Here is a 108,228-nt window from a genome sequence, read left to right as displayed (position 1 = left end):
GGCCGACCGCCCCGAGACGATCCCGGCTGCCTGGCCCGTCGCCCCGTACGCGGCGCGGCGGCGGGCCGCGCTCGGCGCGCTCTTCCCCGGCGAGCGCCTCGTGATCCACGCGGGCGCGATGAAGCAGCGCTCGAACGACACCTTCTACCCCTTCCGCGCCCACAGCGCCTTCGCGCACCTCACGGGGTGGGGCGCCGAGAGCGAGCCCGGCTCGATCCTCGTGCTCGACCCGGCCGGCGACGCGCACGAGGCGACCCTCTACTTCCGAGAGCGCGCGGGCCGCGACAGCGACGAGTTCTTCGCCAACCCCGAGATCGGGGAGTTCTGGATCGGGGCGCGCCCCTCGCTCGCGCAGGTCGCCGGCGCGCTCGGGATCCGCACCGCCCCGATCGCCGAGTTCGCCGCGGACGAGCGCGACCGGGTGGTCGGCCACGGCGCGGTCGAGGCCGACGGCGCCGGAACAGGCGACGACGAGAACCTCGCCCGAGCCGCCTCCGAGCTGCGACTCGTCAAGGACGGGTTCGAGCTCGCCGAGATGCAGGCCGCCGTCGACGCCACCGCCCGAGGCTTCGAGGATGTGCTCGCGGCGCTGCCGCAGGCGAGCGCGCACGCCCGCGGCGAACGGATCGTGGAGGGCGTCTTCAACCAGCGAGCCCGCCTCGACGGCAACACCGTCGGCTACGAGACGATCGCCGCCTCCGGCCCGCACGCCTGCACCCTGCACTGGATCCGCAACGACGGCCCGGTGCTCGACGGCGACCTGCTGCTGCTCGACGCGGGCGTCGAGCTCGACAGCCTCTACACGGCCGACATCACCCGCACCGTGCCGGTCTCCGGCGCGTTCTCGGCGGTGCAGCGACGCGTGTACGAGGCCGTGCTCGAGGCCGCCGACGCGGCCCGCGCGATCGTGCGGCCGGGCATCCGCTTCGGCGACGTGCACGACGCGGCGATGGCCGTGATCGAGCGACGCACCCGCGAGTGGGGGCTGCTGCCCGAAGACGACGGCACGGCCTACCACCGCCGCTACATGGTGCACGGCACCAGCCACCACCTGGGCCTCGACGTGCACGACTGCGCACAGGCCCGCCGCGAGATGTACCTTGACGGGGTGCTCGAGCCCGGCATGGTGTTCACGATCGAGCCGGGTCTGTACTTTCAGCCCGACGACCTGACCGTGCCCGAGGAGCTGCGCGGCATCGGCGTGCGCATCGAGGACGACATCGTGGTGACCGACGACGGCTGCATCAACCTGTCGGCCGGCATCCCTCGCACGGCAGACGAGGTGGAGGCCTGGATCCGCGACGCGCAGGCGTAGCGGAGGGACGCACAGGCGTAGCGGAGAGACGCGCAGGCGTAGCGGAGGGACGCGCAGGCGTAACGGAGCGACCGCAGGCGTAGCGGAGCGACGCGCAAGCCGACGGCAGCGACGCTCGGCCCCGGCGCGCGGACCCGATTCCGGGCCCGGGCGCAGGGCCGGCGCCGCTAGCCGAGGATCTCGAGGGCGGCCTGCGCCGCGTTGTGCCCGCCGATGCCGCTGACGGCGCCGCCTCGCCTCGCCCCAGAGCCGCAGACGAGCACGTTCGGCAGGTCGGTCGCCACACCCCAGCGCCGGGCCGGGGTGTCGAGCGGTTCGTCGTCGTCGGCCCACGGCCACGAGAGCGCGCCGTGGAAGATGTCTCCGCCGATCATGCCGAGCGAGCGCTCGAGGTCGAGGGTGGTGCGGGCCTCGATGCACGGGGTGCCGTCCGGTGCGGTGTAGAGGCAGTCGACGATCGGCTCGGCGAGCACCGAGTCGAGCGAGCGCTGTGCCGCGGCGACCAGCTGCTCGCGCAACTCGTCGTTGTTGTCGTCGGTGACGAGGGCGTGCGGCACGTGCAGCCCGAAGAGCGTGAGCGTCTGCGCGCCCTCTGCCTGCAGCTCGGGGCCGAGGATCGACGGGTCGGTGAGCGAGTGGCAGTAGATCTCTGCCGGCAGGGGGTCTGGCAGCGATCCGCCCGCTCCCGCCGCGTGCGCGGCCTCGAGCTGGGCCAGCGTCTCGTTGATGTGGAAGGTGCCCGCGAAGGCGGCGCGCGGATCGACGTGCTCATCGCGCAGCTGGGGCAGACGCTTCAGCAGCATGTTGATCTTCACCTGCGCACCGGCGGGGTGCTCGGGCGCCTCGGCGACGGCGGCGGCCGGTGCGCCGCCCGCGGCCAGCAGGCGCTCGAGCACGGCCGGCCCCACCCCGCTCAGCACGAGTCTGCCGCGCAGCGTCTCGGAGGTCGGGCCGGTGCCGATCCGCACCTCGCCCTCGGCCGTGATCGCCTCGACATCGGCTCCCGTGCGCAGCTCGGCGCCCGCGTCGCGCGCGGCCCGCTCGATCTCGCCGCTCACCCGCCCCATCCCGCCGACCGGCACGTCCCAGTCGCCGGTGCCGCCGCCGATCACGTGGTAGAGGAAGCAGCGGTTCTGCCGCAGCGACGGGTCATCGGCGCTCGCGAAGGTGCCGATGAGACCGTCGGTCAGCGCGATTCCGCGGGCGATGTCGGTGTCGAGGGCGGAGCGGATCCACTCGCCGATCGGGCGCTCGAAGAGGTCGCGCCAGAGCTCGTCGTCGCCGAGGCCGTCGACCGCGGCGCGCACCTCGGAGCGACGCTTGAGCGGATCGGTGACCGTGGGGAACAGTCGCTGCGCGAGCGGGGCGAGGCGCTCGTAGAAGGCGTCGAAGCGGGCGGCCTCGCCGCGGTCGCCGGTGACCCGCTCGAAGGAGGCCGCGGTCGCCTCGGCGTCGCCGTTGTCGACGAGCACGCCGCGCGACGGGTCGGCGGGGTCGGGTGTGTACGACGAGTAGCGGCGGCGCGCGAGCTGGATCTCGAGACCGAGGTCGTCGATGATCTGCCGGGGCAGCAGGCTCACGAGGTAGGAGTAGCGCGAGAGGCGTGCTTCGACGCCCGGCCAGGGCTGCTCGGACACGGCCGCCCCGCCCAGGTGGTCGAGGCGCTCGAGCACCACCGTGCGTTTGCCCGCGCGGGCGAGGTATGCGGCGGCGACGAGCGCGTTGTGCCCGCCGCCGACGATGACGACGTCGTGGGTGTAGTTCGAGTCTTCACTGACCATGCGCTCCACTGTAGCGCGAGCCGACACCCGTCGCGCAGCGGGTGCGACGGACGCGCCCTCGCTACACGACCTCACCGTCGACGTAGAGCCAGCGACCCTCAGCCGATCGGCGGAATTCGCTGCGCTCGCTCTGTTCGAGTCGCCCCTCGGACGTGCGCGCGATCGCCGTGAAGTCGACGGAGCCCCGCCGGTCGAAGGGGCCGCCCGCGGAGGCGCCGTGGATGAAGAGGCGCCGCCATTCGACGCCCGGATCGAGCTCGAGCTCGGCCGGGCGCGTGGCGGGGTCCCAGGTCGCGAGCAGGTAGCCCGCGTCGCCGAGGGCGAACGCGCTGTAGCGGGAGCGCATGAGCCGCTCGGCCGTGGGTGCCGCGGCGCCGGCGTGCAGCGGGCCGCAGCACTCCGCATAGGCGACGTCGCGACCGCAGGGGCAGGGATCCTGTTCGTTCACGGCTCCAGCCTAGGTTCCGGCGCCGCGGGCCGCGACCGCAGGCCCGCAACGCGGCCGCCCGCCCCGGGCGCGGTCGCGAGAGATGCTCGGTGCCTCACTCAGCGCAGCACGCCGAGCTCGCGGGCCGCGGCGACCGCGGCCGTGCGGGTCGAGACTCCCAGCTTGTCGTAGACGTGCACGAGGTGCGACTTCACCGTGGCGTCGGTGATGTGCAGCTCGGCCGCGATTCCGCCGTTCGTGCGCCCCGCCGCCACGAGCTGCAGCACCTCGATCTCGCGGGCGCTGAGACTCACGGCCGGCGCGCGCAGCCGCGCGAGCAGCCGCCCCGCGATCGCGGGCGCGAGAGCGCTCTCGCCGGCGGCCGCCGCGCGCACCGCCGCGACGAGCTCGTCGGGCGGGGCGTCTTTCAGCAGGTAGCCGCTCGCGCCGGCCTCCACCGCGCTCAGGATGTCGCCGTCGGTGTCGTAGTTGGTGAGCACGAGCACCGCGGGCGGGTGAACCTGAGCCCGGATGCGGCGCGTGGCCTCGGCCCCGCTGCCGGAGGCCCCGAACTGCAGATCCATGAGCACGACGTCCGGCTCCGCGCCGGCGGCGAGCGCGACGGCGGCGTCCGGCGTGGCCGCCTCGCCCACGATCTCGAGGTCGCGCTCGCACTCGAGCAGGGCCCGCACCCCCGCGCGCACGACCGGGTGGTCGTCGGCCAGTACGATCCGGATCATCGCCCGATCCCCTCACCTGGCTCCGGTGAGCGCGGTGCCGCGGCGACCGTCACACGCAGCTGGGTGCCCGACCCGGGGGCGGAGTCGATCTCGAGGGTGCCGCCGAGTTGACGGGCCCGCTCCTCGATCGCCCGCAGCCCGAAGGAGTCGCGGTCGGCTTCGCGCACGGCGACGCGCGCCGGGTCGAAGCCGACGCCGTCGTCGCTCACCACGAGCACGACCGCCTCGCCCTCCCGCCGCAGCGCGATCCGGGCCCGCCCGGCGGCCGAGTGGCGCACGGCGTTCGAGACGGCCCCCTGCGCGATGCGCAGCAGGGCGCTCTGCGTGTCCATCGGCAGCGCGACTCCGCCCTCGCCCCCGGCGCCGTCGCCCACCTCGACGTCGATGCGCAGGCCGGCGCGGCGGCTCTGGTCGGCGGCGAGCCGGTGCAGCGCCGCCGCGAGACCGCCGTCGAGCGTCGCGGGGGTGAGCTCGCGGATGAATCGCCGCGTCTCGGCGAGGTTCTCGGCCGCGGTCTCACGCGCGAGCCGCACGTGCCGCAGCGCGGCGCCCTCGGGGGCGTCCCGTTCGGCCGCGCGCAGCAGCATCTGGATGCTCGAGAGCCCCTGGGCGACCGTGTCGTGGATCTCCCTCGCCAGCCGCGCCCGCTCGGCGAGAGCGCCCTGCTGGCGCTCGGTCTCGGCGAGCCGCTCGCGGGTGAGCAGCAGTTCGGAGACGAGTTCCTCCCGCTCCCGGGCCTCCAGCGCCAGTGCGCGGTAGCCGAGGCCGATGAGGATCGCGACCCCGGCTCCGACGAGCGGCCCCAGCACACCGCCGACGCTGAAGCCGTGGTGGGATCCGAGTGCGGCGATCGCGATCGCCGTGCCCGCCACGACCGCCCCGACTCCGAGCGCTCCGGGCAGCACGTGCAGGTAGAGGAAGAACATGGGGAAGACGAGATAGGCGCCGTCGGGCGCGAGCCAGACGAGTGCGGCCCAGAGCATCGTGAGGGCGAGGATCCAGGCCGGCGCCGCCCACCGCGCGCGGACGCCGCCGCGACCGGCCGGGCCAGCGGGATCGACCGGTGCGCCCGGGCGCCCCCGGTCGAACCGGTCGCCACCATCGCTCGGACCGCTCCGGTGGCCCTCCCCCTGCCGAGCGCTCCGCGCTCCCCTGCGCGCCGCCGCGGCCCCGAACAGGTAGAGACCGACGAAGAGCGCCGCGAGCGTCAGCACCCACGGCCAGCGGGGGTCGTCGAGCGCGATGGCGCGCACCACGGCGAAAGCGGCGAGGGCGACGAGCAGCGCGTGCAGCCCGATGCGCAGCCCGGCGAAGACGGGCGTGAGCGTGGTGCGGTGCGACATCGATCCCAGGCTACGCCGGTCGCCGTCGGGCGCGCATCAACCGAAAGTTCGATTCGCCGCGTCCGTCCGGTGCAGAGCGCAACCGGTCTCGCGGGCGATGCCTCCGATCCGCTCGAGGCGGAGGCTGGTGAGCGGGTCGTGATCCGTCTCACCGCGGCCCGGAGAGGAAGATCGTGTTCGTCGCCTGGAGAGACCTGCGCTTCGCCCGCGGGAGATTCGTGCTCATCGGGGCCGTCGTGGCTCTCATCACCCTGCTCGTGGGTTTCCTCTCGGGCCTGACGGGAGGCCTCGCCTCCCAGAACGTCTCGGGAGTGCTCGCACTGCCCGGCGACCGCCTCGTGCTGCAGGACGCCTCGGGCGAGGGGGCGAGCTTCGCCACCTCCGCCCTGGACGAGGCCGCGATCTCGGGCTGGCGCGAGGCCCCCGGCGTCGATGCGGTGACGCCCGTGGGCATCGTGCAGTCCCGGGCGGAGGTCGCGGGATCCGGGTCGCCCTCGGGTGTCGCGCTGTTCGGTCTCGCGGGCGCGGACGGGATCGCGGGATCGGCGCCCGATGCGACGGCGGTCGTCGAACTCGCGCCGGCGAGCTACGATGAGGTGGGGCTCTCATCCGGCGCGGCCCGCGAGCTCGACGCGACGGTGGGCGACTCGATCACCATCACGGGTGCCGAGTACCGCGTCGCACGGATCGGCGGCGACGCCTGGTACAGCCACACCCCCGTCGTGGTCATGACACCGGCCGCCTGGGCCGCCGCCGACGAGCGCGTGGGAGGCAACGGTGAGCCGACGCTGCTCGCCGTCTCCGGCTCGCCCGACTGGGAGGGGCTCGCGCAGCGCACGGGCACCAGCGCCGAGACGCCGCTCGCGAGCCTCACCGCGCTCGAGACGTTCCGATCCGAGATCGGCTCGCTCGGGCTGATGATCGCGCTGCTGTTCGGCATCTCGGCACTCGTGGTCGGCGCCTTCTTCACCGTCTGGACCATGCAGCGCTCGGCCGACGTCGCCGTTCTGAAGGCGCTCGGCGCGACCACGGGCTCGCTCGTGCGCGACGCGCTCGGGCAGGCGCTCGTCGTGCTCGTCGCCGGCATCGGCGTCGGACTCGCCGTCGTGGTCGGGCTCGGCGCGCTCGTCGGCACCGCACTCCCGTTCCTGCTGAGCCCGCTGACCACGATCGCCCCCGCGGCCGTCATGGCGGCGCTCGGCCTCGCCGGAGCCGCGTTCGCGCTCCGATCCGTCACGTCCTCCGACCCCCTCACCGCCCTCGGGAGCCACCGATGATCCAGCTGCACGACGTCACCCTGACCTTCCCCGACGGCGAGGGACGCATCACCGCCCTCGACCGGGTGTCGCTCGACGCCCCCGCCGGGCGCGTCACCGGCATCACCGGGCCCTCCGGCTCGGGCAAGTCGAGTCTGCTCGCGGTCGCCGCGACGCTGATCCGGCCGGATTCGGGCCGCGTGATGATCGGCGACCTCGACGCCGCCGCGCTCACGTGCCGCGAGGCGGCGGCACTGCGCCGCGAGCGCATCGGCATCGTCTTCCAGCAGTCCAACCTGCTGCCCTCGCTCACCGCGCGCGAGCAGCTGCTCGCGATGGCGGAGCTCGGGGGCGGCCGCTCCGAGCGGGCCGCGCGGCGCGCGCTCGTGCGCGGCGGCGCCGACGAGCTCCTCGCCGCGGTCGGCCTCGAGGCGCAGCGCGACAAGCGCCCGCATCAGCTCTCGGGCGGGCAACGGCAGCGCGTCGCGATCGCCCGCGCCCTCGTGCACGCCCCCGAGGTGCTGCTCGTGGACGAACCGACGAGCGCGCTCGACCGCGAGCGGGGCGCCGAGATCATGGACCTCATCGCGCGCCTCACGCACGAACGCGGCACCGCCACGCTGCTCGTCACCCACGACCTCGTGCACGAGGGCAGCCTCGACGAACTGGTCTCGGTGATCGACGGCCGCGTGCGCGAGGCCGTCGTCGGCGGGATAGGATAGACGCATCGCGGTGCGCCTCACGGGCTCGCCGCACCAGCATCACGACATTCGCGAGGAGACACCGTGAAGATCCGCACCCGTATCGCCGCCGCCGTGACCGCAGCCATCGCCTCGGTCTTCGTGGCGGTGCCCGCCTTCGCCCACGACGGGCACGACCACGAGTCGATGTTCTCGACCGCGGGTCAGCCGCTCGACGTGGTGGCGATCTCGATCGTCGGCGTGGTGCTGCTGGCCGTGGTGCTCATCGGCTCGACCCTGGTGGGCAACCTCTTCGAGAAGAAGAAGTAGGCTTCCGAGCCATACGCGAGCGGGCGGCGGATCCTTCTGGATCCGCCGCCCGCTCGCGTATCCGGCGTCGTGCGTGTCGCCGTTCCTTCGGGTCTCACCGATGTTTCGGAGCGGAACCCCCGATTCGATCCGAAGCATCGGTCAGATCCGAAGCATCGGTCAGATCCGAAGCATCAACACGCCCCGAAGCAGCGACCCCGACACAACCCGCTTCGAACCGCCGGACCCCGGACCGCGCAGGCTCAGACGACCACGCGGATGCCCGACACCTCGGCGTCGACCGCGCCGCGCACGTAGCCAGTGGGCGACGCCGCGACGGCTCGCAGGAACTCGACGGTGTCGGCGGTGACCTCCTCGCCGGGCAGCATGTTCGGAATGCCCGGAGGGTATGCGGCGAGCGTGTCGGCCGAGATGCGCCCGACGGCCTGCTCGGCGGGCACGACCTCGCTCGCCGAGAAGTACGCGTCGCGCGGCAGCATGCGCAGCTCACCCGGCTCGGGCAGTTCGGGGAACTCGTGCACCGCCTCGACCCCCAGCCGCTCGGCCTCGCGAGCGACCTCGTCGAGCGCGGCCATGAAGCGGTCGACGTCGACCTCGCGGATCGCGCCGATCACGGCGACCGCGCTCGTGGCCGTCGACATCTCGAGGTAGACGCCGTGGCGCTCCTTCAACGCGGCGCGCACCCAGTGCCCGCTGCGCCTCAGACGCGAGACGTCAATCGGAATGCGCAGGGGGTCGGTCTCGGCGATGTCGGGGAACGCGGAGAAACCGTCGCCGATGTCGGAGAACCGTGGATCGAGCGCCAGGCGACCCCGGATCTCGCCGGCGGCCCGCACCGCCCGCCCGATGCGCCCCTCCCCCGTGGCGATCGCGTGTCGAGCCGCATCGAGCGAACCCATGAGCACCCCGCTCATCGACGTCGACGAGGTCATGCTGAACGCGCGCGCGACGAGCGGTTCGAGGCGGTCGGCGAAGGGGCCGTGGCCGAGGTGCAGCATCGCCGACTGCGTGAGCGAACCAGCCAGCTTGTGCGTGCTCGACACCACGAGGTCGGCGCCGAGACGCGCGGGCGACTCGGGCAGCTCGGGGTGGAAGCCGAAGTGCGCACCCCACGCGTTGTCGACGATGATCGCCGCTCCGTGCCGGTGCGACACCTCGGCGAGGCCCGCCACGTCGGCCACGGATCCGAAGTAGCTCGGCGAGACGACGTAGACGCTCGACACCGCGCGCCCTGCACGCGCCTCGCGCGTCAGCGCCGCGTCGAGCGCCTCGGGCGTGAGACCGTGGGCGATGCCGTGCCGCGAGTCGACCGACGGCGCCACGAACGAGGGCACGAGCCCCGAGAGCAGCACGCCGTCGGTGAGGCTCGAGTGCATCGCGCGCTGGATCAGGATGCGCTCGCCGAGCCCGCGCACGGCGATCGCCGCGGTGCGGTTGGCCTGTGAGGCGCCGTTGGTGAGGAACCAGCTGCGCTTCGCCCCCCACGCGTCGGCGGCGAGGCGCTGCGACTGCACGAGCGGGCTGTCCTCGCCCGCGTCGATGCCCTCGAGCAGCAGCGGCACGTCGAGCTGCGCCACGCGGCCGCCGAAGAGGCGGGCGATGTGCTCGCCGCCCGCCTCGGGATCGTTGCCGTGCCCCGGCACCATGAGCGAGAGCGGCGCCGAGTCGCCGAAGCGCGCGATCGCCTCGGCGTACGGCATGCGGTGCTGATCCTCGGCGTAGCGCGGCGGCGCGACGCGGCCCGTCGCGACGGGCGGCGTCGCGGAAGCCTGGGTCGCGAAGGGCGCGTTCGCCTCCGCGGTGGCCGTCTCGATCAGCGCGTCGTGCGCGGGAAGACCGGGGGGCGTCGTCTCCTGGTGCAGCATGGGCCCAGCATCTCGCGCGCGCGGTGCGCGGCGGAACCCCGCAAACGCCTCCCGGGAACCATATACTGTCTTGAACGAACGGGGGTCAGGGCCCCGCTCAGCTCCAGACGGAAGAGGGGTACCCGATGATCGATCTGCGCCAGCTCCAGGCCCTCAGCGCCGTCGCCGCAGAGGGCTCGGTGGCGCGCGCCGCCACCCGCCTCGGCTAGAGCCAGCCCACGGTCGACTACCACCTCAAGAACCTCGACCGCCTGGTGGGCGCCGACCTCACGGCCCGCAGCACGCGCGGCAGCAGGCTCACCACCGCGGGCGCCCTCATGCTCGAGCGCGGCGAGGAGATCCTCGGCCTCGCCGACCGCGCGCTCACCGACGTCCGCGACCTGGCCCAGCTGGGGCGCACCCGACTGCGCTTCGGCACCTTCCCCACGGCAGCCGCGCGCCTGCTGCCCGGTATCGTCGGCCGCGTCTCCGAGCTCGGCATCGAACTCGACGCCACGCTCGAAGAGGTCGCGCCGCTCGTGGCGCGCATCAACCAGCACACGCTCGACGCGGCGCTCGTCTACGCGGCGGGCAGCTACCAGCTGCCGTTCCGATCCGAGGTGCACACCACCCGCCTGTTCACCGACCCGATGCTCGTCGCCCTGCCCGCGGTGCACCCCGCAGCCGCGCACGCCAGATTCGACCGGTCCGCGCTGCTGTCGCTCGCCTCGGACAGCTGGGTCGTCGGCTCCACCCCCGGCGACACGCTCGACGAGCTCGTGCGCGAGGTGTTCGAGGTCGAGGGGCACAAGATCGACGTCGCGATCCGCACCGACGACTACTCGGTGGTGCTGGGCCTCATCGCGGCGGGCATGGCCGTGGGCCTCGTGCCGAGCCTCGTCGCGTCGAACCCGCCCGAGGGCGTGGTGCTGCGCCCCATCGACGACCCCCGCTTCGCGCGCGAGCTGCTGCTCGCGGCGCCCGCGGGCCCCGGGGGGCCGTCGACGGCGGTGCGGCAGCTCGCCGAGGCCGTGCGGCGGTCGATCTCGGCCCTCGAGTGAGGCCGCCGCCGCGCGAGCCCGCCGACTCCTTCGACGGGCTCGGGCATCGGAGTCGGCGGGCTCGACGCGGAGCGCGGATCGGCCGAGCGGCGGGCCGCGGTCAGTGCCCCGCCGGCGCGCCCTGCTGGTCGGCCGGCTTCTGCACGAAGTAGGCCAGCACGAGCGGCACGAGCGAGATGCACGCCGCGACGAAGAAGGCCGCGTTCGTGCCGGGCGCCCCGGCCTCCGCGGTCGACAGGCCGCGCGCCTCGCCGGAGTGCAGGAACGTCGAGTAGATCGAGATGAGCACGGCGGTTCCCGCCGCGCCCCCGACCTGCTGCAGCGTGTTCAGCACCGCGGAGCCGTGCGAGTACAGCGACCGGTCGAGCGAGCCGAGCGAGGCCGAGAACAGAGGGGTGAACGAGCTCGCGAGACCGAGCGACATCGCGATCTGCACGACCACGAGCAGCCACACGGGCGTGTGCGTGCCCACCGTCGAGTACATGAACATGGACGCCGTGATGAGGGTCGTGCCGGGCACGAGCAGCGTCTTCGGGCCTCGCGCATCGTAGATGCGTCCCATCACGGGGCCGAGCAGGCCCATGAGGATCGATCCGGGCAGCAGCACGAGGCCAGCGGCTGTCGGTTCGAGACCCGCCACGTTCTGCAGGTAGAGCGGCAGCAGCGAGAACGTGCCGAACATCGACAGCGCGATCACACCCATGATGACCACGGAGATCACGTAGTTGCGCGAGGTGAACACTCGCAGGTCGAGCAGCGCGTCGTCCAGCTTCTGCAGCACGAGCTGGCGCCACACGAACAGCGCGAGGAACACGACGCCGCCCGCGACCACGGCCCACGGCGGCACGCCTCCGCCGCCGGCGGCGCCTCCGTGCCCGCCGAGCTGGCTGAGCCCGAAGACGACGCCGCCGAAGGCGAACACCGACAGCACGATCGACAGCACGTCGATCGGGGCGCGCTTCGTCTCGCCGAGGTTCGTCATCCACTTCGCGCCGAGCAGCAGTGCGACGACCGCGATGGGCAGGATGATGCCGAAGAGCCAGCGCCATCCGAGGTGGTCGAGCACCACGCCCGAGAGCGTCGGTCCGAGCGCCGGCGCGAGGCTGATGACCAGGCCGACGCGCCCCATCATGCGGCCGCGGGAGTGCGGCGGCACCACGTTCATCATGGTCGTCATGAGCAGCGGCATCATGATGCCGGTGCCGGCCGCCTGCACGATGCGTCCGATGAGCAGCACGACGAAGCCGGGGGCGACGAGGCAGATCGCGGTTCCCAGCACGAACGAGATCATCGCGGCCAGGAAGATCTGTCGGGTCGTGAAGCGCTGCAGCAGGAAGCCGGTCGTGGGGATCACCACGGCCATGGTGAGCATGAACGCGCTCGTGAGCCACTGCCCGAGCTCGGGCGGGATCCCCAGCGAGGTGTTCAGCGCGGGGATGGCGATCGCCATGGTGGTCTCGTTGAGGATCGCGACGAAGGCCGCCACGAGCAGCAGCCAGATCACCCGCATGCCCGCGGGGTCGATCGTGTCGCCGGGCGCGGCGGGCACCCGCACCGAAGCGGTATCTGAGGTCACGGGAAGACTCCTTGAGATGAGCGGCCCCGGCCGGGGTCGCGCAGAGGACCCGTCGGAGGCAGACGCAACAGCCTACTCCCCCGCGCGCGGTCGGCGCAAGCGCAGACCCGTCGTCCCGCGCAAGCGCAGACCCGTCGTCCCGCGCGGGCGCGCCGGTTCACTCCCCGAAGGGGTCGCGCACGCGGGACAAGAACTCCCGCGTCTCCTCGCGCTGGGGGCGGTCGAAGATCTGCTCGGGCGGCCCCGACTCGATGATGACGCCGTCCTTCAGGTAGACCACGCGGTCGGCGACCCGTCGCGCGAACGACATCTCGTGCGTCGCCATCACGATCGTGGAGCCGGCCGCCTTGAGGTCGCCCACGAGGTCGAGCACCTCCCCCACCAGCTGAGGGTCGAGCGCGCTCGTGATCTCGTCGAGCAGCAGCAGTTCGGGATCGGTCGCGATGGCGCGCGCGATCGCGACGCGCTGCTGCTGGCCGCCCGAGAGCCGGTCCGGGTACTCCTTCGCCTTGTCGGCGAGGCCGATGCGGGCGAGCAGCGCGAGGCCGGTGCGCTCGGCGTCGGCGCGAGCGGTGCCGAACACCTTGCGCGCCGCGAGCGTCACGTTGTCGAGCACGTTCATGTGCGGGAAGAGGTTGTAGTGCTGGAACACCACGCCGATCCTCGCCCGCACCCGGTCGGTGTCGACGCGCGGGTCGGTGATGTCCTCGTCGCCGAGGAAGATGCGGCCGTCGTCAACCTGCTCGAGCAGGTTGATCGTCTTGAGCAGTGTCGACTTGCCCGAGCCCGACGCGCCGATGAGCACGACCACCTCGTGCCGATCGACGGTGAGGTCGATGCCGCGCAGCACCGGCTGGTCGCCGAAGCGCTTGTGCACCGCCTGCACGTCGAGCACGGGGCGCGCTGCGGGATCCTGAGCCCGCTTCGCCGATGCGTTCATACCGTGCCTCCCACCTGCTCGCGCTTCTGCGCGCGCGCCGTCATCCAGTCGGTGAGCCGGATGAACGGCCACGACAGCAGCACGAAGAGCACGCCCGCGAGCACGTAGGGCGTGAAGTTGTAGCTCGATGCGACCTCGATCTGCGCGGCGCGCACGGCGTCGACGGCGCCGAGCACCGAGATGAGGCCGACGTCCTTCTGCATCGAGACGAAGTCGTTCATGAGGGCGGGCGTGACCTTGCGCACCGCCTGCGGCATCACCACGAGCCGCAGCGTCTTGCCGTGGCTGAGCCCGAGCGAGCGGGCCGCGAGCCGCTGCGAGGGGTGCACCGCGTCGATGCCGGCGCGCAGCACCTCGGCCACATACGCGGAGTAGCTGAGGATCAGCGCGATGGTGCCCCAGAACTGGGCCGGCATGCGGCCGGTGAGCTCGAGGCCGGGGATGCCGAAGCCCACCAGGTAGAGCACCAGCAGCACGGGGATGCCCCGGAAGATGTCGGTGTAGCCGGCCGCGATGAGCCGGATCGGCGTGAACACCGGGCCCTTGAGGGTGCGCGCGATCGCGAGCAGCGTGCCCAGCACGGCCACGCCGACCGCCGCGACGAAGAGCACCTGGATGTTGAGCCAGAGCCCCTCGATCACACGCGGAAACGATGCGACCGCCACCTCCAGATCGAAGAAGGTGTCGCTCACCCGGCTCCAGCCGGGACTGTTGACCAGCACGACCGCGATCACCGCCGCGAACACGAGCGTGCTCGCGATGCTGACGAGGATCGAGCGCTGCCCGCGGGCGCGGCGGTACGCGCGCCGTTCGAGTTCGATGGCCGAGGGCTCGAACGGCGCGCTGCCGGGGTGCGTGACGGTCACGGGGTCACTTCAGGACGGGCGCGCCCTGGTCTGCGATCCACTCGGCGGCGAGCTCGTCGAGGGTGCCGTTCTCGCGCAGGGCGTCGACGGCGGCGGTGACCTCGGCGGTCAGCGAGGAGCCCTTCGGCAGCACGAACGCGAACTCGTCGCCGCCCTGCTCCGACTCGAGCTGGCCCACGATCACTCCGTCGTCGAGCTGCGCGTCGCGCACGTAGAAGGCGCCGGGCAGGTCGGTGACGAGGGCGTCGATGGTGCCGTTCTGCAGCGCCGCGACGGTGTCGTCGACGCTGTTGAAGACCTGGATCTGCTGGTTCGGCGCGATGACCTCCTCGGCGACCTTGAGCGACGTGGTGCCCGAGGCGACGCCGATGACGGTGTCCTTGAGGTCGGCGATGCTCTTCGCGTCGGCGGCGGGGGTGCCTCCCGCGGCGACGACCGCCTGGGTGGTCTCGTAGTACGCCGACGAGAAGTCGACGGCCTGCTTGCGCTCCTCGCTCACCGAGAACTGCTGGATGTTGAGGTCCCAGTCCTTGGGGCCCGGGGCGATGGCCGAGTCGAAGCTCGAGCGCACCCACACCACGTCGCCCTCGGCGTAGCCCATCTCATCGGCGACCGCGTAGGCGACGGCGGCCTCGAAGCCCTCGCCGCTCTCGGGGGCGTCGTCGATCACCCAGGGGGCATAAGCGGGCTCGCCGGTGGCGATGGTGAGCTTGCCCTCGGTGACGGGACCGACGCCAGCGGCCTCGTCGGAGGACGCGCCGCCGGTGCAGGCGGTGAGGGCGAGCAGGGCTGCGGCGCCGGCCGCGGCGGCCGCGACGAGGCGGGAGGTGCGTGACATGGGGGCTCCTTCGATGTGTGGGGAGGCGCGGGCGCGTTCAGGCGTGGCGGCGCCGCGCCGACCGCAGACCAGTCTATGAGATTGCAGGCCGTTCTCCGCACCGCCCGTCACCCGGGGTCACACGGCCCAGGGCCCCGACCGTCCGGCTGTTCCTCGAGAGGCGGATCTTGCATGCCGACCGCCGACCCGACGCGCGAGATCCGCCTCTCGGCGCCCTCGCCGCACTCCCTCGCCGCGCGGCCTCACGCGCGGAAGCGCTCGACGCCCTCCACGATCGTGCGCCGGACGCGGCCGGCGCCGTCCTCGACGAGCTCGGCCAGCGCAGCGTCGGGGTGGTGCGACGCCGCCTCGAAGAAGGCGAGATCGGCCATCGCGCCGACTCCGAGCTGCCCGATGCGGTGCTTGCCCACGTGCAGCCCGAGCGCCGCGGCGCCGCCGAGCGTGGCGGCGGTGAAGAGCCGCTGGTGCAGGTCGTCCTCGCGGTAGCCCTGGGCGCGGGCGACGCGAGAGAGGGCTGCGACGTCGGCGAGCAGGTCGAGCGACGGCGAAGACGAGAGCGAATCGGTGCCCACCGCGATGAGGTTGCCCTCGCGCAGGTAAGCGGCCACGGGCGGCATGTCGAGGCCGATGACCTCGTTGGATCGCGGGCACAGCGCGACGCTGGTGCCCCGGGCGCGCAGCAGCGCCCGGTCCTCGGCGCTCACGTACACGCCGTGCGCGATGTGGCAGTCGGGCCCGAGCACCCCCAGGTGGTCGACGAACTGGGTCGACGAGACGCCGATGCCGTGCGAGCGCAGCGCGCGGAAGCTGTCGGCGCCGAGCTCGGGCCACTTGCCGTGCCCGCCGGGGCCGGCGCCCACGTAGCCGTCGATGCCGTCGAACTCGCGCTCCATGTGGGCCTCGGCGAGGTGAATGTGCAGGCGCAGGCCCTCCTCGCGCACGATGTCGGGCAGTTCGAGCAGGGGCTGCACCTCGAGCGAGTAGGGGGCGTGCGGCGAGACGCCGGCTCCGGGAGGGGTCGGGATCTCGCGGATCTGCTGGCGCACCTCCTCGCGCGCGGCGGCGTCCCAGTCGTCGTTGCTCTTGCCGTAGACCTCCCAGTAGGCGATGCCGTGCATGCCCGCGTCGTGCAGGGCGCCGAGCGCCGCCCGGTCGGTGACGACATCGGCGGCCGCGGTCACGCCCGCGGCGAGGCTCTGCCGCGCACCGTCGGCCGCGGCGGCGGCCCAGTCGTGGCCGCCCCGCTCGTAGACCGCGTCGAAGGCGTCGCCCCAGTGGTCGAAGCCGGTGTAGTTGCGCTCGGCGACCTCGGCCATGCGCGTGTACTGGAGATGGGTGTGCGCGTTCACGAGGCCCGGCGCGAGCACGCCGTCCCAGTGCTCCTCGCGATGTTCGGCGCCGCGGGCGGCGAGCGCGTCGAGCACCCAGCGGCGGTCGCCGACGTGCAGGATGCGCCCGTGCTGCACCGCCACGGCGCCGTCCTCGATGCGCGGGCTGACGACGGGGAAGACGAGGGAGGCGCTGTAGACGACGATCTCGGGTGCTGTGCTCACCAGCACGATTCTAGGGCGTGCGCCGAGGCCGGCGTCGCGTGAGCCGTCCGCCCGCGCCCCGGGGCCGTCGATGGGGCGGCGGCCCTCAGGCGTCAGGCGGAGGCGGACCGGTATCGGTGCACGGGCCAGGGCTGGGCCGCGCCGCCCGGCCGACCGCGAGAGGGAGCCGGATCGGCGGATCCGCCGCGCACCTCGAGCGCCGCCCGCGCGACCCGCGCCTCGTCCTCGCTCGAGAGCGCGTGCACCCCGGGCGCGAGGTCGTCGCGCATGAGGCGGGTCAGCGCGGCGAGCTGCGTGGCGAAGGAGAGGTCCATCACCTCGACGGGGTTGCCCTCGGCGGCCGTGTAGTTGACGCCGCCGCCGTCGGCGAGCACGAGCGGGCCGTGGTCGGCGCCGGGGGCGATCCACTCGGCGAGGCCGTCGCCCGCCGGCCTCCGAGCCCATCCGGCGGCCTGCAGCTCGTCGAGGGCGAGTTCGTCGTCGATGCCGCCCGCGACCGCGACGGCCGTGCCGGGGCGCAGCAGCGCGAAGCCGTGCGCCTCGAGGGTGTGCCAGACGCCGGTCGCGCTGACCACGACATCGGCGGCGGGGAGCGCCTCATCGGCGCAGCGGGCCTCGAAGCCATCGTGCAGGGCCGCGAGGGCGCGCACCGGGTCGCGCTCCACGACCGTCACCTCCGCCCCGAGCGCCGCTGCGAAGCGGGCGGTGCCCGCGCCGACGGGGCCGTAGCCGACCACCGCCCAGCGGGTGCCCGCGACCCCCGCGTATGCGGGGGCGTGAGGCCGAGGGTCTGCTCCGCCCCGCTGCGATGCCGCCCACCCGGCCTCGTCGAGCAGGTCGGCGATCGCGAGCACGCACGACTGGCCGGTGCCGATGAGGTTGTCGAAGTCGGTCTTCGTGCGGGCGTCGTTGACGGCGATGACGGGGATGCGCAGCGCCCCCTCGGCCTCCATCTCGCGCAGGGGGCGCACACCGCTCGTGGTCTCCTCCGCGGCAGCCCGCAGGCGGTCGAGGGCGCGCGGGCGCTCACTGTGGGCGAGGCGGATCAGGTGGGAGCCGTCGTCGACGAGGTATTCGGGTCCCCAGTCGAGGATCGCGGCGGCGTGCTCGGCGTCGAGGCGGGCCGCCGCTTCTGGTCGCTCTTCGCCCGCGCCCGCGGCGCTCGTGGGGGCGAACACCGCGATCCTGCCATCGGCGGCGAGCGCGGCGGCGACCTCGGGGTCGGTCTCGGAGACGGCGCTGAAGAGGGCGACCTCGCAGCCGGCGTCGGCGAGGGCCAGCGCGAGGGCCGCGGTCTTCGGTTCGAGCACGAGGCTCACCCCGATGCGCGGGCCTCGGGCGCCGGCGCGGGCCCTGGCGAACTCCTCGGCGAGGCGGGCCGTCGTCCGCATGCCGCGCGCCGCCCACGCGATCCTCGCCGCGGCGTCGCCGCCGCGGGCGGACGCGATCCCCCCGTCGAGGGCGACCACCACCGGGTCGAGGCCCGCGCCCGATCCGCGACCCGCGTCGCCCGCAGGTTCGGCGGGATAAGAGCGGCCGCCGCGCTCGTCGTCGCCCAGGTGATCCACGAACACGAACTCGGCGGGCAGCCCCGCGGCGTCCTCGAGTCTCACGCCCATGCGTGCGAGGGCGGTCAGCAGCACCTCGCGGTCGCCGTCGCCTCCGACCCGCACGCGGGCCACGCCGCCCGACAGCAGCCGGTTGCCCGCCCGCGCGGCGGCGCGCAGCGCCCGCTCAACGCGCAGCTCGACCGCGGCGCGCGACCCGCGCCCGTCGACCTCAGCCATTCGAGTCCCCTCCCTTCCGCTCCGAGCCCGAGCCGCCGCCGGTCGAACCGCTCTGCGGCGTCGGCGACCTCTCGGGCTGCGCCGTCTCGGCCTGCTGCTCCTCCCACTGGGCGCACGCCGCCACCGGGTCTTCGGGGAGCCCGAGTGCTGCGCGGGCCTCCGCGGCCGCCTCCCCCGCCTCGGCGGCGCCCTTCCAGTCGTAGGCCGCGGCCTCTTCGGCGTCGAGCTTCGCGACACTCAGCGCCTGCTTGCGATCCGCCTGCAGCGTCTCGCGCACCGACTCCACCGCCGGCTCGGCCTGCGCGGGCCAGCTCTGCTGCTCGGTGTCGAGCCGTTTGCCGGCGTCGGAGCTCGCCTCGGCGACCCGCTCCATCGCGTCGGCGAAACGGCTCGTGTCGATCTCCTCGTCGCCGCCGCGAGCGACCGCGATGCGCAGGCGGTCGAGTTCGACGTCGACCTCGTCCCACGCGGCGTTGACCGGGCAGACGGCGTCGAGGTAGACGCCTCCGGCGGTGGTGGCCGAGAGCACCTCGGGTTCGGGTGCGGGCTCGGACTGGGGGGCGCACCCCGCGATCCCGCCCGCGAGCAGCGCGCAGGCGAGGGCCCCGAGGAGGGCGCTGCGGGGGCGGGAGGTCTGACGCACCCTTCGAGGATAGTGCGGACGCCTCGTCGGCGGCTCCGTCCGCGGCCGGTTTCGAGCCCCTGTCAACCCCTCCCGACCGGGTGGCGCTCCGCGTAGTGTGGTGCCATGGCTAGATACTTGGACGAGCAACAGGCGGCCGCCGACGGATTCCGCATCGTGCACGAGCCCGGTGAGCAGCGGTACGCGATCTATCAGGGCGATGACGACGAGGGCCGGCTCGTGGGCGAGGCGCACTACTCGTTCGTGGGCGAGCACACGATCGACTTCGATCACACCGTGGTGCTGCCGGAGCTGCGGGGCACCGGCCTCGCAGCGCTGCTCGCCCACCACGCCCTCACGGGCGACGCGATCGGGCACCGGGATCTGCAGACCTCCTGCTGGTTCATCGAGGGCTATCTCTCGCGGCACCCCGAGCTTCGCGAGCGCTGATCTGAGCGGCGCCCGCCGAAGAGTCGGCAGAGCCCGGGGACGCTTCTGCGCCCCATCCCGCCCCTACTCGTCGACCTTGCGCTTCCTGCGCAGCCGGCTGGGCTTGCTCTGCTGCTGCACGAGCGCGGTGAGGTCTTTCTCGATGAGCTGCTGGATGCGCCCCTCGCGGGCTTCCCGGTACTCCTCGCTGGCGCCGCCGCTGTAGTAGGGATGCGTGGCGCGCTCCTTCAGGGAGTCGCCGATCTCGTGCCAGGCCATCGCGCGGGCCCGCTCGGCGGTCTCGGAGAGGTAGGCGTCGTCGCTCGCGCGCGACTCGAGCTCTTCGGCGACTCTCTCGTAGACCTCCTGGCGATGGCGCAGGGTGCGGTTGTCGTCGTTGCCGTAGTCGGACTCGCTCCACGAACTGCGCCCGGTGTCGCGGATCTCGTTGCGCATGCGCGCGATGTGCAGGGCGTCGCGCTCGCGCTCCTTCGCGAGGTCGGCGGTCGCCTGCCGCACCATCTCGCGGATCTGAGCCTCGTCGTAGTCGGCGTGGCGCTTGAGGGCGTTCATGATGATCTCGTTCTTGACCGTCATGCGCACGGCGACGTCAGCGACGAGCAGCCCCTGCTCGACGATCTCCTCGACCGGTGCGAGCACCCGTCTCGGCAGGCGTCGCGGTGGGCGCGCACCGCCGCGCTTGCGTTTCTTCGACCAGCCGAACACCGCGCTCCTTCCGAGAGCCCACACGGGCCTCTCCCATTATCGCGTATATCGGGCCCGCGTCACGCCCGCTTTCGGCCGTCCCCGCGCGGTTCGCCCGCCCCGCTCCGGTCGCCGCGGTCGGCCGGTCGAAACGGGGCCGGATGTGCGACACTGGATACGGCCCCTCACCAGGGGCGCGGACGAGGGAGCTGTACCCGCAACATCGACGACGGCCAGGGAGAAGCTGCGTCATGTCACTCGCGTGGATACTGCTCGTGCTGAGCGGAATGCTCGAGGCCGTCTGGGCGACCGCCCTCGACGCCTCCAAGGGGTTCAAGCGGCTCTGGCCGAGCGCCCTCTTCGTCGTCTCGTACGTGGCGAGCATGGCCGGCCTCGCCTGGGCCATGCGCGAGATCCCCGTCGGCACCGCGTACGCGGTCTGGGTGGGGATCGGGGCCGTGCTCACCGCGGCGTGGGCGATGATCACGCGCAAGGATCGCGCCACGGTGCTGCGGGTCGTGCTGCTGCTCGGGCTGATCGCCTGCGTGGTCGGCCTGAAGGCGGTGAGCTGATCGTGGGGCGCAGGCCGCTGCGCGAGGCCGCGGAGACGAAGACCGCCTCGACGCGCCACTGGGTGGTGCTGGTGGCGAGCGCCGCGCTCGAGGCCGTGTGGGCGATCGCGCTGAAGGAGTCGCACGGCTTCACCGTGCCGGCGCCGAGCGTCGTGTTCTTCATCGCGAATCCGATCAGCATGTTCGGCCTGGGATACGCGATGCGAGGACTGCCCGTGAGCGTCGCCTACGCGATCTGGACGGGCCTCGGGGCCGCGCTCACCGTGGGGGCCTCGTTCCTGCTCGGCACCGAGAGCCCGTCGGCGCCGAAGCTCCTCTTCCTCGCGGGGATCATCGGCTGCGTGATCGGCCTGAAGTTCGCGAAGGAGCCCGGGCAGGACGGCGATCCGGATCCGGATCCGGATCCGGGTGCTTCGTCGGCGCCCGACCCGGGGCGCGCTACGGAGCCGTCACCGACACCCACATCGACGCCGCGGCGGCCGGGCCGAGGCTGACGGGCGCCTCGGCGCCGCCGACGCGCACCGTCACCGTCTCGGAGTAGGGCTCGCCGGGCAGCACCTCGAGCTCGGCGTCGACCACGAGGCCGCGGCTCGCGAAGTACTGCAGCATCTCGTTGTCGGCGTCGGAGATGCGCTCGACGCGCGCCCGGCACGGGGCGGGCGCGGTCGAGAGGATCACCGCGTCGGGCCGCTGCACGAGCCCGTCCGCGCTCGGGATCGGGTCGCCGTGGGGGTCGCGCGTCGGGTATCCGAGCACCCGATCGACGCGGTCGATCAGCTCGTCGGAGACGGCGTGCTCGAGCCGGTCGGCCTCCTCGTGCACCTCGTCCCACTCGTAGCCGAGCGCCTGCACGAGGAACGTCTCGAGCAGCCGGTGCCGGCGGATCATCGAGACCGCGTGCTCGCGGCCGAGTTCGGTCAGGGTGACCGTGCCGTAGCGCACGTGGCCGATGAGCTGCTGGTCGGAGAGCTTGCGCAGCGCGTCGGAGACGGTGGAGAGGCGCACCCCCGCCGCCTCCGCGATCGCGGAGTTCGAGACGGGTGCGTCCAACCACTCCTGCAGCCCCCAAATCACCTTGAGGTAGTTCTGCATGCTGGGCGATAGGTCGTCGACGCTCACGCCACTCAGGATAGCCTGCGGTCGCGTGCGCGGGCGCGGCGCGGCGGCTCGCCCGGGTCGCCCCGGGCACCGCACCTCATGCCGAACCGATTTGGCAGCGGGGGCTCCGAGACCTACCCTGGAGGCGTACGGCACACCCCGATCCGAAGGAGCCGCATGACCGCCTCGTCCGATCCCGGCCCGCGCCCGGCTCCGGAGATCCCGCGGCAGGCCGAGGCGGTTATCGCCGCAGCCGTCGACGCCGCGGTCTCGCGACTGCGCAGCCTGCTCGAGACGCATCTCGCCGCGCTGCCGGAGGGCACCGTGCCGCCCGAGCAGGCGGAGGCGCTCTCGGGCGGCAAGCACTTGCGCGCGCAGGCGCTGATCACGGTCGCCCACGCCTACGGAGATCCCGACCCGGGGTTCCTCACCGCGGCCGCCGCCGCGGTCGAACTGCTGCACACCGCGTCGCTCGTGCACGACGACATCATCGACGGCTCGAGCATGCGGCGCGGCGCCGCAGCGCTGCACGTCGTGTCGGGCGACGACACCGCGATCCTCGTCGGGGACCTGCTGCTCGGGATCGCGCAGGAGATCGCGGCCCCGTTCGGCCACCGGGCGAGCGCGCCCCTCGCGCGGGCGCTGCGGGCCCTGAGCACCGGCCAGCTGCTCGAGCCGGCACTCGGGTGGGGCGACAACGCGCCGCCCCTGCTGGAGCGCTACGCCGCGCTGAAGACCGGGGCGCTGTTCGGCGCCGCATTCGAGCTCGGCGGGGCCGCCGCGGGCGCGACCGGGGGCGACGAGCCCGACGCCGCCGCTCTCGCCGCCGCGGGCGAACGCCTGGGGCTCGCGTTCCAGGTCGCCGACGACCTGCTCGACGTGCACGGCGACGCGGCCGAGCTCGGCAAGGATCACGGAGCCGATCTGCGCAACGGCATCCCGACGCTCCCCCTCTGGCTCGCCTCCCGCCGGCTCGCGGGCGAGACCCGGGCCGGTGCGACCGATCCGACGTGCGCACCCGGGGCGGCCCCGTCGACGGCTCCCGCCGAGCCGACCGCCCTGCCCGCCGACCGGCTCGCCGCCGCGGCCGGTGCGCCCGAGGTGACCGCCGCGGCCCGAGCGCGCATCGCAGAGCTCTTCGCCGAGGGCCGGGCCATGCTGCCGCCCGCTCGGCGCCCGCAGCTGCTCGACCTGGCCGCCCGCATCGTCGTGCCCGGCGCCCCGAACGTCGTCCCCGCGATCCCCCAGTGAAACGAGGCACCGTGAAACCGCGCAGGATCACCATCAAGGACGTGGCGGCCGAGGCCGGCGTCTCGGTCGCCACGGCCTCCGAGGCGCTGAACGGCAAGGGTCGCGTCGCCCCGGCCACGAGGCAGAACGTCATCGACACGGCGGCGCGCCTCGGCTACACCGTCAACCGCATCGCGAAGAACCTCAACGCCGGTCGCACCGGCTCGCTCGTGCTCACCGTGTCGCCGATGGCGGCGCAGTCGACGAAGCCCGGGCAGCCCGAGTGGGACGTCGAGTACTACTTCCGCGTGCTGAGCGGCGCGAGCGCGCAGGCGTTCCAGCGCGGCTTCCTGCTCTCGATGCTGCCGTCCCACGAGTCGTCGCGCACGTTCTTCTCGGCGGCCGACGGCCTCATCGTGGTCGATCCGAGCCAGAACGACCCGCTGCTCGCCGCCGCGGCGGGCGCGGGCATCGCCTGCGTGACCATCGGCCGCAACTCCGACGACCTGAGCTGGGTCGACAACGACTTCGCCATCGGCACCACGACGGCGCTCGCGCACCTCGCGGCGACGCGGGGCGCGAAGCCGGCGCTGTTCCTCAGCGAGACCAGCTCCTCGTACGTGCGCGACGAGCTCTCCGCCTACCTCGACTGGTGCTCGACGACGGGCATCGAGCCGATCATCATCCGTTCCCCGGGGCCCCGCGTCGATGAGGCCGAGCCCGTGATCCAGGCCGCGCTCGCGGCGCCGGATCGGCGCTTCGACTCGGTGCTCACCACCCTCGACACGCTCGCCCACGCGACCGAGCGCAGCGCGCACACGCTCGGCCTCGACATCCCGGGCGAGTTGCAGGTGCTCAGCCTCACCGACAGCCGCTACCTCGACTACGGCCTGCAGCGGCCGATCACCGCGCTCGACCTGCACCCGGTGCGGCTCGGCGAGATCGCCGTCGACCTGCTGATCGACTCGCTCGACGGCACGGCCGAGCGCCGGCGTGAGCTCGTGCCGACGTCGCTGAACGTGCGGGAGTCGACGCTCGCCGACTGAGAGCTCGTTCCGGGAGGCGCGCCTGGGGGCGCGACCTCCCGGGCTGGAGGCCGATCCGGATCCGCCTCGCACGCGGTGCCGCGCGGCCCTTCGGCCCGCGGCACCGCCCGGTTCAGGACCGGTCGCTCCCCGCGGGCTCCTCGAGCAGCACCGCCGCCGCGCCGGCTGCGGGAGCCGCCTCGTCGTCGTCCTCGTCGTCATCGGACTCGTCGCGCTCGACGATCACCATCGTCGATCCGGTCGTCGCGGCGTGCACGCGCTTGCGATGCACCCAGGCCTCGACGATCACACCGAGCACGCCCACCGCGGCGACGCCGATGATCGTCGACCAGTCGCTCGCCCACCCGGCCCCGGTCTCGCGCGGCCAGGCGACGTTCGCGATCTGGAACAGCAGCCACACGAGCGCGAGCCAGCTGACGATCTGGCCGGCACGGCCCAGGAAGAGCTTCGGGTCGTCGCTCCACCGCCCGGTGAAGCGCGCGATCGCCATGCCGAGCACCGGGAAAAGGAAGGAGATGAAGAAGCCCACCGACGAGAACGAGATGAGGGCCATCTGGATCCCCTCGCTCTGGAACGGGATGAACAGCAGCACCGCAATCACGGCGGTGACGATGACCGCGCGGCGGGGCAGGCCGGTCGCGCCGGACAGCTTGGTGAGGAACCTCGCGAACGGCAGCTCGCCGTTGCGGCCCGTGGCCCACACGATGCGCGACACGGTGATCTGGATCGTCATGAGGCTCGCCGCGAACGCGATCACGAACAGGGCGAGGATGCCGCGGAACACCGGCTCGGGGAAGGTGGCGGCCATGATCGCGACGGCGGGGTCGGCCGCGTTCTCGGGATCCTGCAGGAACGCGTCGCTCGGCACGGCGAGCGTGAAGGCGAGGGTGCTCAGCAGCACGATGATCATGATCGCGAAGAAGGACACGACCATGGCCCGCGGCACGGCCTTCTTGGGGCGCCGCACCTCTTCGGCGATGGAGCTCGCGCTCTCGAAGCCGATCGCGAAGTAGCTCGAGAAGGCGATCGCCATGACGAGCGGTGCCGAGAAGAAGGCGCCGCTGTAGTCGCCGAGCGAGTCGGGCGAGAGGTAGTCGAGACCCTGGTGCCGTTCGAAGAACAGCAGCCAGACCGCGACGCCGACCGAGCCCACGGCCTCGGCGACGATCACGCCGACCATGAGGATCTTGATGAACACGCGCCCGGCGAGGTTCACGATCGTGCTGAACGCGAGGATCCCGACGGCGAGCCAGGTCACCACGCCGTGATCGGCGGCAGGCACGTCGAAGATGGGCGGGATCAGCACGGCGCCCGCGTACGCGACCGCGGGCAGCGTGATGAGCAGCGTCCAGATGTAGGTCCACGAGGCGAACCAGCCGTAGCGGTGGCCGAGCAGGCGGCGCGACCACTGATAGATGCCGCCCGAGTCTGCCCACTTCGACGCGAGCACCCCGAGGGTGAGCACGACGATGAACTGACCCAGGTAGAGGATCATGCCGCCCCAGATGAAGGCCGGACCCGAGGTGGTGAGCCCGAGCCCGAGCACGCTGTACAGCGCGACGATCGGAGAGACGAACGCGAATGCGACTGAGAGCGCGGAAAACATGGTGAATTCTCTCTTCATCACCGTCGGCGCCGTGGTCATGGAAACTCCCTTGGTTCGAGATACGGCGACGGAGTGCGACGATCATCGGCGCCTCCGCCGGGAGCGCCGGGCCGCGCGCTGAGGGCGCGGTCCGGATCATCCGCGGCCCACGCTACCTGAGCCGAAACGTTTTAACAAGTGGCTAATTGCTCTTTTAATCACAGGGAAATATAGAATCGAAACGATTTGGCATCGAATTGAGCCGCAACATCCCGATCATGCGAGAATGTGAGCACCATGAGCACCTCGAACCTCCGCCTCACCGTCATCCAGGACGCACCACTCCCCCGCGACGTCGCAGGCAACCTCGCCCGCGTGCGCGCGGCGCTCGCGCAGAGCGAGGCCGACCTCGTCGTCTTCCCCGAACTGTTCCTCACCGGCTATCAGACCGAGCGGCTCTCCGAGCTCGCCCTCTCCGTCGACGACCCGCGGATCGCCGATCTCGGAGCCGCGTGCCGCGAGGCCGGCACGGCACTGCTCGTCGGCTTCGTCGAGACCGCCGACGACGACGACTACTTCGACGCGTACCTCGCGATCGATCGGGACGGCCGCGTGCTGCCGGCGATCCGCAAGACGCACCTGTTCGGCGACGAGCGCGAGGTGTTCCGCACGGGCGACGCCCTCACCCCCGTCACGCTCTGCGGCGCGCGAGTGGGCGTGGTCAACTGCTTCGAGATCGAGTTCCCCGAGGTCGGCCGCACCCTCGCGCTGCGGGGCGCCGAGCTGCTCGTGGCGGGGTCGGCGAACATGCACCCGTACGAGCTCGATCACCGCACCGCGGTCACGGCCCGAGCGCTCGAGAACCGGGTGCCGGTGGCCTACGCGAACCGGGTCGGCAGCGAGTCGGGCCACGACTTCTGCGGCTCGAGCCGCATCGTCGCACCCGACGGCACGACGCTCGCCGAGCTCGACACCGAGACGCGCGGCGAACTGACCGCGACGCTCGAACTGGGCGCCGGGGGCAGCGGCGCCACCGCGATGCTCGCGCAGCGGCGCCCCGAGCTCTACGAGGCCTAGGGAGGCCGCGGGGCTCCCGCGACCCGCGGCGCTTCGGCGACGCCCCTCGGCCCGCGGCCCGGGCCCCGGCGCTCGGCCGCATGCGCCGGGGTCCGGAGCGGCGCCTGCTTCAGCACGCTCACCCGGGCGGGCGCCCGCTCGAGCGCGCCCGAACGCGCAGGGGCGGGTCGGGGCTCGCGACCCGACCCGCCCCCGGCTCCTCGCCGTTCAGCCGACGTAGACCGGCGTGTTCGGCGATCCCGCGTGGAAGGCGAGCGCCTCGAGCGCGATGCGGCCCGCGATCAGCTGCGTGCGCGTGGAGTGGTCGAGCGACGGCGCGGGCTCGGCGATGTCGAGCCCGATGAGGCCCGCGGGTGCGATGCCGCGGATGATCTCGAAGGCCTCGCGGATCGTCATGCCGCCCGGGGTGGGCGCGCAGGTGCCCGGCGCGAAGGCGGCGTCGAGGGCGTCGACGTCGAAGGTGAGGTAGAAGCCCTCCTCGCCGACGCGCTCGAGGATCTGCTCGACCGCCCAGAGTGTGCCCTTCTGCCAGATGTCCTCGAGCCAGATCACTCGGATGCCGTGATCCCGGCAGTACTTCAGCTCGGTCTTGGGGTTCATCCAGCCGCTGATGCCGACGAGCACGATCTTCGAGGGGTCGTACCCGTTGTCGACGGCGCGGGTGATGGTGCAGCAGTGGTTCAGCTCCTCGCCGCCGACGTGCGGCGCGGCGTCGAGGTGGGTGTCGAGCTGCACCCAGCCGGGGTTCGTGCCCGGCTTCTTCGCGGCCTTGCCCACGGGGATGCTCACGGAGTGATCGCCGCCGAAGACCACCGGGATCGCACCGGCGGCCACGATCTCGGCGATGTCGGCCTCGACCCGCTCGAAGGTCTTGGGGGTGTTGCCCAGCGCCACCTTGCAGTCGCCGCCGTCGACGAGCGGCAGGTGCGCGAACAGGTCGAAGTCGAACGTCGCCTGGAAGTTCGTGTACTGCACCGAGGTCTCGCGGATCGCGCGCGGTCCGTAGTTGGCGCCGCTGCGGCTGATGGTCGTCGCATCGAACGGGAAGCCGTAGACGACGGCCTTCGCACCCGAGGCGGTGATCGCCTCGCGCGTCAGCTCGACGCTGGGCACGCCCATGAAGGTACCCCCGGGGCCGCCGTGCAGGAGGCCGCTCCACATGGTCTCGTCGAACGAGCCGGTCGACTCTTCAGTCATGGTTCCTCATTTCACTGGTCGCGGGCCCGAGCCCGCATCGATCTCTGTTGAAACGTTTTGGAGCGTATTTGCTACACAAGCATCGAAGTGCCGTAACGTTTCGGCAATCGTAGCAGGAGGCGCACCTCGGGGTCCAGTGCCGAACCGGGATCGCCGAGTCGGGGCACCGCCCGCCCCGCGCCCCCTGGCGCTCGCCCCCGCCGACCCGCAGACTGGAGGCGTGGACATCAGGGTCAAGCGCGTCTACGAGCCCGCAGAGCCGGGCGACGGCTACCGCGTGCTCGTCGATCGCCTCTGGCCGCGCGGCGTGTCGAAGGAGCGCGCCGAGCTCGACCTCTGGGAGAAGGACGCGGCGCCGAGTCCCGAGCTGCGACACGACTGGCACAGCGACCCCCGCGGGCACGATCCCGAACGCTTCGCCGCGTTCGCCGACCACTATCGCGCCGAACTCGCCGAGTCTCCCGCCTCCGAAGCGCTCGACCGGCTCGCCGACCTGGCCCGCGACCACGATCCGCTCACACTGCTGTACGGCGCCAGGGACGAGCACGCGAACCACGCGGTCGTGCTGTGCGAGGCCCTGCGGCAGCGGCTCGCCGCACGCTGACCGGCGCGGCTCACACCGCCAGCAGGATGCGGCGCAGACGATCGATCGCGGCCGCGAACTCGGCGTCGTCGGGGCCGCCCATGCCGAGCACGACCCCCGCCGCCCGACCGGCGCTGCGATGCTGCCAGTAAGCGCCGAGGGCCGCCACCCCGAGGCCCGCGGGGAACGCCGTGGTCTCGCGCGCCGCGGCCTCCACCACCGCGGCCTCGCGGCGCGACGCGCCCACGCCCTCGAACTCGAGCACCGCGTGCAGACCGCCGCTCATGGGGCGCACCCGCACGCGCCCCGCCCCGGCGAAGCGCTCCGAGATCAGGTCGCGCCGCGCGGCATGACGGCGGCGCACCCGGGCGATGTTGCGGCGCAGCTCCCCCGTGGCGAGATAGTCGGCGAGCGCCAGCTGCACAACGGCCGAGACGGGCGAGCCGAGGTCCTGCCGCACCGGCTCGAGCAGCGCGCGCAGATTGCGGGGCGCCAGCAGGAAGCCCGCGGCGAGCGCCGGCGTCACCGTGCTCGAGAAGGTGCCGAGCGTCATGACCGAACCCGATGCGGCGTCGTCGAGCGCGGCGAGCGCGGGCAGCGGCCCGCCCGCGTGACGCAGTTCGGAGTCGTAGTCGTCCTCGACGATCACCACACCCGTGCGCCCCGCCCACTCGAGCAGCTCGCGTCGCCGCGGCAGCGGCAGTGAGCCGCCGACGGGGTACTGGTGGCTCGGCGTGACGATCACGAGATCGAGCAGCCCCTCGGGCAGCCGGTCGGTGCGCAGGCCTTCGGCGTCGACCGGCAGCGAGACGATGCGGGCGCCGTGGCGCGCTGCGACGCTGCGCAGCGAGGGGTAGCCGGGATCCTCCACGCCCACCACGAGGCCGTGCCCGCGCGTCGTGCCGAGCGCGGTGAGCAGCAGCCCGAGGCCCTCGCGGGCGCCCGCGGTCACGATCACGTCGCGGGCGGGCCTCGCGGTGCCGCGCACGAGGCGCAGATGCTCGACGATCTCGCGGCGCAGCGCCGGGTCGCCGAGGGCGGGCGGGCGGCGGTCGGCCCGCGCCACGGCAGCGCGCCACGCCGCGCGCCAGGCGGGACGCTCGGTGGCGTCGGTGAGCGGGGTGCCCGGAGCGAGCGGCGGTCGGGGCGTCGGATCGGCGTCGGCGAGGCGGTCCGGATCGGCGTCCGGCGCGTGACGGGCGCCCCCGGGCCGCCCGGCCGGCCCGGGCGCTTCCGCGATCCGGATCCCGCCCTCGATCGTCGTTCCGGAGTCGGCGGAGCGGACCGCGCCGCGGGCCGCCCGAGGATCCTCGGCACCGGCACCGGCGCCCGTCGCCCCGGCGACCCCGCCGAGGCGTTCGGGGTCCGGCGCCAGCTCGGGATTCACCACCGTGCCGCGCCCGTGCTCCGCCCGCAGGTAGCCCTCGGCGATCAGCTGCTCGTAGGCGGCGACGACCACTCCCCGTGCGACGCCGAGGCTGCTCGCCAACCGCCGCGTCGCCGGCACGCCCTCTCCGGGCCGCAGCGTGGCGCGGTCGATCGCGTCTCGCAGCGCGGCGGCCAGCTGCGCGGGCAGCGGCGTTCCCGCGTCGCGGTCGATGACGAGGGGCAGCTCGCTGTGCTTCTCCACGGCCCCCATTCTGGCAGCATCCGCACCGAGTGGTCCATCTCAACCCTGAACGAACCTCGCCTCCCGTGAACCACAGGTCCCCGGTTCTCGGTGCTCCCGGGGAAGCCGCTCATTCTCTGCCCCTGCCTCTGGATCCGCCTCTGGCTCTGAACCTGCCCCTGGGCCTGGGCCTGGGCCTGGGCCCGACCTTGACATCGACGTCTACCTCGGCCCCGACCTCGCAGCATCCCGCACGGCACCGACCGAAAGGCGGGAAACGCAGCTTCAGACGCACCGGCAGCGGCGTTTCCCGCCTTTCGAGGGCAATCGAGCCCGGTCAGGGCCAGGGCCAGAGCCAGAGCCAGAGCCAGAGCCAGAGCCAGAGCCAGAGCCAGAGCCAGAGCCAGAGCCAGAGCGACCCGCGGCTCAGCTGAAGACCGGCGCCGCCCCGGCCAACCGCCGGCGCATCACCTCGATCGCCTCCGGATTCTCGTCGATCAGCATGAAGCGCCGCCCCAGCTCCGCCGCGGCCGCACCCGTCGTGCCGCTGCCGGCGAAGGGGTCCAGCACCCAGTCCCCCGGCCGCGACGAGGCCTGCACGATGCGGCGCAGCACCCCGAGCGGCTTCTGCGTCGGATACCCCGTGCGCTCCCGACCCGTCGGCGAGACGATCGTGTGCCACCACACGTCGGTCGGCAGCTTGCCCCGCTCGGCCTTCTCGGGCGTCACGAGCCCGGGCGCCATATAGGGCTCGCGATCCACCGCCTCGGCGTCGAAGAAGTAGTGATCGGGGTGCTTCGCGTAGACCAGGATGTTGTCGTGCTTCGGCGGCCAGCGGCGCTTCGTGCGCGCCCCGAAATCGTAGGCCCAGATGATCTCGTTGATGAAGCATTCCGGGCCGAAGAGCGCGTCGAGCAGCACCTTCGCGTAGTGCACCTCCCGGTAGTCGAGGTGCAGATAGAGCGTGCCGTCGGGCGCCAGCACCCGCCAGGCCTGCTCGAGGCGGGGCTCGAGGAAGTCCCAGTAGTCGCCGAAACGATCGTCGTAGGCGAGCGTGCGCTCCCGCGTCACCCGGTAGCCCTGCCCGCGGAACCCCAGGCGCTCACCGCTCGCCGGCTCGATCCGCCCGATCTCGCCGCGATCCGCGCTGACCCGCGTGCCGCGCACCCGTTCCATCTGCCGCGCCCGCCCCGTGTTGAACGGCGGGTCGAGGTACACGACCGAGAACGCGCTGCCGGGCAGGCTGCGCAGGATCGGCAGGTTGTCGCCCGCGGCCACCAGATCGGGGCCGTCGGCGTTCCAGTGCATCCCCCCAGGGTATCGTGGAGCCCCACATCCATTGCGAGCGAGCGGAGCCGCCATGATCCGGCTGGGCATGATCACCGTCGACACCGAGGACCCGCGGCCCCTCGCCGCCTGGTGGGCCGAGCGTCTCGGCGGGCGGATCGTGCACGACGCCGACGGCTGGTTCTGCATCGTGCGCGCGCCCGACGCTCCGGTGGCGCTGGGGTTCCAGCGCGTCGAGACGGTCGCCCCCGGCAAGAACCGCGTGCACCTCGACCTCGACCGCAGCCCCGACGTCGACCGCGACCGCATGGTGGCCGAGTGGGTCGAGGCGGGCGCCGCCCATCTCGGCAGGCGCGGCGAGGAGGGCTTCTCGTGGGACACCTTCGCCGATCCGCACGGCAACGAGTTCTGCATCGGCGACCCGCACTGAGCCGGGCCCGGGCGGGGTGCTGAGCCGGTCCGATCCCCCGCCCCGCCGAGTGGTCGAGAAGTGCCGCGATCGCCGCGGGTTCGAGCCAGTTTCGAGCACTCGCGGGGCCTGAGGAAGGCCTCCGCGCTAGGGGGCCAGGATCTCCACGAGCTCCGACGGGTCGAGGTCCTCGATGCGGGCCGGCGACCAGCGCGGGCTGCGATCCTTGTCGATCACCTGGGCGCGCACGCCCTCCGCGAAGTCGGGTCGCGGCGCCACGCGCCCCAGCACGCGCAGGTCGTCGGCGAGCACCTCGGGGAGCCCCAGCCCGAGTCGGCGCGTGCGATCGATCTGCGCGAGCGTCACCGCCACGGACACGGGGCACATCGCGCGCACCGTCGCGGCCGCGGCCGCCGCCTCGGCTCCTCCGCGTTCGCCCGCCGCCTCGAGCGCGCGCACGACTCGCAGCGCCGCGCCCGCAGCGTCCTCCGAAGCCGGCGCGTGAGCCTCGCCGAGCGCTTCCTCCGCGATCGGCTCCCACCACTCCCGCGCCTCGAGCACGGTCGATCGCGGGGCGGCCTCGGCGAAGCGGGCGCACGCAGCGGCGGGATCCTCGCCCCCGGCCAGCGCCTCGCCCAGCGCGTCGAGCCGTTCCGAGGGCACGAAGCGATCGGCGAATCCCAGGGCGATCGCGTCGCCCGGGCCCATCTCGCCGGCGGTCACCGCGAGCAGCTCGCCGAGGTGGCCGGGCGCCCGCGCCAGCAGCAGGTGCCCGCCCACGTCGGGCACGATCCCGATGCGCGCCTCAGGCATAGCGAGGCGGCTGCGCTGCGTCACCACCCGGTGCCGCGCGTGCCCGGCGATGCCGATGCCGCCGCCCATCGTGATGCCGTCCATGAGGCCCACCACCGGCACGGGCGACTCCGCGAGCGCGAGATCGAGGCGGTACTCGGTCGCGAGGATCCGCATCGTGTCGCCGCCCGAGATCTCCTTGATGTCGCCGCCGCCGCAGAAGCCGCGCTCCCCCGCCCCGTCGAGCAGGATCGCCGCGGATCCGTCGCGCTGCGCCGCCTCGAGCGCGTCGCCGACCAGGCCGAACATCTCGAGGTTGAGCGCGTTGATCGCGCGGGGCCGGTTGAGCGTGACGCGCGTGATCGCGCCCTCGCGGCGGGCGATCACGAGCGGTTCTGGGGCGATCTGGGACGCGTCGGTGCTCATGCCTGCAACGTACCATCCGGGCGGGGCTGCTCCGAGACGGGCTCCTATGGTGAGTGGCTGCGCTGCGTGCCTCGAAAGGCGGATTTCGCATGCGCACGAGGGTGCTCGTGTGCGAAATCCGCCTTTCGGCGGGTGCGGATCGCGCGGCGGGGCAGGGCGGGCGGATCCGGCGGCGCGCTACGGCGTCGGCCGGTGCGCGTCGTAACGCTGGAAGCCGCGCGCCGTGCGCAGCAGCACGAGCATGATGCCGAAGATGAGCGCGCCGCCCACGAGCGGCGAGGCCCAGAGCGCGAAGAGCGTCGCGAGACCGCCCGCCACGAGGTCGCCCACGCGCGGCCCGCCCGCCACCACCACGTAGAAGAGGCCCTGCATGCGGCCGCGAACGTCGTCGGGCGCCGCCGCCTGCAGGATGGTGGTGCGGAACACGGCGCTCACGTTGTCGGCCGCGCCCGCCCCCGCGAGCGCGACGCCCGCGAGCACGATCGCGACGACGTTGGCCGGGATGAAGGAGTCGTCGTCGACCGCGACCATCGCGACCAGGCGCTCGTCGACGCCCAGCGAAGCGAGCAGCAGGACGACCCCGAAGAGGGCCGTGCAGATCCCGAACGCCGCGACCGCGAGCGTCACCGCCCGCCCCTGTCGGCGCACGCCTCCCAGCGGCCCGGAGACAAGGCCGCTGAGCAGCGCGCCGATCGCGAACGACGCGGTGAGGATGCCCACGGTCACGGGCCCGCCGCCCAGCACGATCGCCCCCGCGGCGGGGAACACGACGCGCGGCTGCCCCAGGATCATCGCGATCAGGTCCCAGACGAAGGTGGCGCGCACGTTCGGCGCGCGCCGCAGGAACCGCATGCTGTCGACCACCGACCCGATGCCGATGCCGCGGCGGCGACCGTCGGGCGCGATCGGCGGCAGACTCATGATCCCGAGGAAGGCGCCGGTGAACAGCACCACGTCGAGCAGGTACGTCCACGAGAAGCCCACCGTCGCGACGAGCACACCCGCGACCGCCGGCCCCACGGTCACGGCCAACCCCATCGTGATGCCGCTGAGGGCCGCCGCCGCCGGCAGCAGCTGCGTCGGGAGCAGACGGGGCAGGATCGCACCCTGCGCCGCACCCTTGATCGTCGCGGACGCGGCGTTCACCGCGGCGAGCGCGTAGTAGGGCCAGGTCGTCTCGACCCCGAGGAAGGCGATGAGCGCGAGCGTGCCCGTGCTGCACCACGCGACGATCGCGGTGACGAGCGCGACCGTGCGCCGGTCGAAGGAGTCGGCGAGCGCGCCGCCCACGAAACCGGCGAGGATCATGGGGCCGAGCGCCCACAGCGCCACGAACGACACCGCGAGCGTGGAGTGGGTGATCTCGTAGATGTGCAGGCTCACCGCGACGATCGTGACCTGCGCGCCGATCTGAGTGACCGAGGTGCCGGTCCAGAGCTTCGCGAACGCGGGGCTCGCGGTCAGCGGGGTGGTGTCGACGAGCAGCCCTCGCAGGCCGCGTCGCCGGGCTGCCGGCTCGTCGGGGTCGTCGCTCACCGGCCCAGCCTATCTGGCTCGACGGCAGGGGCGGAGGCCGAGCCCCTCCGGCACTCCTCGTCGGGGCAGACATCGGGCGGCGCCGCGCGCTAGGCTCGGGTTACGTGTTCGACCCGCGCTACGACGACGACCCCCTCGCCAGGATGAAGCCCCGCCGCGGCCCGGTGCAGCGGCGCGAGGTGCCGCTCTCGCGCGGCCTCGTCGTCGAGCACAGCGAGACCGAGTGGTGCGGCGCCGTCGTGGGCGCGAGGGAAGGGCTCGTGCAGCTCGAGGATTTCCGCGGGAAGGTGCGCGCGTTCCCCCTGAGCGACGGCTTCCTCATCGACGGCGAGCCGGTGCGGCTCGTGGCGCCGAAGCGCAAGCCGGCCGGGAGGCAGCGCACGGCGTCGGGCTCGTTCGCCGCCCCGCAGCAGCGGGCGCGGGTCGCGATGCCGAGCCGCATCTTCGTGGAGGGCAAGCACGACGCCGAACTGGTCGAGCAGGTGTGGGGCGACGACCTGCGCGTCGAGGGCGTGGTGGTCGAACTGCTGCAGGGCGCCGACAACCTCGAACAGGTGCTCGCAGAGTTCGGCCCGGCCGCGGATCGGCGGGCGGGCGTGCTGCTCGATCACCTGGTGCGCGGCAGCAAGGAGACGCGGATCGCTGAGGCGATCGCCGGGGGTCCGTTCGGCGCGCATGTGCTCATCGTCGGCCACCCGTTCGTCGATATCTGGCAGGCGGTGAAGCCCGCGCGGGTGGGGCTCGAGGCGTGGCCCGAGATTCCGCGGTCGATCGAGTGGAAGACGGGCATCTGCCGCGCGCTCGGCTGGCCCTCGGACGAGCCCGCCGACATCGCCGACGCCTGGGCGCGCATCCGCGGCCGCGTGCGCGACTTCCGCGACCTCGAACCCGAGCTGGTGGGACGCGTCGAGCATCTCATCGACTTCGTCACGGTGGGCTGAGCATAAGCGGACGCGCAGCGTTCGCGCTCAGCCCAGTGCCGCACACGGCGGCAGCCCACGGAGCGAAGCGAGGGGCAGGGCTGAGCATAAGCGGACGCGCAGCGTTCGCGCTCAGCCCAGTGCCGCACACGGCGGCAGCCCACGGAGCGAAGCGAGGGGCAGGGCCGAGCCCGAGCGGAGGCGCAACGGGGGCGAGCCAGCAGCCGCTCGGCCTCCCGTTCCGAGCGGATCGACGCCGCCCGCTGGGCGGAGGCCTCGGGAAGAAACGTCCGGTTCGGTGCTCCCGCGGAGTATCCTGGAGGGGTGCACGAGGCGAGGAGGCGCTGTGTCGAAACCCGTGTTCCTGATGATGCCGGAGTGGCAGGGATCCGCGTCTTCGCGCGCGATGCAACTCGCCGAGGGGGCCGAGGCGCTGCGGGAGGATCTGCCTGCCTCCGCGACTCGCGAGGTGCCGGTGCCGCTCGAGGCCGGCGATGCCATGGGCACGCCCGTGGCGCGGCTCAGCAGCCTGCTGCGCGCGCGTGACGCCGCGCGCGAGGCCATCGTCGAGCTCGGCGATGCGCCCCCGGTGATCGTCGGGGGCGACTGCGCCTCGTCGCTCGCGGGGCTCGAGGCCTCGGTGCGCGCGCACGGAGCGGATCGTCTCGCCGTGCTGTGGTTCGACGCCCACCCCGATCTGCAGCATCCGAGCACGTCGCCCTCGGGCGCAGCGTCGGGCATGACGCTGCGGCACGCCCTGGGCGAGGGCTCCCCCGACCTGGCCTGCGAAGCCCCGATCGATCCCGCGCTGCTGACCCTGATCGGCACGCGGGCGATCGATCCCGAGGAGGACGCCGAGATCGAGCGGCGCGGCGTGCACGTGCTGGATCCGGTGTCGATCGCGGGCGTGACGGATCCCGAGCAGCGCCCGGATCCCGATGCGCTCGCGGCCGCGGTTCGGGATCGGCTCGCGGATTCGGGTGCCGAGTGCGTCTACGTGCACGTCGACTTCGACGTGCTCGATCCCGCCGAGTTCTCAGCCGTCCACGAGGCGGTGCCCTTCGGGGTGACGGTCGCTCAGCTGACGGCGGCGATCCGGGCGGCCGTGGCGTCGCTGCCGCTCGCGGGCGCCTCGATCTGCGAGTTCGCGCCCGCCAGCGCCTCCGCCGCGGCCGAGGATCTGCCGACGGTGCTGCGCGTGCTCGCGGCGCTCACTTCGGGGACGGCGCGGTGACGGCACCAGAGCGCACGGAGGCGGGTCAGCGGAGCACCCGGCACGGACGGTGGCCCCTCGCACGGCTGGGGTACCTCTACGCGACGGCGGTCGGGTTCGCCTGGGGCTCCATCTGGAGCACGGGCGAGGTGCGGCGCCACGAGGGGCTCTGGGTGTTCAGCGGCATGCCGAAGTGGACGTTCGGGCGCGGCGGCAGCTGCGTGGGGGCTTGCTATCTCACCGACCGCAACACGGGGGCGGCGGTGCTGCGGCACGAGCTGGTGCACCGCGAGCAGTGGCGGCGCTACGGTTTCGCGATGCCGCTGCTCTACCTGCTCGCGGGGCGGGATCCGCTGCGCAACCGCTTCGAGATCGAGGCGGGGCTCGAGGACGGCGGTTACGTGCGACGCTCGCGCCGGCCGAAGCGTCGCGAGGGGTGAACGGGGTGCGCCGCGCACGTCGCTCCCCTCGGGCCCGCCCCGCCGCTCCTCGGAGGGTCGCCCCCAAGGTTGCGGATCCGGGCGGCCTCCGGCCGCGCGCGGCCGGCATCATCGGCAGCGCCTCGCGCACCGCCGTGTCTTCCTCGAGTGATCGGCGCCGACGTCCCTAGACTGGCCGAATGAGCAGCGAAGCCCCGTCCTCCGACGACGAGTTCCGGTTCCTCGCGGGAGACGCCGCGCGCGTCGGCCGCAGCGCCCCGCTGCCGCGGGTCGAGCGCATCTCCGCGCCGGTCGCCGAGGGCCGCGCGGTGAGCGGGCTGCGCTTCGGAGGGCCCGCGGATCCCGAGTTCGTGGTGCTGCACGGCGCGGGCCTCAACGCGCACAGCTTCGATCCGGCGCTGCTGGCCCTCGACAGGCCAGCGCTCTCGCTCGATCTGCCCGGGCACGGTCGCAGCGACTGGCGCGCCGATGCCGACTACCGCCCCGAGCGCCTCGCCGCCGATATCGTGACGGCGCTCGACCGGCTCGCGGGCGGCCCGGTCGCGCTGCTGGGCCACTCGCTCGGCGGGCTGACCGCCGCGCTCGTCGCCGACGCCCGCCCCCGGCTCGTGCGGCGGCTCGTCGTGGTCGACATCACCCCCGGCATCACGCCCGGGGGGAACGCGGGCGCCGTGGTCGAGTTCATCACCGGGCAGCGTGACTACGCCTCGATCGACGAGATCGTCGATCGAGCCATCGCTTTCGGCATCGGCTCCGACCGCACCGCACTCACCCGCGGCGTCGCGCTCAACACGCGCCGGCGCCCGGACGGCCGACTGGAGTGGACGCACCACCTCGCCCACCTCGACGCGCTGCCGGGTTCGGGCAACGGCGACCCGCACCCCTACGCGCCGATCTGGGCGTCCCTGCAGCGCCTCGAACCGCCCGCCACGCTCGTGCGGGCGCAGCACGGCATCCTCAGCGACGATCTCGTCGGCGAGTGGCGGGATCGCCTGCCGAACAACGAGATCCTCACGGTGCCGGGGCCGCACAACCTGCACGAGGCCGAGCCGGTGCTGCTCGCGTCGATCATGCGCGGCCTCGCCCTCTGAATCCGTCGAGTGCGTCGGGGCCGCGCACCGCCACGAGGATCACCACGGCCGGGCGGGCCCGCGAGCGGCTCGACGACTCGAGCGCGCAGGGGGGGCGAGGAGCACGCGAGACGCGGCCTAGGATGAGGGTGTGACCTCCGCACTGCTCCCCATCGAAGGAACGTACAACTTCCGCGACCTCGGCGGGTTCCGAGCCGACGGCGGACGCACGAGGTCGGGGGCGCTCTTCCGCTCCGACGCGCTCGCCGCGCTCAGCGACCGGGGCAGGGCTCAGATCGCCGAGCTCTCGGTGGCGCGCGTGATCGACCTGCGCGACGACGCCGAGCGCGCCCCGCTGCCCGACCTCGTGCCCGAGAGCGCCGTCGTCGTTCCGCACCCCATCTTCCCCGACGTCAGGCAGCACATCTCGGCGCAGCTCGACATCTACGCGCTCACCGAGCTGCTCTACCTCGAGCACGGCGACCGGCTCGCATCCGCCGTGACGATGCTCGCCGAGCCCGGCGCGACGGTCTTCCACTGCACCGCGGGCAAGGATCGCACGGGCGCCGTCGCCGCCCTCACCCTGCTGGCCGTGGGCGTGGATCGCGACGACGTGATGCACGACTACTCGGCCTCGGAGCAGAACCTCAGCGGCGAGTGGCGGGCCAAGAACCTCGAGCTGATCAAGCACCTCGGCATCGAGGTCACGCCGTCGCTCGAGCAGTTGCTCGTGTCGACGCCGCTCGCGGCGATCGACCGCGCGCTCGCCGCCGTCGACGAGCGGTTCGGCTCGGTGCGCGACTACCTGCGGGTGAGCGGCGTCGCCGACACCACGATCGCGCGGTTGCACGCGCAGCTGGTCGAGTAACCGGCGGTCGTCAGGCGCGCCGGAACTACTCCCCGGGCATGCCGAAAGGTCGACCCTGCAACACGCTCAGGCGGCTCGTGCGCACCGTCCCGCTCGGCCCTCGCGGGCCGCTCAGAACGCCGGCCGGGCTCAGCTCACGCGCAGGCCGCGCAGGATCGCATCGCGCAGGTCTGCGGGAGCGCAGTTCTCGCGCTCTTCCTCGCAGGCGCGGCGCACCACCTCGGTGAGGCGTATGCAGACCGTCTGCTCGTCCTGGCAGCCGGGGCAGCTCTCGAGGTGCTCCCGGATCGGCGCGGATTCCTCGGCGCAGAGCTCTCCGCGCAGCAGCTCGTAGAGGTTGGCCTGCGCCGTCTCGCAACCGCAATCGCTCATCGCGTCGCTCCCTCTTCCGTGTCCTTCGTCTTCGTGCGGCCGGTGCGCTTCGTCGCCGCGCCTCCCGCACTGAGTCCAACGCCCTGCTCGCGCGCGTATTCCCCGAGAGTCTTGCGCAGCCTGGTGCGGCCGCGGTGCAGGCGGCTCATCACCGTACCGATGGGCACCTCCGCGATGTCGGCGATCTCCTGGTAGCTGAATCCCTCGACGTCGGCGAGGTAGACCGCCATGCGGAAATCCTCGGGCAGCGCGTTGAGCGCTTCGCTCACCACCGTGTCGGGCGTGCGATCGATGGCCTCGGCCTCGGCGGATCGAGCCGACATCGCCGTGGTCGACTCGGCGCCGCCCAGTTGCCAGTCCTCGAGCTCGTCGACGGCGCCGAGGTAGGGCTCTCGCTGCCGTTTGCGGTAGGTGTTGATGTAGCTGTTCGTCATGATGCGGTAGAGCCAGGCCTTGAGATTGGTGCCCTCCTGGAACGACGCGAAGGCCGAGAACGCCTTGAGGAACGTCTCCTGCACGAGATCCTGCGCATCCTGCGGGTTGCGCGTCATCTTCATCGCCGCGCCGTACAGCTGGTCGAGCAGCGGCAGCGCCTCTCGGGTGAAGCGCTGCTCCAGTACCGCCTGATCTTCGTGCGCCGTGGTGTCACTCACACCCTCGATCCTACGCCTCCCTCCGTTGCTTCCCCCGTGAGCGCCCCGCGCACGCCTCCTCTTCCACGGGCGGGAGTCGCAACACGCCGTCTCGCGCCGAGCGGGTCGGCGTGTTGCGACTCCCGCTCCCGTCGGACGCGGGCCGGGTAGAATCGAGGACGATGCTTGAAGCGAAGATGAACAAGGGCAAGGACGGCGACGAGGCGCACGCCGGCGAGGGTCTCGGCGAGCACGAGGCCCCATGGGACGCACCGCTCGCGGATGGCGCGCTCGACGCGCGCGTGGCCCTTCCCGGTTCGAAGTCGCTGACGGGTCGCGAGCTGATCCTCGCCGCCCTCGGCGACGGGCCGGGCACCCTGCGCGCGCCCCTGCACTCCCGCGACTCGGCGCTCATGGTCGACGCGCTGCGGGCGCTCGGCACCGGCATCGAGCAGGTGCCCACCGACAGTCCGTTCGGCCCCGACCTGCGCATCACGCCCGCCGATGAGCTGACCGGTTCCACGACTATCGCGTGCGGCCTCGCCGGCACGGTGATGCGCTTCGTGCCGCCGGTCGCCGCCCTCGCCCTGGGACCAGTCGCCTTCGACGGCGACCCCTACGCGCGCAAGCGCCCCATGCGCCCGGTGCTCGACGCGCTGCGCGCTCTCGGCGCCGACATCGCCGACGAGGGGCGCGGCGCCCTGCCCTTCACGGTGCACGGCACCGGATCGCTGCGCGGCGGCCGGGTCAAGCTCGACGCATCGCTCTCGAGTCAGTTCGTCTCGGCCCTGCTGCTCTCGGGCGCGCGCTTCGACGAGGGGGTGCACGTCGTGCACACCGGGGAGCGTCTGCCGAGCCTGCCGCACATCGAGATGACCATCGAGACGCTGCGCGCCCGAGGCGTCGACGTCGAGTCCCCCGCCCCCGGCGAATGGGTCGTGAAGCCCGGGCCGATCCGGGCGCTCGACGCCCGCATCGAGCCCGACCTCTCGAACGCCGCCCCGTTCCTCGCCGCGGCTGCGGCCGTCGGAGGCCGCGTCACCGTGCCCGGCTGGCCCTCGGCCACCACGCAGGTCGGCGATCAGCTGCGCACGCTGCTGCCGGCGTTCGGCGCCGACGCGGTGCTCGCGGCCGACGGATCCCTCACCGTGACGAGCGGCGGCCGTCTGCGCGGCGTCCGGCTGCACGTGCCCGAGGCCGGCGAGCTCGCACCCACGCTCGTGGGGCTCGCGGCGCTGGCCGCGCACGGCACCGCGGGCACTGACGGCGAGGCGAGCGAGATCACCGGCATCGGCCACATCCGCCACCACGAGACCGACCGCATCGCCGCGCTCGTCGCCGAGGTCAATCGGCTGGGCGGCGACGCGGTCGAGCTCGACGACGGCATCGCGGTCAGACCGGCCACGCTGCACGGGGGCGTCTGGCAGAGCTACGCCGACCACCGCATGGCGACGACGGGGGCCCTGGTCGGGCTGCGCGTCGCGGGTGTCGAGGTCGAAGACATCGGCTGCACCTCGAAGACGCTGCCCCAGTTCCCCGAGCTGTGGGGCCGTATGCTCGGCATCGCCTCCGGCTCCGGCGCGCCGCTCGACGGGCCGGGCGGCGCGGCCGCGTCGGCCTCGAACCCGCTCCTCCTCACCCTCCCCCAGACCCCGGACGGCACGAGCTGGACATGAGCTGGCTGACCCCGGACGACGACGAAGACGGCCCCTACTCCGAGTACGCCGACCACGCGGTGCGCCAGCGCCCCAATCCCAAGGCGAATCGCCCCCGCACCAAACGGCGACCCGAGCACGCCGACGCCGTGGTCGGCCTGGTGACGGCGGTGGATCGCGGCCGCTACACCGCGCTCGTCGAGTCGGGTGCCGATCCCCACGACCTCTCCGAGCGCGTCGTCGTCGCGGCTCGCGCTCGCGAGTTGCGGCGCACCCCCATCGTGATCGGCGACCGGGTGCAGCTCGTCGGCGACGCGAGCGGCGCGGAGGGATCCCTCGCCCGCATCGTGAGCATCGAGGACCGCCGCACGCTGCTGCGGCGCAGCGCCGACGACAGCGACACGGTCGAGCGCGTGATGGTCGCGAACGCCGACCAGATGCTGATCGTGGTGGCGGCGGCCAACCCCGAACCGCGGGTGCGCCTCGTCGACCGCTATCTCGTGGCCGCCTACGACGCGGGCATCCGGCCGCTCATCTGCATCACCAAGGTCGACCTCGCCGATCCCGAGCCGTTCCTCGGCTACTTCTCGGCGCTCGAGGTGCCCGTCTTCCGCTCGCAGCCGGGGGCTTGGCCGCTCGACGAGATCCGCGAGGCGCTCGCGGGTCGCACCACCGTGTTCGTCGGTCACTCGGGGGTCGGCAAGTCGACGCTCATCAACGAGCTCGTGCCCGAGGCGGGCCGCGCCACCGGCCACGTCAACGAGGTCACCGGCCGAGGCCGCCACACCTCGTCGTCGTCGGTCGCGTACCGGGCCGAGACCCCCGGCTGCGCGGGCGGCGGCACCGGCTGGGTGATCGACACGCCGGGCGTGCGCTCCTTCGGGCTCGGACACGTCACCACCGAGGGCATTCTGCGGGGTTTCACCGACCTCGCCGAGATCATCGACGGCTGCCCGCGCGGCTGCACGCACCTCGAGGGCGCCCCCGACTGCGAGCTCGACGCCGCCATCGCCGACGGTCGGCTCGACGCCGCGGGCGCGGCGCGGGTCGAGTCGCTGCGCCGACTGCTGAAGTAGCGCCGGCCCCGCTTCGCTGCGGGCCCGCCCGGCCCCGGTCGCCGTCGAGATGGGGCGCGGAGCCGCCTGATCGAGCGACGATCGCGCACGGCTTCTCGAGTCGGGATCGGCACGGGCTCAGCCGCGCACCGATAGGCTGAGGGCATGACGGAACGCGTGATCCTCGAGCCCGCACAGCCCGCCCCCGACTTCTCGCTCCCCGATCAAGACGGCGCCACCCGTTCGCTGGCCGACTTCCGCGGCCGGCGGGTGATCCTCTTCGTTTACCCGGCGGCCATGACCCCCGGCTGCACGACAGAGGCCTGCGACTTCCGCGACTCGGTCGCATCGCTCGAGGCTGCCGGCTACCAGCTGCTCGGGCTCTCCCCTGACCCGGTCGACAAGCTCGCCCGGTTCGCCGAGCGCGACTCGCTCGACTACCCCCTGCTGAGCGACCCGGATCGCGAGGTGCTCACCGCCTACGGCGCGTTCGGCGAGAAGAAGAACTACGGGCGCATCGTGCAGGGTGTGATCCGCTCGACCTTCGTGATCGACGAGGAGGGGCGGATCGCACACGCGCTCTACAACGTGAAGGCCACTGGGCACGTCGCCCGTGTGCGCAAGCTGCTCGGCCTCGACGCGGCCTGACCCCGGGGGCGGACGGCCCGGGCGCGGGCGCGTCACCGGGCACGTGATCGGCGGCAGCCGGTGCCCCATCCCGAGCCGGACGCGAGCCCGTCGAGGGCCGCCCTACTGCTCGCCGGCGGACTGAACTGCGGGGCGGGCGAGGATCGCGGCGGCGAAGCCGGCGAGGGCGAGCGCCACGAGCGCGAAGCCCAGCCACCACGGGCCGATGCCGATCTGCAGGCAGCCGGTGCCCGCCGCGAAGAGCAGCACGTGGATGGTGAGCGAGGATCCGCGCACCCAGCTCGCCCGCGCCTTCACCGCACCCACGAGGGTCACCACCACCCACGCGAACGACAGCGCGGCCATGACGATCAGGCTGAGGTTCTGCAGCGGGTTGCCCTCCGAGCCGAGCGCACCGACCACCGTGACGCCGAGCACCCACAGCAGCAGTGCGCTCTCGACCGCCAGCAGCGCGGCCAGCGCCCGCCAGGCGACTCGCGAGCGTGGGTGATCAGCGGGTGACGAGGGCATGTCGAGCCTCTTTCCAATCAATTGCAAATACACTATTGATTTGCTTCTACATCCGTGAAACTATATATTCCGTCGAGTTTCGCGCACACTGACGTGAGCATTCTCAGCCACGTTTCAGATAGTTACGGCGCGAGATTCCTGGCATTAGCCTCCAGTGTATTTCGTGTGCGTGCGTTTACAAATGGAGGACACACAATGGATTGGCGCGAGAAGGCTGCTTGCCTCACCGTAGACCCCGAGCTCTTCTTCCCGGTCGGCAACACCGGCCCGGCCGTCGAGCAGATCGAGCGTGCGAAGTCGGTCTGCGCTCGCTGCACCGTCACCGAGATGTGCCTGCAGTACGCCATGGACACCGGCCAGGATTCGGGCGTGTGGGGCGGCCTCAGCGAGGACGAGCGCCGCGCGCTCAAGCGCCGCGCCGCTCGCGCCCGGCGTCGTCACCCGGTCGCGGTGCCCGAAGTCGGGCGGTGCCGGCCGATGCGGGCCGGCACCGCCGGCGAGGATCAGTCGGTGCCGGCGTCGAACGCGGCCGACAGGCCGAGCGCGTCGCCCTCCTCGTCGATGCCGCCGACGGCGTCGGCGATCTCGGCCGCGCCGCCCTGCTCGAGCTCTCCGACGAGTTCGGCCGTCGCGCCGCCCACGAGCCCGAGCTGGGCGTACTGCTCGAGACGCGCGCGCGAGTCGGCGATGTCGAGGTTGCGCATGGTGAGCTGGCCGATGCGATCCTCGGGGCCGAACGCCGCGCCCACGGTGCGCTCCATCGAGAGCTTCTCGGGGTGGTAGCTGAGGTTCGGGCCCTCGGTGTTGAGGATGGTGTAGTCATCGCCACGGCGCAGTCGCAGGGTGACCTCGCCCGTGATCGCCGAGCCGACCCAGCGCTGCAGCGCCTCGCGCAGCATGAGCGACTCGGGGTCGAGCCAGCGGCCCTCGTACATGAGGCGACCGAGCTTGCGTCCATCGGTGTGGTACGAGGCGAGTGTGTTCTCGTTGTGGATCGCGTTCACGAGGCGCTCGTAGGCGATGTGCAGCAGCGCCATGCCGGGGGCCTCGTAGATGCCGCGCGACTTCGCCTCGATGATGCGGTTCTCGATCTGGTCGGAGACGCCGAGGCCGTGACGGCCGCCGATGGCGTTCGCCTCGAGCACGAGCGCCACCGGATCGTCGAACTCGACGCCGTTGATCGCGACCGGGCGGCCCGCCTCGAAGCGCACCGACACCTCTTCGGTGGCGACGTCGACGTCTTCGCGCCAGGCTGCGACGCCCATGATCGGCTCGACGATGTCGAGGCCCGCATCGAGGAACTCGAGCTTCTTAGCCTCGTGGGTGGCGCCCCAGATGTTGGCGTCGGTCGAGTACGCCTTCTCGGTCGAGTCGCGGTAGGGGTAGCCGTGCGCGACGAGCCACTCGCTCATCTCCTGGCGGCCGCCGAGCTCCTCGACGAACTGCTTGTCGAGCCACGGCTTGTAGATGCGCAGCGCCGGGTTCGCCATGAGACCGTAGCGGTAGAAGCGCTCGATGTCGTTGCCCTTGTAGGTGGAGCCGTCGCCCCAGATGTCGACGCCGTCCTCCTTCATCGCGCGCACCAGCAGCGTGCCGGTGACGGCGCGGCCGAGCGGCGTGGTGTTGAAATAGGTCTTGCCGCCCGAGCGCACGTTGAAGGCCCCGGTCTGCAGGGCGACGAAGCCCTCTTCGACGAGGGCGCGCTTCGCGTCGACGTGGCGGGCGATCTCGGCGCCGTACTCCTTCGCGCGGCCGGCGACCCCGTCGATGTCCGGCTCGTCGTACTGCCCGATGTCGGCGGTGTACGTGCACGGGATCGCGCCGTTCTCGCGCATCCACGCGACCGCGCACGACGTGTCGAGACCACCGGAGAATGCAATGCCGACGCGTTCGCCGACAGGCAGGGAAGAAAGCACCTTAGACATGGGCTCTATCCTACTGGGCTCGGCGCCCTCTCCGGTCCGCTGCGGGGTGAGGCCGACGGGGCGGCAACCCGTGGCCGTCCACGCCGACGCCGGATCGCCGACCCCACCGCGACCGGTCGCTCGCCGATGGGCGCGCGGCGTCAGATCAGCCCGAGCTGCCGCACCGCATCGCGCTCCGACACGAGCTCGGCCACCGAGGCGTCGATGCGCTGCCGCGAGAACTCGTCGACCGCGAGCCCCTCGACGACGCGCCACGCGCCGCCCTCGGAGCGCACCGGGAACGACGAGATGAGCCCCTCGGGAACGCCGTACTCGCCGTGCGACACGACGGCGGCGCTCGTGCGCCGCTCCCCCGTGCCGAGCATCCAGTCGCGCACGTGCTCGATCGCGGCGTTGGCGGCGGAGGCGACCGAGGAGCCGCCGCGCACCTCGATGATCTCGGCCCCGCGCTTCGCCACCCGCTCGATGTAGGCGCCGCGCGCCCACTGCGGGTCGACGGCCTCGAGCGCCGGCGCGCCGCCCACCGTCGCGTGGCTGAGGTCGGGGTACTGGGTGGCCGAGTGGTTGCCCCAGATGGTCACCCCGTCGATCTGCGCCACTCCGGCGCCGGCCTCGGCTGCGAGCAGACCCACGGCTCGGTTGTGGTCGAGGCGCGTGAGCGCGGTGAAGCGCTCGGCGGGCACCTCGGGGGCGTGCTGCTGCGCGATCAGCGCGTTGGTGTTCGCGGGGTTGCCCACCACGATCACGCGCACGTCGTCGGCCGCGCGGGCGCCGATCGCCCGCCCCTGCGGCCCGAAGATGGCGCCGTTCGCCTCGAGCAGGTCGCCGCGCTCCATGCCGGCGGTGCGCGGCCGCGACCCGATGAGCATCGCCACGTTCGCGCCGTCGAAGGCGACCTCGGGGGCGTCGCTGATCTCGACGCCGGCGAGCAGGGGGAAGGCGCAGTCGGTCAGCTCGAGCGCGGCGCCCTCGGCGGCCCGCATGCCCTGCGGGATCTCGAGCAGGCGCAGCGACACGGGCTGGTCGGCGCCGAGCATGTCACCGGCCGCGATCCGGAACAGCGCCGCATAGCCGATCTGGCCGCCCGCGCCCGTCAGCGTCACGGTGATGGGAGTCTTCGTCATGTGGGTCTCCTCGTCTCTGCGTGTGGTCGCGCCCGGCACCGGTGGGCGGCGCCGTGCGGCGGCCCGCGGCGCTCAGCGCACGTCGAAGCTGCGCGGGTCGGGCCCGAAGTTGGTGCCGACCTCGAGCGAGTCGATGGCCTCGATCTCGGTGCCCGACAGCTCGAAGTCGAAGAGGTCGGCGTTCTCGACCATGCGCTCGCGGCGGCCCGTCTTCGGGAAGATGATGCGCCCCTGCTGCAGGTGCCAGCGCAGCACCACCTGCGCGGGGGTCTTGCCGTGCCGCTCTGCGGCGGTGAGCACCTCGGGGCGCTCGAACAGGTCGGTCTTGCCCTGGGCGAGCGGCCCCCAGGCCTCGATCGCGATGCCCTGCTCGGCGCAGAACGCCGACAGCTCGCGGCGCTGGTGCAGCGGGTGCAGCTCGATCTGGTTGACGGCGGGCACCGCACCGGTCGCGTCGATCACCTGCTGCAGGTGCTCGATCTCGAAGTTGGAGACGCCGATGGCCGAGGCGCGGCCCGACTCGGCGATCTCGATGAGCCCGTGCCAGGCGGCGAGCGCGCTGCCCTCGACCTTGGGCAGCGGCCAATGCACGAGGTAGAGGTCGACGCGGTCGAGGCCGAGCCGGTCGAGGCTCTGCTCGAAGGCCTCGCCGGCTCGCGCGTGGTCGTCGTTCCAGAGCTTGGTGGTGACGAAGAGCTCGTCGCGCGGGATGCCGCTCGCGGCGATCGCGCGCCCCACCTCGGCTTCGTTGTCGTAGATGCGAGCCGTGTCGATGTGCCGGTACCCCACCTCGAGCGCGTCGGAGACCACCCGCTCGGCCTCGCCCGCCTCGACCAGGAACACGCCGAGGCCCAGCTGCGGGATCTCGGTGCCGCCGGTGAGGGTGAGATTCGGGATCGGCAGGGCGCTCATCTGGTCTCGCTTTCGCTGCGGGGTCACGTGCTCGATCAGTCTATGCCCGGCCCCCGGCATTCTCGGGTGGACCTCCGTCTGCGGCCCATGTCACGGACGGCCGGGACGGCCTGCGTCGCGGACGGCCCGGGGACGGCCTGCGCCACAGGCGGCCCGGGCGGCGACAGTCCGGGTACGGAGTCCCCGAGCCGAACCGCTCCTTCGGCGCCGACCGGCCCGGTCCGCGATAATGGTGGGATCATGACGCAACCCCGCATCGAATTCCCCGCGGATCTCCCCGTCTCGCAGATGCGCGACGAGATCGAGGCGGCGATCCGCGACAACCAGGTGGTCATCGTGGCGGGTGAGACCGGCTCGGGCAAGACGACCCAGCTGCCGAAGATCGCGCTCGCCCTCGGCCGCGAACGCATCGCCCATACCCAGCCGCGCCGCATCGCGGCCCGCACGATCGCCGAGCGCATCGCCGAGGAGCTCGGCTCCGAGCTCGGCGGGCTCGTCGGCTACCAGGTGCGCTTCACCGACAAGGTCTCCGAGCAGACCCGGATCCGCCTCATGACCGACGGCATCCTGCTCAACGCGATCCACCGCGACCGCGACCTGCGCGCCTACGACACCATCATCATCGACGAGGCCCACGAGCGGTCGCTCAACATCGACTTCCTGCTCGGCTACCTCAAGACGCTGCTGCCCCGCCGACCCGACCTCAAGGTGATCATCACCTCGGCCACCATCGACCCCGAGTCGTTCGCCGAGCACTTCGCCGATCCGAGGACGAAGCGCCCGGCCCCCATCGTCGAGGTGTCGGGCCGCACCTACCCGGTCGAGATCCGGTACCGGCCGCTGGTCGAGAAGATCGAGCGGCCCGAGACGGGCGCGGGTCGCTCGGAGGCGGACGCCAAGCGCTCGCCCGCGGGCCGAGCGGGTACCACCGCACCCGAGTCCCGGGTCGTCACGGTCGAGCGCGACCTCTTCGACGCTATCGGAGACGCGGTCGAGGAACTCGGCGCAGAGGATCGAGGCGACGTGCTCGTGTTCCTCAGCGGAGAAGCCGAGATCCGCGACGCCGCCGACGCCCTGCGCGGCCGCCTCGGCGCGAACCGCGCGAGACCGATCGAGATCCTGCCCCTCTACGGCCGCCTCAGCGCAGCCGAACAGCACCGCGTCTTCGAGCGCGCGAGCGGCGCGAGCGCGGCTGCGCGGCGCATCGTGCTCGCGACGAACGTGGCCGAGACCTCGCTCACGGTGCCGGGCATCCGCTACGTCGTCGACGCGGGCACCGCTCGCATCTCCCGCTATTCGGCGCGCAGCAAGGTGCAGCGTCTCCCGATCGAGCCCGTCTCCCAGGCGAGCGCCAATCAGCGTTCGGGGCGCTCCGGACGCACGAGCCCCGGTATCGCGATCCGCCTCTACTCCGAGGAGGACTTCGAGAGCCGCCCCGAGTTCACCGAACCCGAGATCCGCCGCACCGGCCTCGCATCCGTGATCCTGCAGATGCTCTCGCTCGGCCTCGGCGACATCGCCCGCTTCCCGTTCCTCACCCCGCCCGACCAGCGCGGCATCGCCGACGGCCTCGGGCTGCTCGCCGAACTCGGCGCCGTCGAACCGCTGGACCGCGGCGGCGCGCCCCGCGACGGGCGCGGCAAGGGGCGGAGCGGCAGGGCGGGCGGATCCGCGAACCACCGCATCACGAAGATCGGCCGCGAGCTCTCGCGTCTGCCGATCGAGCCGAGATTCGCGCGCATGGTCGTCGAAGCGCGCAGGCACGAGGTGGTGCCCCAGGTGCTCGCGATCGTCGCGGGCCTCACGATCCAGGACGTGCGCGAGCGGCCGCAGGAGCAGCGCGCGCAGGCCGACCAGCTGCACGCCCGCTTCGTCGACCCGCAGGGCGACCTCATGACCCTGCTGAACCTCTGGGACTACCTGCAGGAGCGGCAGCGCGAGCTGTCGTCGAGCGCGTTCCGCCGCCTGTGCAAGGCCGAATACCTCAAGTTCCTGCGCGTGCGCGAGTGGATGGACCTCACCCGCCAGCTGGCGCGCATCGCGGGGGTGAGGGGCGGTGCAGCCGCCGCTCGACCCCGCCCCCGCGGCGCCGACGCGGAGCGGGATGACACGACGGGCGCGGGATCGGGATCCGAATCGGGATCGGGATCGGGATCGGGATCGGGCGAGGCGATCCACCGCTCCGTCCTCGCCGGCCTGCTCTCGCAGCTCGGCGTGCGCGACGATCGGCAGGATCGCAGCGCTCCCGCTCGCGGCCGGGGCGCCGCGGGCGCCGTGAAGCGCAAGCCCGCCCAGGAGTACGTCGGATCCCGGGGCACCCGCTTCGTGCTGTACCCGGGGTCGGTGCTCGCCAAGAAGCCGCCCGAGGTGGTGATGAGCGTCGAACTCGTCGAGACCTCGCGGCTCTTCGCGCGCTCGAACGCCGTGGTCGACCCGGCCTGGGCCGAGGAGCTCGCGGGGCCGCTGGCTAAGCGCCAGGTCTCAGAGCCGCACTGGGAGAAGAAGCAGGGCGCCGCCGTCGCCTACGAACGGGTCACCCTCTTCGGCGTGCCCATCGTCGACCGCCGCCGCGTGCAGCTCGCCCGCTTCGACCGCGAGCACGCGCGCGAGCTGTTCATCCGCCACGCCCTCGTCGACGGCGAGTGGGACTCGCGCCAGGCCTTCGACCGCGCCAACCGGCAGCTGCGCCGCGAGCTCGAGCAACTCGAAGAGCGCACCCGCCGCCGCGATCTCGTGAGCGACGACGAGGCCGTCTACGACTTCTACGACGCCCGCATCCCCGCCGACGTCGTCTCGACCCGCAGCTTCGAGGGGTGGTGGAAGGAGGCGCAGCGCGCGCAACCGAAACTGCTCACCATGCGCCGAGAAGACCTCGTCGAGGGCGAGGCCGCCGAGGTCGACGAGAGCGAGTTCCCCCGCCAGTGGCGGCACGGCGACCAGACGCTGCGCCTGAAGTACCGCTTCGACCCGACCGCCGACGACGACGGCGTCACCGTGAACGTGCCGCTGCCGCTGCTGCCCCGCCTCGAACGCGGCGACTTCGAGAAGCTCGTGCCCGGTCTGCGCCAGGAGCTCGTCACCGCGCTCATCAAGACGCTGCCGAAGGCGATCCGCAAGCACGTCGTGCCCGCCGCGGACTGGGCGCGCACGCTGCTCGAGACGGTGGAGCCGCGACTGGCGGCGACACCGAGCCCGGTCGCCGAGCCGCAGCGGCGGCCGGGTTCTTCGTCAGAGCCGACCGCCGCACCCTCGCTGCTGCAGCTGCTCGCCGACGAGATCCGCCGCCGCACGAGCGTGCCGGTCTCCCCCGACGATTTCGACCCCTCGCGGCTGCCCGCCCATCTCACCCCCACGTTCCGCGTGGTCGACGGGCGCGGGCGCACCGTCGGCTCGGGCAAGGACCTGGCCGCGCTGCAGGCCGCCCACAAGGATCGCGCGACGCAGGGCGTCGCGAAGGTCGCGGCGGCGGCCATGCCGAAGAGCGACCTCGAGCGCAAAGGGGCGACCGGCTGGGTCTTCGGCGAACTGCCCCGGCACGTCGACACCGCCTACGCGAAGGGCCGCGGATCGGGCGCGGGCGTGGTGCGCGCCTACCCCGCCGTGGTCGACCGCCGCACGAGCGTCGATCTCGTGCTCGTGGCCGACGAGGTCGAGCAGACCCGGCTCTCGCGGCGCGGGATCCGCCGCCTCGTCGCGCTGAGCTCGCCCTCTCCGGCCAGCTACATCCGCGACCACCTCTCGAACCAGGAGAAGCTGCTGCTCGGCGCGGGGCCCTACCGCTCGCTCGACGCCGCCATCGCCGACGTGTCGCTCGCGGTCGCCGACGGCGTGATCCGCCGTCACGCCCCCGACGGGCTGGTGTGGTCGGAGGCCGTGTTCGAGCGCATCGCGAACGACTACGCGCGATCCCTGATCGACGAGATCTATGCCGCGATCGCGCTCACCGCGCGCGTGCTCGACGGGGCGCGACTCGCCCGCAAGGCGATCGACGGCACCAAGTCGATCCAGGTGCTCGGCCAGGTCGCCGACGCGGCCGCGCAGGTGGATCGCCTCGTCTTCGACGGCTTCGTGGCGCGCACCGGGCTCGCGCGGCTGGCGCGGCTGCCCGTGTACTTCGAGGCGGTGCAGTGGCGATGCCGAGGGCTCTCCGAGAACCCCGGGCGCGACCGGGCGCGGCAGAACGAGGTCGACCGCGCGCTCGCGCTCTTCGAGCAGGCGGGCGGGTCGATCCCGCTGCCGGAGCAGGCGCCCGAGCATCTCGTGCGCGCCCGCTGGCTCATCGAGGAGCTGCGGGTGAGCCTGTTCGCGCAGCACCTGCGCACGGCCGAGCCGGTGTCGCTGCAGCGCATCCAGAAGCTGCTGCGCGAGGCGTAGCGCCCCCTCATCTCATCGAGCCGGCCTATTCGTACCGAGTCGGCCGACGATTCGCGCGAACTCCGGGCCGACTCGATACGAATGGGCCGGCTCAGCGGAAGAGCACGAGCGAGCGGGCCGCGGGCGGCGACGGAATCCCGAAGTGGCGCACCGCCGCGCGAAAGCTGTCGGGCGTGCGCAGATCATCGTGCATCAGCCTGATCACTCGCTTCGGTGTGAGCCCCCGGGCTCGATCCTCGCGCCGCTTCTCCGCGATGACCACCTCCTCGGCCGTCTTCCCCTTGCGCAGGTCGGCGTCGAGGTACTTCGATCGGCCGTCGATCTCGCACAGGATGTCGAGGTCGTCGAGCTCGAGGTCGAAGTAGCTCAGGCGGCCGTCGGAGTGGGTCACCGGCGCTTGAGTGCTGACCCGATAGCCGAGCTGCGCGAAACGGAGTCGGCCGAGGCTCTCCAGCGCCGATTCGGCTCCCGCATCGGCGAGATCGATGACGCGCAGTGCTCGCCGAACCCCGCGCCTGTGGGGAATCGAGAGCGCGTCCCCGCGCAGCCGCTCCAGCCGCTCCACGACGCCGGGCGAGTTCGGAATGCCCCGGTGCCTGCCGAATCGCAGATGCAGCGCGTGGTCGAGCGCTCCGAGCGCCAGTTCGGGCGGTGCGAGCCGGGCGAGGTCCAGCACCGTTCTCGCGAGACTCGTGGCCGGGATGCCCCGCAGCAGCCCGACCTCCCCCTCCGCCACCTGATCGATGCTGCGTGTGATGAAGGTGCTGCTCCTGGCGGTCGCGCCGCCGGGCAGCAGCAGGTGAGCTCGATCATGCGGCGGACGATACAGGCGCAGCCCGTGCAGGACGGCCGCCGACTCCCGCCAGAAGTACCCCCTGAGATCGCGGTTTCCGGAGACCGCGATCACTCGCGCGAGCAGCCGCTGGTCGGGCCAGAGCCCGCGCCACACTGCGCCGTCGAGGTACTTCGCCGCGGCGATCCGCGCCAGCGCACCGTCCTCGACCGCTCGCGCGATCCGACGTGCCGTCCAATCGCACTGCAGCAGTTCGTCTCTCGAGCGCACTGCTGCCGCGATCGAGGCGAAGTCGTGCGCGGGCGTCATGCCCTCAGCCTGGCAGGCTCCTGCGGCGCGGAGAGCCCCTGCGCGCCCGACTGTGGATGGAGCGCGCACTCCCCCATGCAGACCTCGACCTGTGAGCTGAGTCTCGCCGGCTGCTCGGCGCACTCACCGAGCCGGCCGAATCGTATCGAGTCGGCCGAATCGTATCGAGTCGGCCGCCGATTCGCGCGAATTCCGGGCCGACTCGATACGAACGGGCCGACTCAGCGGAAGAGCAGGCGACGAGGTCGCGGGCTACTTCTGCACGGACTCGGTGAGCACGCGCCGCGCCTCGTGCACGAGCTCGGGCTCGGTGATGAGATCGTAGCGGGTGGCGACCATCTGCATGACCGACGAGAAGTCGCGGCGGTGCCATGAGGGGTGACGGGCGACGACGGACGAGATACAGTCGAACTCCGTCTGCGTCGCAGATCGTTGAGATGATGAGGAAGTTGCGGAGAGGCCACGACGGGCCACGACCGGCGAAAACGGCCGATCACTGTTTGTCATCGTGTCCCAATCGTGTCCCGCCGACCACTCGCAGGCGCGGGCGCAGGGCGCTCGCACGGTGCTCCGCCATGCGCTCACGCACCTCGCTCATGCGGTTCGGCATCAGCTTCCCGTAGGTGCCCATCGTCTCTTCGATGGAGCGGTGACCGGCCATCGCCTGGATCACCTTGATGTCCGCGCCGGCGGCGATCGCGAAAGTGATTCCGGTGTGGCGGAGCACGTGTGGCGAGAACTTCGAGAACCGCCCGATGAGCTTCGACTTCTTCGCAGCCGGAGTCCAAACCCGGTTGTGCCAGTTGCGGTCCCAGAGCGCCTCGGAGGAGCCGTTCGCGCGGAACACGTAGGCCGTCGCCGGGAGCCCTTTCACGAGCTTCTTCAAGTCGGCGACCACATGCTCGGGCATCGGCACGACTCGGCTGTCGCCGTTCTTTGGCGGGCCGGTCTCCCGGCCGCCGCTCTCGGCGCGCGTCCACGTCTGCTCGATGTCGATCTCGAGGTCGTCGAACCGAAGGTGCATCACCTGCAGAGCGAACAGCTCGTTGATGCGCGGTGCGGCGTACGTGAGCAGCTGGACCGCCACGTAGTCGCGCAACTCGCCCGTGATCTCCTGTGCGGCGAGCGCCATCGCGTCGACCTGCTCGTGTGTCAGCGTCTCCTTCACGGGCGTGCGCGGCACCCTGGGCAGTTCGACGTAGCGCACCGGGTTGTCGGCGACCCACTTCTGTGAGATCGCGAAGTTGAAGATGGAGCCGAGCACGGTGCGGACGATGTTCTTGATCGAGCTCGGCCCAAGCGCGCGCGGAGACTTTGCGTAGGTCTCATCGAACTTGACCGGGGCGGCTCCCTCTTGCAGCGCCGATACCCAGAGCTCGACGGCTTCGCGGTCGATACGGCCGATCTTCCAGTCGCCCCACTGCGGCACGATGTAGGCGTTCACGATCTTCGAGTAATTGAACGCGGTGCTCGACTTCACGCGGCGCTTGGAGCGCAGCCAGAGCTTCGCGACATCTCGGACGAGGCGATCGGCGTTCGCCGGCTGCAGGTAGCGTCCGACGCGGATATCTTCCTCGAGGCTGGCCTGCAGTTCCTCGGCGTCTCGCTTCGAGTCGAACAGCTTCGACCGCTGCCGCTTCACCCCGTCGACGGACTCGTACCATGCGAGCTTCCATCGCTTCCCGCGACCGAACTTCGCGGTGCGGAACTGCTCGGGCAGCTTCGAGATCGACTTCAGCTGCGCACCGGTCGGGCTCACCTTCACCACGGTACCGTCAGCGGTCTCCGTGACGTGGTCCTTGACCCAGAGATCGACCACCCATGCTCTTGCCATCTTCGACTCGATTCATGCTCCCCGCGATCGAAGATCGAGGGTTATATCTATTGGTATAGGTACTAGGTATAAGGGGGAGAGCCACTCCCCCCTCCCCCTGTTTAGACCCTCCCGGACAGGGGGTGTCGGAGGGGGTGCCCCCAGGGGCTCGCGAAGGGTCTACCCCTATGCAACGAGGTGCTGCGGCGAGCGCACGTAGGTGCGAAGGCCGAGCCGTTGCAGCACGTGTTTCTTGAACGCGACGATGACCCACTCGGCGACGTCGAGCTCGTCGGCGAGGTACTCGACATCGGTCGAGACGCTCTCGGCGAGCGCGTACCTCTCAGGGTCGATCAGCAGCCATGCGGCGAACGCGTCGGCCTGGTCCTCGTGCTTCGGGTTGTCACACCCGTGCCCGTAGTAGACGTGGCCGAGTTCGTGACCGACCACGGACCACCGCTCATCCGGTGATAGCGAGATCTCGAAGTAGACGATCGCTTTCTCCCTGTCGTAGAACCCGAGGATCCCCGGCGGCAGGTGTGCCGCCTGCAGGGTGACGCCCAGCCTCTTTGCTGCGCGGGTCACTCTCCGCTTCATCCACCGCTCCTCACTCTGCGTGCGGCAGGTCGTCTGCCTTCCTCCGACCGCGCTTCGCAGCCATCTTCATCGGGTCGAACTCGGGAGCGTCATCCGCTGTGCTCCACTCGTTCTCGGCATCCTCGGCGGGTGCTTCTTCCCCGGGATCTGCATTCTGCCGGAAGCGTCCGACAATCAGATCTCCTCGCGGAGAACGCTCATCAGCATCAGGACCCGTCGCAGCAAACCGGGCAGCGACGCCTTCACCACTCTTAGCCATATCGACGAGCTCTGCTGTCGCGGCATCGACGGCGGCCTTGCCCGCCCTCGCACGCCTGTCTTCTGGGAGCGCATCGAGTATTCCACCGAGCATGCCGATCCACATCATGGTCTCGTCCGAAAGCCCCAGCCTCGTCGGGTTAATCCCGAGCACAGCGAAGATCTTCTCGACCGTGCCTCGCTGCGGGGTAGTGACGCCGAGTTCCAGATTAGAAACCGACTGGCGGGTGACGCCAGCGGCATCCGCGAGTTCCTGCTGAGTCATGCCCATCTCAACACGAAGGGTTTTCACCTGACGCGCTGTCTCGACACGCTTGTCGTTGTCCACGCGCGAAGATTTCTTTTTTGACATGTCACGATCCTAACATGCCAAGTGATGCTTAGGTTTATTGGGCATCAATTTGTCATAACGCATGATTTTAGAATTACATTTTTGTCATTTCGCGTTGCCTCGCGACAAATCTTGTGGTTCCATATTTGTCATGGAACAGAAAAACGCTACTGCTGGTGGTGAGGTCCTGCGCGGCCTCCGAACCACCGCGGGGATGACTCTCGCGCAAGTCGCTGAGGGTGCTGAAACGTCGATCAGCTATCTGTCGAAGGTCGAGCGTGGTGAGCACTCGCCCTCTGCCATCTACATCGGCAAGGTCGCTGCGTTCATTGCTGCCGAGATCCTCCGAGAGTCGAAGGCAGCAGCGTGATGATCGGCTTCCTCGACTGGCTGCTGATCGCGATCGGCGGCATCTGCACGGTCCGACTCATAAGGCTGCGGAAGCCCAGCCGATGACCCCCACAAAGAAAATGCCCGGTGCGGGAACACCGGGCCAGAACAACTGATTGGAAGATCAATGTCTAGCAACATCGTACACCAGCGAGACGGCGAACTCACGATCTCATCCGAGATCATCGCCGAACGCACCCAGAACGAGCACCGAGCCGTTCTGCAACTCATCCGCACCCATCAGGCTGACTTCGAGGCCTTCGGCTTGGTCGCATTTGAAATGCGGGCAAGATCGACAGGCCAGCACGGAGGAGGAGACGTCCGCTACGCGGTGCTGAACGAGCACCAGGCAACGCTCCTGATGACTTTCATGAAGAACACCACCATCGTGAAGGCGTTCAAGGTCGAGCTGGTGAAGCAGTTCTACGCGATGCGCCAGGCGCTCGCTGCGACGAGCGCGCCGCGGGAGTTGTCGCGGCTCGAGCTGATCGAACTCGCCAAGGAGTCCGAGTTGGCCCGCATCGAGGCCGAACGGCAGGCGATCGCAGAGGGCGCACGGGCGGACCTGGCACAGAAGCTGCTCAGTGCCGTAGAGCAGCAGGACGGGCTGGTCGTGCGCGAGTGGATCAGCAAGTACTTCCGTCCGCGTCAGGAGCGACGGATCTGGGATCTGTTCTACTCGCAGCGCCTCATCAAGGACGGACGCGGGCAGGGCGGCACCGACAAGCACGGCAAGCCGAAGAGTTCCCGCGATCACCAGCAGGTGCTCACCGATGGCTTCTCGTTCTTCATCCGTACCGAGAAGGAGAAGGACTACGCCGGCGATGGGAAGAAGCGCTACGACACGCGCGTTCGCCCCGGACGCGCAGAGCTCGAGCTCGTGCAGTACTGCGAGCGCCACGGCATTGTCCCGCTGCCCGAGGTGTCGCAAGCTCTCTTCGAGATCCGCGAGAACGGGACCATGCTCGCACTGGACGCGGCAGCATGAGCAGCATGGCGCTCGACGGGGACATGCCCCGCTCTCGCTCGACGGATCCGACGACGAGCGTAGACGCCGGCCGCTCGGTGCAGGTCGTGCACTCCCGCGACTACGTGCTGCAGACGCTCCGGGTGTTCGGCCCGATGGCTGATCACGAGTTGGTCGCGTTCCATGAGGTCGACGCGCAGGGCCGCTACACGTTCGGGATCTTCTCGCCGCAGCGGCTGCGCTCCGCCCGCGCTGAGCTCGTCAGCCTCGGGCATGTCGAGTCGATCGAGAACCTCTTCCGCAAGACGAGCTCGGGTCGTCGCGCCCACGTGTGGCGGGCCGTGCCGCGGGAGGAGTGACGATGCCCACCCCGCTCTCGACCGTAGCCGTGGCGCTTGGGGTCGATGACTTCGCCTCGATGCCACCGATCATGACGCCCGAGATGCTCTCCGACCAGCTGCCCGACGTGGAACCGCGGACCCTGCAGGACTGGCGCTATCGGAAGATCGGGCCGACCTATACCCGCGACGAGCAGACCCGCCGCGTCTACTACCTCAAGTCCGACGTCATCGCATGGCTCACCAAGAGCCGCCGACCCCACTCCACCAATTTCGAAGGGAACACCCCATGAACACCACCGCCAGCATTTCGACCCCGCTCGATGACCTGAAGGATCTCGCCTGGCTCACGAAGGAGCGGCTCGGCTTCGCCACCGACTCCATCTCGGGCCGTGACGTCGTGCTCAACGAAGGCGAAGAGTGGGCGTTCGATGATCTGCAGCAGCAGGCGATCGAGGCCCTCGCGAAGCATGTCCCCGGCATGCGGTACGGGAGCGACGGGCTGCCCCTCTACGAGAACGCCGAGGCGTTCCGTGCGGCCCGCACCTACGACGACGGTACGCCGATCATCGAGCGCATCGAGTTCCCAGACGTGCCCGGCTACGTCTTCACCTACCGCCCTCGTCACGACGGGCCGCGCGGCGAGTTCCTCACCTGGGCTCGACAGCAGGCTGAGAAGCGGCGCGCTGAGCTGCACGCCCATCTCGCGAAGGTCGGTGACTGCGATGAGCAAATCTTCGTGGAGTACACCGGCTGCGACAGCCGGTTCCTCGCGACGGTCATGAGCGGCGACAGCTCCACTTCGGTCAGTCTCAGCGGAGAGCAGGTCGCCGCGCTCGGCGTCGGGATCGTGCGCATTCTCTCCACGCAGACGCTGACCGAAGGTCAGGAGGGAGTCAGCCCGGTCGACATCGCGGAGGTGGTCAGCCTCATGCCGAAGCTCGCGAACGACTTGAGAGCAGAAGCGACCGCATCGTGGTCCGGTCCGGCGGAGTAGAGCCCGACGGCGTCGCATGGGCGGTCGCTCGGGCCTTCGGGTCACGTGACGGCTCGATCGCCCGCACGGTCGAGGACGCTGAGGATCAGCAGCGCGATGAGGAGCTCCGCGCTCGGATCACGCGCAAGGAGATCCGGGACGCGATGCGTCCCTCCTACCGATAGACGAAGAAGCCCGGGTGCGACTGGTACTCGCACCCGGGCCTGTCCCCCACCACAGCTAGAACGAGGAAGAAGAACATGGCCATCATCGCAGAAGCCGAGACGACCGCAACCGCTGTCGAGACATGGTGCAGCGAGGTGCGCCGCCTGCACGAGACGCACGCGCTCCCTATCACCGATCCGAACGACCCTCGCGTAGCCGAGTTCATTCGCGCCTGCAGCAAGGACGAGAGCTCTCCCGAGTACGCGCGCAGCAGCTTCCTCCGCGACGTTGAGGAGAACCCGGAGACGGCTGGACACCGCTACTTCGAGAAATGCATCCAGCTGCCGACGCCCCCGATCGCCGGCCCGTCGTGGGCGACATCCTGGGAGACGAGTGTCTTCTGGCCCGAGATCCACGTCGACTTCGAGTCAGAGGAGATCCGCGTCGGAGAGATCACCGCATGGGCGAACCACATGGTCGCCATTCAGGTGACCTCCAATCGTGAGTCTGAATTGGCCTGGTTTGAGTTCCGACCGGTTTTCCTGTCAACCTGTCGGTGACAGAAGTTCCTCGGCCTCAGCATAGTAGGCCTGCTCGACCTCGATCGGGGTACGCATATCGAGCTCCCCGTGAAGGCGCTCATGGTTCCACCACCACACGTATTCGAGGGTCGCGAGTTCGACCTGCTCAACCGTCCGCCAGGGGCCCTGCTGTCGGATCAGTTCGGTCTTGTAGAGGTTGTTGACCGCCTCAGCCATGGCATTGTCAAAACTGTCGCCGACCGTCCCGGTCGAGGGCACTGCTCCGAGTTCCGCAATGCGATCCGTATAGACCATGGCGGTGTAATTCGACCCGTGATCGGCGTGATGGATCAGGCCATCGAGCCTGCCGCCCGATTGCCACGCAGCCATATCGAGTGCCTGCATCGGCAGAACCTCAGATTTCAGCGTCGCAGCGACATTCCAGCCCACGATTCTGCGCGAGTACACGTCAGTGACGAACGCGACATAGGCGAACCCAGACCAGGTGGCGACGTAGGTCACGTCGCACACCCAGAGCTTGCGCGGCCCGTCAGCGGCGAATCTCCGGTTGACGAGATCGGCAGGCAGTGCCGCCGTTTTGTTAGGGCGTGTGGTGAACACGCGCTTTGATTTCCGTACCCCGCGCACGCCGGCGAGCCGCATCAGACGCTCGGTCTGGTCGCGGCCGATCTTCCACCCCTCACGCTTCAGCAGGGCATGCATCTTCCGGCGCCCGTACACGCCATAGTGCTTCGCGTGGAGCCGCCGGATCTCAGGGAGGAGCAACTCGTCGCGCAGCTGCCTGGCTGAGGCCGACCGGGCTTTCGCGGCCCGGTATCCGCGGGAGGTGAGGAACCCACGAACTGCCGCACGCAGCGTACGACAGAGGAACTCGACCCCGAAACGATCACGGTACTCGTCGATGAATCTGATCATTTCGTTCGTGGCCGGTCGAGTTCCTTCGCGAAAAACACGCTCGCGGCTTTGAGTACCTCGTTGGCCTTACGGAGCTCGCTCACCTCGCGGCGTAACCGCCGGTTCTCCTGGGCCATATCGATCGAGGTGCCAGGCTTCGCGCCGGTATCGATGTCGTAGCGGCGCTGCCACACGCGCAGCGTCTCCGGGCTCACTCCGAGGAGCCCACCGACGTGTCGGCAGGCCGCGGTCAGCGACTCGTGCTCGGGACGGGCTTCGGCGAGCATCCGAAGTGCGCGCTGGCGAAGTTCAGGGTCATATTTGCTTGGCATCGTAGTTCCATCCTTGTATAAAGATCGGAACTCAAACCAGGCCAATTCAGTCCCCGGCTGGCACGGTTCGCCTCCTCAACGAGGACGGCAACGACATCACGTTGATCGTGAACGAGCACCCGGTCGACTTCTACGGAGCGTCGGTCCACATCCTCAAGCAGGCCGCAGCCGCGCTGCTGACCGTGGCGGCAACGGTCGGAGAGGGGTTGAGCAAGTGAGCACCAAAACCCTGGATCGTCCGGTCGAGGTCGACCGCGATCTGAACGTGTTCAAGCCCGACTGGTCCGCCTCGGAGGCAACCAAGCTGTGGGCCGCATCGACCCTCGCGGAGCTGCCGTCCCGCATCATCTTCGTCGACGCCGAAAAGCAGAAGGTGAAGGTGTCGCGCTCGCATGAAGGTCGCATGTTCCGTCTCGCGTTCGCGGTCGTCGCGGATCCCGAGGTGCAACAGGAGTTCAGGGTCTACCTCTACGCCGGCGCATCCAGTAGTGACCTGTCGACGGCGCAGCGCCTCGTCCGCAATGCGAAAGCAGGAGCTTTCAACTCGGATCTGTGGCGGCGGAGGGACAACCTCAAGAACTGGGTGAGCCGCATGTGGTGGGAAGTATCCGACAAGGACCGCCACACCACCGAGCTTCGCCCGTGCGCGCTTCCTGGGTGCGTCACCGAGTACCACGAGTACCGCGGCGGCGAGTTCGACGGCATGCACAGCTCCGTGGGCATCGAGGCAGAGCACTACGAGATCAGTCTGTCCAACTTCGAAGAGCCGTGCGGTTGGCGCCCGTACGTATCCTTCGCCGATGAGATCCCTGAAGGGCCCGCGGGCCTCAAGGTGCTGCGAGACGCAGCGAACGACTTCGACTGGCTGCAGCAGCAAGCCGACAAGCTCAACACTCAGCGCGAAGAGAGGAGCGCAGCATGAGCACCGCGAAGAAGCAGGCCGGTGTCGGTTTCGTACTCGGGCCTCTTCGGCTGAAGGCCGGCCTGACGATCGAGGAAGCCGCGCAGCTCGGAGACTACTCGGTCGAGTACGTGACCGAGCTCGAGAATGGCACGCACCCGGGATCTCTGCAGTCGCTCCACGCCCTCGCAACGATGTACGCTGCGCGGATCGCAGGCAGAGATTCGCTAACCGAAACCGATGCCGCAGCCGGTACCGAGAGGCCTGATCCCACGTTCGAGTCGCGCACGTGCGATGTTCCCGGCTGCGTCGACGGCGAGCACCGCTATTGCGACGGCCAGAAAGACGATCTCTGCTTCGCTCTCGGCATCGGGGACAGCGACTCGAAGCCGCACATCTGGTACGTGGCCGGCTACCGTGATGAGGCATCCGGGCACTGGGCAGCGTTCGCAGACCCGCCCGAGTTCAGTGAACTCGCGGGAGCCACAGGGCTCGCCGCCATCGAACGTTTCGCAACAGCATTCCGCACTGTGCAGCAGCACTGCGACAACCTGAACCAGCTCGAAAGGAGCACCCCGTGAGCCTTCTCCCCATCCTGACCCGCGAGCGCGCAGCGACCATGAGCGCGAAGGAACTCATCATCGCGTGCGCCGCTCAGGTCGACGCCCAGAACCCCTCGCTTCCCGCAACAGACCGGGAGGACAAGTGCATCGCACTGATCGACGCCCTCGCATCCGAGGATCACTTGGAGGAGATCAGACGGTCGTATCTGAAGGATCAGGTCGAAGAGTCGATGGAGCGCATCATCGACAAGACGGCGGCGCATCTCTTCGACCCGGAGACCAACTCGGACGGGGTCCCTGAAGGAATCGTCTCGTACCGGAACGGGATCGGCGAAGGGATGTTCGTGCCACTTCGCCAGGCGCGCCCCGAGGACTTCGAACGACCCTTCCATCTTCACCACCGAGGCCCTTATCTCGCGGTCGCGAAGCTGATGCGGACGCACGGCATGGACAACTACCAGGCCGCCTACGAGGCCGGCATCTTCACGCCCGGGAAGGATGCCTCCTGATGAACCGCAAGGAGCGTCGGAAGGCGAAGGTCAAGTGCTCCCGCTGCGGCGAGCGCGTCAGCGTTATTGCAGCGGTGGGATGGAACGCGACCGTTAAGCAGGGCCGCGTCATCGGCCATCTGTGCCCGTCTTGTCAGACACCGGAGGAGAACGCCGAGGCTGAGATCAACCTGGCGACGACGACCTACGGGGTCGATGCGTTCGGGCGGCATGTCGGGTTCCCGAAGGTGGAGGAGCCTGAGCCGGTGCTGGTGTGCTGCGATCGCTGCGGCACCAGCACCACCTCGGATCTCGCGCCCGAGTGGGTGCTGGGGCTCGATGACGGGCAGATCGTTGCGACGGTGTGCCCGGGCTGCCTCACCGAGTCAGAGCATCTGGCTGTTGAGGTCAACGACGCGATGACGGAACTCGCCCGCGTCACCCCCGAAGAAGGTTTCGTGGTGAAGCCGAAGGCCGGTGAGGAGCCGTGACGACCATCGAGCGGAAGCGGGTGCGCGCTGTCGAGTCCTGCGAGATCACCCGCGAGAAGCGGGCTCGTCTCGAGCGCAGCACCCGACACATCGTTCTGGCATCGCTTCGAGCGGGCATGAGCGTTGAGGAGGTTGCTGATCACACCGGGCTCACCCCGGAGGAAGTAGAGAAACACCGTGACAGAGGAGTATGACGTGGCGCGCAACTACGCGAGCATCAAGACCGACATCTGGGGGTCGGTTGACTGGAAGCAGCTCCCCAGCGGCGCTCAGTGGCTCTACTTCGCACTGCTCACGCACGAGTCGCTGTCTCGTGTTGGTGTCGCCGAGTGGCGGCCTGGGCGGCTCGCTGCTCTCGCCGAGGGCGAGACGGCGGCGAGCATCAGGAGGTGGGCGGCGAAGCTCGAGGAGCGCCGGTTCGTGTTCGTGGACAACGCCACTGAAGAGATCCTGATCCGTTCGTTCATGAAGCATGACGGGCTGCTGCAGAACCCGAATCTGTGGCCTGCGATCGGTGCCGCGTTCGCAGGGGTCTACTCCCCCACGCTGCAGCGCCGCATCGCGCACGAGGTGCAGAAGCTGCGGGAGAACAACCCGGCCGGCTTCCCGAAGAGCAAGGATCCCCAGAGCCTCGTGAACCCGTGGTCGCATCCCGCGCTGCAGACGATGCTCGACACCGCTCCGCTCGTGGAAGACCACGGGGCCGCCGAGCAGCCGGCGGCGAGCGAACCGGATGCTCCGTCTTCCGCTCCCGGAGTTAGCGCCGCGGAAGTGCAGCGCCTGTTCGATGAGGCGTACGCGGCGTGGCCGAAGAAGACCGAGAAGAAGAAGTCGCTCGCGAAGTTCAAGCTGCTCGCGAAGAAGATGGACGCGGCATCCCTCGTCGCCGAAATCAAGCGGTTCGGTGCTGCTTACGCCGCGACGACCGAGCGGCAGTTCGTGCCGGCGCTGGTGGTCTGGCTGAACGGCGAACGGTGGACCGATGAGCTCCCCGGATCGCTGCCTGCCGCGCCACAGAGGAATGCCCGCGACGAGGTGCCGAAGTGGATGCGTGACGACCCCGACACTGAGGGAGGCGGGCACCGTGAACCTCGATGAAGCACTCGCCGGCATACGACCGGTCGGCATGACGGGAGAGCGCTGCTGGGAGATCGCGCTCGCGAGCAGCAGGCCAGACGAATCGAGGCCGCGACGCAGTCTTACGGCCGAACACGGGTCCGCCGTGGAAGCTCTCGCTGCGAAGGGCCTCACCGGCCGCGAGATCGCGCGCGAGCTCGGCATCACTCCCCAGAACGTGGCCTCGGTTCGGGCCACGCTCGCCAGATGGAAACGCGAACAGGAGAAGGCGGCGAACGCCGCCGAGGAAGGAACGAACTGATGTCACCAGAGATCCCGAGCCCGGCGCAGGTGGCTGCACAGCTGCGCACCGCGGCGGAGCGTGCGCAGGAGGCAGACCGGGTGAAGCGCGTGCGGCAGCGGCGGCGAGCGCGCCGCGGCGCGCGCATCGCGACGCACATCGATGAGACGACACTGGCGGCGCTCGCGAAGCTCGCACGACCCGAAGGAGGCACGCGGTGAGCAGCACAGCATCCGACCTGATCAGGGCAGTCCGTGAGCCCGGACCAGCAGACCCGCCGGAGCGTGCCGGGCACTACTCAGCGCTCGCAACGCTGCTCGCCTACGAGCTCGAGCGAGTGATCGGCCGTGAAGCTGCCCGCGCGCGCGACTCAGCTCACCCAGAGTACGTACCGGAGGCGGTGACGGATGCCGCGTTCGCGTCGCAGGCTGAATGGTGGAAGCCCGGCGATGAGCCGGTGCAGGGTGTCCTGGTCCCTCAGCTCATCGAGCAGGTGACCGAAGCGGCATACAAGGCGACGACGGCCGAGCATGACTGTTCGGGCCTGGCGTCGATCGCTGAGATCGAGAGCCTGCGGCGAGCGCTGGCCCTGCAGCAGGATCGCGCCGACTTCTGGGAGCGTCGTGCGAAGCCGGCCGCGGATGCCGAGTCGCTCGTCGCCGAGTGGAGAGCGCTCGATCGTGAGTGCACCGGAGACGGTCGACCCTGGCCTGTCGGTGACCGCATGGCCGACGCGCTCAGTGCGCAGATCGGAGAGTAGGCGATGGCAGGGACGAAGGCCGAGCAGCACCTGCTCGCTGCGGTGATCGGGAACCCGAAGATGCACTCGCTGACCGAGGGGCTCGTGAGTCGAGCCGACTTCACCGACGACCGTCTGGGGATTATCTTCGAGCAGGTGCTGCTCATGATCAGCCGGAGTGAGGCGGTCGACCCGATCGGAGTCGCTGACCGGTTCCCCGAGTGGGACGTGCGTGGGCTGAGCTTCGCGGACCTGATGGAGTGGAACGGTGCCGACGTGTACTCGGGCGCGGCCGGTGACTACGCGCGCGCCGTGCGGTCGGCCGCGCTACGTCGAGTCGCTCGGGAAGTTGCCGAGTACCTCTCGGAGGAGTCGCAGGATGGCGGCATCGACGCGTCCGATGTACTGACGACAGCGAAGAACCGTCTCGACAGCGCGATCGACGGCGCGACGTCGGGCAAGATCAAGGTGAAGACGCTGCGCGAAGTTCTCGACGGGAACGACACCTACGATTGGGTGATCCCCGACCTACTCGAGCGACAAGACCGGCTCATCCTCACAGGCGGCGAAGGAGCGGGGAAGACGACCCTCGCGCGGCAGCTCTGCATCATGTCGGCCGCGGGCCTGCACCCGTTCCGCCGAGAAGTCGAGATCAAGAACGGACGGGAGGTCCGCACGCCGTCGCTGATGCAGCCGGCGCGTGTGCTCGTCATCGACGCGGAGAACACGGAGCGGCAGTGGCGGCGCATGGTTCGCTACATCTCACGTCGAGCCCGCGAGCTTGGCCCTGTCGATCCAGCCGAAGAGGTCATGATCGCGACCGGGCACCGCATCAACGTGACCCGCGGCTCGCACCTGTCCGAGATCCACCGCCTGATCGACCAGCACCGCCCTGATCTGCTCTACATCGGGCCCCTCTACAAGATCACACACGGCGCGATCACGAACGAAGACGACGCCGCGCCCGTCCTCGAGGCGCTCGACTCACTGCGCGAACGCGGCGTCGCGCTGCTGATGGAAGCGCACGCAGCGAAAGGATCTGGTGAGGGCACTCGGAACCTTCGGCCACGCGGTAGCGGCGCGCTCATGGGCTGGCCCGAGTTCGGCTTCGGACTCGACCGCAACCCCGGCGACCCCGTCGCCGAGCTCGTCGCATGGCGCGGGCAGCGTGACCCGAACCGGATGTGGCCGAAGATGCTGCGGCAGGGCGACGATTGGCCTTGGGAGATGGACTGAGCCGCAGCGCGTCAGCGACGAATCGCTGAGAATGTCGGCGGCTCCCCCTACTCTCCCTCGCATGGGAGGAATGCCGTGGACCCCGATGATGACGCTGACGCGCGTCAGCGATGATGAGGCGTGGATGTACGACGGGGCGATCCGGGTCGCGATCATCCGCCGGGTGCGAATCGGGCGCCCGTCCGCGCTGCTCTGGCGCTCGGTGACCGGCGACGAAAACCCCGACCAGCGCGCCCTTGTCGGGTACTTCCCGAGCGTGCAAATGGCGGCTGCGGTGACGTGGCGGTCCTGGGACCAGCGACACAAACCCGTCGAGAAGCGCAGCCTGTCGTGATCGGATCGACCCCCGCCGCGTAACATCATGTTGCACAATTGTGCCACATGATGTTACACTAGAGACGTCGGGGAGATACCCCGACAGAGAGGGAGGGAAACATGGAGATCATCGGGTTCTTCACCGCACTGGTCAACCTCATCACCGCCCTCATCCTCTGGCAGACCGCGAAGCGCAACCGGCGCAACCGCGACTGACAGAGAAGGGCCCCGAGTAGCCGTTAGATACTCGGGGCCCTACCCCTCCATCCTACGTCCACCAGGAGCCCCTCATGCAGACCCTCACCCTCACCCTCATCATCTCCATCGCCGCCGCGGTGATTGCTGTGGCCGCGCTCATCTACGCGATCCGAGGCCGACGATGACCAACCACGCCCGCGCCCTCACAGCCGCCGCCGACCGCCTCGAGCAGGCCCACGCCGCCCGCGACGCCGCGATCCTCGACGCCCACGCCGCCAAGATCCCCCAGACAGCGATCGCCGCGGCCGTGCGCCTCTCCCGCATGCAGGTGAGCCGCATCATCGCGGCGGCGAGCGCTGCCGCGGATCAGGAGTCGCGCTCGGAGTAGCCCATCGCCCTCGTGGGGCGCGAGGGGGTGTCCGCGGGCGGCGCGGCGGCGTAGCCTGTGCGCATGTGCAACAGCTACGGACTTGGCGGCTACCTCCACGACGGGGAGGAACCGCGCAATCCGCTCCGCCCACTGGACCAGCGCGAGTCCGAGCGCGCGATCGCGGAGTGGGCACAGGGCCGCGACGGCAGGGCCGCGATCACCGGATCGAAGGCCCGCAACCTGAACCCCATCATCCGCGCGGCCGAGGACGGTGATCGTGAGCTCGTGTTCGGGTGGTGGTGGCTCTGGCTTGACGGCAGCGGGCCGGTGAAGTTCTCCGCGTTCAACTCTCGCGACGACCGGCTGTTGCGCTCGTGGAAGAAGCCGTTCCAGCGCCGCGCGCTGCTGCCGGCGAGCTGGTACGTCGAGAAGAAAGGGCGCTTCGCGCTGCCAGACGGCGAGCAGTTCGGGATCGCCGCGGTCACCTCCACCGTCACCACCGACGACGGTGAACTCACCACGTACTCTATGGTCACCCGCGACGCCCCCACCGGCAGCGAAGCGGCCGAGTACTGGCCGCGGATGCCGCTCGTTCTCCCACGCGACGAGCACGACGACTGGCTTGATCCCGAGCAGCCCGGCGACGCCGAACTCGTCGAGCGCGTTCAGCTCGAGAGCGAGGAGATCTCACACGCGCTCACTGCCAGTGCTACTGAGGCGCCAGTACTCCACTGAAGAGAGACGGAATGAGCAACACTGGCTCCAAGAACCCCAACCGTGACCTATGCTTCGGATGGTCGTTCGATAAGCAGGAACTGCTCGCGATACGCCGAGTCAGGGAAATGCGGTTGATCCCGCTCTCCCCAGGAAAGCTTCGCCATCTGCCCCAATCGGCCGTCGTCCCATGACGGCACAAGCACCTCCACGCTTTCTCCGGCAGCCAGGCCAGTCACGTGAGCATCGGGGTAAAAACGCCACTCTCCCTCACACCCCTGTGAAGCGTCACTCAGCCCCAGATTTGCGGCGTCACGGTCACCAGTGTTTCTAAGCGAGAATCTCGTGCCGCTTGAGTCAAGAGCTTCCATCACGAACCACGCATGCGGCCCGGCAATGGAGTCACCCTCGAGTTCGCTTTCTTGGCGCCTTGCTTCCATGGCGCGCATCCCGTTCTCGCGCCGTTCTTGCACCCTCTGCTCTTGTTCAAGTCGAAGATTCTCAGCTTGAACTTCTCTCTCCCGTCGTTGCTCCTGGACTTCCCGCTGCAGTTCGTGGGTCTGCTTACTTAGTTTGAACCCCAACCACGCCACTGCAGCAGCTACCGCAGAGGCGACGACGGTCGCGAAGGCTGATAATAATGCCGCTATTGCGGTAAACCACGCCAGAAAATCTTGGAAGAATGTGGCGACAATTGCCGCATCCGCGACACTGGCTATCGAGCCCTGAGGGAACATGAGGAAACCATATCGACCTTTCGCGCGCAGGTAACTCCCGCGCTCGAACCAAGCAAACACCCCACTAGAACATAAGAGCAGCGGGGCGCAGAGCGTTAGACCAGATGCCATGAGAGATCAACGCCACATAGCCCTCGGAAGGTACGGTTTGGCGTTAATCACACAGGGTGTCCTGGCGAGTGGATTGCAGCTACTACTCCGATGAATCCTGACTCTCGAAGCGCACCTCGTGCACTTCAACGTCATCCGGCGATGACAATTCTAGATTGAACTGAAAGTCCATCTGAGCTGCCTGACTTTGGATCGCACGTCGCGAAAGGTCGTACAGATCCTCCGCAACATGAACTCTCACCCAATCCCGGAATCTTTCCTCAGGCCAGTCGTCTAGGTCCCACCCCATCTTTTCGGACAGAAGGACAGCCTGGCTAAGCGTCTGGGCGAACCCTTCCTTCTCCACTACCCGCAGATAAGAACTGACGATGATGTTTCCCGAATCGGTGTAAGCAATCACGTCGAGATGCCATTCAAGACCGAACCGAACTTCTTCTGACTCCTCCACGTCCGAATGGAACACTTCGATCCTCCGGAGTTCGACGTGACGTCCGGAAGTGTCACTCACCCCAGACCACCGATCATCTCAGCCGGCCTATGATCGGGGCCCGGCTCCCATTCCACCCAATTATTCGAGGCATGCGAGGAAGTCATGGTCTTGAATTTCCGGTCCGCGGATTCCGAAAGCGAAGTCACCCTGTAATCCACGAAGGCATCAATGGAGTTGGCAAACTTGCGTAACTGCGAGAGAGTCAGGTCTCGATCTCCATCCAGCCATTGGCAGACCAGGTATTCCGACTCACCCATCTTCTCTGCAACAGAAGAAATCGAGACTCCAGCAACCTTAAGAGCGTTCGCAAGCCCTTCGATCAGGTGACGCTGGGAACGGTGGTTTTTGGCGGCGAGTTCGATGGAAGAGCGGTCAACCGACGACTCCCCCAGCAGATCGAGAATTAAGTTGTCCATCTAGGGCCTCCTCTTCTCCAACGTGAACTGAACTGACCATGCGTTGGCGCGTTGGGTAGCGCGCTCAATCTGAATCTGCTGCTCGGCAACACCACTCTCCCCATTTGCTTTTGTTGCCAGATGAAGAGCTAACAGACAATCTTCGTCGTCTGTTGGCTCAGCATAGTACATGCGTACCAGACGACTACTCTTAGAGGGAGGGTCGAACAAGGGCCTCATCTCGAGGATGTCACTGCCAACAACTCGCACCGGAAATCGGGGGGTATCTCCTACTCGGAGACGCCCAGCTTTGGCAGCCTGGCAGAAGTCACTGATCGCGCCGATCGCGTCCACGTAGTCGGCCTCCGGAAGGTCTGTGTCCAAGTCACGCCGGATCAGAGCTCGCAACTCATCATGATACTCAAGAATCGCCGGATCATGCCAATGGTTCGAAGCACGAAGGCCCGTGGATATCTCTCTCATGGAGCGGATTCCGACTGGCCTGACGGAAACAAATGCCACCCTGACCCACCTGACCCGCTCGAAACAGTACACCTATTAACTACCACAAGCTGCTTCCATACCAAAACGAACAGCGCATCTAATCGCTACTCAAACAGATAGGCGCCCCCGCTGCTCCGTGAGGAGCAGCGGGGGCGCAGTTCGTTGATGGGTCAGTCGGCGGCGTAGCGGGGCACGTAGTGCGGGCGGGCGTCGGATCCGAGCATGATGCGTTCAACGGCCGGCCAGCGATCGCCGAGCCACTGCGCGAGCCTCTGGTAGGCGAGGATCACGAGCGCGATCACGAGCGCCTGCAGCAGCGCGAGTGCCGGCACCGACACGATGCCGGCCTCCGCGATCACGCCGTCGACCCACGCGAGCGCGGCGGCGAGCGCGGGGATCTGTGCGACGAGGCGGGCGACGAGCACGGCGATCAGGGCGGCCATGATCGTGCGCCGGTCCTGGTTCTTGCGATCGGTCTTGGTCTGGGTGGTCATGGGGTTACTCCTTCATGAAGGGGGGCAGGGTGTCTTGGGTCCAGGTGCCGGTCTTGAGCATCTCGACGCGGTGGGCGTGCAGGCTCTCCTTGAGTTTGCGGTTCTCAGTGAGCGCCGCGGCGTGCGCGTCGACTTGCTGGCGGCGCTGCTCGGTGGACTGTTGGATGCGGTTGGCGAGGATGCGGCCGAGCCACACGAGGAGGGCGCCCGCGAGGGTGTACCAGAGCTTGTCGGGGCTGTCGATGATTCCCACCGGCTACCCCCTCGGCTTGAACGGGTACCGCCAGATCATCCCGAGACGGAGCGCGAGCACGCAGGAGGCGATGAGGATCACACCGGCCTGGGTGAGTCGCGACCCGGTGGACTGGAAGTGGAGCACGATCACGATGTACGCGTACGCGGCGAGACCGGCGACCATCGCGACGATCGCCCACCGCTCGAGCTCCCACCATTCCCGCCAGCCCGCGAGCATGCCGAGCGCACCACCGACGAGGAACATCAGGCCAACGACGGTCATGCCGCCGGCCCCGAACACGCCCTCGAGCGATTGCGGCGGCCACGCGAGCGTCACCACCCCCGTCGCGACGAACAGGGCGTAAGCGCAGGCGTACACCGTGGACGCGTAGCGAGGTTCGGGGACGAGGCGCAGCCAGCGCGCCCGCACCCACCCCGCCACGGCGCGGGCAGGCTGTGCGCCGTGCTCGCGCGCCCACACGATCGCGACCGCGCTCGCCGCGAGCACGAGCAGCGCGAACCCAGCTGCGGCGAGCGCGGTCGCGATCGTGTTCACCAGCCGGCCTTCTTGAGCGCCGCGCGCTCGTCGGGGGTGCAGTGCTTCAGCTTCATGCGCTTCCAGAACGGCAGGGTGCACGACATCGGCTGTCCGTACTGGGTGGCGAGCGCGTTGGCGGCCATGCCCTGCATGTCGCTGGTATCCATCTCGGTCCACGAGCCCTCGACGCCTTCGGTGAAGGTGGCGTAGGCAGGCGACCCGTCCTGGCGGGCGTTCTTCTCGAGCACGATGAACATGGTGTTGCGTCCTTTCCGGAGGCGGCGAGCGCGGTGGAACGCTGCGAGTTTCTGCGACGCGGCGAGCGCCGGCGTCTTGGAGGTGTGGAAGGCGCCCACGGTGAGCGCCTTCGGGCGGAGCGCGCCGAGCACACCCCGCGGGATGAGATCCGCGATCTGCACCGCGCCCGGGTTCTGGGTGAGGCAGCGCAGCATTCCGTTCGCGAGCACCTCGAGCAGGGTCGCGATGTGCGAGAGCGGGTACCAGGCCGACCCGAGCTCCCAGATCACGACGTCGCCCGGGCGGAGCGCTTGACCGGCAGGGATCTTCTCGAACCACTGCCCGAGGCCCGAGCGCTCGAAGTTGTGCCACACGTTGCAGGCGAACCCGCTGTGGGGTTGGATGCCGCCGGCGTTCGTGTAGGTCGGCCACGACGGAACGCCGAGGAAGTTCGTCGCGTAGTGCGACCACTGGTCCCAGCACTGCGCACCGAACACCTTGTCGACGTCGATCCACTGGTAGCGGACGCGCTGCACGTAGGCGGCGAGATCTGCTTCGGTGAGCACGATGATGCTCCTTCCTGAACGAGGTGGGCCCCGCTACTGGGCGGGGCTCTCCTCGGGGTCTTCGCTGGGCGGGTCGGGCGGGGTCTCGGCGGCGAGGATGTCGTCGACGGCGGTGGCGATCATCGCGTCGGTGATCGCCGAGCTCCGCCCGTCAGCGTCGCTGGCGGCGCAGCACCATCCGGGGGTCGTGGCGAGCTGCCACATGTGCTGCTGCGTCCATTCCGCGGGCGTGGGTATGCCGCGGCCCGCCGCGCACGCCGTCGCGCGGGAGCGCAGTTCGACATCCTCGGCGAGGCGGGCCTGTTGCAGAAAGTTCGTCATTGGGGCTCCGTTCTAGGTGGTGGGCACGATCTCCCACAGCAGCAGGAGGTTCTGCTCAGTGGATGACGCGACCTGGGTGAATCGGACCCGCACCGTGGTGGTGCTCAGGCCGGGTGTTTGGCTGACCTGCGAGACGTGGCCGTAGCCGGTGCCGACTGCGAGTGCTGTCATGCGGATCATCGTGCCGGGAGGGGCAACCGCGGGCACCGCCACCCCGAGCGTTGTAGCCCAGATCTGCGAGGTGCCGGCCTGAGTGAGTGCTCCGCTGGGGACGACGATCGTGCCGGACCGGCGGGGGCCAGACCCGCGGCCGACGATGGTGACGCGGCGGGATTGGATCAGGCAGAGCACGCGGTCGCCGACCGCGTGCTCGCGGAGCACCGACGCCGGCGTGCCGGCGAGCGGGTCGAGGTCGCCGTCGAGGCGGACACGGAGCGGGTCGACCTCGGCGACGACGCCCCATTCGGTGCGTGGGGTCGCGCGCAGCTGCGCGGCGAGGTCGACAATGCGGTCCATGAGGGGCTGCAGCAGTCGGTCGAGCGCGTTCGGAGTCACAGCTCTCTCCATTCCGCACGGCACTGCGCGTCGTAGCGGAGGTCGAAGCGCATGCGCTGGATCGTGGCACGGGCGGTATGCCCGCGCCCCCGGAACTCGATGACATCGTTCGGGTTGAGCGGCACGATCGCGTGCGTCACGGCGAGCTTCGCGACCGGTGACATCGCGTCGGTGAGGCGGCGCTGCGCGAGCGCGTTGAGTACGTCCTGCGTGCCCTCCACGCCGGTCTCGGTGCGGGTGATCCACCGGCCCCGCGCCTGGAAGGAGAACCGCGAGTCGGGATCCTCGTTCACGGCGACGGCCGAGAGCGCGGGCTCTTCGTCGTCACCCTGCCCGACCACCACGAACCGGTTCGGGACCGACGCGAGATCCTGCTCGCGCTCCCAGCCCGGCTGATGAATCGCGTACTCGCCCGCGGCGAACTCCCACGCGAGCGGCCGCTCGGCAGGCAGCACGTACGGCTCGACCCGGTACTGGCCGCCGCCGTCGCACCACAGCGACCAGTAGCCGGCCGCGCCCAGCAGATCGTTGATGATCGTGAGCTTCGACGTGCCCGCATCCCACACCATCGGGGACTGTCTGAATAATGGTGTGTGAGGGTCCGGCCTGATCCGAAAGGAGATGGCCGTGGCTGACACGACCACTGTCGTTGTTGACGACGAGATGATTGATCCCGTGACCGGGGAGATCATCGATCAGAAAGAACTCGCAGAACGCTTGCTCGCGCAGGCGAAGGAGCAGGGCGTGAGCCTGACGGGGCCGGGCGGCCTGCTCAGCCAGCTCACGAAGAACGTCCTCGAGACCGCGCTGAATGCCGAGTTGACCGAGCACCTCGGCCACGAGCACGGCGGGACCCCAATCGGCGAGAACATGCGTAACGGGACGCGGGTCAAGACGGTGCTGACAGAGATCGGCCCCGTCGAGATCGAAGTCCCGCGAGATCGAGACGGGTCGTTCGAGCCGGTGATCGTCCCCAAGCGGAAACGCCGACTGGACGGCATCGATCAGATCGTTCTGTCCCTTTCCGCTCGGGGGTTGACGACCGGTGAGATCGCTGCGCATTTCGACGAGGTCTATGGGGCGAAGGTCTCCAAGGACACGATCAGCCGGATCACCGAGAAGGTCGCCGGGGAACTCGCCGAATGGTCGAGCAGGCCGTTGGATGCGCTCTACCCGGTGATCTTCGTCGACGCGATCGTGGTGAAGGTCCGTGACGGGCAGGTGAGGAACACCCCGTTCTATGTCGTGATGGGCGTCACCGTGAACGGGGAACGCGACATCCTCGGCATCTGGGCCGGTGACGGTCAGGAGGGTGCGAGGTTCTGGCTGCAGGTGTTCACCGAGCTGAAGAACCGGGGTGTCGAGGACGTGCTCATCGCGGTCTGCGACGGGCTGAAGGGTCTCCCGGAGGCGATCAACACCACTTGGGAGCAAACGGTCGTCCAGCAGTGCATCGTCCATCTGATCCGCAACAGCTTCCGCTACGCCGGGCGGCAACACCGCGACGCGATCGTCCGTTCCCTCAAACCCGTCTACACGGCCCCGTCGGAGCAGGCGGCGAAGGATCGGTTCGAGGAGTTCGCCGCCGAGTGGGGCGGACGGTATCCGGCGATCGTGCAGCTCTGGAAGAACAGCTGGGCGGAGTTCGTGCCGTTCCTCGAGTATGACGTCGAGATCCGGCGGGTGATCTGCACGACCAACGCGATCGAGTCAATCAACGCTCGCTATCGGCGCGCCGTGAGAGCTCGGGGGCACTTTCCCAACGAGGCCGCCGCGCTGAAATGTCTCTACCTCGTGACGCGGTCGCTTGACCCGACTGGCGGCGGAAGGGCACGCTGGGTGATGAGGTGGAAGCCCGCGCTGAACGCGTTCGCGATCACCTTCGCCGGACGGTTCGAGAAAACCACTCACGAATGAAAACCGCCGGATCCCACACACCGTTTATCGGACAGACCCCACCATCGCGGCGGCGAGCGCGGTGTCGGAGTCGGTGGTGGCGATGCGGGTTTCGCCAGTGGACTCGATGAGGGCGACGACGGTGGGGATGATCGGGGTACCGGCGGGGAGGCTGTAGCGGGTTTCGACGGTGTCTTCGTCGATGATGGACATCTTGGAGAGGAGGTCGACGGTGTGGGTGGTTCGGTCGTCTCGGGTGATGGTGCGGGGGGAGGTGAACAGCATCGTGGCGATCGGCCAGGGGTCGATGCCGCGCAGGCCGGGGTCGTAGGTGATCTGGATGCGGTGTCGCATCCAGTCGATGTCCTGCCCGCGTTCGTCGATGGTGAGTTGTGCGGAGCCGCCGAGGCGGGTGGTTGCGGCGACTTCGCAGGATCCGCTGGCGATGCCGTCGAGGGCGCGCAGGGGTTGGTCGGTGTTGTCGAGGAGGAGGTACCGCCAGCGGGGGCGGCGAGGTCCGGCCCAGATCGGGTCCATGCTCACCACCCCCTCACTGTCGGCCGGTTTCTTCGAGTTGGAATTGCCACTGCCAGATCGCGCCTTCCGGGGTGCCGGTGTCGCGCGGGAGCGAGACTGATCCGATCACGCCGTAGATGCGGCGGCCGTCGGGATCCCGGTACAGGTGCACTGGTTCCTCGGTCTGGGCGAGGTCGACCATCTGAATGATCGTGGCGTTTACGTCGTCGTCCTCGAGGAGTGTTCCCGAGGCGTCGACGGTGTGGGTGAGTTGCTCGCCGGCGTAGGGCACCCCGTAGGGGCGTCCCTCGTACCGTTGCACGGAGCGGGCGCGGGCGGCGTCCACCTTGATCGACGGATCGTATGGGAGTCGGGCGGCGGTGGCGAAGCCGGTGCCGCCCGAGAGCCACAGCGCGGGAGAGTCCGCGCGGGCTACGTAGTCGGTCGTCGCCGAGGCGCCCGTCTCCGCGTAGGCGATCGCCCGGTAGGTCGTCAGCCCCGCGGTGAGTGACTCCCAGTCGTCGAAGAGGAGGTTCGGGTCGGCCTGCTCGAGGATCGTCTCCCAGGTCACGCCGCCGTCGATCGAGCGCAGCACGTCGACCGCGATCGTCTCCCGCAGGTCCTCCCCTGGGTCGCCCTCACCGACGACCAGCTGCACGCAGCCGAGCTCCTCGCGCCATTCGGCGAGCACGCGCGGCGGTGCCGGCGGGACGAACTCAGCGGCGAAGTCGACCGTCACCGGGGCGGACCAGATCGGGCCGACTGCGGTGCGCACGGTCACCCGGTAGGTGTGCTGGTCCTCGAGGCGGTACCGCATCGTCACAGACGAGGTCGCCCCGTCACCGGAGCGGCGCTCGAGTTCCGCGCCCTCCTCATCGAGCAGGATCGCTTCCCACGCCGACTGGGGGCGGCCCTCGGACTGGAAGTGCAGCCAGGAGACCACGCAGTAGGCGGAGTCGAGGGGATCCTCGGGTGAGGTGATCGTGACGACCGGCGGTGCGGCGACGTCGGCGGTCGCGACCGCAGACCACGCACCCCAGTCGGGGTGGGCGCCCTTGGTGCGCACCTGCCACTCGATGAGGCCGAGGCCGTCGCCGCCCATCCCGAACTCGTCGAGCATCTCGGCCGCGGTCGGCCACGTCTTCGACTGCGCCGAGCTCGCGAACTCGGCCGAGCTCCATGCGCCGCCGGGGCGGCGCATCTGGACCTGGGCGCGGGTCTGCTCGGACGCGTCGGCCGGATTGTGCCGCCACCCGAGCACGCCCTGCGCCTCCGAAGAGACGAGCGCACCATTCGGGGTGAGGTTGCCGGGAGCGTTCGGGGGTGCGGTGAGCTGCACCGTGGGAGATGCCGCCGACCATGTCGAGACGAGAGCGCCGCGCTTCGCGCGCACCTTGTAGGTGTGCGGCAGGGCAGCGTTCGGGTTCTCGTGCACCCACGGCAGCGCGACGCCCGACGCCACGACGGTGTCGCCGTCCGCGACATCGTAGGAGGCCGCGTAGGGCGGCTTCGACGTCGCGTCGACGCGGATGCCGCCCGTGGTGCGCGTCGCCGAGATCCCAGTCGGAACCGCCGGCGTCGTGTACACGGTGACCACGCCCGACCAAGCCGAGGAGCCGCCTGTGTTCGAGCGGATCACGCGGTAGTCGTAGCGGCGGTTCGCCTTCGTCGCCCGGTCCACGTAGGATGCGGGATCGCCCGATAGGGAGGCGATCTGGGTCCACGCGCCCGAGTTCTCGCGGCGCTGCACGATCGCTCGCGTCGCCGCCGTTCCCGGCCGCGACCAGGAGAGCGTGTGCTGGGTGTCGCTGTTGCGCGCCACCGACAGCACCGGGGCCCCGGGCGGGGCCGGCGGCACTACCGGGGGCGGGATCCGCGGCAGCGTGAGGTTCGTGACCGTGACCGGCACGTTGATGTACGCGTTGATCGCGTCGTAGACGTAGCCGGTGACCGTCACCGACGCGTCACCATTCGCGTTGTGCACGATGGTGCGCGAGTAGTCCATGACGACGTGCGTGCCCGCCGCGTACTGGGCGTACCCGTTGAACACCGTCGCACCGCCGCCGGCGATCGTGTAGCCCAGCTGCATCGCCGACGACGCCACCCACTGCGACACCACGAGGTAGTAGACGCAGCGCACCGTGGTCGTGTTCGCGGCCGCGTTCTGCGACCACGTGATCGACACCATCAGCTGGTTGTTGCGGGCGTCCGCCGGCCCCCAGTAGTCCACCATGAGGATCTCCAATCAGGACAGGGCGGGCTACACGCCCAGTCGGTCGTTCAGCGAGCGAGACGACACCGCAGATGCGGCATCCTCGATCCGGCCGTCGATCGTGCCCATCAGCACGCCGTCAGAGTCGTACAGATGGAACACCGCTCGGCCGTCACCGCCGCCTGCGCCGCGTTCGGCGAGACGACCGATGTCGGCCCACTGGGAGCCGCTCAGGATCGGCTCGGGAGTGCGGGAGCGGTTCTCCACGAGAGAGAACCCGGTCGGGAGCCACCCGCCCGAGTCGTACAGCGTCGCGGTGTGGCCGTCTGCCCCGATCTTCGGGGTGAAGACCTCGACCGCGCGGCGGGCGGCGTCCTTCGCGAGGCCCGCCGCAGCGTCCACCCACATGCCGCCCTCGGGGAACGCGCCCTTGATCTTGTCGGTGACGAAATCGATCAGACCCTCGAGCGGGTTCCACGCCTCCCCCAGCATCGGCACGTTGCCCGAGAGGTAGGGGGCGGGGTTCACGTGGGAGCCGTAGAAGCCGCCACCGCGACCCGGGCTGTGCACCATGTAATGCAGGTGGGGGCCGGTCGACATGCCGGTCGAGCCGACGTAGCCGATGACCTGCCCCTGCCGCACCGGGTTCCCGGCGCGCGACGCGAACCGGCTCAGGTGCGAGTAGCGAGTGCCGAGCCCGTTGGTGTGCTGGATGTACACCTCGTTGCCGCCCATCGGGACGACACCAGCGAGCCCTACGACACCGTTCGCGGCCGCCATGACCGGCGTACCCGACGCGGCCGCCATGTCGAGGCCGTTGTGCCCGCCATGGTACGGCTGCGACACCCGCCACGACCCTGCCGGCAGCGGGGTGACGAGGCCACCACGGGCGAGCCCCTGCAGCAGCGACGCGAAGCCCACCCCGCGGCGGCCCGCGGCGTTCGCCGCGAGGAACGCGGCCTTGTCAGCGCCCGTGCGGAGCGCTTCCGACACCATGATGCCCTCGCCGCGGCGGGCCGCGATGAGCTGGTCATCACCATTGCTCATGCGCGAGTAGCCGGGCAGGATGCCGCCCTGCGCGAACCCTCTCGGGAGGTTCACCCTCGGGAGGTTCACACCCGGGATCAGGTTGATCGTGTCGATCAGTCCGTTGATGACGGTGTCGACAACGAAGCGCACCGGCTTCTTCGCGAGCTCCTGGATCCCGGCCCACGCAGCACCGATCGCATCACGGGCCGCCTCGAACGCCTGCTTCGGGTCGGACTTCACGACGCGCACCATCGTGTCGATGATGCTCTTCACCTTGTTCCAGACCGTCTGGATGACCTTCGCAACCGAGTCCCACGCCGGCTTGATGTACTGCTCGTACATGATGCGGAAACCGAGACCGAGGAGGGCGATCTTCTCCTGGATCCACCCGATCACGGGCTGGATGATGTTCGTCCAGATCCAGTTGAAGATCGCCGCGATCGCGTCGAACACGGGCTGCACGTACGTGGCCCACAGGATCTGGAAGCCGAGCCCCATCAGCTGGATCTTGTTCTTGATCCAGTCCACGACGGGGCTGATCACGTTCGTCCAGATCCACTGGAACGCCTTCCCGACCGCGTCGATGGCGGGCTTGATGAAGCGCTCCCACATGATCTTTGCGGCGAGCCCGAGGATCTGCCACTTCTCCTGGATCCAACCCACGACCGGGGAGATCACCGCGTTCCAGATCCACTCGAAGATCCGGCCAATGGCCTCGAACACGGGCTTCAGGATGAAGTCCCAGATGCCCTGGAAGATGCCGCCGAGCACCGCGAAGGCGAACTGCGCGAGCTGGAACTGGGGAAGCAGGATGTTCTCGAACACCCACTTCGCCACGGCCGCGATCGCGTCGAACACGGGCTTCAGGATCGAGTTCCACACGAACGAGAACACCTGGCCGATGCCCTCGAACACGGGCTTCAGCACGTTCTCCCAGACCGACTGGAAGAAGCTCGAGATGTTCGCCCACGCCTCGCCGAGGAAGCGAGTGAACTCGGCCCACACCTTCTTGCCGGTCTCGGTCTGCGTGAAGAAGTAGACGAGGCCGGCGGCGAGCGCGAGCACGGCGGTCACGATGATGCCGATGGGGTTGGCGCGCAGGGCTGCGTTGAACAGCTTCGTAGCGATCGCCCCGGCCTTGCTCGCGCCTTCGTAGGTGCAGGTCGCACCGGCCATGCCGTAGGCGTAGGCGACGTATGCGGCCTGGACTGCCTTGAACGCTGCGGTGGTTCCCTTCCATGCCGCCGTGGCGATCTGCGCGGTCTTCACGGCTGTGATAACCGTGCCGATCCCGACTGCTACGGGCACCAGCCAGTCTTTGTTGGCGTTCACCCACGAGAAGAGGCCAGAGAAGAAGTCGCGGACGGACTGGATCGCGCCCGGGAGTCGTGCTCCCAGCCAGTCGACTACGGGCTCGACGTGGACGGCCGCTTGGTCGAGCCACCCGGTGATCTCCTTGAAGAGTGGACCGATCAGGGGGAACACGTCCTCGAGGATCTTCGCACCGAGGCGGCCGAGGGCGGCCATCATGTTGTCGAAGGCGCCCGTCGTGGTGTTGCCCATCTCGTCGGCGACGGTGCCGGCCGCGGAAGCGGCGGCGCGTTCGAACACTTCGAAGCTGATCTTGCCTTCCGAGGCCATCTTGAATACTTCGCCGGCGGTCACACCCATCTGGTCGGCGAGCGCCTGGTAGATCGGGATGCCACGATCGGCGAGCTGTGAGATGACGTCGTTCTGCACACCGTTCGCCTGCGACGCCGCTCGAGCAAAGATGGAGCCCATCTCGTCGAACGATATCCCGGCGGCCGAGGCGTTGTTGGCGACGGTCTTCAGCACGCCTTCGAGCTGCTCGCCCGGCTTGATGTTCGCTGCCATGAGCTGCCCGGCAGCTGTTGCAGCGTCGCCGAGTCCGAAGGCGGTTCCCTTCACGCTCGCGAGCGCGTTGTCCATCGCCTGCGCAACGACCCCGCTGTCGTAGCCAAGCCCTCGCATCTTCGCCTGCGCAGTCTCGATCGCCTTCAGACGTCCGAAGCCCTTCACCAGAGCCGTGCCGAGCACGCCGGCGATGCCAGCACCAGTGGCCTGCAGCGTCCGCTTCATCGCGGTCGAGAGCTTGTTCGCGATCTGCGTTCCAGCACCAGACGCGTCGACACCGCCGAGCTCCTTGACGATGTCCTTCTTAATGCCGGGAGCCTTCACCGTCAGAGCGAGATAGGCATTCGCGATCTCAACACCAGTAGCGGCCATCGTTCCCCCCTTGCGTGGGTAGACTCAGCGCATGGCTGATGAAGGTGTCGTGCGCGCAGACGGGCACAACGGGCAGGTCGAGTTCGACGGTCGAACCGTCGTCGTGTCTCGGGAAGGGGCGCGCGGCCGGATGACGCACGGATCTCAAGAGAGGTCGGTCTCACTCGCGAACATCCAGCGGGTCGACTTCGAAGAGCCGAGTATCCGCTACAAGGGCTACATCCGTTTCGCGGTACCAGGTGAGATCGAGAATGATGTCGTGAACGATGCCTACTGTGTGCTCTTCACGAGGAAGCAGACGGCAGATTTCATTGGCCTTCGCGACGCTGTGAAGTCGACGCTCGCCGCCCGGACCGAGGCGGAGAGGGACGAACTCAGGGCTCGCGCCAGTGCAGCAGCGCGGGAGAGCCGCGATGCGCAGCGCGACGTCGAGCGCGCGAGTGCCGAAGCTAGCTATGCAGGCCATGTCGCCCGGGGCGATGTGTACATCTACGCACGGCCCGACTCGAGCACCGCCTTCAAGACCGTCGCAGGCGCGGTGGCGTCGTTCGAGTCGGGTGCTGATCGGTCGCGGCCGACGCTGACCCGCATCGGTGCGGGCGCGATCATCGCGGGGCCGGCGGGCGCGATCGTGGGTGGCCTGTTCAAGAAGGACACCTCGAAGTGCTACGTGACGGTCGTCTTCGCTGACGGCGACACCGCGATCGTCGAGGGGCCTGTGAAGGATGAGAAGAAGTTGCGGCAGTTCGCCGCGGATGTGAATCGGATCGCGGCGCTCTAGTCCTTCGCCGCGTCGAGGGCGCGAAGCAGCCGTGCGTGATCGGCATCGGTGATCTTCGCGCCCTCGACAGGCTCGACGTAGGCGCGCGCGGTGTAGCGGTGGGGTCGGACGACGAGCCGGTACTTCTTCCCCGCCGCGGCCGCGATGCGCGCGGCGCGGCGGTTCACCTCCGCCTGCACGGGGGCTGAGCGCATGAGCTTGTTCAGCCCAGTCAGCTTCAGCTTCACCGTCAGATTGCTCATCGTCGTCTCCGTCGTTTGAATCGGCGAGCACCGGCCTTGATGCGCTCGAGGCGCTGCTGCCGTTCGTACTCGCCTTCGGGGTAGGCGCGGGGCTTGACCTGCTTCGGTTTGGAGGATTGCGACGCCCAGACGGCGTGCTCGACCCATCGCAGCATGTCTTCCTCGCCCGTGATCGCGGACTCCCCGCCGAGCCACGCCCCGAGCGCGCCGCCGCGGGGCATGTGCACGACGTAGTGGGCGACTTCGAGCGGGTCTTCGCGGCCCGTCCACATATCCGAGAGGCGGACCGAGTAGAAGCGACGCAGGTCGACCGCTACCCGGTCCTCACATGCTCGAAGGAGATGGACGAGCGTTAGGAGTTTTTTGAGCCGGCCTTCTCGTAGATGTCACCGACCCACTCGGCGAGCGTGTCGAAGTCGGAGTAGCCGTCCTCGTCTTCGAGCGCCTTCAGTGCTCGGTCGAGGCCGTCAGCGCCGAGGAGGTTGCGCAGTACGGTCTCGAAGTCGTTCTGCCGCAGCGCGAACATCGTCGGGATGTGCTTCGGGGCGCGCGCGTCGATCTCGAACTCCTCGCCGGAGAGGGAGACGCGGATCGTGTCCTGCTTGCCGCGCTGGTAGTCGGCCGGCTTCGCCGGGGACTGCTCGCGGGTCGACGGAGCAGGCGCGACCTTCTCGACCGCGGCGCGGTTCGTGCGCAGTCTCTCGAGTTCGGCTTCGAGCTCTTCGCGGGACTTCTCAGTGGTTTCAGTCATGGGTGACTCCATTTCGTGTGATGGTGTGGTGTGACTCGGGGGGTGAGGGGGCGGGCGCGGAGTCACCACGCGCCCGCCCGGTCTGGTTAGGCCGCGGCCTCGATGTAGGCGGGCTCGTTCGTCAGCCAGTAGCTGTCGCCCGTCTCGGTCATCGTGAACTCGTAGACGGGATCGTCCTCGACGTTCGTGACGTAGGTGCCACGCTCCGAGAGCGAGGCGTTCTCGATGCACTTCAGGCGGGTGTATCCGGCGTTGTCGACGAGCTTGATGATCACGGTCTTCTCGATCGTGGGGATCGACTTCGGCATGTCGACGCGCGCGATCTGCGCGCCCGTCTCACCGACGAGGGTGGGCTTGCCGTGTCCGTAGTACAGGCCTGTGTTCTCGGGGCTGTCCTCGAGCGACGCGAACTTGTGCGTCTTCTTCGTGGAGGTGTTGCGCATCTTCACGATGGTGCCGCCCTGCCATGCCTTCGTCTCCTTGGACTCGACCTCGACGCCCTCTTCGACGCCGCCGTCCGAGATCCAGCCGACCTCGACGAACTCGGCGGGGATCTCGAGCGAGTCGACGGGGAGCGTGGTGCCCTTCGGGGCGGTGAACACACCGGACTCTTCGGCGTTCCACTCCCGCATGTTGTCCTGGTTCTTAGCCATCCTTCTTGGCCTCCTTCCCCGCGGTCGCGGGCTTCGGTGACTCGGACTTGGTGCCGGTGGAAGCCGGCTTGCTCGCCGACGCGGTGGCCGGCTTCTTGGTGGGGTTGGGTGCGGGGCGCGCCTTGGCTCGGGCGATGAGGTCGCGGGCCACTCCCGGCTCGACGTCGACCAAGTCGCCGCCGTTGTAGTCCTTCCCCGCGGGGTCGGTCCACTTGTTCGCGATCACAACCTTCGTCACGATCGCCTCCTCTCAAACTGGTCGACCCCCTGAGATCAGGGGGTCGGGAACTTGCCGCGGATTGCGGCTCGGATGGTGAACTGGTAGCGGTCGGCCCCCGAGATGGGGTCGGGGAGGTAGACCGAGCTGGCGATCACGGTCTTGCGACCGACGGGGCGGCCCGCAAGGGTGCGGGCGAGCATCACCAGGCGCTCGGTCTCGGACGCGAACGCGGCCGCCGCGGCGCGGGACTCCGCCCAGCAGCGGAACGTCATCTGAGCGTCGTCGGACGCGAGCCCGGACGCGCCGCCGGTGCGCTCCACCTCGATGAAGCGTTCGGGACGCTCCCGCGGCACGTTCGTGCTCACGTGGGTGTCCTGCACGCTCTTGAGGTAGGCGACCCACGCGTCCTCGGCGGGGTCGAACTGGTATCTATCCATCGGCCCTCCGTAGCCTGATGACGTCGCACTTCGGCCCCCGGGTGGGGTGTACCCAGTCGGCGGGCTCGCCCTCGACCGCGTACCGCTTCCCCCGCACCACGCACTCGTCGTGCGGGGCGAATGGGGAACCCGGCGGCAGATAGATCGTCGGCTCCGTCACGACCGCGTCACGGCCCGGCTCGGACGACTCAGAGCGGCCTCCCGGATCGAAGGCGTAGATCCCGAGCTGCTGCCCGGGCCCGAAGCCCTCGATCTCGTTGCCCTGCGAGTCCTCCCCGCCGCCTTGGTAGGGGTAGCGGGTGATGTACTCGCTGATCTTGCGTTTCACCAGGGCCACGGGAACAACCCCTTGGGTGCGGCAGGCATCAGGTCGATCTCGAACGCTCCGCCGCGCTCGACGGGCGGCTGCAGCTTCGCGAGCTCGTCGGCGGCGAGGTAGAGCTTGCCCGGGTTCTCGCCGCCGGCGGTCACCGTCACGGCCTCAGAGAGCGGGCCGGTGCCGATGTTCTCGGACCGGGACCGCTCGCGGCGGGGGTTCAGGAAGACGCGGGTGACCATCTCCACGACGACGTCGATCGCGTCCTGCAGAAGACCCTCTCCTTCGGGGTCGTCGTCGACTTCGGCATCGATGCGGGCCTGAATGTCGGGCACCTGGCGGCGGATCTCGCGCTCGGCCTTGTCGATCCAGGTCTGGATCTTCCCGGTTGTCGGCGGCGGGTCGTCAGCGAGCCATGCGTCGGTGACGTCGGTCGGGGTTGCCCAGACGCTCATGCGGACTCCCTTCGGTGGGTGCGGGGCCGGGATGATGCCCGGCCCCGCACGCGATCACTCGGTGACGGGCTCGCCCTCACCCTCGGTTCCGTCGCCCTCGGACTCGTCCTCGGGGTCGGCTGTCGCAGGCGGGGCGGCAGCGGTGATCGCAGCGAGAACCTCATCCTTCGTCCTCGCCGTGCCGAGGGCGACGCCGCGCTTCTCGGCGTAGTCCCTGAGCTCGGCGGCCTTCCAGTCGAGCGACGGGACTGCCGAGTCGTCGCCGGCGGTCTTCTCCTCGGTCTTCGGCTTCGCCTCGACCGGGGCCTTCTCCTCGGTCTTCGGCTTCGCCTCGGACTTGGGCTTGCTCGCCGGCTTGGCGGTCGTGTCGGCGGGAGCCCAGCCGGCGCGGCGGAGCCGCTCGGCCTTCTCCTCGGAGACCTTCACGACCGCGCCGTTCGCGGTGTTGCGCAGACGGATCATCACGGCGTGACCTCCGTCTCGATGACGGCGAACTGGTCCACGAAGACGTACCAAGCGAAGATGACCTCCGCGCGGAACAGCACCTCGTTGTGGCCGGCGAGGTCGCGGCCGGTGTTGTCCGGGTCGCCGAACTCGAGCATGCGGAAGGGGAAGGTGCGCTGCACGCCCCACCGGATGCCCTGCCGGAAGTTTCCGACGATGCCGCGCACGCCGTTGTCGGCGCTGTCGCCGTCCTTCGGCTTGCCCGACACGGTGCTCGAGATCGACGCGTCCAGCCCCTCGAACGAGGAGATGTCGACGCCGAAGCCGAGCTCGGGGTACTTCTTGCGGCCGTCCGCGTAGCGGGCCGTCGAGAGGGTCCACGCGTGTGCGGGGTCCATGGCGATGCCGGTGGGCCGGTAGCCATCGGCGATCACGAGACCGGCGGCGGTCTCGACGTCGATGTCGGCGTTCGCGCCGACCTCGACGCGGTTCGTGGTCGAGTTCAGGTAGTTGGTCCACGAGGTGATCGCGTTGCCGGTGCGCGGGTTGATCCGGTAGTAGGCACCGAGATCGAGCGCGCGGGCTAGCGCGAGACCGCACTTCTCCTCGAACTTGTCGAGGATGCCGAGCTGGTAGTCCTCATCCGCACCCTTGAACTCGTCCGAGGTGCGGAAGTTGACGACCGTCTTGTGCGGCACCGCGACGACCGAGCTGGGCTTCGCGTCGTCGGCGCTCTTCGCGCCCGATTCCTCCACGAACTCCGCGGTCAGGTCGTCATCGAACGTGACGATGTTGACGTTGCCGAATCGCATGGGCTCCTGGCCCGAGAGGGCCTGGATCGTGGATCCGGTCTTGCTCTTCTCGACGATCCCGTCCACGATCTGCGTGGGCAGGGTGACGTCGCTGGTGGTCAGGGTTGCCATGTTGGCCTCCTAGTCGTTGTCCCCGAGCAGAGACTGAAGCCAACCGCGCTTCGCCTCTCGGGCGGGGTTCGTTTTCGAGTTGGCGCCCGCCGTCGCCTCGCGTCGAACGACGACGCGCTGCTTCTCGGCGGGATCGCCCTTGAACTTGATGAGCTCGTCCGCGGACGCTTCGAGCTCTTCGCGGGTGGAGCCGCGGAGCAGCTTCGCGGGAACGTGGATCCCCTTCTCGGGGTCCGACTTCGCCTCGGCGACCTCGGCGCGCAGCTTCTCGGCCTTCAGTTCGGCGAGTTCGCGATCGCGTTCCGCTTCTCGCTCCTGCCGCTTCTGCTCGTCGGTCTTCTGCGCCTCCTTGAGCTGCGTGAGCTCGTCGGCGGCGGCCTTGTTGTCCTTCGCGCGCTGCTCCCAGGTACGGGAGTGGCCGATGGCCTCCTCGTACTTGGCCTTGTAGTCGACCGGCTCAGCGTCGCCGTTCGGCTCGGCCGCAGATCCCTCGCCGGCCCCGTTCGGTTCCGTCGTGGTCTGAGTGTTGGTGGTCACGGTCTTGCTCATGATGTGTCTCCCGTTTCGGGTGGCCCGTCGCCGTGCGGCATCGGGGCGGATGGATAGGGTGGGCCTCGCCGTGCGGCGAGGGGGTCTAGTGCGTGCCGTGCTGCTTGCGCCACTCGGCGAGGATGTCTCTCAGGTCGGTCAGCTGCCGCCCGTGTTCGTCGGTGAGGGACTGCTGGTAGCGCTCCTCGTAAGTGGCGCGGGAGGCGCGGATCGCGTCCGCGGTGGGCCCACGCAGGATCGGCACCGCGAGGCAGTGGCATTCGTCGTGGTACTGCTCGCTGATTGCGCGCGTACCGCGGGCGTGGATCCCGCCGCCGACCCCGCCGGAAAGGCGGCTGCCGAAGGCGTCGAGTCCAGTTCGGGTGGAGCCGCGGCCGACAACCTGCCCCGCCGCGGCGTCGCTGCGATACGCCATATACGGCGGCCGGGAGGCGAGCAGCCCGCAGAACGCGCAGCAGTTCGCTCGCGGCATGCGTTGGAAGTAGACGCGACGGCCATCCGGATGCCGCGTGACGCCGTCCTGCATCGTGAGGCGGGAGGAGTCGAAGATCATCCGCGCCGCTGCCCCGGTGAGCCGGGAGAGCACCGACGATTCGAGCGTCTCATCGACCATGGGAGTGACCGCCCACCGCGCGAGGGCGTCGACCCGGGAAGGCTGCAGCAGCTGCGCGGGCCCTACGGTCGGGGGTCGCTGGCCGGCGAGCGTGTAGAGCTCCTCGAGCAGCACCGCCGCGGCGTCGGAGGCGGCCCCCATGAACGGATCCATGAGATCCGGGATCGCCTCCTTCAGCACCTCCCGCGCCGCGGCCGGGTCGAGGCCGCGGATCGCGGCGACGACCGCGGCCAGGTCCGAGACAGCGAGGCGGCGCAGCGCGGTGAGGTCCGTGCGGTGCTGCTCAACGATCGCGACCGACATGCGCCATCACCTCGCTACTCAGCCTCGGGCGCCCGGATCGTGATCGGCGCACCGGGGATGAACTCGACGTCGCCCTCGATGCCCGCCAGTTGCGCGGCACGACTCTCCACGACGCCGGCGCGCCGGTACGCACCGAGCGCGTCGGCCTGGGCCTTCGCGATCTGCGCCTGCTTCAGCGCCTCATCGCTCGCGGACTGGTCGTCGGCGGCCGGTGCGGCTCCCGCGGTGGCGAGCCGCTGGGTGAGCAGCGTGGTGCCCTTGCGGCGCTGCTCGCTCTTGAAGCGGGTGATCTGTTCGGCGGTGAGGCCCCCGTATTCGAGCCCGACTTCGGTTTCTGCGAAACCCGGCACGTTCGAGGCGAACTTCGAGAACGCGTCCGCGCGGGCGGACGGGGACACGAGCACCGGGTCGGTGAACTGGGCGCGCAGTGTGCGCATCTCGTCGGTGTCGGTGTCGAGTCCGTCGCGCAGCCGCACGGCGGCGTTCATCGCGCGCATCGCACCGTACCCCCAGAGCGTGTTGACGTTCTTCGTGCCGGTGATGAGCGATTCCTTGGCGGCGAAGATCGCCTCCGCGCTGGACGGGTTCGCCGAGTCGGCAAAGCGCACGTCGAGATCCATCTCGTCGGCGAACTGCGATGCGAACATGCGCAGCTGCTCGGTGTGCGGCTGCGGCGATGCTCCCGTGAAGCGCTGGATCTGCGGGAACTTCTCGTCCGCATCGACGTCGACGTCGATCGCCTTGATGCGGCCCATGAGCGCCGTCCAGCGGTCGTTGCCGATGAATGCCTTCACGTCGGACCCGAACAGCCAGTATTCGGGCGCGGCGTAGAGCTCAGCGGACACCTCGGAGCGGACGATGGTGCGCAGCGCGGCGTCAGCGAAGTACATCGCGGGTCGCGTGATGCGTGAGTGCCCGAGTGGGCGGCGCAGTTCGTAGTCATGCACGAGCGGGTAGGCCGGCACCTCGCCGAGCGAGTGCGGGATCTCGGTGACGTACCAGCGACCGCCGAGCTTTTCGAGCTCGTAGACCATGAACGGCGTGTAGAGCACCATCACGGTCGGCTGCTTGTCCTTCGTCTCCACGATGGAGAGGAAGCCCTTCAGTGCGCGACGGCGCTTGTCCCAGATCGCGGCCGACTCCTCCGCGGCGCGGGCGAGCACGAGCACGTCGGGCTCGCCCGCTTCGAGGTCGCCGTGGGAGACGGTGAGGAAGCTGCAACCGTGCATCGCCGAAGAGATGCAGGCGGCCGGGAACTCTGTGGCGAACTGGTTCGTCCAGAGGATCTCCTCGAGCCCGAGCGGGTCGTCCTCGCCGGAAGCCGTGACGAATCGTTCGAACGCGGATCGATTCGTGAGCGCCTTCGTGCCCTTCCCGATCCAGCCGAGCGCCGCACCGACCTTGTAACGCATCTGCGGCGGCAGCGAGATACCGAAGTCCTTCAGGGCCTTCTCGCCGTCGTAGTACACCGAGCGCTTCACGTTCATCGGGCGGCGCTTCTCCCACACGTCGATGAGGTCGAAGAGCAGGTCCGTGTCTGCGCCGAGGTCGATGGGTGGTTTCGTGTTGCTCACAGGATCCCCCCTCCTCTCCCGCTCCCGGGCATGCGCCCGGTGAGCTTCGATATGCGTGCGCCCCAGAGGGCGAAACTGATGGCCTCTGTCGGAGTCTCGTCGCCGTCAGGCGTGAGCGCTCCCCACGTCCAGCCGCCGTCCTTGCTGCGAGGCATCTTCGTAGCGACCGCGATCGACGCGTCGAGGCGCTCCTGCCCTTCTTCGGGGTGCAGGATTGTCTTCGCCTTCAGCTCGTTGTCGAGCGTCTGGCAGGCGGCCATCACCTGGGGCGTGTTCAGCACCGTGATCCACTTCTCCAAAACTTTGCGGCGGCGGAGCAGCTGCTTGAAGGTCGGGGCGTGCGCGCTGCCCGAGATGAAGATGCCGCGCGAGCGCCGCCACCTGGGCACCCCGTTCTCATCCTTCGCCGCGAACCAGTCCGCGAGCTTCACCATGCCGTCATCGATGGCGCCCTCGTCAGCGTCGAGCTGCTCGAGGAACATGCGCGCCCCGTCCGTCTTTGCGGCACCGAGGGCCATGCGCATCCCGTCCGCGGAGAACGAGATCCCGTAGGCGGGGGCGGTGTCGGGGGCGGCGAAAGTTTCACCTTCGGCCCATCGGGCTTCGGGGATGGCTCGGGCGGTGTCGCGGTCGTCGTCCCAGATGCCGAGGCCCTCACGGCGGTATGAGTCGTCGTCGGCGAGGTTCTTGCGCACGCGGAGGATCGACTGTCGGGGCACGCGGTGCGGGTGGGACGGGTTGGCCTTCTCTACCTGGCCCCAGTCGTCCAGGTCGGCGTCGGGGTCCGCACCGACTTCGAGGTAGAGCATCTCGCACTCGACGGGGTCGCCGGCGGCGTTGCGGCGCTTGATCTCGAGGGCCTCGTTGCGGCGGGTACGGAACGCTTCGCCCGGGTCGACCGGGCGGGGCGGGGTGCCCATGCCGATGATGAGCGGGTTCGGGGCGGCGTTGGTGGCGGGGATCATGTCCTCGAGCGCCTTGTTCGTGAGGATCTGGAACTCGTCCATCACGACGACGTCGACGCCGGCGAAGCCTCGACCGAAGCCGTTCTCGCGCGCGCCGAAGAGGATGCGGGAGCCGTTGGCGAAAATGATCTGCTGCTGGCCGTTCGCGCGTCGGATCCGCCGAATGTAGGGCTTCACCTTCTTGCGGCGCGCGAACGACTGCAGCGACTCGAACGTCTCATCCGAGGTGCGCGAATGGTGCGCGGTCCAGATCACGGTGAGGCGGGGGAAGATGATGCACAGCGCGAAGATGATCGCGCCGATCGTGTACGTCTTGCCCACCTGGCGGCAGATCGAGATGATGATGCCGCCGATGCCTGCCGCGTACAGCCCGTCCTTGCGCTTGGCGAGGATCCCGCGGCCGAGGCCGTCCTGCCAGCGGTCGAAGGTGACGCCCATCTTGGTGCAGGTGTCGCGCACCGCCGGCCACCCGGTCGAGACGATGCCGGTAGGCATCACGAGATGCTTCGCGACTTCGGAGAGCTTCCGGCCCTCAGATGGCGTCTTCGTCCCAGTCTTCGTCTGGCGTCTTGGCGGCACCTTCAGCCTCCTCGAGCTCCTGCGCCTCGAGCGCGGCGATCTCGCGGCCGATCTCGCGCAGCTGCCTCGACAGCGGCGCGGCGTCGCGCGGGGCCGCGGTCTTCAGCAGCGCAGCGAGGTGCCGACGCAGCGCGAGGTTCTGTTCGAGCTCGGTGCCCTCCTCGAACGCGGTCTCGAGGTCGAGCACGCGCGGCCTCGGCGGCCCGGTCTCCTCGGGTACCTCGTCCGGCTCCACCGCGCGCAGCACCGGCGGCGCAGCCGTGGCGGCAGCCTTCCCGGAGCGGCATTCGGCCGAGCAGTAGCGGCGGCGCTTGTCGCCCTCGAACCGCTTCCCGCATGTCTTGCACGTGCGCTTCGCCATGACGATCACCTCCCGGACATGCCCGGGCAGATACCATCCCCGTCTCGCCCTACTCCCGCAAGGGATCGCGGCCGATCCAGTGTCCAAATACCGGAACCGTGATACGAACCGCCGAGATACCTACTCCCGCAAAGGATCCGAGGGGATCCCGCGTCCGGTTCGTGTGGAAAAAAATCGTGGGGAGAGAGAGGCCCTACGCCGCGGGTGGGCCGTGGGCGCGTGGGAGGGGGGTGGGCGCCCCGGGTGCTCCCACGGCGCGGCAGGTCAGTAGCTGCCGAGCGGGCGCGGCTTCGGCAGCGGAGCGAGCGTCTCACCGTGAAGCTTCGCGCGCGCCTCGGCGATGGTACGCTTGCCCTTCCAATTGTTGCAGTCGCGATGCATCAGACGGCAGTTCTTGCGGTCGTACGGTGAGCCACCACGGGACCGCGGGAGGTCTTCGTCGACCTCACCGCGCATCGGGTGCGGGATGCATCCCTTGCAGTCGAGGCGTGAGCACTTCGGCCCGTGTTCGCCTGACGTGTAGGTGAGCGTCTTATCGACCGGCTTATCGCAGAGCGCGCAGTGCGTTTCCTCAGCCTTCACCCGCTTCGTCAGTTCACGCCTGCGGTGCCCGTTCGCGTTGTGCGCTGGTGTTGCCATGCTGCGTCCTCTCGCGCGGCCCGCGATAGATCTTGATGCGGGGCTCTCGTCCTGCGAAGCATGGCCGCCAGTGGTCTGGATCATCCTGTGCGGCGACGTCGATGATGAGGAAGTCGAGCGTGACCCCTCGCAGCCAGATACCCTTACCGCTGCCGAGCAGCACGCGTGCACCGTTGGGGAAGCGGTAGTGCTCGTTGCCGTTCGTGTGGATGCGCTTAAGGCCGTCCTGCGGGCAGAGCTTGACGAGCTCTGCGGCGACTTCCTGGGCCTTCCGCTGACGTCGTGCGATGACCGCCACCGTGCCGCCTTCGGCGAGCATCGTGGCGGCGTCGATCAACTGATGCGTCATTCCCGCTCCTCGATCTGATCCCATGCGGTGAACATCCACACGTACTCGTAGCCGAGTCGACCGCTCGGCCCGAAGAGCTTCATGAACTCGCTAACGCTGTCGTAGGCAACGGAGCTGTACCCGTTCTCGTGGGCCACTGCGAGGGCCTCTCTTGCGGCCTCAGCGAAGGTATCCTCGTCGGTTTCGGGCTTATGGATGCGGTCATCGAGCGAGGTCGTGATGACACGGACGATGGGCGGCTCGCCCTTGCGGGCTTCTTGCGCGGTCGGGGGAATGAACATCGTGACTCCTAGATGTCGTACGCGGGCTGTTGCTTCGGGTAGCCGTTCGTGTCGTACTGCTCGCATTGGCAGAGCATCGCGGCCCGGATCGACTGGTAACTGCGGCCGCAACCCTCGGGGCACTCGTGCATCACTGATCCCTCTGGAAGCCGAGTCGGATGTCGGGGATGCGACGCTCGCTGTCGTCGCGGATCTCGTGGGGCATGGTCTCCACAAGCGTGTCGTTCCCGGGCGGCGGCGTCTCATCGTCGATCTGGTCGCGGCCGTCGATCCACTTCGCACCGAGCCGGTAGATGACGACGAGCGCGACGGTCGCGACGAACGCCCAGTCGCTCACCTCACGCTCCCGAGGCACGGCGACTCGCAGGGCTCACCCTCGCGGCCAGCGTTGTACCCGTACGGCAGGCCCGAGTCCTCTGGGTCGCAGCGGCTCTTGCCGCGATAGTTGCCGGCCTCGTGAATCGGCCAGGTTTCGCCACTGATCGGCTGTCCGCAGTGCTTGCAAACCACGATGGCCTCCTCGGAGAGTGTTCCCGCGCTCGCGCCCGTGCGACGAGGTGATGCACCGAAGCGCCGAGAGAGTGAGTAGCGGCGCGGCGCGGGAAGATCCTGCAGGAACGGCGAAAGCCCCGGGAGCTGTTGCTCTACCGGGGCTTTCGACACTTCTCCTGCGTGAGGCTAGGTTAACACCATCCGCGCGCCGACAGCAAGAACCCTCGCCGAAGCCCTACCCCTTCCCGTTCCCGGCGGCGAGCGCGACGACGAGCTCTGCATAGTCGACACGCTCGCCGGCGCTCTCAGCGAGTTCGATCAGCTCGTCTCGGGTCGCCCACAGCTTCCCGCAGCAGTGGCACTCAGCGACGAGCGCACGCCCCGGCCGCACCGGGATGCGCAGGGCGGCTTGCCGGGTCATCACTTCCACTTCACGGCCGCCACGCTTCTCCACCGTGGTCTCTTCGTGGTAGCGCTCGCCGCAGTCGGGGCACGGGAACGTGAGCTCCTTCTCGTGAGGCGGATCGAGCAGGTTCTCGATGCGGTAGACCATCACCCCGAACATGCCGGTGCGCGGGTCGTCCGGGTCCAGGCGGTCGCCGGCAACCTCGGCGCGGAGGATTCCGGCGAGACGCACGATCGCGTCGGCGAGGTCGCCTCGGTGGTCACGCCGGTAGTGGTCGAGCCACGCGCGTGTCGTGCCGTCGATCTCCTCATACAGGTCGAAGGCCTTGGTGTTCAGCACCGAGCCGCCGGCTGCGCCACGTGCTCCTCCGTACCCGACTGAGGAGTAGCGGGCGCGGCGCAGCTGTTCGAGCAGCGGATCCGCGACCACCACCCGCCCCTCGATCATCTCGGTGTGCGTCGACGTCAGACGCTCCACGTCACGGTCAGTCACTGGTCCTCCCTCGAGTGGTCAGGTTCGGTTCGTTGCAGCACCCGCCGCCGCATGGCTTCCCACGCGGGCGTCCGGTAGTGGGTTAGTTGCCCGGCGAGTACTGACGCCTGCCAGGGCTCGATGGGGAGGCCGAGTCGCTTCGAGATCGACTCGGCGTCGAGCAGGTCGAAATCGCGGTTGATGCGGTCCATGTAGAAGTCGCGCACGGCGTTGCTCCACGCGATCGGATCACGCCGATACCGGCGCTCGATGAGGTCGAGTTGGTAGCGGTCGCTCAGCAGGTACTCCTGCACGCGCTGCTGCTCGGCCAGCACAGCTCTCGCCATGCCGGCGGCGAAGGCCTGAAACCCTGCCGCGACATGCTCGACCGCCGCGGCTACCCCGCGGCCGAACTCGGTGAGCGCCGAGATCGCGGTGTCGAACGAGATCATCACCTGCGCCTGCTCGCGTCGGCGGCGAGCGCCGCGCACCTTCATGCGAGGGAAGAACTCGGGGCGGCGAGGCAGCTGGCCCTGGCTCACGAGCGCTTACCCATACGCAGGCGCGGGCGCTGCTCTCGGAGCCGGAGCAACGCCTCCACAAGCAACGAGAGCCCCAGATAGAGGCCTGCCGCCCACAGGAACTCCGTCCAGAACCCCTCATCAGGGTGCCGGAGTATCCGGTTCGATACCAGAGCGATCCCTACCGCTCCGAGAACGAACGTCCACACTTCACTCAGCACCTTGCGTCTCATCGCGTCACCTGCTCGGCCGCGACGATGTTCGGGAACCAGGACAGGAACGGAACACGCCAACCGGCCGTCTCGAAGTCGTACGACTCCCCCACCTCGATACCCTGGTACACGTCCGCCGAGTCCCACCGCATCAGGAACAGGCTGTCCTTCACACGGAAGATCCCGCAGTCGGTGTACACCCGCATATCGGAGCCGCCGTCGACCGCAGCACGATCCTTATCCTCCACGAGACAGCTCGCGTGATCCACGCGATGCAGATTCGCGAACAGCCCGACAGCGAGCGCGGCAACCACGAGCGCCACCAGCGCAAAGCAACCGACTGCGCCTTCCGTACTGCTATGCCTACTCATTCGTCCTCCAGAAACACGAAAGGGCTCCACCCCGGAAGGGTGAAGCCCCGTAGAAACACGAAAGCCCCCACGACAATGCCGTGGAGGCTCGGAGAGGGCACACCGGTGCCCTCCGCTAGAAGCTACGTTACCACGACGTGGTGCAGATCTTGAAGATTCGAGACGCTCGAGGTCTTCGGCGGGTGATCACCGGTCCTCGTCCGCATCGGGTAGAGAGTGCTGATGCAACAGGGCTTCGCAGTAGCAAGCCCAGAAGCTCTTCAGACGACGCCGGCCAATGGAACCTTCCTGACATTTGAACAGCTCCTCAGTGAGCAGCACGCGCGCGTGTAGAAGCGCAGATCGGCGGGCCCCGAAGATGTTGCGTTCCGCGTCCTCGACAGCTTCTCGGCTCGATCGATATGCCTTTGACTCCACCCCCAGCGCGTACGCCTGCTGGGCTATGAAGAGCGTCAGTTCCACATCTCTGTCGTTCGACTCGAGCGAAGCCATAGCAGCGATGGCTCTGGCGTGATGAGCTGCACCTTCCATCGTTCTCCCACCGTCCCAGCTGGGATCGAGCAGAGGTTCTGATTGGCTCTCGATCATCGCGATGAGATGCCCGACATATCGCCCGCGGATCTCTGCGTTCCTTGCCCGACGGTCACGCTCCCAGCCTGCGCGTGCAATGGCGATGGTCACAAGGATCGCCACCGCCGAAATCACGACGGCTGCATCGGCCGACGTCATACTGAATCACGCAGGGTCATCGTGTCCCAATCGTGTCCGCGCTACTTCTGCGCCGATTCCACGAGGATGCGGCGGGCCTCGTGAAGCAAGTCAGGCTCTACGATCAGGTCGTACCGCGTCGCGACCATCTGCATGACCGACGAGAAGTCGCGGCGGTTGCGGTTCATAGCGTACGAGAGCACCCCGAAGAGCATGCCGAAGCCGGCGCCGATCACCACGGCCGCGATGAACACGCCGAAGATGCCGGCGTTGTCGGGCTGGAAGATGAACAGCAGCAGGCCGAGGAAGAGGCCCAGGTAGGCGCCCGAGAGCGCGCCCATCAGCGCGATGCGGCCGTAGGTGAGGCGCCCGGTGACCCGCTCGACGCTGCGCACGTCGTTGCCGACGATGCTGATGCGCTGCACGGGGAAGCTGGCGCGGGCGAGCACGTCGACGGCGTGCTTCGCATCTTCGTAGCGGTCGTAGGTGGAGACGATCTCGCCCTGCGGGATCTCGGGCATCAGCGGGGCGCGCGAGGAGGAGAGGGGGCCGGGAGTACTCATGCCCCTATTCTCTCACCGCGGAGCCCCGGCCCACTACGCTAGAGGGTGTGAGTACTACGCGGGTCTTCGTCGGGCGCCTCGCCGGGCGCGGGGTGTTCGATCCTGTCGGGGATCGGATCGGCAAGGTGCGCGATGTGCTCGTCGTCTTCCGGGCGGCGAGCGCGCCGCGCGTGGTCGGCCTGATCGTCGAGATCCCAGGCAAGCGGCGCGTGTTCGTGCCGATCGGCCGGGTGACCTCGATCGGCTCCGGCCAGGTCATCACGACGGGCCTCATCAACGTGCGCCGCTTCGAGCAGCGCGGCGGCGAGACGCGCATGATCGCCGAGATCATCGGCCGCGAGGTGCGGCTCGCCCCCGAGCAGGCGGGCGGGCAGCCGCTGTCGGCCCGCATCGAGGACGCCGCGATCGAGCGCACTCGCACGGGCGAGTGGGTGGTCTCCGAGGTGTTCGTGCGGCTGCCGAAGCCGGCGGCGCCCTTCAGCCGCGGCGACTCGCGCATCGTGCGCTGGTCGGATCTGGTGCTGCCGAGTTCGAGCGAGTCGGCGCAGTCGGCCGAGCTGCTCATCCAGACGATGGTCGACCTCAAGCCGGCCGACCTCGCCGAGGCGCTGCTCGAGCTGCCGCAGCACCGCATGCTCGAGGTCATCGACGAGCTCGCCGATGAGCGCGTGGCCGACGCGCTCGAGGAGATGAGCGAGCAGGATCAGCTGGCGCTGCTGGCGCAGCTGCCCCCGGACCGCACTGCCGACGTGCTCGACCGCATGGAGCCGGACGACGCGGCAGACCTCATCTCCGCGCTGCCCGCGGCGAAGGGCGAGGAGCTGCTCGACCTCATGGAGCCCGAGGAGGCGGAGGACGTGCGCCGCCTGCTCGAGTACGACGCCGACACGGCCGGCGGCCTAATGAGCCCCGCGCCGATCGTGCTGTCGGGCGAGTCGAGCGTCGCCGAGGGCCTCGCGATGATCCGCCGCGCCGAGATCCCGCCCGCCATGGCCTCGGCCGTCTACGTCACCCATCCCCCGTACGAGACGCCCACGGGCGAGTACATCGGCATGGCCCACTTCCAGCGCATGCTGCGCTTCCCGCCGCACGAGCGCATGGTGGCGCTGATCGACACCGAGATCGAGCCGGTCACGGTCGATGCGAGCGCCGCCGAGGTGTCGCGCCGCATCGCGAGCTACGACCTCGTCGCGATCCCGGTGGTCGACGAGCAGCACCGCCTCGTAGGTGTGGTGACGGTCGACGACGTGCTCGATCATCTGCTGCCCGACGACTGGCGTCACGCCGACGACGAGGCCCCGCGTTCCTCCGCTTCGCAGGGCGGGCGCCGATGAGTCTGTTCAAGCGGGATCCAGGCCTCGACGCGCCGCTCTCGGCGGGCGCGCGCGCGGGCCGCGGCGCGCTCGGAGGCGCGAGGGGGCACGAGCGTTTCGGCCGCTGGACGGAGAGCATCGCGCGCGGCATGGGCACGCCGTGGTTCCTGCTGATGCTGACGCTGTTCTGCATGGCGTGGCTGGCCTGGAACACGTGGGGCCCGGAGTGGGTGCGTTTCGATTCGGCGGCGCTCGGCTTCACGGCGCTCACGCTGATCCTCTCGCTGCAGGCGTCGTATGCGGCGCCCATGATCCTGCTCGCTCAGAATCGGCAGGACGACCGCGACCGCGTGCAGATGGAGCAGGATCGGCAGCGCGCCGAGCGCAATCTCGCCGACACGGAGTTCCTCGCCCGCGAGGTGGTGGCGCTGCGCATCGCGCTGAAGGATCTGCCGGATCGCGATTTCATCCGAGCGGAGCTGCGCTCGCTGCTGGCGGAGCTCGAGGAGGAGCGCGAGGCCGAGGAGGACTCGTTCGTGGTCGAGGATCCGGATCCGGGCGAGGCTCCGCTCTCGCCGGCCGGTGGGCGCGACGCCGACGGGCGCGGCGACGCCGGAGCGCATGATACCGACGGGCGCGACAAGGCCGACGGACGCGACGGTGCCGACGGGCGGCCGGATCTCGAGGACAGGGATGACCGGGAGCGCTGAGGCCGCGGTTCGCGCCGCGCTCGACCGGGTGCGGGATCCCGAGATCCTGCGCCCCATCACCGAGCTCGGCATGGTGCGCGACGTGCGCGTGGACGCCGAGGGCCGGGCGACGGTCTCGATCCTGCTCACCATCGCGGGCTGCCCGGCGGCCCGCCGCATCGAGGCCGACACGCTCGAGGCGGCGCAGTCGGCGCCCGGCGTCTCGTCGGCCGAGGTCGTGGTGGGCGTGATGTCCCCGGCCGAGCGCAAGGCGTTCGTGGAGCGCGTGCGCGGCGACCGCGGAGCGCGCCCGCAGCAGTTCGGGCCCGACTCGCTCACGCGGGTGATCGCGGTGACGAGCGGCAAGGGCGGTGTGGGCAAGTCATCGCTGACGGCTGGGCTCGCCGTCGCACTCGCGCAGCAGGGACTCTCGGTCGGGCTCGTCGACGCCGACGTGTTCGGCTTCTCGATCCCGGGCATCCTGGGGCTGAGCCGCGAGGGGCGCACCGAGCAGCCGACGCGCCTCGACGACATGATCCTGCCGCCCGTGGCGCACGGCGTGAAGACCGTGTCGATCGGCATGTTCCTGGGCGACGCCGACCCCCGCACCACGGCCGTCTCGTGGCGGGGGCCGATGCTGCACCGCACGATCGAGCAGTTTCTGCGCGACGTGTGGTTCGGCGATCTCGACGTCCTGCTGCTCGATCTGCCTCCCGGCACGGGCGACATCGCGATCAGCGTGGGGCAGTTGCTGCCCCAGGCCGAGGTGCTCGTGGTGACGACCCCGCAGGAGGCCGCGGCCGACGTAGCGGTGCGCAGCGCGCTCGTCGCGCGCCAGACGGGCCAGCGCGTGATCGGCGTGGTCGAGAACATGGCGGGTCTCGTGCAGCCCGACGGCAGTGTGGTCGACGTCTTCGGCAGCGGCGGCGGCCGGCTGGTGGCGCAGCGTCTGAGCGACGACGAGCACGGCGAGGTGCCACTGCTCGGCAGTGTGCCGCTCAGCCCCGCGTTCCGCGAGGGGGGCGACCGCGGTGAACCCGCGGTGCTCGCGACGCCCGAGGATCCCGCGGCGGCCGAGGTGATCAGGATCGCGCGCGCGATCGTGGGTCAGGGCCGCAGTCTGGCCGGCAGGTCGCTCGGGATCGCTCCGCGCTGAGGCGCGGCCGCTGCGGCGGCTCTGGACCGGTTCAGGCCATGCCGCGGGGTGAGGCTCACCCCGCGGAGTTCAGCTCGCGGAGCGTTTCGTCGACGGGCCGGGGGCGGGCGAACAGGAACCCCTGGAACGCGTCGACGCCGAGATCGCGCAAACGTTCGAACTGCTCCTCGGTCTCGACGCCCTCGGCGACGACCTGCAGGTCGAAGGTGCGTCCGAGCTGCACGATGGTGCGTGCGATCGCCGTCGCCGGTTCGTCGTCGACCACGGCCGAGACGAAGGAGCGGTCGATCTTGAGCTGTTGCACGGGCAAATGCCGCAGGTAGCTCAGCGACGAGTAGCCGGTGCCGAAATCGTCGAGCGACGAGAGCACCCCCTCGGCTCGCAGCAGCGACAGCAGGCGGATCGTGCGGTCGAGGTCGGTGTGCAGCACACTCTCGGTCAGCTCGAACTTCAGACGACCCGGGGCGATGCCGTGACGCGCGATGATCGCGCGCACGCGCTCGGTGAAGTCGTCGACGCGCAGCTGCCGTTCGCTCAGGTTCACCGAGAAGGTGAGTTCGCGGCGCTCCGGCTCGCGTTTCCAGGCGGCGAGCACGCGGCAGGCCTCCTCGAGCACCCACTCGCCGATTTCGACGATGATGCCGGTCTGCTCGGCCAGCGGGATGAACCCGCCGGGCGGCACGAGCCCGCGCTCGGGACTGAGCCACCGGATGAGCCCTTCCTCGCCGATCACGCGGCGGTCGCGGTCGACGATCGGCTGGGAGAACAGCCGCAGTTCACCGCGCTCGATGCCGCGCCGCAGCTCGGAGACCAGGCTCACGCGCTGCTGCGCGTCGTCGAGCATGCTCTGCCGGAACAGCCGCAGGCGTCGCTGCCCACCGGCGCGCCGTGCGCGCTTGCGGGCGATATCGGCGCACTTGATCACCTCGTGCGGATCGGTGGTCTCGATGTAGCCGTCGGTGCCGGCCGTGTCGCCTTCCTGATCCTGGTGGCGCTGCCTGATGCCGGGGGCGGCCCACACCACGTAGCCGACGCTCGCAGAGGTGTCGACGACCACGCCGGATCCGAGGTTGACGGGGCCCGTCAGCGCACCGAGCACCCGGTCGACCGCCTCGGCGGCCCGCTGCTCGACGAGCCGGTGGTCGCTGCCGATGTGCGGCAGCAGGATACCGAAGGTGTTGGAGCCGATGCGCGCCACGCACGCGTCCTCGATGCCGAGCGTGCAGAGCTGCTGCGATGCGTGGAGCAGCAGCCGGTCCCCCACCGCGTACCCGAACGCGTCGTTGACGACCGACAGATCGTCGGCACTGACCGCGATGAAGCCGCTCAGCTGGCATCCCGGCTTCTGCTCGATGTCGGCGTCGATCTCGCGCAGCATCGACACTCGGTTGGGCAGACCGGTCGCGCGGTCGTAGAACGCGAGCCTGCGCGCCTGCTCCTCGGCGAGGTGACGCTTCGTCTCCTCGGTGCGGATCGCGATGTAGCGCTCGGGGCGACCGCGATCGTCGAGCAGTGGGATGATCGTGGTGTCGACCCAGTACTCGCTGCCGTCTTTGGCGCGGTTGCAGAGCTCGCCCTTCCACACGTCGCCGCGGCCGATCACCCGCCACATCTCCTGGAAGAACTCCTTCGGATGCCGACCGGAGTTGATGATGCGGTGGGTCTGGCCGACCAGCTCGTCGCGGGAGTACTGGGATATCTCGCAGAAACGGTCGTTCACGTGGAGGATGATGCCGCGCCGGTCGGTGACCGCGATGATCGAGGAGGTGTTGAGAGCGTAGAGGATCTCGTTGAACTCCCGATCGGATGCGCCGAGCTGAGCACGCAAACTCGTTTCCGCTTCAGCGTGCCCGGCATGGGGGTGGCTCACGTGGCCTCCTCGTCGAAGTGGAGCCCCCCACGTTCATCGACCTGCTCGCCCGCGACGGCCCCGGAGGCCGCGCGCCGGTTCTGAGCGGCTTCGGCGAGCCTCGCCCGCCGAGCCGCTGCCCGAGCCTCGCGCTCATCCTCGACGAGCGCGTCGCGGATGATGCGGCGAGGATCGTACTGACGCGGATCGAGCTGCTTCCAGTCGACCTCGTCGAACTCGGGCCCCATCTCGTCGCGCAGGCGATCCTTCGCCCCGTCGGCCATGCGCTTCGCGCCGCGCACGAACTCGCCGAGCTTCTTCGCGTAGACCGGCAGCCGGTCGGGGCCCAGCACAAACATGGCGATCACCAAGATCACCAGGATTTTGTCGATTGTGAGGCCCATCAACAACTATCGTAGCGCTCGGAGCACCCCTCGGAGGTCGCGCTACGCTAGAGTCACCGGCGCTGCGGCGCCTCGGACACCGGAGGAGAACGTGAGCAAGCTCGAACGCAACTGGCAGTACGCCGAGCAGTACCCGGGTGAGACCGACGCGATCGTCCGCGCTCGGCGCCTCTCGCTCGAACTCGGGCTCGAGCCGGTCAGTCGCTCCACCGCGGCGCAGCTCTCGGCGCTCACGGCGCTGACCCGTGCGCAGGCCGTCTGCGAGGTGGGCACGGGGGTCGGCGTGAGCGGCCTCGCACTGCTGCGCTACGCTCCCGAGGCGACCCTCACCTCGATCGAGATCGAGCCCGAGCACCTGCGCGAGGCCCGCGGTGTGTTGGCCGAGGCCGGCGTGCCGTCGTCTCGACTGCGGCTGGTCGAGGGCGACGCCCGCCATGTGATGCCGCGGCTGAACCTCGGCGCCTACGATCTCGTGCTGCTCGACGCCGACCCCGGGCAGCTGCTCGAGCACTTCGAGCACGCGCTCGGCATCGTGCGCCCGGGCGGCTGCATCGTCGTGCCCGGTATCTTCGCGCACGGCCGCGTGCCCGACCCCGCAGCTCGCGACGAGGCCGCCGTCGCGTGCCGCGACCTGCTCGCCCTCGTGGCCGAGTCCCCGGCGATCGCCCCGATGCTCTCACCCACCGGCGACGGCGTGCTGACGCTCGTGCGGCTCGACGGCTGAACTCCTCGACGGGCTCAGGAGCCGACGGCTCGGAGCAGGCGGGATCGGTGACCTGCGGGCCGGGCGCCTGCGGGTGCAGGGGTCGGCGGGATCGGCGCTCACTCTCTTGATCCGAGGCCGGCGAAACGCAGAACGGAGGGGGCTCGGAATCATCGATTCCGAGCCCCCTCCGTTCTGCTACTGCCGAGCGCCTAGCCTTCGACCGGCTCAGCCGTCGAGCACGGACGAGAGCACGTCTCGCAGTTCGGTGGCCTCCTGGTCGTTGACCGACACCACGAGGCGTCCGCCGCCCTCGAGCGGTACGCGCACCACGATCAGCCGACTCTCGCGAACCGCCTCCATGGGTCCGTCCCCAGTCCTCGGTTTCATTGCAGCCATGACGCCTCCTCGAAAGTTATGGTTGATGTCTAGTTTATCGGGCCACCGCCGAAGAGGGCCAACCCGCTTACCCCTGGTTACGCCTCACTCGCCTGCAGCCAGGCGCGCAGGGCCCGCTCGGTGAACTCGATCTGACTCACCGGCACCCGCTCGTCGTCCGCGTGGGCGAGCAGCGGGTCGCCGGGGCCGAAGTTGACCGCGGGGATGCCGAGCGCCGAGAAGCGGGCCACGTCGGTCCACCCGAACTTCGCGTTGGGCTCCACGCCGACGGCCTCCACGAAGCGGCGCGCGAGCGGCGCGTCGAGGCCGGGCCGCGCCCCGGGCGCGAGATCCACGATCTCCACCTCGTCGGCGTCCGAGAAGAAGTCGCGCACCACCCGCTCGGCCTCGTCGGTCGAGCGGCTCGGCGCGAAGCGGTAGTTGACCTCGAAGCTGCAGCGATCGGGGATGACGTTGCCCGCGACGCCGCCCTCGATGCGCACCGCGTTCAGTCCCTCGCGGTACTCGAGACCGTCGACCACGATGCGCTCCGCCTCGTAACGGGCCAGCCGGTCGAGCAACGCCCCGGCGCGCTGGATCGCGTTCACTCCCATCCAGCTGCGCGCCGAGTGAGCGCGCCTGCCGTGCATGGTGACGCGCGCTCGCAGCGTGCCGTTGCAGCCGCCCTCGATGGTGCCGTTCGAGGGTTCGCCGAGGATCGCGAAGTCGGCCGCGAAGAGCCGCGGGTGATGGCGCATGGCGCGGCCGAGTCCGCTCAGGTCGGACGCGACCTCCTCGTGGTCGTACCAGATCCAGGTCAGGTCGACCGCGGGCTCGGCGAGTTCGACGGCGAGCAGCAGCTGCACCGCCACCCCGGCCTTCATATCGACCGTGCCCCGCCCGCGGATCATCGTCTCCCCGGTCGCCGCGTCGAGCTCGTCGCGCACCGGCAGGTTGTCGTTGATGGGCACCGTGTCGAGGTGCCCGGCGATGGCGACACGGCGCTCGCGACCCAACTCGGTGCGCGCGATGATCGTGTCGCCATCGCGGGTGACGCTCAGGTGCGGCGCCCGCTCGCGGAGTACGGCCTCGACGGCGTCGGCGATCGCCCGTTCGTCGCCGGAGACCGACGGGATGTCGCACAGCTGACGGGTGAGCTCGACCGCGCCGAGGGCGGGATCGAGGCGGGGCGCGGGAGACGGATCGGCATTCACCCGATCCAGCCTAGTCTCCCGCGTCGGAGCGCGTTCCCGGCGCCCCGGATGATGCATCGGCGCGGCGCGGTCACGGTAGCCTGGAAGGCATGACTGACTCTCGCTCTGCATGGTCCGCCGGTATCGTCACCACCGCCGCCGACGGCACGGTTCTCGACGCATGGTTCCCCTCGCCCGCGCTGGGCGAACGCCCCGCGGATCGCGATCGCTGGGTCGCCCCAGCGGAGCTCGAGGAGCTCGCAGGCGCCGACGAGCTGCGCGGCGTGGAGCTGCGCCCCGTGAACGTGGAGATCGATCTCGACGCGGCCCCGGCCTCCACCGAGGACGCCTACCTGCGCCTGCATCTGCTGTCGCACTGCCTGGTGCGGCCCAACTCGATCAACCTCGACGGCATCTTCGGCAAGCTGCCCAACGTGGCCTGGACGACCGCCGGCCCGATGCTGCCCGACGTCTACGCGGCGCGTCTGCCGCGGCTGAAGCGCGCGGGCATCACCGCGGTCGGCCTCGACAAGTTCCCGCGGCTCACCGACTACGTCGTGCCCCAGGGCGTGCGCATCGCCGACACGTCGCGCGTGCGGCTCGGCGCCCACCTTGCGCCGGGCACGACCGTGATGCACGAGGGCTTCGTGAACTTCAACGCGGGCACGCTCGGGGCCTCGATGGTCGAGGGACGCATTTCGCAGGGCGTCGTGGTGGGCGACGGCTCCGACATCGGCGGCGGCGCCTCGATCATGGGCACCCTCTCGGGCGGCGGCACGCAGCGCATCACCATCGGCGAGCGCGCGCTGCTCGGCGCGAACTCGGGCATCGGCATCTCGCTGGGCGACGACAGCGTCGTCGAGGCGGGCCTCTACGTGACCGCGGGCACCAAGGTCGTGCTGCCGAAGGGCACCATCGACTCGAACGGCGAGCCCGTCGAGGTGAAGGCGGTCGAGCTGTCGGGTCTGCCGCAGCTGCTGTTCCGCCGCAACTCGCGCACCGGCGGAGTGGAGGCGCTGCCCCGCGAGGGCGCCGGCATCGAGCTCAACTCCGAGCTGCACGCTTGAAAGACGGCGTCGGTGGTCGCCGACGCGGTGCGCCCCGGCGCCGTCTGAACGTTCTCGGGCGATCACCAGTCCCCACCCGCCGAGTCGGCCTACTCCGACCGACACGGCCGGGAATTCGCGCGAATCGTAGGCCGACTCGATACGAACAGGCCGACTCAACGCACATGCACCCTTCACGGGCTCAGGGCATACGCGAGACCCGAGCCCACCTTTCGCCGGGCTCGGGGATGGCGCGGCGAACCGCTAGCGGCCGAGGCGGCGCTCTGCCGACCCGGTGTACAGCTGCTGGGGGCGGCCGATCTTGGTCTGCGCGTCGTCGCGGGCCTCGCGCCACTGGGCGATCCAGCCCGGCAGGCGGCCGATGGCGAACAGCACGGTGAACATGCGCGTGGGGAAGCCCATCGCCTTGTAGATCACGCCGGTGTAGAAGTCGACGTTGGGGTAGAGCTTGCGCTCCTTGAAGTAGTCGTCTTCGAGCGCGATCTGCTCGAGCTCCTGCGCGAGGCCGAGCAGGGGGTCGTTGACGCCGAGCTCTTCGAGCACGCGGCTGGCGCTCTCCTTGACGATGCGGGCGCGCGGGTCGTAGTTCTTGTAGACGCGGTGCCCGAAGCCCATGAGCTTGACGCCGTCTTCTTTGCGCTTGACCTTCTCGACGAAGGTCTCGACGCTCTGGCCGGAGTCGCGGATCTGGGCGAGCATGTCGAGCACGGCCTCGTTGGCTCCGCCGTGCAGGGGGCCCGAGAGCGCGTTGATGCCGGCCGAGACCGACGAGAACATGTTGGCGCCGGTCGAGCCGACGAGGCGCACGGTCGAGGTCGAGGCGTTCTGCTCGTGGTCGGCGTGCAGGATGAGCAGCTTGTCGAGCGCGTCGACGAGCACGGGGTTCATCTCGTAGTCTTCGGCCTTGTTGCCGAAGTTGAGGCGCAGGAAGTTCTCGACGAAGCCGAGCGAGTTCTTCGGGTAGAGGAAGGCCTGGCCGATCGACTTCTTGTGCGCGTAGGCGGCCAGCACCGGCAGCTTCGCGAGCAGGCGGATCGTGTTCACCTCGACGAACTCGGGCACAGTGGTGTCGAGCGAGCTCTCGTAGTAGGTCGACATGGTCTGCAGGCCGCCCGACAGCACCGCCATGGGATGCGCGGTGTGGGGCACGCCCTCGAAGTAGTAGCGCATGTCTTCGTGCAGCAGGGTGTGGCGGCGGATCTCGTCGTCGAAGGCCGCGAGCTCATCGGAGCTGGGCAGCTCGCCGTAGATGAGCAGGTAGGCGACCTCGAGGAAGGTGGAGTTGCGGGCGAGCTCTTCGATCGGGTAGCCGCGGTAGCGCAGCACGCCCTCTTCGCCGTCGATGTAGGTGATGGCCGACTTGGTGGAGGCGGTGTTGACGAAGCCGTAGTCGAGAGCGGTGTACCCGGTCTGCTTGGTGAGAGTGCTGACGTCGATGGCGGAGTGCCCCTCGACCGACTCGAGGATGGGGAACTCGGCCTCCCCTCCGGGGAAGGTGAGCTTCGCGGTGGCCGGGCCCTGCTGCTGAGTCGAATCGGTCACGTCGTCTCCTCGTGAGGTCTCATACGGGGAAGGCTTCGGATAGACGCCCTCGTTCTTATCACCCTATCGGCTCCGTTCGGAGCAAACGTGCACACCGACGATTCGCTGTGCCGCCACCTAGGGTATCTTGACGTCGAGCAAATTGCGATTCGACCGGCATGCGCCGTCAGGCGGCGGAGGCCTCGCGGATGCGCTGCGCCGCCTCGGTGATCGCTTCGTCTCTCGCGGTGAGCGCGAGGCGCACGTGCTTCGGCGAGTGGGATCCGTAGAAGTGGCCCGGCCCGACGACGATGCCGAGCTCGGCGAACTCGGCCACGGCGTCCCAGGCGTCGGCACCGCGGGTCGCCCAGAGGTAGAGGCCGGCCTCGCTGCCCTCGACGCGGTAGCCCGCGGCTTCGAGCGCGGGCAGCAGCACGTCGCGGCGCGCGCGGTATCGATCGCGCTGCTCGGCGACGTGGACCTCGTCGCCGAGGGCGGCGATCATGGCGGCCTGCACGGGCGCGGGCACCATGAGGCCGGCGTGCTTGCGCACGGTGAGCAGACGGTCGATGAGTTCGGGATCGCCGGCCACGAACGCGGCGCGGTAGCCGGCGAGGTTCGACTGCTTGCTCAGCGAGTAGGCGGCGAGCACCCCGCTGTGGTCGTCGCCGACGACGCGGGGGTCGAGGATCGAGGGGATGCGCTCGGCGTCCCAGGGCGCCTGCCACCCGAACTCGGCGTAGCACTCGTCGCCGACGATCACGGCGCCGAGCTCGCGGGCGCGCTCGACGGCGGCGCGCAGCGCGTCGACGCCCAGAACACGGCCGTCGGGATTCGAGGGCGAGTTGATCCAGACGAGGCGGGTGTGCTCGGGCCAGTCGGCGGGGTCGTCGGCGGGGATCGCGTCGGCGCCGACGAGCGCCGCGCCCATGGCGTAGCTGGGGTAGGCGACCCGCGGGAAGGCCACCGCCTCCCCCGCGCCCAGACCGAGCAGGAAGGGCATCAAGGCGACCAGCTCTTTCGAGCCGACGGTGGGCAGCACCGCGGCAGGCTCGACGGTCACGCCGCGTCGGCGCACGAACCAATCGACGATCGCCTCCCGCAGCCGGGGGGCGCCCGCGGTCGTCGGGTAGCCGTGGGCGTCGGTCGCGGCGGCGAGCGCGTCGCGCACGCCCTGCGGCGCGGGATCCACGGGCGATCCGACCGACAGGTTCAGCGCGCCACCGGGATGGCGCGCCGCCTGCTCGGCATAGGGCGCCATCGCGTCCCAGGGGTAGTCGGGAAGCGGTCCGCGCATGCGGCTACTCGCCCTGCGGCGGCAGGGCCGCGATGATGGGGTGGTCGAAGTCGTAGACCCCG

The 108,228-nt window shown here is 69.9% G+C and carries 123 protein-coding genes and 2 pseudogenes (2 of these 125 only partly in view); 49 read left to right on the top strand and 76 right to left on the bottom strand.

Annotated features, from left to right (window positions below; translation table 11 throughout):
- Window positions 1-1,315, top strand: partial view of an aminopeptidase P family protein gene (locus Leucomu_RS06180; protein ID WP_128386677.1) — the 3' portion only. It extends 104 nt beyond the left edge of the window; only the last 1,315 of its 1,419 coding nucleotides appear in the window; its start codon lies off the left edge, out of view; the stop codon is at window positions 1,313-1,315.
- Between the two features lie 167 nt (window positions 1,316-1,482).
- Here the strand turns inward: Leucomu_RS06180 and Leucomu_RS06175 are convergent, their stop codons facing one another.
- The 4 genes from Leucomu_RS06175 to Leucomu_RS06160 form a co-directional block, all read right to left on the bottom strand.
- Window positions 1,483-3,096, bottom strand: coding sequence for a phytoene desaturase family protein (locus Leucomu_RS06175; protein ID WP_017884850.1), 1,614 nt, complete (start codon window positions 3,094-3,096; stop codon window positions 1,483-1,485).
- A 61-nt stretch (window positions 3,097-3,157) separates the two neighbouring features.
- Window positions 3,158-3,544, bottom strand: a complete 387-nt coding sequence (locus Leucomu_RS06170) for a YchJ family protein (protein ID WP_017884849.1) — start codon at window positions 3,542-3,544, stop codon at window positions 3,158-3,160.
- Between the two features lie 98 nt (window positions 3,545-3,642).
- Window positions 3,643-4,263, bottom strand: coding sequence for a response regulator (locus tag Leucomu_RS06165; protein WP_017884848.1), 621 nt, complete (start codon window positions 4,261-4,263; stop codon window positions 3,643-3,645).
- A complete protein-coding gene (locus Leucomu_RS06160) occupies window positions 4,260-5,606 on the bottom strand; it encodes a sensor histidine kinase (RefSeq protein ID WP_017884847.1) in 1,347 nt (448 codons plus the stop codon). The genes Leucomu_RS06165 and Leucomu_RS06160 overlap by 4 nt, the downstream gene beginning before the upstream one ends.
- Window positions 5,607-5,779: 173 nt before the next feature.
- Here Leucomu_RS06160 and Leucomu_RS06155 point away from each other — a divergent pair, with 173 nt between their 5' ends.
- From Leucomu_RS06155 to Leucomu_RS06145, 3 genes are all read left to right on the top strand, one after another.
- The gene (locus Leucomu_RS06155) at window positions 5,780-6,883 is read left to right on the top strand and encodes an ABC transporter permease (RefSeq protein WP_017884846.1); all 1,104 of its coding nucleotides are present in this window, start codon (window positions 5,780-5,782) and stop codon (window positions 6,881-6,883) included.
- Window positions 6,880-7,584, top strand: a complete 705-nt coding sequence (locus Leucomu_RS06150) for an ABC transporter ATP-binding protein (protein WP_017884845.1) — start codon at window positions 6,880-6,882, stop codon at window positions 7,582-7,584. The genes Leucomu_RS06155 and Leucomu_RS06150 overlap by 4 nt, the downstream gene beginning before the upstream one ends.
- A 63-nt stretch (window positions 7,585-7,647) precedes the next feature.
- On the top strand, window positions 7,648-7,872 hold the full coding sequence (locus tag Leucomu_RS06145) for a hypothetical protein (protein ID WP_017884844.1): 225 nt from the start codon (window positions 7,648-7,650) through the stop codon (window positions 7,870-7,872).
- 242 nt (window positions 7,873-8,114) lie between these two features.
- Here the strand turns inward: Leucomu_RS06145 and Leucomu_RS06140 are convergent, their stop codons facing one another.
- Window positions 8,115-9,737, bottom strand: a complete 1,623-nt coding sequence (locus Leucomu_RS06140) for an aminotransferase class I/II-fold pyridoxal phosphate-dependent enzyme (protein ID WP_128386676.1) — start codon at window positions 9,735-9,737, stop codon at window positions 8,115-8,117.
- A 254-nt stretch (window positions 9,738-9,991) separates the two neighbouring features.
- On the opposite strand from Leucomu_RS06140, the gene Leucomu_RS06135 reads away from it, so the two are divergent.
- On the top strand, window positions 9,992-10,777 hold the full coding sequence (locus tag Leucomu_RS06135; RefSeq protein ID WP_323368307.1) for a LysR substrate-binding domain-containing protein: 786 nt from the start codon (window positions 9,992-9,994) through the stop codon (window positions 10,775-10,777).
- Window positions 10,778-10,877: 100 nt separating this feature from the next.
- Here Leucomu_RS06135 and Leucomu_RS06130 read toward each other — a convergent pair whose 3' ends face one another.
- From Leucomu_RS06130 to Leucomu_RS06100, 7 genes are all read right to left on the bottom strand, one after another.
- The gene (locus Leucomu_RS06130; protein WP_128386675.1) at window positions 10,878-12,353 is read right to left on the bottom strand and encodes a DHA2 family efflux MFS transporter permease subunit; all 1,476 of its coding nucleotides are present in this window, start codon (window positions 12,351-12,353) and stop codon (window positions 10,878-10,880) included.
- Between the two features lie 157 nt (window positions 12,354-12,510).
- Window positions 12,511-13,293 carry an amino acid ABC transporter ATP-binding protein gene (locus Leucomu_RS06125; RefSeq protein ID WP_017884840.1) on the bottom strand — a complete coding sequence of 261 codons (783 nt, stop codon included), beginning with the start codon at window positions 13,291-13,293 and terminating at the stop codon, window positions 12,511-12,513.
- Window positions 13,290-14,159: an amino acid ABC transporter permease gene (locus Leucomu_RS06120; RefSeq protein ID WP_128386674.1), complete on the bottom strand. Its 870-nt coding sequence runs from the start codon at window positions 14,157-14,159 to the stop codon at window positions 13,290-13,292. Before Leucomu_RS06120 ends, Leucomu_RS06125 begins: the two co-directional genes overlap by 4 nt.
- Before the next feature lie 4 nt (window positions 14,160-14,163).
- Window positions 14,164-14,997, bottom strand: a complete 834-nt coding sequence (locus Leucomu_RS06115) for an ABC transporter substrate-binding protein (protein ID WP_128386673.1) — start codon at window positions 14,995-14,997, stop codon at window positions 14,164-14,166.
- A 242-nt stretch (window positions 14,998-15,239) separates the two neighbouring features.
- Window positions 15,240-16,556 carry an amidohydrolase family protein gene (locus Leucomu_RS06110; RefSeq protein ID WP_407656653.1) on the bottom strand — a complete coding sequence of 439 codons (1,317 nt, stop codon included), beginning with the start codon at window positions 16,554-16,556 and terminating at the stop codon, window positions 15,240-15,242.
- Between the two features lie 86 nt (window positions 16,557-16,642).
- The gene (locus Leucomu_RS06105) at window positions 16,643-18,337 is read right to left on the bottom strand and encodes an adenosylhomocysteinase (RefSeq protein WP_228407308.1); all 1,695 of its coding nucleotides are present in this window, start codon (window positions 18,335-18,337) and stop codon (window positions 16,643-16,645) included.
- A complete protein-coding gene (locus tag Leucomu_RS06100; protein WP_128386671.1) occupies window positions 18,330-18,980 on the bottom strand; it encodes a hypothetical protein in 651 nt (216 codons plus the stop codon). Before Leucomu_RS06100 ends, Leucomu_RS06105 begins: the two co-directional genes overlap by 8 nt.
- A gap of 105 nt (window positions 18,981-19,085) precedes the next feature.
- On the opposite strand from Leucomu_RS06100, the gene Leucomu_RS06095 reads away from it, so the two are divergent.
- Window positions 19,086-19,409, top strand: a complete 324-nt coding sequence (locus Leucomu_RS06095) for a GNAT family N-acetyltransferase (RefSeq protein ID WP_031290193.1) — start codon at window positions 19,086-19,088, stop codon at window positions 19,407-19,409.
- A gap of 63 nt (window positions 19,410-19,472) precedes the next feature.
- On the opposite strand, the gene Leucomu_RS06090 is transcribed toward Leucomu_RS06095, so the two are convergent.
- The gene (locus Leucomu_RS06090; RefSeq protein WP_128386670.1) at window positions 19,473-20,114 is read right to left on the bottom strand and encodes an asparagine synthase; all 642 of its coding nucleotides are present in this window, start codon (window positions 20,112-20,114) and stop codon (window positions 19,473-19,475) included.
- A 230-nt stretch (window positions 20,115-20,344) separates the two neighbouring features.
- Between Leucomu_RS06090 and Leucomu_RS06085 the strand changes: the two genes are divergently transcribed.
- Complete coding sequence (locus Leucomu_RS06085) at window positions 20,345-20,665, top strand: DMT family transporter (RefSeq protein ID WP_017884832.1); 321 nt, start codon at window positions 20,345-20,347, stop codon at window positions 20,663-20,665.
- Window positions 20,666-20,667: 2 nt separating this feature from the next.
- Window positions 20,668-21,159 (top strand): DMT family transporter, encoded by a 492-nt coding sequence (locus Leucomu_RS06080; protein WP_128386669.1) that lies wholly within the window; start codon window positions 20,668-20,670, stop codon window positions 21,157-21,159.
- Here Leucomu_RS06080 and Leucomu_RS06075 read toward each other — a convergent pair.
- Window positions 21,104-21,784: a metal-dependent transcriptional regulator gene (locus Leucomu_RS06075; RefSeq protein WP_128386668.1), complete on the bottom strand. Its 681-nt coding sequence runs from the start codon at window positions 21,782-21,784 to the stop codon at window positions 21,104-21,106. The genes Leucomu_RS06080 and Leucomu_RS06075 overlap by 56 nt on opposite strands.
- A gap of 156 nt (window positions 21,785-21,940) precedes the next feature.
- Between Leucomu_RS06075 and Leucomu_RS06070 the strand changes: the two genes are divergently transcribed.
- Both Leucomu_RS06070 and Leucomu_RS06065 read left to right on the top strand, forming a co-directional pair.
- Entirely contained in the window at window positions 21,941-23,014 is a 1,074-nt protein-coding gene (locus tag Leucomu_RS06070; protein ID WP_164884519.1) for a polyprenyl synthetase family protein, read from the top strand.
- Between the two features lie 11 nt (window positions 23,015-23,025).
- Window positions 23,026-24,039, top strand: coding sequence for a LacI family DNA-binding transcriptional regulator (locus Leucomu_RS06065; protein WP_164884518.1), 1,014 nt, complete (start codon window positions 23,026-23,028; stop codon window positions 24,037-24,039).
- 112 nt (window positions 24,040-24,151) lie between these two features.
- On the opposite strand, the gene Leucomu_RS06060 is transcribed toward Leucomu_RS06065, so the two are convergent.
- Window positions 24,152-25,645: an APC family permease gene (locus Leucomu_RS06060; RefSeq protein ID WP_228407305.1), complete on the bottom strand. Its 1,494-nt coding sequence runs from the start codon at window positions 25,643-25,645 to the stop codon at window positions 24,152-24,154.
- Window positions 25,646-25,921: 276 nt separating this feature from the next.
- On the opposite strand from Leucomu_RS06060, the gene Leucomu_RS06055 reads away from it, so the two are divergent.
- A complete protein-coding gene (locus Leucomu_RS06055) occupies window positions 25,922-26,701 on the top strand; it encodes a nitrilase-related carbon-nitrogen hydrolase (protein ID WP_128386665.1) in 780 nt (259 codons plus the stop codon).
- Between the two features lie 207 nt (window positions 26,702-26,908).
- On the opposite strand, the gene speB is transcribed toward Leucomu_RS06055, so the two are convergent.
- Entirely contained in the window at window positions 26,909-27,898 is a 990-nt protein-coding gene (gene speB / locus Leucomu_RS06050) for an agmatinase (protein ID WP_128386664.1), read from the bottom strand.
- A gap of 220 nt (window positions 27,899-28,118) precedes the next feature.
- Here speB and Leucomu_RS06045 point away from each other — a divergent pair, with 220 nt between their 5' ends.
- Entirely contained in the window at window positions 28,119-28,502 is a 384-nt protein-coding gene (locus Leucomu_RS06045; RefSeq protein ID WP_128386663.1) for a DUF488 domain-containing protein, read from the top strand.
- 10 nt (window positions 28,503-28,512) lie between these two features.
- Here the strand turns inward: Leucomu_RS06045 and pdxR are convergent, their stop codons facing one another.
- Both pdxR and Leucomu_RS06030 read right to left on the bottom strand, forming a co-directional pair.
- A complete protein-coding gene (pdxR, locus tag Leucomu_RS06040) occupies window positions 28,513-30,120 on the bottom strand; it encodes a MocR-like pyridoxine biosynthesis transcription factor PdxR (RefSeq protein WP_228407304.1) in 1,608 nt (535 codons plus the stop codon).
- A 396-nt stretch (window positions 30,121-30,516) separates the two neighbouring features.
- Window positions 30,517-31,398, bottom strand: coding sequence for a DNA-methyltransferase (locus tag Leucomu_RS06030; RefSeq protein ID WP_017884822.1), 882 nt, complete (start codon window positions 31,396-31,398; stop codon window positions 30,517-30,519).
- A 52-nt stretch (window positions 31,399-31,450) separates the two neighbouring features.
- Between Leucomu_RS06030 and Leucomu_RS06025 the strand changes: the two genes are divergently transcribed.
- The gene (locus tag Leucomu_RS06025) at window positions 31,451-31,807 is read left to right on the top strand and encodes a VOC family protein (RefSeq protein ID WP_128386661.1); all 357 of its coding nucleotides are present in this window, start codon (window positions 31,451-31,453) and stop codon (window positions 31,805-31,807) included.
- A 126-nt stretch (window positions 31,808-31,933) separates the two neighbouring features.
- Here the strand turns inward: Leucomu_RS06025 and Leucomu_RS06020 are convergent, their stop codons facing one another.
- Both Leucomu_RS06020 and Leucomu_RS06015 read right to left on the bottom strand, forming a co-directional pair.
- The gene (locus tag Leucomu_RS06020; protein WP_128386660.1) at window positions 31,934-33,004 is read right to left on the bottom strand and encodes an enoyl-CoA hydratase/isomerase family protein; all 1,071 of its coding nucleotides are present in this window, start codon (window positions 33,002-33,004) and stop codon (window positions 31,934-31,936) included.
- A gap of 177 nt (window positions 33,005-33,181) precedes the next feature.
- On the bottom strand, window positions 33,182-34,540 hold the full coding sequence (locus Leucomu_RS06015; protein ID WP_128386659.1) for an MFS transporter: 1,359 nt from the start codon (window positions 34,538-34,540) through the stop codon (window positions 33,182-33,184).
- 104 nt (window positions 34,541-34,644) lie between these two features.
- On the opposite strand from Leucomu_RS06015, the gene Leucomu_RS06010 reads away from it, so the two are divergent.
- From Leucomu_RS06010 to Leucomu_RS05990, 5 genes are all read left to right on the top strand, one after another.
- Window positions 34,645-35,481, top strand: a complete 837-nt coding sequence (locus Leucomu_RS06010; protein ID WP_128386658.1) for a DUF3097 domain-containing protein — start codon at window positions 34,645-34,647, stop codon at window positions 35,479-35,481.
- Window positions 35,482-35,806: 325 nt separating this feature from the next.
- Window positions 35,807-36,694 carry an arginase family protein gene (locus Leucomu_RS06005; RefSeq protein WP_128386657.1) on the top strand — a complete coding sequence of 296 codons (888 nt, stop codon included), beginning with the start codon at window positions 35,807-35,809 and terminating at the stop codon, window positions 36,692-36,694.
- Entirely contained in the window at window positions 36,691-37,113 is a 423-nt protein-coding gene (locus Leucomu_RS06000; protein WP_128386656.1) for a Fe-S oxidoreductase, read from the top strand. Before Leucomu_RS06005 ends, Leucomu_RS06000 begins: the two co-directional genes overlap by 4 nt.
- Before the next feature lie 179 nt (window positions 37,114-37,292).
- Window positions 37,293-38,204: an alpha/beta fold hydrolase gene (locus Leucomu_RS05995; protein WP_017884815.1), complete on the top strand. Its 912-nt coding sequence runs from the start codon at window positions 37,293-37,295 to the stop codon at window positions 38,202-38,204.
- 130 nt (window positions 38,205-38,334) lie between these two features.
- On the top strand, window positions 38,335-39,051 hold the full coding sequence (locus Leucomu_RS05990) for a tyrosine-protein phosphatase (RefSeq protein ID WP_128386655.1): 717 nt from the start codon (window positions 38,335-38,337) through the stop codon (window positions 39,049-39,051).
- A 129-nt stretch (window positions 39,052-39,180) separates the two neighbouring features.
- Here Leucomu_RS05990 and Leucomu_RS05985 read toward each other — a convergent pair whose 3' ends face one another.
- Window positions 39,181-39,423 (bottom strand): anti-sigma factor family protein, encoded by a 243-nt coding sequence (locus Leucomu_RS05985; protein ID WP_017884813.1) that lies wholly within the window; start codon window positions 39,421-39,423, stop codon window positions 39,181-39,183.
- Window positions 39,420-40,076, bottom strand: coding sequence for a sigma-70 family RNA polymerase sigma factor (locus Leucomu_RS05980; protein WP_017884812.1), 657 nt, complete (start codon window positions 40,074-40,076; stop codon window positions 39,420-39,422). The genes Leucomu_RS05985 and Leucomu_RS05980 overlap by 4 nt, the downstream gene beginning before the upstream one ends.
- A 161-nt stretch (window positions 40,077-40,237) precedes the next feature.
- Here Leucomu_RS05980 and aroA point away from each other — a divergent pair, with 161 nt between their 5' ends.
- The 3 genes from aroA (at window position 40,238) to bcp (ending at window position 43,413) form a co-directional block, all read left to right on the top strand.
- Complete coding sequence (gene aroA / locus Leucomu_RS05975; protein WP_128386654.1) at window positions 40,238-41,731, top strand: 3-phosphoshikimate 1-carboxyvinyltransferase; 1,494 nt, start codon at window positions 40,238-40,240, stop codon at window positions 41,729-41,731.
- On the top strand, window positions 41,728-42,786 hold the full coding sequence (rsgA, locus tag Leucomu_RS05970; RefSeq protein ID WP_128386653.1) for a ribosome small subunit-dependent GTPase A: 1,059 nt from the start codon (window positions 41,728-41,730) through the stop codon (window positions 42,784-42,786). Before aroA ends, rsgA begins: the two co-directional genes overlap by 4 nt.
- A 144-nt stretch (window positions 42,787-42,930) precedes the next feature.
- Complete coding sequence (gene bcp / locus Leucomu_RS05965; protein ID WP_017884809.1) at window positions 42,931-43,413, top strand: thioredoxin-dependent thiol peroxidase; 483 nt, start codon at window positions 42,931-42,933, stop codon at window positions 43,411-43,413.
- Window positions 43,414-43,515: 102 nt separating this feature from the next.
- On the opposite strand, the gene Leucomu_RS05960 is transcribed toward bcp, so the two are convergent.
- Window positions 43,516-43,923: a hypothetical protein gene (locus tag Leucomu_RS05960; RefSeq protein ID WP_017884808.1), complete on the bottom strand. Its 408-nt coding sequence runs from the start codon at window positions 43,921-43,923 to the stop codon at window positions 43,516-43,518.
- Window positions 43,924-44,118: 195 nt separating this feature from the next.
- Here Leucomu_RS05960 and Leucomu_RS05955 point away from each other — a divergent pair.
- Window positions 44,119-44,358 (top strand): annotated as a pseudogene (locus Leucomu_RS05955) (WhiB family transcriptional regulator); the annotation flags it as partial.
- Between the two features lie 68 nt (window positions 44,359-44,426).
- Here Leucomu_RS05955 and argG read toward each other — a convergent pair.
- The 3 genes from argG to Leucomu_RS05940 form a co-directional block, all read right to left on the bottom strand.
- Window positions 44,427-45,848, bottom strand: a complete 1,422-nt coding sequence (gene argG / locus Leucomu_RS05950; protein WP_128386652.1) for an argininosuccinate synthase — start codon at window positions 45,846-45,848, stop codon at window positions 44,427-44,429.
- Between the two features lie 140 nt (window positions 45,849-45,988).
- A complete protein-coding gene (locus tag Leucomu_RS05945) occupies window positions 45,989-46,972 on the bottom strand; it encodes a malate dehydrogenase (protein WP_017884805.1) in 984 nt (327 codons plus the stop codon).
- Between the two features lie 72 nt (window positions 46,973-47,044).
- Window positions 47,045-47,884, bottom strand: a complete 840-nt coding sequence (locus Leucomu_RS05940; RefSeq protein WP_017884804.1) for an aldo/keto reductase — start codon at window positions 47,882-47,884, stop codon at window positions 47,045-47,047.
- A gap of 240 nt (window positions 47,885-48,124) precedes the next feature.
- Between Leucomu_RS05940 and hrpA the strand changes: the two genes are divergently transcribed.
- Window positions 48,125-52,258 carry an ATP-dependent RNA helicase HrpA gene (gene hrpA / locus Leucomu_RS05935; RefSeq protein ID WP_128386651.1) on the top strand — a complete coding sequence of 1,378 codons (4,134 nt, stop codon included), beginning with the start codon at window positions 48,125-48,127 and terminating at the stop codon, window positions 52,256-52,258.
- Between the two features lie 91 nt (window positions 52,259-52,349).
- On the opposite strand, the gene Leucomu_RS05930 is transcribed toward hrpA, so the two are convergent.
- From Leucomu_RS05930 to Leucomu_RS05910, 4 genes are all read right to left on the bottom strand, one after another.
- The gene (locus Leucomu_RS05930) at window positions 52,350-53,360 is read right to left on the bottom strand and encodes a hypothetical protein (RefSeq protein WP_128386650.1); all 1,011 of its coding nucleotides are present in this window, start codon (window positions 53,358-53,360) and stop codon (window positions 52,350-52,352) included.
- Between the two features lie 493 nt (window positions 53,361-53,853).
- Complete coding sequence (locus tag Leucomu_RS05920) at window positions 53,854-55,194, bottom strand: tyrosine-type recombinase/integrase (protein WP_128386648.1); 1,341 nt, start codon at window positions 55,192-55,194, stop codon at window positions 53,854-53,856.
- 165 nt (window positions 55,195-55,359) lie between these two features.
- Complete coding sequence (locus Leucomu_RS05915; protein WP_128386647.1) at window positions 55,360-55,770, bottom strand: ImmA/IrrE family metallo-endopeptidase; 411 nt, start codon at window positions 55,768-55,770, stop codon at window positions 55,360-55,362.
- Window positions 55,771-55,780: 10 nt separating this feature from the next.
- On the bottom strand, window positions 55,781-56,380 hold the full coding sequence (locus tag Leucomu_RS05910) for a helix-turn-helix transcriptional regulator (protein WP_128386646.1): 600 nt from the start codon (window positions 56,378-56,380) through the stop codon (window positions 55,781-55,783).
- A gap of 130 nt (window positions 56,381-56,510) precedes the next feature.
- Here Leucomu_RS05910 and Leucomu_RS05905 point away from each other — a divergent pair, with 130 nt between their 5' ends.
- The 6 genes from Leucomu_RS05905 to Leucomu_RS05880 all read left to right on the top strand — a co-directional run bounded on the left by Leucomu_RS05905 (window position 56,511) and on the right by Leucomu_RS05880 (window position 59,755).
- Window positions 56,511-56,729 carry a helix-turn-helix domain-containing protein gene (locus tag Leucomu_RS05905; protein ID WP_164884517.1) on the top strand — a complete coding sequence of 73 codons (219 nt, stop codon included), beginning with the start codon at window positions 56,511-56,513 and terminating at the stop codon, window positions 56,727-56,729.
- Between the two features lie 147 nt (window positions 56,730-56,876).
- Window positions 56,877-57,737: a Rha family transcriptional regulator gene (locus tag Leucomu_RS05900; protein WP_128386644.1), complete on the top strand. Its 861-nt coding sequence runs from the start codon at window positions 56,877-56,879 to the stop codon at window positions 57,735-57,737.
- Between the two features lie 5 nt (window positions 57,738-57,742).
- On the top strand, window positions 57,743-58,075 hold the full coding sequence (locus tag Leucomu_RS05895) for a hypothetical protein (protein ID WP_128386643.1): 333 nt from the start codon (window positions 57,743-57,745) through the stop codon (window positions 58,073-58,075).
- A 2-nt stretch (window positions 58,076-58,077) separates the two neighbouring features.
- A complete protein-coding gene (locus Leucomu_RS05890) occupies window positions 58,078-58,347 on the top strand; it encodes a hypothetical protein (protein WP_128386642.1) in 270 nt (89 codons plus the stop codon).
- Window positions 58,344-59,051: a hypothetical protein gene (locus Leucomu_RS05885; protein ID WP_128386641.1), complete on the top strand. Its 708-nt coding sequence runs from the start codon at window positions 58,344-58,346 to the stop codon at window positions 59,049-59,051. Before Leucomu_RS05890 ends, Leucomu_RS05885 begins: the two co-directional genes overlap by 4 nt.
- 239 nt (window positions 59,052-59,290) lie before the next feature.
- A complete protein-coding gene (locus Leucomu_RS05880) occupies window positions 59,291-59,755 on the top strand; it encodes a hypothetical protein (RefSeq protein ID WP_128386640.1) in 465 nt (154 codons plus the stop codon).
- On the opposite strand, the gene Leucomu_RS05875 is transcribed toward Leucomu_RS05880, so the two are convergent.
- Window positions 59,741-60,963, bottom strand: a protein-coding gene (locus Leucomu_RS05875) for an IS3 family transposase (protein WP_128387728.1) whose coding sequence is annotated in 2 segments (ribosomal slippage) — window positions 59,741-60,678 and window positions 60,678-60,963 — 1,224 coding nt in all. Because the reading frame shifts where the segments join, the coding sequence is not laid out codon by codon here. The two genes, Leucomu_RS05880 and Leucomu_RS05875, sit on opposite strands and share 15 nt — an antisense overlap.
- 214 nt (window positions 60,964-61,177) lie before the next feature.
- Here Leucomu_RS05875 and Leucomu_RS05870 point away from each other — a divergent pair.
- From Leucomu_RS05870 to Leucomu_RS05815, 13 genes are all read left to right on the top strand, one after another.
- On the top strand, window positions 61,178-61,885 hold the full coding sequence (locus tag Leucomu_RS05870) for a hypothetical protein (protein WP_128386639.1): 708 nt from the start codon (window positions 61,178-61,180) through the stop codon (window positions 61,883-61,885).
- Window positions 61,882-62,445: a helix-turn-helix domain-containing protein gene (locus Leucomu_RS05865; protein ID WP_128386638.1), complete on the top strand. Its 564-nt coding sequence runs from the start codon at window positions 61,882-61,884 to the stop codon at window positions 62,443-62,445. Before Leucomu_RS05870 ends, Leucomu_RS05865 begins: the two co-directional genes overlap by 4 nt.
- Entirely contained in the window at window positions 62,442-62,936 is a 495-nt protein-coding gene (locus tag Leucomu_RS05860) for a hypothetical protein (protein ID WP_128386637.1), read from the top strand. The genes Leucomu_RS05865 and Leucomu_RS05860 overlap by 4 nt, the downstream gene beginning before the upstream one ends.
- Window positions 62,936-63,406, top strand: a complete 471-nt coding sequence (locus Leucomu_RS15265) for a hypothetical protein (protein ID WP_194294572.1) — start codon at window positions 62,936-62,938, stop codon at window positions 63,404-63,406. The genes Leucomu_RS05860 and Leucomu_RS15265 overlap by 1 nt, the downstream gene beginning before the upstream one ends.
- Window positions 63,403-63,600, top strand: coding sequence for a hypothetical protein (locus Leucomu_RS05850; RefSeq protein WP_128386636.1), 198 nt, complete (start codon window positions 63,403-63,405; stop codon window positions 63,598-63,600). The genes Leucomu_RS15265 and Leucomu_RS05850 overlap by 4 nt, the downstream gene beginning before the upstream one ends.
- Entirely contained in the window at window positions 63,584-64,504 is a 921-nt protein-coding gene (locus Leucomu_RS05845) for a hypothetical protein (RefSeq protein ID WP_128386635.1), read from the top strand. Before Leucomu_RS05850 ends, Leucomu_RS05845 begins: the two co-directional genes overlap by 17 nt.
- Window positions 64,505-64,628: 124 nt before the next feature.
- A complete protein-coding gene (locus Leucomu_RS15165) occupies window positions 64,629-64,784 on the top strand; it encodes a hypothetical protein (protein WP_164884516.1) in 156 nt (51 codons plus the stop codon).
- Window positions 64,784-64,984, top strand: a complete 201-nt coding sequence (locus Leucomu_RS05840; RefSeq protein ID WP_128386634.1) for a hypothetical protein — start codon at window positions 64,784-64,786, stop codon at window positions 64,982-64,984. The genes Leucomu_RS15165 and Leucomu_RS05840 overlap by 1 nt, the downstream gene beginning before the upstream one ends.
- Window positions 64,981-65,523 carry a hypothetical protein gene (locus tag Leucomu_RS05835; RefSeq protein ID WP_128386633.1) on the top strand — a complete coding sequence of 181 codons (543 nt, stop codon included), beginning with the start codon at window positions 64,981-64,983 and terminating at the stop codon, window positions 65,521-65,523. The genes Leucomu_RS05840 and Leucomu_RS05835 overlap by 4 nt, the downstream gene beginning before the upstream one ends.
- 3 nt (window positions 65,524-65,526) lie before the next feature.
- Window positions 65,527-66,738, top strand: a complete 1,212-nt coding sequence (locus Leucomu_RS05830; protein ID WP_128386632.1) for an AAA family ATPase — start codon at window positions 65,527-65,529, stop codon at window positions 66,736-66,738.
- A gap of 88 nt (window positions 66,739-66,826) precedes the next feature.
- Window positions 66,827-67,072 (top strand): hypothetical protein, encoded by a 246-nt coding sequence (locus Leucomu_RS05825; protein ID WP_128386631.1) that lies wholly within the window; start codon window positions 66,827-66,829, stop codon window positions 67,070-67,072.
- 360 nt (window positions 67,073-67,432) lie between these two features.
- Window positions 67,433-67,639, top strand: a complete 207-nt coding sequence (locus Leucomu_RS05820) for a hypothetical protein (RefSeq protein WP_128386390.1) — start codon at window positions 67,433-67,435, stop codon at window positions 67,637-67,639.
- Window positions 67,640-67,702: 63 nt separating this feature from the next.
- Window positions 67,703-68,356: an SOS response-associated peptidase family protein gene (locus tag Leucomu_RS05815; protein WP_128386630.1), complete on the top strand. Its 654-nt coding sequence runs from the start codon at window positions 67,703-67,705 to the stop codon at window positions 68,354-68,356.
- Window positions 68,357-68,403: 47 nt separating this feature from the next.
- Here Leucomu_RS05815 and Leucomu_RS05810 read toward each other — a convergent pair whose 3' ends face one another.
- From Leucomu_RS05810 to Leucomu_RS05765, 10 genes are all read right to left on the bottom strand, one after another.
- On the bottom strand, window positions 68,404-69,132 hold the full coding sequence (locus tag Leucomu_RS05810; protein WP_128386629.1) for a hypothetical protein: 729 nt from the start codon (window positions 69,130-69,132) through the stop codon (window positions 68,404-68,406).
- 133 nt (window positions 69,133-69,265) lie between these two features.
- Window positions 69,266-69,646, bottom strand: a complete 381-nt coding sequence (locus Leucomu_RS05805; RefSeq protein WP_017883453.1) for a hypothetical protein — start codon at window positions 69,644-69,646, stop codon at window positions 69,266-69,268.
- A gap of 41 nt (window positions 69,647-69,687) precedes the next feature.
- The gene (locus Leucomu_RS05800) at window positions 69,688-70,089 is read right to left on the bottom strand and encodes a hypothetical protein (protein ID WP_128386628.1); all 402 of its coding nucleotides are present in this window, start codon (window positions 70,087-70,089) and stop codon (window positions 69,688-69,690) included.
- A 653-nt stretch (window positions 70,090-70,742) separates the two neighbouring features.
- Window positions 70,743-71,066 carry a hypothetical protein gene (locus Leucomu_RS05795; RefSeq protein WP_128386627.1) on the bottom strand — a complete coding sequence of 108 codons (324 nt, stop codon included), beginning with the start codon at window positions 71,064-71,066 and terminating at the stop codon, window positions 70,743-70,745.
- Window positions 71,067-71,070: 4 nt separating this feature from the next.
- Window positions 71,071-71,319, bottom strand: a complete 249-nt coding sequence (locus tag Leucomu_RS05790; protein ID WP_017883455.1) for a hypothetical protein — start codon at window positions 71,317-71,319, stop codon at window positions 71,071-71,073.
- Window positions 71,320-71,322: 3 nt separating this feature from the next.
- Window positions 71,323-71,856, bottom strand: coding sequence for a hypothetical protein (locus Leucomu_RS05785; protein ID WP_128386626.1), 534 nt, complete (start codon window positions 71,854-71,856; stop codon window positions 71,323-71,325).
- On the bottom strand, window positions 71,853-72,641 hold the full coding sequence (locus Leucomu_RS05780; RefSeq protein WP_128386625.1) for a hypothetical protein: 789 nt from the start codon (window positions 72,639-72,641) through the stop codon (window positions 71,853-71,855). Before Leucomu_RS05780 ends, Leucomu_RS05785 begins: the two co-directional genes overlap by 4 nt.
- A gap of 33 nt (window positions 72,642-72,674) precedes the next feature.
- Window positions 72,675-72,962, bottom strand: coding sequence for a hypothetical protein (locus Leucomu_RS05775; protein ID WP_128386624.1), 288 nt, complete (start codon window positions 72,960-72,962; stop codon window positions 72,675-72,677).
- A gap of 12 nt (window positions 72,963-72,974) precedes the next feature.
- The gene (locus Leucomu_RS05770) at window positions 72,975-73,517 is read right to left on the bottom strand and encodes a hypothetical protein (protein ID WP_228407301.1); all 543 of its coding nucleotides are present in this window, start codon (window positions 73,515-73,517) and stop codon (window positions 72,975-72,977) included.
- Complete coding sequence (locus tag Leucomu_RS05765; RefSeq protein ID WP_194294571.1) at window positions 73,514-74,086, bottom strand: hypothetical protein; 573 nt, start codon at window positions 74,084-74,086, stop codon at window positions 73,514-73,516. Before Leucomu_RS05765 ends, Leucomu_RS05770 begins: the two co-directional genes overlap by 4 nt.
- 94 nt (window positions 74,087-74,180) lie before the next feature.
- Here Leucomu_RS05765 and Leucomu_RS05760 point away from each other — a divergent pair, with 94 nt between their 5' ends.
- Window positions 74,181-75,434 (top strand): IS256 family transposase, encoded by a 1,254-nt coding sequence (locus tag Leucomu_RS05760; protein ID WP_228407350.1) that lies wholly within the window; start codon window positions 74,181-74,183, stop codon window positions 75,432-75,434.
- Window positions 75,435-75,458: 24 nt separating this feature from the next.
- Here Leucomu_RS05760 and Leucomu_RS05755 read toward each other — a convergent pair whose 3' ends face one another.
- The 3 genes from Leucomu_RS05755 to Leucomu_RS15160 are packed head-to-tail and all read right to left on the bottom strand — an operon-like array spanning window position 75,459 to window position 81,417.
- Window positions 75,459-75,956 (bottom strand): hypothetical protein, encoded by a 498-nt coding sequence (locus Leucomu_RS05755; protein ID WP_228407299.1) that lies wholly within the window; start codon window positions 75,954-75,956, stop codon window positions 75,459-75,461.
- A gap of 7 nt (window positions 75,957-75,963) precedes the next feature.
- Window positions 75,964-78,162, bottom strand: coding sequence for a fibronectin type III domain-containing protein (locus tag Leucomu_RS05750; RefSeq protein WP_128386622.1), 2,199 nt, complete (start codon window positions 78,160-78,162; stop codon window positions 75,964-75,966).
- 27 nt (window positions 78,163-78,189) lie between these two features.
- Entirely contained in the window at window positions 78,190-81,417 is a 3,228-nt protein-coding gene (locus Leucomu_RS15160) for a peptidoglycan DD-metalloendopeptidase family protein (RefSeq protein ID WP_164884515.1), read from the bottom strand.
- 31 nt (window positions 81,418-81,448) lie between these two features.
- Between Leucomu_RS15160 and Leucomu_RS05740 the strand changes: the two genes are divergently transcribed.
- Window positions 81,449-82,198, top strand: a complete 750-nt coding sequence (locus Leucomu_RS05740; RefSeq protein WP_128386621.1) for a DUF4429 domain-containing protein — start codon at window positions 81,449-81,451, stop codon at window positions 82,196-82,198.
- Here the strand turns inward: Leucomu_RS05740 and Leucomu_RS05735 are convergent.
- The 25 genes from Leucomu_RS05735 to Leucomu_RS05620 all read right to left on the bottom strand — a co-directional run bounded on the left by Leucomu_RS05735 (window position 82,195) and on the right by Leucomu_RS05620 (window position 96,596).
- Window positions 82,195-82,440 carry a hypothetical protein gene (locus tag Leucomu_RS05735; RefSeq protein ID WP_128386620.1) on the bottom strand — a complete coding sequence of 82 codons (246 nt, stop codon included), beginning with the start codon at window positions 82,438-82,440 and terminating at the stop codon, window positions 82,195-82,197. The two genes, Leucomu_RS05740 and Leucomu_RS05735, sit on opposite strands and share 4 nt — an antisense overlap.
- On the bottom strand, window positions 82,437-82,712 hold the full coding sequence (locus tag Leucomu_RS05730; protein ID WP_128386619.1) for a hypothetical protein: 276 nt from the start codon (window positions 82,710-82,712) through the stop codon (window positions 82,437-82,439). Before Leucomu_RS05730 ends, Leucomu_RS05735 begins: the two co-directional genes overlap by 4 nt.
- Before the next feature lie 80 nt (window positions 82,713-82,792).
- Window positions 82,793-83,191 (bottom strand): hypothetical protein, encoded by a 399-nt coding sequence (locus Leucomu_RS05725; RefSeq protein WP_128386618.1) that lies wholly within the window; start codon window positions 83,189-83,191, stop codon window positions 82,793-82,795.
- An 86-nt stretch (window positions 83,192-83,277) separates the two neighbouring features.
- Window positions 83,278-83,844, bottom strand: a complete 567-nt coding sequence (locus Leucomu_RS05720; RefSeq protein WP_128386617.1) for a phage tail tube protein — start codon at window positions 83,842-83,844, stop codon at window positions 83,278-83,280.
- Window positions 83,837-84,082: a hypothetical protein gene (locus tag Leucomu_RS05715; protein ID WP_128386616.1), complete on the bottom strand. Its 246-nt coding sequence runs from the start codon at window positions 84,080-84,082 to the stop codon at window positions 83,837-83,839. The genes Leucomu_RS05720 and Leucomu_RS05715 overlap by 8 nt, the downstream gene beginning before the upstream one ends.
- A gap of 35 nt (window positions 84,083-84,117) precedes the next feature.
- A complete protein-coding gene (locus tag Leucomu_RS05710; protein WP_128386615.1) occupies window positions 84,118-84,501 on the bottom strand; it encodes a hypothetical protein in 384 nt (127 codons plus the stop codon).
- Window positions 84,494-84,838, bottom strand: coding sequence for a hypothetical protein (locus Leucomu_RS05705; RefSeq protein ID WP_128386614.1), 345 nt, complete (start codon window positions 84,836-84,838; stop codon window positions 84,494-84,496). Before Leucomu_RS05705 ends, Leucomu_RS05710 begins: the two co-directional genes overlap by 8 nt.
- On the bottom strand, window positions 84,826-85,272 hold the full coding sequence (locus Leucomu_RS05700; protein ID WP_128386613.1) for a hypothetical protein: 447 nt from the start codon (window positions 85,270-85,272) through the stop codon (window positions 84,826-84,828). Before Leucomu_RS05700 ends, Leucomu_RS05705 begins: the two co-directional genes overlap by 13 nt.
- Before the next feature lie 54 nt (window positions 85,273-85,326).
- Window positions 85,327-85,734 carry a DUF7302 family protein gene (locus Leucomu_RS05695; RefSeq protein ID WP_128386612.1) on the bottom strand — a complete coding sequence of 136 codons (408 nt, stop codon included), beginning with the start codon at window positions 85,732-85,734 and terminating at the stop codon, window positions 85,327-85,329.
- Entirely contained in the window at window positions 85,734-86,639 is a 906-nt protein-coding gene (locus Leucomu_RS05690) for a phage major capsid protein (RefSeq protein ID WP_128386611.1), read from the bottom strand. The genes Leucomu_RS05695 and Leucomu_RS05690 overlap by 1 nt, the downstream gene beginning before the upstream one ends.
- 9 nt (window positions 86,640-86,648) lie before the next feature.
- Window positions 86,649-87,188, bottom strand: coding sequence for a hypothetical protein (locus Leucomu_RS05685; RefSeq protein ID WP_128386610.1), 540 nt, complete (start codon window positions 87,186-87,188; stop codon window positions 86,649-86,651).
- Window positions 87,189-87,273: 85 nt separating this feature from the next.
- Window positions 87,274-88,104 carry a VG15 protein gene (locus Leucomu_RS05680; RefSeq protein WP_128386609.1) on the bottom strand — a complete coding sequence of 277 codons (831 nt, stop codon included), beginning with the start codon at window positions 88,102-88,104 and terminating at the stop codon, window positions 87,274-87,276.
- A 14-nt stretch (window positions 88,105-88,118) separates the two neighbouring features.
- Window positions 88,119-89,678: a phage portal protein gene (locus tag Leucomu_RS05675; protein WP_128386608.1), complete on the bottom strand. Its 1,560-nt coding sequence runs from the start codon at window positions 89,676-89,678 to the stop codon at window positions 88,119-88,121.
- On the bottom strand, window positions 89,675-91,138 hold the full coding sequence (locus Leucomu_RS05670) for a terminase large subunit domain-containing protein (RefSeq protein ID WP_128386607.1): 1,464 nt from the start codon (window positions 91,136-91,138) through the stop codon (window positions 89,675-89,677). The genes Leucomu_RS05675 and Leucomu_RS05670 overlap by 4 nt, the downstream gene beginning before the upstream one ends.
- Before the next feature lie 37 nt (window positions 91,139-91,175).
- Complete coding sequence (locus Leucomu_RS05665) at window positions 91,176-91,583, bottom strand: hypothetical protein (RefSeq protein WP_128386606.1); 408 nt, start codon at window positions 91,581-91,583, stop codon at window positions 91,176-91,178.
- A gap of 264 nt (window positions 91,584-91,847) precedes the next feature.
- Entirely contained in the window at window positions 91,848-92,222 is a 375-nt protein-coding gene (locus tag Leucomu_RS05660; RefSeq protein WP_128386605.1) for an endonuclease, read from the bottom strand.
- Window positions 92,179-92,571: a hypothetical protein gene (locus Leucomu_RS05655; protein WP_128386604.1), complete on the bottom strand. Its 393-nt coding sequence runs from the start codon at window positions 92,569-92,571 to the stop codon at window positions 92,179-92,181. Before Leucomu_RS05655 ends, Leucomu_RS05660 begins: the two co-directional genes overlap by 44 nt.
- Window positions 92,568-92,852 carry a hypothetical protein gene (locus Leucomu_RS05650; protein WP_128386603.1) on the bottom strand — a complete coding sequence of 95 codons (285 nt, stop codon included), beginning with the start codon at window positions 92,850-92,852 and terminating at the stop codon, window positions 92,568-92,570. The genes Leucomu_RS05655 and Leucomu_RS05650 overlap by 4 nt, the downstream gene beginning before the upstream one ends.
- An 8-nt stretch (window positions 92,853-92,860) precedes the next feature.
- Window positions 92,861-92,983 carry a hypothetical protein gene (locus Leucomu_RS15690; RefSeq protein WP_267128448.1) on the bottom strand — a complete coding sequence of 41 codons (123 nt, stop codon included), beginning with the start codon at window positions 92,981-92,983 and terminating at the stop codon, window positions 92,861-92,863.
- Window positions 92,983-93,189 carry a hypothetical protein gene (locus tag Leucomu_RS05645; protein WP_128386602.1) on the bottom strand — a complete coding sequence of 69 codons (207 nt, stop codon included), beginning with the start codon at window positions 93,187-93,189 and terminating at the stop codon, window positions 92,983-92,985. Before Leucomu_RS05645 ends, Leucomu_RS15690 begins: the two co-directional genes overlap by 1 nt.
- Window positions 93,190-93,579: 390 nt before the next feature.
- The gene (locus Leucomu_RS05640) at window positions 93,580-94,197 is read right to left on the bottom strand and encodes a hypothetical protein (RefSeq protein WP_128386601.1); all 618 of its coding nucleotides are present in this window, start codon (window positions 94,195-94,197) and stop codon (window positions 93,580-93,582) included.
- 41 nt (window positions 94,198-94,238) lie between these two features.
- A complete protein-coding gene (locus Leucomu_RS05635; protein ID WP_128386600.1) occupies window positions 94,239-94,763 on the bottom strand; it encodes a hypothetical protein in 525 nt (174 codons plus the stop codon).
- 208 nt (window positions 94,764-94,971) lie between these two features.
- Window positions 94,972-95,277 (bottom strand): hypothetical protein, encoded by a 306-nt coding sequence (locus tag Leucomu_RS05630; protein WP_128386599.1) that lies wholly within the window; start codon window positions 95,275-95,277, stop codon window positions 94,972-94,974.
- Window positions 95,278-95,511: 234 nt separating this feature from the next.
- Complete coding sequence (locus Leucomu_RS05625; RefSeq protein WP_128386598.1) at window positions 95,512-96,054, bottom strand: hypothetical protein; 543 nt, start codon at window positions 96,052-96,054, stop codon at window positions 95,512-95,514.
- A 41-nt stretch (window positions 96,055-96,095) separates the two neighbouring features.
- Window positions 96,096-96,596 carry a general stress protein gene (locus Leucomu_RS05620; protein ID WP_228407298.1) on the bottom strand — a complete coding sequence of 167 codons (501 nt, stop codon included), beginning with the start codon at window positions 96,594-96,596 and terminating at the stop codon, window positions 96,096-96,098.
- Window positions 96,597-96,643: 47 nt separating this feature from the next.
- On the opposite strand from Leucomu_RS05620, the gene Leucomu_RS05615 reads away from it, so the two are divergent.
- The 3 genes and pseudogenes from Leucomu_RS05615 (at window position 96,644) to Leucomu_RS05605 (ending at window position 99,754) form a co-directional block, all read left to right on the top strand.
- Window positions 96,644-97,930 (top strand): magnesium transporter MgtE N-terminal domain-containing protein, encoded by a 1,287-nt coding sequence (locus Leucomu_RS05615; RefSeq protein WP_128386597.1) that lies wholly within the window; start codon window positions 96,644-96,646, stop codon window positions 97,928-97,930.
- Window positions 97,927-98,437 (top strand): annotated as a pseudogene (locus Leucomu_RS05610) (DUF1003 domain-containing protein); the annotation flags it as partial. The gene Leucomu_RS05615 and the pseudogene Leucomu_RS05610, both read left to right, overlap by 4 nt.
- Before the next feature lie 165 nt (window positions 98,438-98,602).
- Window positions 98,603-99,754, top strand: coding sequence for an Mrp/NBP35 family ATP-binding protein (locus tag Leucomu_RS05605; RefSeq protein WP_128386595.1), 1,152 nt, complete (start codon window positions 98,603-98,605; stop codon window positions 99,752-99,754).
- A gap of 55 nt (window positions 99,755-99,809) precedes the next feature.
- Here Leucomu_RS05605 and Leucomu_RS05600 read toward each other — a convergent pair whose 3' ends face one another.
- Both Leucomu_RS05600 and Leucomu_RS05595 read right to left on the bottom strand, forming a co-directional pair.
- On the bottom strand, window positions 99,810-101,582 hold the full coding sequence (locus Leucomu_RS05600) for a putative bifunctional diguanylate cyclase/phosphodiesterase (protein ID WP_128386594.1): 1,773 nt from the start codon (window positions 101,580-101,582) through the stop codon (window positions 99,810-99,812).
- A 38-nt stretch (window positions 101,583-101,620) separates the two neighbouring features.
- Window positions 101,621-102,007, bottom strand: a complete 387-nt coding sequence (locus tag Leucomu_RS05595) for a twin-arginine translocase TatA/TatE family subunit (protein WP_017884796.1) — start codon at window positions 102,005-102,007, stop codon at window positions 101,621-101,623.
- Between the two features lie 91 nt (window positions 102,008-102,098).
- Here Leucomu_RS05595 and Leucomu_RS05590 point away from each other — a divergent pair, with 91 nt between their 5' ends.
- Window positions 102,099-102,731: an O-methyltransferase gene (locus Leucomu_RS05590; RefSeq protein ID WP_128386593.1), complete on the top strand. Its 633-nt coding sequence runs from the start codon at window positions 102,099-102,101 to the stop codon at window positions 102,729-102,731.
- 207 nt (window positions 102,732-102,938) lie between these two features.
- Here the strand turns inward: Leucomu_RS05590 and Leucomu_RS05585 are convergent, their stop codons facing one another.
- Together Leucomu_RS05585 and dapE are read right to left on the bottom strand one after the other, a co-directional pair.
- Window positions 102,939-103,109: a DUF3117 domain-containing protein gene (locus Leucomu_RS05585; RefSeq protein ID WP_076623924.1), complete on the bottom strand. Its 171-nt coding sequence runs from the start codon at window positions 103,107-103,109 to the stop codon at window positions 102,939-102,941.
- A gap of 77 nt (window positions 103,110-103,186) precedes the next feature.
- Window positions 103,187-104,302: a succinyl-diaminopimelate desuccinylase gene (dapE, locus tag Leucomu_RS05580; RefSeq protein WP_128386592.1), complete on the bottom strand. Its 1,116-nt coding sequence runs from the start codon at window positions 104,300-104,302 to the stop codon at window positions 103,187-103,189.
- 89 nt (window positions 104,303-104,391) lie between these two features.
- Here dapE and dapD point away from each other — a divergent pair, with 89 nt between their 5' ends.
- Window positions 104,392-105,348, top strand: a complete 957-nt coding sequence (gene dapD / locus Leucomu_RS05575; protein WP_017884792.1) for a 2,3,4,5-tetrahydropyridine-2,6-dicarboxylate N-succinyltransferase — start codon at window positions 104,392-104,394, stop codon at window positions 105,346-105,348.
- 243 nt (window positions 105,349-105,591) lie between these two features.
- Here dapD and Leucomu_RS05570 read toward each other — a convergent pair whose 3' ends face one another.
- From Leucomu_RS05570 to fdxA, 3 genes are all read right to left on the bottom strand, one after another.
- A complete protein-coding gene (locus Leucomu_RS05570) occupies window positions 105,592-106,890 on the bottom strand; it encodes a citrate synthase (RefSeq protein WP_017884791.1) in 1,299 nt (432 codons plus the stop codon).
- Between the two features lie 166 nt (window positions 106,891-107,056).
- Window positions 107,057-108,166 carry a succinyldiaminopimelate transaminase gene (gene dapC, locus Leucomu_RS05565; RefSeq protein WP_128386591.1) on the bottom strand — a complete coding sequence of 370 codons (1,110 nt, stop codon included), beginning with the start codon at window positions 108,164-108,166 and terminating at the stop codon, window positions 107,057-107,059.
- Between the two features lie 4 nt (window positions 108,167-108,170).
- Window positions 108,171-108,228 carry the 3' end of a ferredoxin gene (gene fdxA, locus Leucomu_RS05560; RefSeq protein ID WP_031290182.1) on the bottom strand. 263 nt of this gene lie beyond the right edge of the window, so 58 of the gene's 321 nt are visible here — the last part of the coding sequence; the start codon falls outside the window, past its right edge — the gene reads right to left on this strand; the stop codon is at window positions 108,171-108,173.

It is taken from the genome of Leucobacter muris (assembly GCF_004028235.1).
GTDB lineage: Bacteria > Actinomycetota > Actinomycetes > Actinomycetales > Microbacteriaceae > Leucobacter > Leucobacter muris.
The sequence above is the reverse complement of the archived record's forward strand: the minus strand, read 5'-3'. Positions and strand labels throughout refer to the sequence as shown.

Excerpts from the sequence above, each read along its gene's own strand:
- Leucomu_RS06175 (WP_017884850.1), bottom strand. The coding sequence starts at position 3,096 with ATGGTCAGTGAAGACTCGAACTACACCCACGACGTCGTCATCGTCGGC.
- Leucomu_RS06165 (WP_017884848.1), bottom strand. The coding sequence starts at position 4,263 with ATGATCCGGATCGTACTGGCCGACGACCACCCGGTCGTGCGCGCGGGG.
- Leucomu_RS06160 (WP_017884847.1), bottom strand. The coding sequence starts at position 5,606 with ATGTCGCACCGCACCACGCTCACGCCCGTCTTCGCCGGGCTGCGCATC.
- Leucomu_RS06150 (WP_017884845.1), top strand. The coding sequence starts at position 6,880 with ATGATCCAGCTGCACGACGTCACCCTGACCTTCCCCGACGGCGAGGGA.
- Leucomu_RS06140 (WP_128386676.1), bottom strand. The coding sequence starts at position 9,737 with ATGCTGCACCAGGAGACGACGCCCCCCGGTCTTCCCGCGCACGACGCG.
- Leucomu_RS06125 (WP_017884840.1), bottom strand. The coding sequence starts at position 13,293 with ATGAACGCATCGGCGAAGCGGGCTCAGGATCCCGCAGCGCGCCCCGTG.
- Leucomu_RS06115 (WP_128386673.1), bottom strand. The coding sequence starts at position 14,997 with ATGTCACGCACCTCCCGCCTCGTCGCGGCCGCCGCGGCCGGCGCCGCA.
- Leucomu_RS06105 (WP_228407308.1), bottom strand. The coding sequence starts at position 18,337 with ATGGCTGAGGTCGACGGGCGCGGGTCGCGCGCCGCGGTCGAGCTGCGC.
- Leucomu_RS06095 (WP_031290193.1), top strand. The coding sequence starts at position 19,086 with ATGGCTAGATACTTGGACGAGCAACAGGCGGCCGCCGACGGATTCCGC.
- Leucomu_RS06085 (WP_017884832.1), top strand. The coding sequence starts at position 20,345 with ATGTCACTCGCGTGGATACTGCTCGTGCTGAGCGGAATGCTCGAGGCC.
- Leucomu_RS06070 (WP_164884519.1), top strand. The coding sequence starts at position 21,941 with ATGACCGCCTCGTCCGATCCCGGCCCGCGCCCGGCTCCGGAGATCCCG.
- Leucomu_RS06060 (WP_228407305.1), bottom strand. The coding sequence starts at position 25,645 with ATGTTTTCCGCGCTCTCAGTCGCATTCGCGTTCGTCTCTCCGATCGTC.
- Leucomu_RS06055 (WP_128386665.1), top strand. The coding sequence starts at position 25,922 with ATGAGCACCTCGAACCTCCGCCTCACCGTCATCCAGGACGCACCACTC.
- speB (WP_128386664.1), bottom strand. The coding sequence starts at position 27,898 with ATGACTGAAGAGTCGACCGGCTCGTTCGACGAGACCATGTGGAGCGGC.
- pdxR (WP_228407304.1), bottom strand. The coding sequence starts at position 30,120 with ATGGGGGCCGTGGAGAAGCACAGCGAGCTGCCCCTCGTCATCGACCGC.
- Leucomu_RS06030 (WP_017884822.1), bottom strand. The coding sequence starts at position 31,398 with ATGCACTGGAACGCCGACGGCCCCGATCTGGTGGCCGCGGGCGACAAC.
- Leucomu_RS06025 (WP_128386661.1), top strand. The coding sequence starts at position 31,451 with ATGATCCGGCTGGGCATGATCACCGTCGACACCGAGGACCCGCGGCCC.
- Leucomu_RS06020 (WP_128386660.1), bottom strand. The coding sequence starts at position 33,004 with ATGAGCACCGACGCGTCCCAGATCGCCCCAGAACCGCTCGTGATCGCC.
- Leucomu_RS05995 (WP_017884815.1), top strand. The coding sequence starts at position 37,293 with ATGAGCAGCGAAGCCCCGTCCTCCGACGACGAGTTCCGGTTCCTCGCG.
- Leucomu_RS05985 (WP_017884813.1), bottom strand. The coding sequence starts at position 39,423 with ATGAGCGATTGCGGTTGCGAGACGGCGCAGGCCAACCTCTACGAGCTG.
- aroA (WP_128386654.1), top strand. The coding sequence starts at position 40,238 with ATGCTTGAAGCGAAGATGAACAAGGGCAAGGACGGCGACGAGGCGCAC.
- rsgA (WP_128386653.1), top strand. The coding sequence starts at position 41,728 with ATGAGCTGGCTGACCCCGGACGACGACGAAGACGGCCCCTACTCCGAG.
- bcp (WP_017884809.1), top strand. The coding sequence starts at position 42,931 with ATGACGGAACGCGTGATCCTCGAGCCCGCACAGCCCGCCCCCGACTTC.
- Leucomu_RS05960 (WP_017884808.1), bottom strand. The coding sequence starts at position 43,923 with ATGCCCTCGTCACCCGCTGATCACCCACGCTCGCGAGTCGCCTGGCGG.
- argG (WP_128386652.1), bottom strand. The coding sequence starts at position 45,848 with ATGTCTAAGGTGCTTTCTTCCCTGCCTGTCGGCGAACGCGTCGGCATT.
- Leucomu_RS05945 (WP_017884805.1), bottom strand. The coding sequence starts at position 46,972 with ATGACGAAGACTCCCATCACCGTGACGCTGACGGGCGCGGGCGGCCAG.
- Leucomu_RS05940 (WP_017884804.1), bottom strand. The coding sequence starts at position 47,884 with ATGAGCGCCCTGCCGATCCCGAATCTCACCCTCACCGGCGGCACCGAG.
- hrpA (WP_128386651.1), top strand. The coding sequence starts at position 48,125 with ATGACGCAACCCCGCATCGAATTCCCCGCGGATCTCCCCGTCTCGCAG.
- Leucomu_RS05930 (WP_128386650.1), bottom strand. The coding sequence starts at position 53,360 with ATGACGCCCGCGCACGACTTCGCCTCGATCGCGGCAGCAGTGCGCTCG.
- Leucomu_RS05920 (WP_128386648.1), bottom strand. The coding sequence starts at position 55,194 with ATGGCAAGAGCATGGGTGGTCGATCTCTGGGTCAAGGACCACGTCACG.
- Leucomu_RS05915 (WP_128386647.1), bottom strand. The coding sequence starts at position 55,770 with ATGAAGCGGAGAGTGACCCGCGCAGCAAAGAGGCTGGGCGTCACCCTG.
- Leucomu_RS05910 (WP_128386646.1), bottom strand. The coding sequence starts at position 56,380 with ATGTCAAAAAAGAAATCTTCGCGCGTGGACAACGACAAGCGTGTCGAG.
- Leucomu_RS05905 (WP_164884517.1), top strand. The coding sequence starts at position 56,511 with ATGGAACAGAAAAACGCTACTGCTGGTGGTGAGGTCCTGCGCGGCCTC.
- Leucomu_RS05900 (WP_128386644.1), top strand. The coding sequence starts at position 56,877 with ATGTCTAGCAACATCGTACACCAGCGAGACGGCGAACTCACGATCTCA.
- Leucomu_RS05895 (WP_128386643.1), top strand. The coding sequence starts at position 57,743 with ATGGCGCTCGACGGGGACATGCCCCGCTCTCGCTCGACGGATCCGACG.
- Leucomu_RS05890 (WP_128386642.1), top strand. The coding sequence starts at position 58,078 with ATGCCCACCCCGCTCTCGACCGTAGCCGTGGCGCTTGGGGTCGATGAC.
- Leucomu_RS05885 (WP_128386641.1), top strand. The coding sequence starts at position 58,344 with ATGAACACCACCGCCAGCATTTCGACCCCGCTCGATGACCTGAAGGAT.
- Leucomu_RS05880 (WP_128386640.1), top strand. The coding sequence starts at position 59,291 with ATGGCCATCATCGCAGAAGCCGAGACGACCGCAACCGCTGTCGAGACA.
- Leucomu_RS05865 (WP_128386638.1), top strand. The coding sequence starts at position 61,882 with ATGAGCACCGCGAAGAAGCAGGCCGGTGTCGGTTTCGTACTCGGGCCT.
- Leucomu_RS15265 (WP_194294572.1), top strand. The coding sequence starts at position 62,936 with ATGAACCGCAAGGAGCGTCGGAAGGCGAAGGTCAAGTGCTCCCGCTGC.
- Leucomu_RS05840 (WP_128386634.1), top strand. The coding sequence starts at position 64,784 with ATGTCACCAGAGATCCCGAGCCCGGCGCAGGTGGCTGCACAGCTGCGC.
- Leucomu_RS05830 (WP_128386632.1), top strand. The coding sequence starts at position 65,527 with ATGGCAGGGACGAAGGCCGAGCAGCACCTGCTCGCTGCGGTGATCGGG.
- Leucomu_RS05825 (WP_128386631.1), top strand. The coding sequence starts at position 66,827 with ATGACGCTGACGCGCGTCAGCGATGATGAGGCGTGGATGTACGACGGG.
- Leucomu_RS05820 (WP_128386390.1), top strand. The coding sequence starts at position 67,433 with ATGACCAACCACGCCCGCGCCCTCACAGCCGCCGCCGACCGCCTCGAG.
- Leucomu_RS05815 (WP_128386630.1), top strand. The coding sequence starts at position 67,703 with ATGTGCAACAGCTACGGACTTGGCGGCTACCTCCACGACGGGGAGGAA.
- Leucomu_RS05800 (WP_128386628.1), bottom strand. The coding sequence starts at position 70,089 with ATGGACAACTTAATTCTCGATCTGCTGGGGGAGTCGTCGGTTGACCGC.
- Leucomu_RS05795 (WP_128386627.1), bottom strand. The coding sequence starts at position 71,066 with ATGACCACCCAGACCAAGACCGATCGCAAGAACCAGGACCGGCGCACG.
- Leucomu_RS05775 (WP_128386624.1), bottom strand. The coding sequence starts at position 72,962 with ATGACGAACTTTCTGCAACAGGCCCGCCTCGCCGAGGATGTCGAACTG.
- Leucomu_RS05765 (WP_194294571.1), bottom strand. The coding sequence starts at position 74,086 with ATGGTGTGGGATGCGGGCACGTCGAAGCTCACGATCATCAACGATCTG.
- Leucomu_RS05760 (WP_228407350.1), top strand. The coding sequence starts at position 74,181 with ATGATTGATCCCGTGACCGGGGAGATCATCGATCAGAAAGAACTCGCA.
- Leucomu_RS05750 (WP_128386622.1), bottom strand. The coding sequence starts at position 78,162 with ATGGTGGACTACTGGGGGCCGGCGGACGCCCGCAACAACCAGCTGATG.
- Leucomu_RS15160 (WP_164884515.1), bottom strand. The coding sequence starts at position 81,417 with ATGGCCGCTACTGGTGTTGAGATCGCGAATGCCTATCTCGCTCTGACG.
- Leucomu_RS05740 (WP_128386621.1), top strand. The coding sequence starts at position 81,449 with ATGGCTGATGAAGGTGTCGTGCGCGCAGACGGGCACAACGGGCAGGTC.
- Leucomu_RS05735 (WP_128386620.1), bottom strand. The coding sequence starts at position 82,440 with ATGAGCAATCTGACGGTGAAGCTGAAGCTGACTGGGCTGAACAAGCTC.
- Leucomu_RS05730 (WP_128386619.1), bottom strand. The coding sequence starts at position 82,712 with ATGTGGACGGGCCGCGAAGACCCGCTCGAAGTCGCCCACTACGTCGTG.
- Leucomu_RS05725 (WP_128386618.1), bottom strand. The coding sequence starts at position 83,191 with ATGACTGAAACCACTGAGAAGTCCCGCGAAGAGCTCGAAGCCGAACTC.
- Leucomu_RS05720 (WP_128386617.1), bottom strand. The coding sequence starts at position 83,844 with ATGGCTAAGAACCAGGACAACATGCGGGAGTGGAACGCCGAAGAGTCC.
- Leucomu_RS05710 (WP_128386615.1), bottom strand. The coding sequence starts at position 84,501 with ATGGATAGATACCAGTTCGACCCCGCCGAGGACGCGTGGGTCGCCTAC.
- Leucomu_RS05700 (WP_128386613.1), bottom strand. The coding sequence starts at position 85,272 with ATGAGCGTCTGGGCAACCCCGACCGACGTCACCGACGCATGGCTCGCT.
- Leucomu_RS05695 (WP_128386612.1), bottom strand. The coding sequence starts at position 85,734 with ATGATCCGTCTGCGCAACACCGCGAACGGCGCGGTCGTGAAGGTCTCC.
- Leucomu_RS05690 (WP_128386611.1), bottom strand. The coding sequence starts at position 86,639 with ATGGCAACCCTGACCACCAGCGACGTCACCCTGCCCACGCAGATCGTG.
- Leucomu_RS05685 (WP_128386610.1), bottom strand. The coding sequence starts at position 87,188 with ATGAGCAAGACCGTGACCACCAACACTCAGACCACGACGGAACCGAAC.
- Leucomu_RS05680 (WP_128386609.1), bottom strand. The coding sequence starts at position 88,104 with ATGTCGGTCGCGATCGTTGAGCAGCACCGCACGGACCTCACCGCGCTG.
- Leucomu_RS05670 (WP_128386607.1), bottom strand. The coding sequence starts at position 91,138 with ATGCCTACCGGCATCGTCTCGACCGGGTGGCCGGCGGTGCGCGACACC.
- Leucomu_RS05665 (WP_128386606.1), bottom strand. The coding sequence starts at position 91,583 with ATGGCGAAGCGCACGTGCAAGACATGCGGGAAGCGGTTCGAGGGCGAC.
- Leucomu_RS05660 (WP_128386605.1), bottom strand. The coding sequence starts at position 92,222 with ATGGCAACACCAGCGCACAACGCGAACGGGCACCGCAGGCGTGAACTG.
- Leucomu_RS05655 (WP_128386604.1), bottom strand. The coding sequence starts at position 92,571 with ATGACGCATCAGTTGATCGACGCCGCCACGATGCTCGCCGAAGGCGGC.
- Leucomu_RS05650 (WP_128386603.1), bottom strand. The coding sequence starts at position 92,852 with ATGTTCATTCCCCCGACCGCGCAAGAAGCCCGCAAGGGCGAGCCGCCC.
- Leucomu_RS15690 (WP_267128448.1), bottom strand. The coding sequence starts at position 92,983 with ATGCACGAGTGCCCCGAGGGTTGCGGCCGCAGTTACCAGTCGATCCGG.
- Leucomu_RS05640 (WP_128386601.1), bottom strand. The coding sequence starts at position 94,197 with ATGATCGAGGGGCGGGTGGTGGTCGCGGATCCGCTGCTCGAACAGCTG.
- Leucomu_RS05625 (WP_128386598.1), bottom strand. The coding sequence starts at position 96,054 with ATGACGTCGGCCGATGCAGCCGTCGTGATTTCGGCGGTGGCGATCCTT.
- Leucomu_RS05620 (WP_228407298.1), bottom strand. The coding sequence starts at position 96,596 with ATGAGTACTCCCGGCCCCCTCTCCTCCTCGCGCGCCCCGCTGATGCCC.
- Leucomu_RS05605 (WP_128386595.1), top strand. The coding sequence starts at position 98,603 with ATGACCGGGAGCGCTGAGGCCGCGGTTCGCGCCGCGCTCGACCGGGTG.
- Leucomu_RS05595 (WP_017884796.1), bottom strand. The coding sequence starts at position 102,007 with ATGGGCCTCACAATCGACAAAATCCTGGTGATCTTGGTGATCGCCATG.
- Leucomu_RS05585 (WP_076623924.1), bottom strand. The coding sequence starts at position 103,109 with ATGGCTGCAATGAAACCGAGGACTGGGGACGGACCCATGGAGGCGGTT.
- dapD (WP_017884792.1), top strand. The coding sequence starts at position 104,392 with ATGACTGACTCTCGCTCTGCATGGTCCGCCGGTATCGTCACCACCGCC.
- dapC (WP_128386591.1), bottom strand. The coding sequence starts at position 108,166 with ATGCGCGGACCGCTTCCCGACTACCCCTGGGACGCGATGGCGCCCTAT.